The sequence below is a fragment of the Escherichia sp. E.sYA108 genome (assembly GCF_011754335.1).
Taxonomy (GTDB): domain Bacteria; phylum Pseudomonadota; class Gammaproteobacteria; order Enterobacterales; family Enterobacteriaceae; genus Escherichia; species Escherichia coli.
Map to the genome: position 1 here is coordinate 3270935 of NZ_JAAQVZ010000001.1, position 115343 is coordinate 3386277.

The following is a 115343-nucleotide window of genomic DNA, read 5'->3' on the forward strand; positions in this document are numbered from 1 at the left end:
GCATGATGGACGTTACAAGCAGCGCGAGTGTCCACTGCAGGCTGTTTCTACGCCGAACGTACCCTTTGGTACTACAACGCGGGCACACGGGTTCATCAGCAGGAAGGATTGCCGTACAACAGGAGCACGAACGCAGCCCCTGACGTATCCCCGTGACACCTGGTTTTAGCGGCTGGCGCAGTTCTGGCATCGGGGCGATGTCGTCCCATAACCAGCGACGATCAACACACTGAAAAGCGCGCAGTTGCAGGACACAAAATAAACACCAGGGGAGAAAGCTGCTGCCTACCCCAATGCTGCCGTAAGCCATCAGTTTCACGAAACTGACCAGCACACCCGCGAGGAAAATCTCCGCCATTCCCCAGGTTTTGAGTTGAAAAAGCACCCGTGCCAGTTGCTCTTTTAAACGGACCGGTAATTCCGCGCGATTCACCAGTAACAGAATGGTTATCAGACAAAACGCGGGAACCAGTTGCACAAACAACAGGAAAAAGGTGCCGAGGCTGGCGTAGTCCTCAGAAAAAAGCACGCCGGGAATTTCCAGTAATGTAATTTCACTGGTAACTCCTGCAACGTTCATATTCACAAAAGGAAACAAGTTGGACAGCAACAGCATGAACAGTGCAGCCAACGCATAGGCGGTGGGACGCTGCCGAGGGGCATCCCACGCCACGGTTAACGTTGTGCCACACCGGGGACATGCCGCTTTCTGACCATGCTCAAGGCGCGGTAACGCCACCAGCATGTCACACTGCGAGCACAGGATGTGCTTCGCGGCATGATGATGTTCGCACATTGGTACTCCTTAATGATGCGCTATTTTACAGATGACGAACAAAGTGTTGGTTTTCATGCCTGATAAACCCAGTTCATCAGGCAATTTTACCGTTGTCAGCTGTCTCTGTTTAAATCGACTATTTTGCGATCAGCCACCATTTTTTAACGCTTCAAGATACTCCCAGCGTTCAAAGGCTTGCTCCAGCTCCTGCTCTGCAGCAGCCATATCGGCGAGCACTTTTTGTGTCTGCTCATGGGGCTGACTGAAGAAGGAAGCATCCGCCACTTGCGTCTGTAGGGCTTCCAGCTTCGCCTCCAGATCTTCGAGCAATTGCGGTAGCTGCTCCAGTTCGCGCTGCAATTTATAGCTTAGTTTGCTACTGCTGCGTTTTACAGTTTCTGCTTTTGGCGCGGCGGCTTCTTCGCTTTTTTTCACCGCAGGCTGTTTGAGCGCCACATACTGTTCTTGCTGACCACGGGCATCATGATAACCGCCGACATAACGACCAATTTTACCGCCGCCTTCGAAGATCCAGCATTCTGTAACGGTGTTATCGACAAACTGACGATCGTGGCTAACCAGCAATACCGTGCCCTGATAGCTGTCGATCAGTTCTTCCAGCAGTTCCAGCGTTTCGACATCAAGATCGTTGGTCGGTTCGTCAAGAATCAATAAGTTGCTTGGTTTGAGGAACAAACGCGCCAACAACAAGCGGTTACGCTCACCGCCAGAAAGCGCACGTACCGGCGTCATCGCCCGTTTTGGATGGAACAGGAAGTCCTGCAAATAGCCCAAAACATGACGTGGCTTGCCGTTAACCATCACCTCTTGCTTACCTTCAGCAAGGTTATCCATCACCGTTTTATCGGGATCCAGTTCCGCACGGTGCTGATCGAAATAAGCCACTTCCAGTTTGGTGCCAACGTGAATACGCCCGCTGTCCGCCTGAAGCTGACCGAGCATTAGTTTCAGCAGCGTGGTTTTGCCGCACCCATTCGGACCAATCAGGGCAATTTTGTCGCCGCGTAGAACCTGGGCAGAAAAATCTTTCACCAGTTGCTTACCGTCAACCTGGTAGCAAACGTCCTCCATTTCGAAAACGATCTTACCGGAGCGGCTGGCTTCTTCCACCTGCATCTTTGCGGTACCCATTACTTCGCGACGTTCACCACGCTCGCGACGCATTGCTTTCAGGGCGCGTACGCGGCCTTCATTACGGGTACGACGTGCTTTGATCCCCTGGCGGATCCACACCTCTTCCTGCGCCAGTTTGCGATCGAACTCGGCATTTTGTAATTCTTCCACGCGCAGGGCTTCTTCTTTTTCCAGCAGGTACTGGTCGTAATTCCCTGGATAGGTCACCAGCTTGCCGCGATCGAGATCAACAATGCGCGTCGCCATATTGCGGATAAACGAACGGTCGTGGGAAATGAAAATAATTGTCCCATTGAAGGTTTTGAGGAACCCTTCCAGCCAGTCGATGGTTTCAATATCCAGGTGGTTAGTCGGTTCGTCGAGCAGCAATACGCGCGGATTGCTCACCAGCGCGCGTCCTAATGCCGCTTTACGCAACCAGCCGCCGGAAAGCGACGACAGCGCAACATTAGGATCTAATCCCAGTTGCGCCAGCACTTCGTTGATGCGGTTTTCCAGCTGCCACAGGTTGTGGTGATCCAGCTGTTCCTGAACCTTCGCCAGTTCGTTGAGATTTTTCTCGCTCGGGTCGTTCATCACCAGGCGCGAAATATCGTGATAGCGTTTCAGGTATTCCGCTTGTTCTTCAATGCCTTCGGCAACGAAATCATAAACGCTACCCTCAACGTTACGCGGCGGATCCTGTTGCAGACGAGCTACAATCAAATCTTGCTCATAAATAATGCGACCGTCATCCAGCCCCTGTTCACGGTTGAGGATCTTCATTAACGTTGATTTGCCTGCACCGTTACGCCCCACCAGACAAACACGTTCGTTATCTTCGATATGCAGTTCTGCGTTATCGAGAAGCGGCGCGTCGCTGAACGACAGCCATGCGCCATGCATACTGATTAATGACATTACTATTCCTTTCAGGCTGCGGTAATCAGCCAGCAGTTGTGGATCTGGCGGTTACGGGCGAAATCCTGGGAGAGCGTTTTTTGCGTAATTTCTTGTGCTTTCAGTCCCAGTTTCGCCAGGCCGTCGAGATCCATACGGAAGCCGCGTTTGTTGTTCGAGAACATGATCGTCCCACCTGCACGCAGCAGACGTTTCAAATCTTTCATCAGCGCCAGATGATCGCGCTGAACATCAAACGCATCTTCCATTCGTTTTGAGTTAGAGAAGGTTGGCGGATCGATAAAGATCAGATCAAACTGTTCATTTGCCTCACGCAGCCACGCCAGGCAATCGGCCTGAATCAGGCGATGCGCACGCCCGGTTAGGCCATTCAGACGCAGGTTGCGTTCTGCCCACTCCAGATAAGTACGCGACATATCCACGGTGGTGGTGCTGCGTGCACCGCCTAATCCCGCATGCACGGTGGCGCTGCCGGTATAAGAGAACAGGTTGAGGAAATCTTTGCCTTTGCTCATCTGACCGAGCATACGACGGGCGATACGGTGATCGAGGAACAGACCGGTATCGAGGTAATCCGTCAGGTTCACCCACAAGTGAGCGTTATATTCGGTAACTTCCAGAAACTCGCCCTTCTCGCCCAGTTTCTGGTATTGATTTTTGCCCTTCTGGCGTTCACGGGTTTTCAGCACCAGTTTGTTTGGCGCAATCCCCAGTACCGAAATGGTTGCAGCGATAATATCGAACAGACGCTGACGCGCTTTGTGCGCATCAATAGTTTTTGGCGGCGCATACTCCTGCACCACCACCCAGTCGGCATAACGGTCAACGGCAACGTTATATTCCGGCAGATCGGCGTCATACAGGCGGTAACATTCAATTCCTTCCTGGCGAGCCCACTTCTCGAATTTTTTGAGGTTCTTACGCAGACGGTTGGCGTAGTCTTCCGCTGCCATTACCGGTTTGCTGTCTGGTGTGCTTTCGGCAACATGGTAGTTTTTCTGTACGCAGTCCAGCGGGCCGTTTTTCGCCTTGTACTGTTTGTCTGCACGCAGCTGCAGGCAGCTTAGCAGATCCGGCGAGGCACTAAACAAAGAGAGATTCCAGCCACCGAACTGGTTTTTCATGATTCGGCCCAGCAGACTATGCAGCGCAATCAGCGCCGGTTCGCTGTCCAGACGTTCACCGTATGGCGGGTTGCTCAACACTGTACCGTACGGCCCTTTCGGCAGCGGATTGGCCAGTTGCGCGACATCGTTCACCTCAAAGGTGATCAGTTCACCAATCCCCGCAAGACGGGCGTTAGTGCGCGCACGTTGAATCACCCGTGCGTCACTGTCCGAACCGTAGAAATGGGAGCTATACTCCGCCAGGCCTTTACGGGCACGAGTTTGCGCTTCCGCTTTCACTTCCTGCCAGATAGCTTCATCATGCTGCGTCCAGCCGCTAAAGCCCCAACGCCCACGGTGCAAGCCCGGTGCGCGGTCGGTCGCCAACATAGCCGCTTCAATCAGCAACGTACCTGAACCACACATTGGATCGAGCAGCGGTGTTCCTGGCTGCCAGCCGGATCGCATCACAATAGCGGCTGCCAGGGTTTCTTTGATCGGCGCAATGCCAGCACGATCGCGATAGCCACGCAGATGTAAACCATCACCACTGAGATCAAGGGCGATACTGGCGGTTTCTTTATGCAGCCAGACGTTAACGCGGATATCCGGCGCATCGCGATCAACATTTGGACGCGGCAGATTTTTCCGCGTGAAAGCATCGACGATCGCGTCTTTCACTTTCATCGCACCGTACTGACTGTTGCGTATGGTGTCATTCAAACCACTGAAGTGGACAGCGAAGGTCGCGCCAGGATTAAACATCTCTGTCCAGTTGATCGCCTGAACACCGAGATAGAGGTCTAAATCGCTGTAAACCTTACACTCGCCCAGCGGCAACATAATACGCGAGGCCAGGCGGCTCCACATCAGGCTCTGGTAAACAAGCCGTGTGTCGCCCTTGAAATGGACCCCACCCTGAACCACCTGGCATTCAACGGCCCCCAGGTTTTCCAGTTCAGTTTTTAACAGCTCTTCCAGCCCACGGGCCGTACTGGCAAACAGAGAATTCATATTGTCACTTTTACTCTAAGAAAATTGTTGCGCATTATAGCTAATAAGCGCGTCATGTCATAAAGTTGAGGGCTTATTTTCATTTGAGGACCGCACCGTGGCGACATTAACCCGGCTTTTTATTCATCCTGTTAAATCGATGCGCGGCATTGGTCTTACACATACCCTGGCAGATGTCAGTGGTCTGGCCTTCGATCGCATCTTTATGATCACGGAACCTGACGGTACGTTTATTACCGCTCGCCAGTTTCCGCTAATGGTACGGTTTACTCCTTCACCCGTGCATGATGGCTTGCATCTCACCGCACCAGATGGCAGTAGTGCATATGTTCGTTTTGCTGATTTCGCCACACAAGACGCACCAACCGAAGTTTGGGGCACACATTTTACCGCGCGAATTGCGCCAGACGCGATCAACAAATGGCTAAGTGGATTTTTCTCCCGCGAAGTGCAATTACGCTGGGTGGGGCCACAAATGACCCGGCGCGTGAAACGCCACAACACTGTACCCCTGTCATTTGCTGATGGCTATCCTTACCTTCTTGCTAACGAGGCCTCGTTACGTGATCTCCAACAACGTTGTCCGGCCAGTGTAAAAATGGAGCAATTCCGCCCCAATCTGGTGGTTTCCGGTGCATCGGCCTGGGAAGAAGATAGCTGGAAAGTGATTCGCATTGGTGATGTCGTGTTTGATGTGGTTAAGCCTTGTAGCCGCTGTATTTTCACCACCGTCAGCCCAGAAAAAGGGCAAAAACATCCGGCAGGCGAACCATTAAAAACGCTGCAATCTTTCCGTACTGCCCAGGATAACGGCGATGTCGATTTTGGTCAGAATTTAATTGCCCGTAATAGCGGCGTGATTCGCGTTGGCGACGAGGTGGAAATTCTGGCAACGGCTCCGGCTAAAATTTACGGCGCAGGTGCCGCTGATGATACTGCCAACACCACGCAACAACCGGACGCAAACGTAGATATTGACTGGCAGGGACAGGCATTTCGTGGAAATAACCAACAGGTGCTGCTGGAGCAATTAGAAAATCAGGGAATTCGTATCCCTTATTCTTGCCGCGCGGGCATTTGTGGAAGTTGCCGTGTTCAGCTTTTAGAAGGCGAAGTCACGCCGCTAAAAAAATCAGCAATAGGCGATGATGGCACTATTCTTTGCTGTAGTTGTGTACCGAAGACTGCGCTTAAGCTGGCGCGTTAGACTGCCTGTTCGAGGCTGAAGCTGTCAACATTAACCTGCGGTTTCAGCCTGTCGTTCATGATTTTAATGGCGTCGCCCAACTGCATCGCGCGACCCGCAATAACAACGCAGGGTTGTGCCAGTAGACATAGCGCGGCATTCTCGCCAGATTCAACGACCAGTAAATTCACTTGCTCATGAGTGTCGCTCAACCAAACGTAGGCCGCATCGCCCGGCATGGGCATCCACATTTCACCATGAGATACAAAATGCCAGCTTTTCGGCATTTGCGGTTTGAGATAACGAATTGCTACCAGTGCATTCAGCACCAGTTCGGCTTTTTGTTCTTTAGATAAATTAAAATCGCGGCACTTTTCTTCAAAAGAGAAATAGAGCGCGGCGTCATCAACGCAAAAACCTGCGGGAGAAAAGGCATCTGGAGTCAACATTTTGCGCGCAAAACGTGAGCGAAATAGCATACCATTGGCTAAATCGAGCATCATTCGATCGTGCTCTTCATCGTAATACCAACGCCAGTTATCGTCTGGTTTAATTCGCATCTGCCACTCCCCAACCTTATAAAACCGCAGCGACACAATCCATTGTCGCTTCGCTTAATAACCTCAACAATAAAAGTACAAAATGTCTAAATAAGCAACAGCGATGAATATAAAACAACCAGGGCTGAAAATAAAGCCCTGATTATCTTATAAAGAGGAATTTGAAGAAATAATTAGATATGGGTAACGATTTCTTTAATCAGCGGCGGACCTTTAAAAATAAAACCAGAATAAATTTGCACCAGTGAGGCACCCGCAGCAATCTTTTCACGCGCAGCGATAACCGAGTCAATGCCGCCAACACCAATAATCGGCAAGCGTCCGTTTAATTCCTGTGACAAGCGGCGAATAATTTCGGTGCTTTTTAACTGAAGCGGACGACCACTTAAGCCACCGGTTTGATCACAATTTTTCATTCCCTGAACCAGAGAACGATCGAGTGTGGTATTGGTTGCAATAACGCCATCAATATTATGGCGAACTAAACTATCGGCAACCTGGATCAATTCTTCTTCAGAAAGATCCGGCGCGATCTTCACTGCGATCGGCACATATTTATGGTGCATCACTTGCAAATCATTTTGTTTATTTTTAATCGCAGTTAAGAGATCATCCAGCGCTTCACCATATTGCAGTGTGCGTAATCCTGGGGTATTTGGCGATGAAATATTGATGGCGATATATCCCGCATAGGCATAGATTTTTTCCATACAAATCAGATAGTCATCTTTACCCTGCTCCACCGGCGTATCTTTATTTTTGCCGATGTTAATACCCAGAACGCCGTCATAATGGGCTTTTTTTACGTTCTCTACGAGGTTATCAACGCCAAGATTATTAAAGCCCATACGGTTGATCAAACCTTCGGCATCTACCAGACGAAAGAGACGCGGCTTGTCATTACCTGGCTGGGGACGTGGCGTGACGGTACCGATCTCGATGGATCCAAATCCCATCGCGCCTAACGCGTCAATGCACTCCCCGTCTTTATCAAGACCGGCTGCCAGACCAAGCGGATTTTTAAACGTCAGGCCCATGCAGTTAACAGGTTTCGCAGGCACTTTCTGCCGCACCAGTGCTTCAAACGGCGTTCCTGTAATACGGCGTAATTGCTGAAAAGTAAACTCATGAGCGCGCTCTGGATCGAGCTGGAAAAGGGCTTTACGAACGAAGGGGTAGTACATGAACTCTCCTGGATTCCCGGTGTGCAAACCGGGGGCGTATTATGTGCGAGTTCGGACCAAAAGGGAATTGACCTGCGGCAATAAATAGCAAACGTTTTCTTATTGCGCTTTTTTTATGCTTTTTTTGGCTTTTCTTCCTCAGATAAATCATTTCGACTCGCGGACGCCCTCTGTCAGACTGACCGAATTGTTATCAATGTTAACAAAACAAGAACAATTGGTTATAAGGAGAGAGTATGCGTGTCATCACCCTGGCGGGTAGTCCTCGCTTTCCTTCTCGCTCCAGCTCCTTGCTGGAATATGCGCGGGAAAAACTAAATGGCCTGGATGTAGAGGTTTATCACTGGAATTTGCAAAACTTCGTCCCGGAAGATCTGCTTTATGCTCGTTTCGATAGTCCGGCACTCAAGACCTTCACCGAACAGCTGCAACAGGCCGATGGGCTGATTGTCGCCACGCCTGTGTATAAAGCCGCCTATTCCGGTGCACTGAAAACCCTGCTCGACCTGCTGCCAGAACGTGCGTTGCAAGGCAAAGTGGTGCTGCCGCTGGCGACAGGCGGCACCGTGGCCCATCTGCTGGCGGTCGATTATGCCCTTAAGCCAGTTTTAAGTACGCTGAAAGCCCAGGAGATCCTGCACGGCGTGTTTGCCGATGACTCGCAATTAATTGATTACCAACACAAACCCCAGTTCACGCCAAATCTGCAAACTCGTCTTGATACCGCGCTAGAAACTTTCTGGCAGGCGTTGCACCGCCGCGATGTTCAGGTTCCTGACCTTCTGTCTCTGCGAGGTAATGCCCATGCGTAAGATCATTAAACTGGCGCTGGCGGGTTTACTTAGCGTCTCTACACTTGCTGTTGCCGCGGAGTCTTCGCCAGAGGCGTTACGTATAGGCTATCAAAAAGGCAGTATTGGTATGGTGCTGGCAAAAAGCCACCAGTTACTGGAAAAACGCTATCCGCAAACAAAAATCTCCTGGGTGGAGTTCCCCGCTGGCCCACAGATGCTGGAGGCGTTAAACGTTGGCAGTATCGATCTCGGCAGTACCGGGGATATTCCGCCAATCTTTGCCCAGGCTGCCGGGGCTGATTTGGTATACGTGGGCGTCGAGCCACCGAAACCCAAAGCCGAAGTGATTCTGGTGGCAGAAAACAGCCCGATCAAAACCGTAGCCGATCTTAAAGGTCACAAAGTTGCCTTTCAGAAAGGTTCCAGTTCGCACAATCTTTTACTGCGAGCCCTTCGCCAGGCCGGGCTTAAATTCACGGATATTCAGCCCACTTACCTGACGCCTGCCGATGCCCGCGCCGCGTTCCAGCAAGGTAACGTTGACGCCTGGGCTATCTGGGATCCCTACTACTCCGCTGCATTATTACAGGGCGGCGTGCGGGTGCTGAAAGACGGCACCGATCTCAATCAAACTGGATCGTTTTATCTGGCAGCTCGTCCGTATGCAGAAAAAAACGGCGCTTTTATTCAGGGTGTGCTGACAACCTTTAGTGAGGCCGATGCGTTAACCCGCAGCCAGCGCGAACAAAGCATCGCTTTACTGGCAAAAACGATGGGCTTACCGGCACCGGTTATTGCTTCGTATCTGGATCATCGTCCTCCCACCACCATCAAACCGTTGAGCGCTGAAGTTGCCGCCTTACAGCAGCAAACGGCAGATCTGTTTTATGAAAACCGTCTGGTGCCGAAAAAAGTCGATATTCGCCAGCGCATCTGGCAGCCCACTCAACTGGAAGGAAAACAATTATGAGTCTGAATATGTTCTGGTTTTTACCGACCCACGGTGACGGGCATTATCTGGGAACGGAAGAAGGTTCACGTCCGGTTGATCACGGTTATCTGCAACAAATTGCGCAAGCGGCGGATCGTCTGGGCTATACCGGTGTGCTGATCCCGACGGGGCGATCGTGTGAAGATGCGTGGCTGGTGGCGGCGTCGATGATCCCGGTGACACAACGGCTGAAGTTTCTTGTCGCCCTGCGCCCCAGCGTAACCTCACCTACCGTTGCCGCCCGTCAGGCCGCCACGCTTGACCGTCTCTCTAACGGACGTGCGTTGTTTAACCTGGTCACAGGCAGCGATCCACAAGAACTGGCAGGCGACGGCGTGTTCCTTGATCATAGCGAGCGTTACGAAGCCTCGGCAGAATTTACCCAGGTCTGGCGGCGGTTGTTGCTTGGCGAGACTGTGGATTTCAACGGCAAACATATTCATGTACGCGGAGCCAAACTGCTCTTCCCGCCGATTCAACAGCCGTATCCTCCGCTTTACTTTGGCGGATCGTCAGATGTCGCCCAGGAGCTGGCGGCAGAACAAGTTGATCTCTACCTTACCTGGGGCGAACCACCGGAACTGGTAAAAGAGAAAATCGAACACGTGCGGGCGAAAGCTGCCGCGCATGGACGCAAAATTCGTTTCGGTGTTCGTCTGCATGTGATTGTTCGTGAAACCAACGACGAAGCGTGGCAGGCCGCCGAGCGGTTAATCTCGCGTCTTGATGATGAAACTATCGCCAAAGCACAGGCCGCATTCGCCCGAACGGATTCCGTAGGACAACAGCGAATGGCGGCGCTACATAACGGCAAGCGCGACAATCTGGAGATCAGCCCCAATTTATGGGCGGGTGTTGGCTTAGTGCGCGGCGGTGCCGGGACGGCGCTGGTGGGCGATGGTCCTACGGTCGCCGCGCGAATCAACGAATACGCTGCACTTGGCATCGACAGTTTTGTGCTTTCGGGCTACCCGCATCTGGAAGAAGCGTATCGGGTCGGCGAGTTACTGTTCCCACATCTGGATGTCGCCATCCCGGAAATTCCCCAGCCACAACCGCTGAATCCACAAGGCGAAGCGGTGGCGAATGATTTTATCCCCCGTAACGTCGCGCAAAGCTAAGGAACACGATGATGGCAACGCCAGTGAAGAAGTGGTTATTGCGCGTTGCCCCCTGGTTTTTACCGGTGGGCATCGTGGCGGTGTGGCAACTGGCCTCCTCGGTTGGCTGGTTATCGACGCGTATTTTGCCCTCACCGGAAGGAGTGGTGATGGCGTTCTGGACGCTCTCTGCCAGCGGCGAATTGTGGCAGCATCTGGCGATCAGCTCCTGGCGTGCGCTGATTGGTTTTTCAATTGGCGGATCGCTGGGATTAATTCTGGGGCTGATTAGCGGGCTGTCACGCTGGGGTGAGCGACTGCTGGATACCTCCATTCAGATGTTGCGCAACGTGCCGCATCTGGCGCTGATCCCGCTGGTGATTTTGTGGTTTGGCATTGATGAATCCGCAAAAATCTTTCTGGTGGCGCTCGGTACGCTATTCCCCATTTATATCAACACCTGGCATGGCATCCGTAATATCGACCGTGGGCTGGTGGAGATGGCACGTAGCTATGGATTATCCGGCATACCGCTGTTTATCCATGTGATCCTGCCTGGTGCCCTGCCCTCAATTATGGTCGGTGTGCGTTTTGCGTTGGGCCTGATGTGGCTGACGCTGATCGTTGCCGAAACTATTTCTGCCAATTCCGGCATTGGTTATCTGGCGATGAATGCGCGGGAGTTTCTGCAAACGGACGTGGTGGTAGTCGCTATTATTCTTTACGCCCTGCTCGGCAAACTTGCTGACGTCAGCGCGCAGCTGTTAGAACGTCTCTGGTTGCGCTGGAACCCGGCTTATCATTTGAAGGAGGCCACGGTATGAATACGGCTCGTCTGAACCAGGGCACACCATTGTTGCTCAATGCAGTAAGCAAACATTACGCGGAAAATATCGTCCTGAACCAACTGGATTTACATATTCCGGCAGGTCAGTTTGTGGCGGTGGTGGGCCGCAGCGGCGGTGGCAAAAGTACTCTGCTGCGCCTGCTGGCAGGTCTGGAAACGCCAACCGCAGGCGACGTGTTAGCGGGCACCACACCGCTGGCTGAGATTCAGGATGATACGCGAATGATGTTTCAGGACGCGCGTCTGCTGCCGTGGAAATCGGTGATTGATAACGTTGGGTTAGGCCTTAAAGGCCAGTGGCGCGATGCGGCGCGTCAGGCTCTGGCTGCGGTAGGACTGGAGAATCGCGCGGGGGAATGGCCTGCCGCACTTTCTGGCGGGCAGAAACAACGTGTGGCGCTGGCAAGGGCGCTGATTCATCGACCAGGTTTATTGTTGCTTGATGAACCACTCGGTGCGCTGGACGCTTTAACGCGACTCGAGATGCAGGATTTGATTGTGTCGCTTTGGCTGAAGCACGGTTTTACCGTTTTGCTGGTGACGCATGATGTGAGCGAAGCGGTGGCGATGGCTGACCGGGTGTTGTTAATTGAAGAGGGAAAAATTGGTCTGGATTTGACGGTGGATATCCCCCGTCCGCGCCGGTTAGGGTCGGTACGATTAGCAGAGCTGGAAGCGGAAGTGTTGCAGCGGGTGATGCAACGTGGGCACTCTGAACAACCGATTCGACGTCATGGTTAATATGCCGGATGTGGCGCACAAAACCAGCATTTTCAACGGGATTGTAGGCCTGATAAGACGCGTCAAGCGTCGCATCAGGCAGTTGGGCACGACTGCCTGATGCGGCGTGAACGCCTTATCCAGCCTACAAAACCAGCAATTTCAACGGACTTGTAGGCCTGATAAGACGCGTCAAGCATTTTGGCTCAAAAGTATCAAGCCAGTGCTTTGGTGATCTTCTCGTACAGATCGCCAGAGAGATTTTCCAGCCCTTTCAACTGTTCCAGCGCCGCGCGCATTTTCTCCTGACGTTTGGCATCGTAACGTTTCAGGCGAATCAGCGGCTCAATCAGGCGTGAAGCCACCTGCGGGTTACGGCTGTTGAGGTCGGTAAGCATTTCCACCAGGAACTGGTAACCGCTGCCATCTTCGGCATGGAACGCTGCCGGGTTGCTGCCCGCAAACGCACCAATCAACGAACGAATGCGGTTCGGGTTGCTCATGGTAAATGCGCGATGCTGCAACAGACCACGTACCGTCTCCAGCACATTCGCCGCCGGGCTGGTGGCTTGCAGGATAAACCATTTATCCATCACCAGACCGTCCTGATGCCACTTGTCGTCGTACTCCTGCATCAGCGCGTCACGGCATGGCAGTTGTGCAGCAACCGCCGCAGAAAGCGCCGCCAGCGCATCAGTCATATTGTTTGCTTCGTGGAACTGCTTGCTCACCAGCACGTCAGCCAGATGCGTTTCACCAAAAGCGAGGAAGCGCAGGCAGGCATTACGCAGAGTGCGTTTTGCAATATCTTCATGCTCAACACGGTACTCGCTCTGGTAATTCGCGTTGTAAATAGCCAGCAGCTCATCTGCCAGTTCAGTCGCCAGAGTACGAGTGAGTGCTTCGCGTACTTCGGCAATAGCAATCGGGTCGATGATATCGAACAGTTCTGCCATTTCATTGACGGAAGGCAGCGTCAGGATTTCTGCCGCCAGCGCCGGATCAATCTTCTCATCGAGCAGCACCGCGCGGAAAGCGTCAGCCACATGCACCGGCAGAGACAACGGCTGCCCTTGCTGATGACGGGCGACGTTCAGCTTGATGTAGGTTGCCAGCAAACTTTGCGCCGCGTCCCAGCGAAAGAAATCATTACGCGCATGACGCATCAGGAAGGTCAGTTGCTGATCGCTCCACTTATATTCCAGTTTCACTGGCGCAGAGAATTCGCACAGCAGCGCAGGCACCGGCTGGAAGTAGACATTATCAAAAACAAAGGTCTGTTCCGCCTGGGTGACGTTCAGCACGGAATTCACCGGATGACCGCCTTTCTGCAACGGGATCACTTTGCCTTCGTTGTCATACAGTTCGATGGCAAACGGAATATGCAGTGGTTGTTTTTCTGCCTGATCCGGTGTAGCTGGCGTGCGCTGGCTGATGGTCAGGGTGTACTGCTCAGTTTCCGGATTGTAGTCGTCTTTGACGGTCACAACCGGCGTGCCGGACTGGCTGTACCAACGGCGGAAATGGGAAAGATCGACATTCGACGCATCTTCCATCGCCTGCACAAAATCGTCACAGGTCGCTGCGCTACCATCATGACGCTCGAAATAGAGCTGCATCCCTTTCTGGAAATTTTCTTCGCCAAGCAGAGTGTGGATCATACGAATCACTTCCGCGCCCTTCTCGTAAACGGTCAGGGTGTAGAAGTTGTTCATTTCAATGACCATATCCGGGCGAATTGGGTGCGCCATCGGGCTGGCGTCTTCTGCAAACTGCAATCCGCGCATGGTGCGCACATTATTGATACGGTTTACCGCGCGGGAACCAAGGTCAGAGCTGAATTCCTGATCGCGGAAGACGGTTAAACCTTCTTTCAGACTGAGCTGGAACCAGTCGCGGCAGGTGACACGGTTGCCGGTCCAGTTATGGAAATATTCATGGCCGATAACGCGTTCAATATCGAGGTAATCTTTGTCGGTGGCGGTGTCGGTGCGGGCCAGCACATATTTGGAGTTAAAGATATTCAGCCCCTTATTCTCCATTGCGCCCATATTGAAGAAATCCACCGCGACGATCATATAGATGTCGAGGTCATACTCCAGGCCGAAGCGTTCTTCATCCCATTTCATGGAGTTTTTCAGCGAGGTCATTGCCCACGGCGCACGATCAAGGTTGCCACGATCGACATACAACTCCAGCGCCACTTCACGGCCAGAGCGGGTAGTGAAGGTATCGCGCAGTACATCAAAATCACCAGCCACCAACGCAAACAGGTAACACGGTTTCGGGAACGGGTCCTGCCACTGTACCCAATGACGTCCATTTTCCAGTTCACCTTGCGCAACGCGGTTACCATTGGAAAGCAGGAAGGGATATTTGGTTTTATCGGCAATAATTTTGGTGGTAAAACGCGCCAGCACATCCGGGCGGTCGAGATAATACGTAATATGGCGGAAACCTTCGGCTTCACACTGGGTGCAAAGCGCATCGCCTGACTGATAAAGCCCTTCCAGCGCAGTATTCGCCGCCGGGCTAATTTCATTAACGATCTTAAGCGTAAAACGCTCCGGCAAATTACTGATGACCAGTGCGCCCTCTTCTTCTTTCCAGGCGGTCCACGGCTCATCATTAATATGAACAGAAACCAGTTTGAGGTCTTCGCCGTTGAGACGAAGCGGAACATCTGATGCACCATGACGGACAGCCTGGCTGACCGCGGTAACGACCGTCTTTTGCGCGTCCAGGTCAAAGGTCAAGTCAATATCAGTAATCTGGTAATCCGGCGCACGATAATCGTGACGGTATTTGGCTTGTGGCTGTTGAGTCATAAATAACCTTTAGCATCTTTTATAGAGTCTGGTGTTCAGTCTATTCCTGTTGCGTAAATCGCGCTATGCAGAATCTTCATCTTTTCAGGTACAAACGCCTTTATTGCTACATTTTTATAACATACACCGCGTTATGCCATCGACCAGAAAGGTGGCATATGGTGTGATCGGGGTTCAATAAATTGCGAAACAAGGTATACTCCAGCAGTTCCTGAAGATGTTTATTGTACTAAACGCTCCTGTACGAGGACGCTACTGCGCACCTATGACACAATTCGCTTCTCCTGTTCTGCACTCGTTGCTGGATACAGATGCTTATAAGTTGCATATGCAGCAAGCCGTGTTTCATCACTATTACGATGTGCATGTCGCGGCGGAGTTTCGTTGCCGAGGTGACGATCTGCTGGGTATTTATGCCGATGCTATTCGTGAACAGGTTCAGGCGATGCAGCACCTGCGCCTGCAGGATGATGAATATCAGTGGCTCTCTGCCCTGCCTTTCTTTAAGGCCGACTATCTTAACTGGCTACGCGAGTTCCGCTTTAACCCGGAACAAGTCACCGTGTCCAACGATAATGGCAAGCTGGATATTCGTTTAAGCGGCCCGTGGCGTGAAGTCATCCTCTGGGAAGTTCCTTTGCTGGCGGTTATCAGTGAAATGGTACATCGCTATCGCTCACCGCAGGCCGACGTTGCGCAAGCCCTCGACACGCTGGAAAACAAATTAGTCGACTTCTCGGCATTAACCGCCGGTCTTGATATGTCGCGCTTCCATCTGATGGATTTTGGCACCCGCCGCCGTTTTTCTCGCGAAGTACAAGAAACCATCGTGAAACGTCTGCACCAGGAATCCTGGTTCGTGGGCACCAGCAACTACGATCTGGCGCGTCGGCTTTCCCTCACGCCGATGGGAACACAGGCACACGAATGGTTCCAGGCGCATCAGCAAATCAGCCCGGATCTAGCCAACAGCCAGCGAGCTGCACTTGCTGCCTGGCTGGAAGAGTATCCCGACCAACTTGGCATTGCATTAACCGACTGCATCACTATGGATGCTTTCCTGCGTGATTTCGGTGTCGAGTTCGCCAGTCGCTATCAGGGCCTGCGCCATGACTCTGGCGACCCGGTTGAATGGGGTGAAAAAGCCATTGCACATTATGAAAAGCTGGGAATTGATCCACAGAGTAAAACGCTGGTTTTCTCTGACAATCTGGATTTACGCAAAGCGGTTGAGCTATACCGCCACTTCTCTTCCCGCGTGCAATTAAGTTTTGGTATTGGGACTCGCCTGACCTGCGATATCCCCCAGGTAAAACCCCTGAATATTGTCATTAAGTTGGTAGAGTGTAACGGTAAACCGGTGGCGAAACTTTCTGACAGCCCTGGCAAAACTATCTGCCACGATAAAGCGTTTGTTCGGGCGCTGCGCAAAGCGTTCGACCTTCCGCATATTAAAAAAGCCAGTTAATATCATCAGGGAGCTAATCGGCTCCCTTTTTTTACCTTTAATTCCGAAATCTTTCGCTGCATTTGCGAATTCTGCTTGTCTGATTGCAGATGCCAGGTAACATAGGTATCCCCCCATTTACGGGTGGACAAGTGTTTATTTTTTCCGACTATTAACAGAGAGAATATTATGAGCGTTGTGCCTGTAGCCGACGTACTCCAGGGCCGCGTAGCCGTTGACAGCGAAGTCACCGTGCGCGGATGGGTACGTACCCGCCGAGATTCAAAAGCTGGCATCTCCTTCCTCGCCGTTTATGACGGTTCCTGCTTTGATCCTGTACAGGCTGTCATCAATAATTCTCTGCCCAATTACAATGAAGACGTCCTGCGTCTGACCACCGGCTGCTCGGTCATTGTGACGGGTAAAGTCGTGGCGTCGCCGGGCCAGGGGCAACAATTTGAAATTCAGGCCAGCAAGGTTGAAGTTGCTGGTTGGGTTGAAGATCCAGACACTTACCCGATGGCGGCAAAACGCCACAGCATTGAGTATCTGCGTGAAGTCGCTCACCTGCGTCCGCGCACAAACCTGATTGGTGCCGTCGCGCGCGTTCGCCATACGCTGGCGCAGGCGCTGCATCGCTTCTTTAACGAGCAGGGATTCTTCTGGGTTTCAACGCCACTGATTACCGCATCTGATACCGAAGGTGCAGGCGAAATGTTCCGTGTTTCTACGCTGGATCTGGAAAACCTGCCGCGTAACGATCAGGGCAAAGTGGATTTCGACAAAGACTTCTTTGGTAAAGAGTCTTTCCTGACCGTATCTGGCCAGTTGAACGGCGAAACCTACGCTTGCGCATTGTCCAAAATTTATACCTTCGGCCCGACTTTCCGTGCTGAAAACTCCAACACCAGCCGTCACCTGGCGGAATTCTGGATGCTGGAGCCGGAAGTGGCGTTTGCTAACCTGAACGATATCGCAGGTCTGGCTGAAGCCATGCTGAAATATGTCTTCAAAGCGGTTCTCGAAGAACGCGCTGACGACATGAAATTCTTCGCTGAACGCGTAGATAAAGATGCCGTTTCACGTCTGGAACGCTTCATTGAGGCCGATTTCGCGCAGGTGGATTACACCGACGCAGTGACCATTCTCGAAAACTGCGGCAGGAAGTTTGAAAACCCGGTTTACTGGGGCGTCGATCTCTCTTCTGAGCATGAGCGTTATCTGGCGGAAGAACACTTTAAAGCACCAGTAGTGGTTAAAAACTATCCGAAAGATATTAAAGCGTTCTATATGCGCCTTAACGAAGACGGTAAAACCGTTGCGGCTATGGACGTTCTGGCTCCGGGCATCGGTGAGATCATTGGTGGCTCCCAGCGTGAAGAACGTCTGGACGTGCTGGACGAGCGTATGCTTGAAATGGGCCTGAACAAAGAAGATTACTGGTGGTATCGCGATCTGCGTCGCTACGGTACTGTTCCGCATTCAGGTTTCGGTCTTGGTTTTGAACGCCTGATTGCTTACGTAACTGGCGTGCAAAACGTACGTGATGTTATTCCGTTCCCACGTACTCCGCGTAACGCCAGCTTCTAATTTAGCGTCTTCAAGAGCCAGCGCCCGCTGGCTCTTTTTTTATCCTTTCTGTCAAGTTATCTGTTTGTTAAGTCAAGCAATCTATTTGCAACCCCGCCATAACGATCATCCTGTTACGGAATATTACGCTGCAACATTTACGCACAAAAAATAATCTGCATTCTTATTGCGGATTAGTTTTTTCTTAGCTGATAGCACAATTTTCATACAAATTTTTGGCATTCTGGATGTCTGAAAGAAGATTTTGTGCCTGGTCGATAAAGTTTCCATCAGAAACAAAATTTCCGTTTAGTTAATTTAAATATAAGAAAATCATATAAATAGATAAAAATTGCTGTAAATATCATCACGCTTCTATGGAAATATGACGGTGTTCACAAAGTTCCTTAATTTTTACTTTTTGTCACATACTTTTTCTTTTTGAAACTAAATCTTTATCTTTGTAGCACTTTCACGGTAGCGAAACGTTAGTTTGAATGGAAAGATGCCTGCAGACACATAAAGACACCAAACTCTCATCAATAGTTCCGTAAATTTTTATTGACAGAACTTATTGACGGCAGTGGCAGGTGTCATAAAAAAAACCATGAGGGTAATAAATAATGATGAAGCGCAATATTCTGGCAGTGATCGTCCCTGCTCTGTTAGTAGCAGGTACTGCAAACGCTGCAGAAATCTATAACAAAGATGGCAACAAAGTAGATCTGTACGGTAAAGCTGTCGGTCTGCATTATTTCTCCAAGGGTAACGGTGAAAACAGTTACGGTGGCAATGGCGACATGACCTATGCCCGTCTTGGTTTTAAAGGGGAAACTCAAATCAATTCCGATCTGACCGGTTATGGTCAGTGGGAATATAACTTCCAGGGTAACAACTCTGAGGGCGCTGACGCTCAAACTGGTAACAAAACGCGTCTGGCATTCGCGGGTCTTAAATACGCTGACGTTGGTTCTTTCGATTACGGCCGTAACTACGGTGTGGTTTATGATGCACTGGGTTACACCGATATGCTGCCAGAATTTGGTGGTGATACTGCATACAGCGATGATTTCTTCGTTGGTCGTGTTGGCGGCGTTGCTACCTATCGTAACTCCAACTTCTTTGGTCTGGTTGATGGTCTGAACTTCGCTGTTCAGTACCTGGGTAAAAACGAGCGTGACACTGCACGCCGCTCTAACGGCGACGGTGTTGGCGGTTCTATCAGCTACGAATACGAAGGCTTTGGTATCGTTGGTGCTTATGGTGCCGCTGACCGTACCAACCTGCAGGAAGAGTCTTCCCTTGGCAAAGGCAAAAAAGCTGAACAGTGGGCTACTGGTCTGAAGTATGACGCGAACAACATCTACCTGGCAGCGAACTACGGTGAAACCCGTAACGCTACGCCGATCACTAATAAATTTACAAACACCAGCGGCTTCGCCAACAAAACGCAAGACGTTCTGTTAGTTGCGCAATACCAGTTTGATTTCGGTCTGCGTCCGTCCATCGCTTACACCAAATCTAAAGCGAAAGACGTAGAAGGTATCGGTGATGTTGATCTGGTGAACTACTTTGAAGTGGGCGCAACCTACTATTTCAACAAAAACATGTCCACCTATGTTGACTACATCATCAACCAGATCGATTCTGACAACAAACTGGGCGTAGGTTCTGACGACACCGTTGCTGTGGGTATCGTTTACCAGTTCTAATAGCACACCTCTTTGTTAAATGCCGAAAAAACAGGACTTTGGTCCTGTTTTTTTTATGCCTTCCAGAGCAATCTCACGTCTTGCAAAAACAGCCTGCGTTTTCATCAGTAATAGTTGGAATTTTGTAAATCTCCCGTTACCCTGATAGCGGACTTCCCTTCTGTAACCATAATGGAACCTCGTCATGTTTGAGAACATTACCGCCGCTCCTGCCGACCCGATTCTGGGCCTGGCCGATCTGTTTCGTGCCGATGAACGTCCCGGCAAAATTAACCTCGGGATTGGTGTCTATAAAGATGAGACGGGTAAAACCCCGGTACTGACCAGCGTGAAAAAGGCTGAACAGTATCTGCTCGAAAATGAAACCACCAAAAATTACCTCGGCATTGACGGCCTCCCTGAATTTGGTCGCTGCACTCAGGAACTGCTGTTTGGTAAAGGTAGCGCCCTGATCAATGACAAACGTGCTCGCACGGCACAGACTCCGGGTGGCACTGGCGCACTACGCGTGGCTGCCGATTTCCTGGCAAAAAATACCAGCGTTAAGCGTGTGTGGGTGAGCAACCCAAGCTGGCCGAACCATAAGAGCGTCTTTAACTCTGCAGGTCTGGAAGTTCGTGAATACGCTTATTATGATGCGGAAAATCACACTCTTGACTTCGATGCACTGATTAACAGCCTGAACGAAGCTCAGGCTGGCGACGTAGTGCTGTTCCATGGCTGCTGCCATAACCCAACCGGCATCGACCCTACGCTGGAACAATGGCAGACACTGGCACAACTCTCCGTTGAGAAAGGCTGGTTACCGCTGTTTGACTTCGCTTACCAGGGTTTTGCCCGTGGTCTGGAAGAAGATGCTGAAGGACTGCGCGCTTTCGCGGCTCTGCATAAGGAGCTGATTGTTGCCAGTTCCTACTCTAAAAACTTTGGCCTGTACAACGAGCGTGTTGGCGCTTGTACTCTGGTTGCTGCTGACAGTGAAACTGTTGAACGCGCATTCAGCCAAATGAAAGCGGCGATTCGTGCTAACTACTCTAACCCACCAGCACACGGCGCTTCTGTTGTTGCCACCATCCTGAGCAACGATGCGTTACGTGCGATTTGGGAACAAGAACTGACTGATATGCGCCAGCGTATTCAGCGTATGCGTCAGTTGTTCGTCAATACGCTGCAGGAAAAAGGCGCAAATCGCGACTTCAGCTTTATCATCAAACAGAACGGCATGTTCTCCTTCAGTGGCCTGACAAAAGAACAAGTGCTGCGTCTGCGCGAAGAGTTTGGCGTATATGCTGTTGCTTCTGGTCGCGTAAACGTAGCTGGGATGACACCAGATAACATGGCGCCGCTGTGCGAAGCGATTGTGGCAGTGCTGTAAGCGTTAAAACCGATGAAGCCCGCTTGAAAGCGGGCTTTTTTATGCACCTTTACCAGACGGGCATTTCGTCTTGCAGGAAGGGATTATGCAGGCGCTCATAACCAAGTGTGGATAATGGTCCGTGACCCGGAATAAATGTCACGTCATCCCCCAGTGGCAGCAATTTATCTTTGATTGAAGAAATCAGTTGATTATGATCGCCACGCGGGAAGTCACTGCGCCCTACTCCACCTTTGAAAATAACGTCGCCAGAAATCAGCAGCTTTGCCCGATCATCAAAAAACACGACATGACCCGGCGTATGCCCAGGGCAATGTAACACCTGTAAAGTCACATTCCCTATGCTGATGGTATCGCCTTCGTTCAGCCAACGATCTGGCGTCAGCGGCTGGCACTCTTCCAGACCAAACATACGACTTTGCGCAGGCAAGCCTTGCAGCCAGAACTCATCTTCTTTTTCCGGGCCAAAAACCGGCACGCCGTAATGTTGCGCCAGTTCCGCCGCTGCGCCAACGTGGTCCAGATGACCATGAGTCAGCAGGATCTGCATCAGTGTCAGGCCGCTGGCATCAACTTCCTGTTTGATTTTTTCCGCATCGCCGCCAGGATCGACCAGTGCGGCCAGACGGGTTTGTTCACACCAGATCAATGAACAGTTCTGGGAGAATGCGGTGACCGGAATAATACGATAGTTCATACTGCCCCTGTTTCGTTAAGCGATTACTACCAGTGCCGTGCTGGCCCGGTATCAATATGCACAAAGTTACTACGTGGGTAATATCCTACACCACCTGCGCGCATAGATAACGCGGCTTTGCGAATATTGCTTAACGCGATACCTTCAATGTGGAAATCCATCGCCTGGCCTTTAGTGTGATAGCTTTTCTTCGCTACTCCACGGCTGCGGGCGCGTAGTTCATTGTTGGTATCAATGGAACGATAACCGGAAATGAGTTGCACCGGTTTGCGGGTGCCTAACAACCCTTGCAGGCGATACAACTGGTCGAATAATCCTGGGTCGATGGACTTTATTTTGTTCGCGCGGTAATCGCGGAAAAAATGGTTAAGTTTTGCCAATTCTTCCTGAATATAGCCTCTGCCATCGAAAAACTCCGCTTTGATTGACTCTCCGGTATGAAGATTATTGAGTGTCAAAATGCGCGGGCGTGGGGTAGAGAGTGTTGCAAACGCCGGGGTCGGCAGGATGGCGGCACCGAGTGCAACGCCACCAAGCGCCAGCAGTTTGCGGCGATTAGCGTCGAATTTGTCCATGATAATCAAGTCTACAGGTCAATGTTATCGTTTATATGCACTTCTGGCGCACAAGAGGCACCTTAACCGCCCGTAAAGCAGACGTCAAGATGACTCAACCCCAGCAGTGACGGGGGCTGCAGAGAATCGCCCCCGATCATGCTAATTATTACGACAACTGATTTCCCCGAACTGCTTCATTTACCTGATTAATTGTTCCGCTTTCGATACGATTTGCGAGCTGGATCGCGCAGGCAGATCATAATTGTAAATATCTGTACGATACTGGGTACGACCATCTGCACCAACAAAGGCCGTCAGATAGTAGAGATTCACCGGAATCGACTGCCGAATATTGACGTAACGCGTATCGCCCTGCTTCAGCGCATCAGAAATACGTTTGTCATTCCAGCCTGCATCCTGCAACAGCATATTCGCCAGATCGGAAGCTTTATTCACTCGTACACAGCCTGAGCTCAATGCGCGTGTATCACGCTTGAACAGATTGTGGTTCGGCGTGTCATGCAAATAAATGGCCTCTGAACTCGGCATATTGAATTTATAGCGCCCCAGCGAGTTCCGTGGGCCTGGAGCCTGCTGGAAGCGGAACGGTAAATTCGAGGCCGTGATTGTAGACCAGTCAACCTGCCATGGGTCAATCGCTTCTCTGTTGTTCCAGCCGCGCATCACCGTATAGCCATGGCTTTCGAGATATCCCGGATCGTTGCGCACTTTCGGCAGAATATCTTTGCGTGCCAGAGTTGGTGGGACGTTCCACGGCGGGTTTACCACTACGTTGTTAAGGGCACTGCTCATCATTGGCGTTTTGCGATCGGGGCGACCGACAATGACTCGCGAATCCAGCACCTGATTGCCGTTCTGATAGTAGACCAGCGAATAGGCCGGAATGTTAACCATGATCCCGGTAGAAAGCTCTGTTGGCAGCAAGCGCAATCGCTGGATGTTGAGTGCCAACACGCCAGCACGCTGGGCGGGCGTTACGTTTAACCAGTCACGCGTTGCCGGGCCAATAGCACCATCTGCCCCCAATCCTTGCCATGCCTGAAAACGTTTAACGGCTTCCACCAGTTCATTATCGTAGGCGGCACGAACGACAGGCGCAGGTTTACTACGAGACGTAGTTTGCTTGTCCATCGGCTTAGTTTCTGCTGTTTCAATAGTAACAGCGGATGGGCTGACTACCGCGTCAGTTGGCGTGTCATCGCCAGGTAGCGTAATTTTCGGTCCCCCGTCCAACATGCCTGTACGTTGCAATATTTCGCGCAACGCCGGTACGTCGTTACTCCACTGTCCTGGGCGCAACGTTGCTTTGCCGGTCAGTTGGGGCCACGGTTTGGTGTCACTGAGTAAGGCCAGTAACGATTCATGCATCGCCGCATATTGCGGATGCTGCGGTGCCAATCCTACAACAAACGTCGGCAATTGACCTTTATCCAGCGCCAGCTGCCATTGGTTAATCACCGAAAGCGGCGGCGTTGAAAGCGCATAAGGTTTACTGCTATATAGCCAGCGAGTGCCTTTGACCGGAATATTTGCAATGAAATGGAGATAGCCCATCATCGCATCAGAGAGCACCACGTCGCGTGTCATCCCGTTAACACCAGGATCGGTCAGTAACTCTACCCATTTATTAAACTGCGGCTGGAAACCGGCAATCGCCACCTCTGCCAGCTGTTGCTGGAAGGCTTTAACAGCATCACGGTTTTCCCACATGGGTTGCATATCGCGTGCGGCATACAACAGTTGAAGCTGGTTAAGATAAACCGGCTTGTAACCTGCGGGTAATTGAGATTCGATTTGCGTGCGGGCTTTTTCTGCCGCACCTTCAGGCAATGGCTGGATCCCCGCCATTATTGCCGTGGCTTGCGCCTGCGGCAGTGCCTCGCCCTGTTCACTGACAGCCACCGGGCTGTCGCCAGGGATTACTTCAGGCTCATCGGCCTGCGCATTGAACAGTGGAGCGAATGTTACGGCCAGGCACAAACTGATTGCCGACAGCCGACGACCACACATCATATTAAGCAACATCCCTTGCCCCCTGTTTTTATCATACTCTGAATAGCCAGGCTGTTATTTTACGACTTGCCTGTACAACGCCAATACTCACGAAAGTATGACGAGCAAGCCTGTTACTCATCAGGCTTATCTTCAGTATATAAACGCCGATACGTTTTTACATAACCTAATGTAAAGAAGTTTAAAGAAAAGCGCGCCGTAATGTGCCACTTTTTTAGTGCAGAAACGGAGTTTTCGGAAAAAGAAAAGGCGGCATTGCTGCCGCCTTCATTTTAACTCGCCTGGGAAGGCGCTTCGTCACTTCCTGGAAGCGTTTCAGGGAGTTGCGGCGCAAATCCTCGCAGGCCGACGACGTGAACGTGTTCGGTATTCTGGAAGACTTTACGCACCAGTTTATAGGTGGTGCCTTTTTCCGGACTGATATTTTCCGGCGCTGCGATGATGAGCTGCATTTGCAAACGTTCACACAATTCAAACAGCGTGGCGATAGAACGAGCATCCAGTCGCGCTGCTTCATCGAGGAACAGCAGGCGGCAAGGAGAGATATCTTTACCGCGCAGGCGGCGAGATTCATCTTCCCAGCTTTGTACCACCATCACCAGAATCGACATACCGGTACCAATCGCCTCACCGGTCGACAATGCACCAGACTCTGCACGCAACCAGCCATCGGAACCACGGTTAACCTCAACTTCCATTTCCAGATAGTTGCGGTAATCCAGCAGTTCTTCACCGATGGTCTGCGGCGTGCGCTGCCCCATATCAATCTGCGGGTTAAGACGTTGATACAGTTTCGCCAGCGCTTCTGAGAAGGTCAGGCGGTTGCTGTTAAACAGATCCTGATGCTGCTCGTGCTGTTCAGAGAGCACATCCAGCAGCATGGCGTGCGTTTCACGTACGTTCACGTTCAGACGTACGCTGTTCACCTGGCCAAACGATACGTTCTGCAACCCCTGGTTGAGCATACGGATACGGTTCTGCTCGCGCTGAATGGTTTTGCGAATGATGTTCGCCACGCTGCGGGAACTGATCGCCAGTTTCTGTTCACGGGAGGTTAATTCTTCGGTCAGACGGCTAAGCTCGATCTCCATCTGTTCGATAGCTTCCACCGGATCATCGGTACGAATAATATCCTGACGAATACGTTCACGCAGATGCTGATAAACCGCCACGAAGAACTGAATTTTACGTTCCGGACGTTTTGGATCTTCCGACATCCGCAGCACGTCGCGCAGATGTTCGTTATCTGCCACCGCCAGACGCAGCGCACCTAACGCCTTATCCGACATGGAACGCAAATCATCAGCGGAGAGATAAGCCAGCTCACGACGGTGTAAGCGACGCTCAACGCCATTATCTTTCACCATGCGCATCACCGCACACCAGCCCGCTTTGGCGGTCACTACCTGCTCGCGCATCTCAAAGTAATCCCGCTCCAGCTTGCGCAGTTTACGGGTCAGGTTGTCCATCTCCGCTTCGCAGAATGTAAGCGCTTTTTCCAGTTGATTGCGTCGTGAACGGTTATTGCTCAGTTGCGCGTGCAACTCGTCACGGCGAATACGTGCCCGCTCTTCTGCCCCGCTAGCAGCACGCACGCCGATATCCTGCAATTCACGTTGCAGATCGTTAAGTAGCTCTTTTTTGGTGTCATACGAACTTTTCAGCGAAGCCAGCACCTGGTTGTACTGATTCAACTGCGCTGCGTGTCCGCGCAACGCTTCACGAGCGCGGGTACGCTCCGCTTCCGCCTGTTCCAGACGTTCACGCAGTTTTTCGTTGAGATCGCTGTTACCGCTAAGCATTTCTGCCGAGTCAGAGTAGCTAAAGTGCGCACGACGCTGCACCACTTCCGTCAGGGCAAACGCCTGCTGACGGGCATCGCGCTGCATCTGCTGAGAGTACGCGTAATCTTCTTTTAACTGTTCGAACTGTTCCGGGTCGCTCTGCAATACCGAAACGATCGGTTCCAGTTTCGCCAGTTGATTGCCAAACTGCTGAACAAAACGCGCGGCTTCCTGGGCTTCATCCAGACGTTCGCGGATTTCATCGACGCGATCCGCCAGGCTGTCATCAGCCAACAGGTTGAGACGCGGCAGAATGCGGTTCAGCGCCGTAACGCCCTCTTTCGCCTGCTCAAACTGAATACGCTGCTGCTGGTTATCATTTTCATGATTACTCAACGCCCGTTCCAGTTCGACGCGACGGCTGTTCAGTTGACGGATTTCTGCTTCCGGGTCAGACTCAAACGCCACCGCCAGATGACTGCCGATAAAGCGGCTGAACGCCTGATGCAGACGCTGGGTTTTCTGTACATCAAAGGAGAGCGTGGCGAAGCGTTCGGAAAGCACTTCCCGCTCGGCATGGAGGCTTTCAATACGGCTTTCACGCGCAGCACGACCAAACAGCGGCACTTCCGGGAAACGTGAATAACGCCACTGACGATCGGCGATTTTCACCACCACCGCTTTTTCCAGCTCATCAACGCTGAACACGCTGTCATCGAATGACTGCGGATCCCCTTCGATCAAATAGAGATCTTCCGGGCAATCGGTCAAGCCTTCCAGGTGTTCGGTTACCTGTGACAGATCTGGCACCACGATGGCGTGGCGTGACGGGCCATACAGTGCTGAGAAGTACGGCGCATCTTCCAGGCTAACGTCGTCATAAATTTCTGACAGCAGCACACCACCAAAACGCTCCGCCAGCGCGTTCAGACGCTGATCTTCAGAACCACCTGGCTGGCTTAAACGTTCGATCTCTTCATCGACGGCGTTTTTGCGCGCGCCTACTTCATCGCGTTCAACAATTGCCTCGCGCTCGCGCTCCAGCAACTGTTGCAGAAATTCGGTGACATCCTGGCTGGAGGTGAACTCTTCGCCGCACTGTTCGCTCAACTGGTTGAGACTGTTTTGCGCTGCCAGCCAAACCGGCGCACGCTGCATCAAACTCTGAATGCGAGACTGCAGCTGTTCCTGCTCCTGGCGCAGTGCCATCCGCTCTTCTCGGGCGTTAGAGACGCTATCGGAAAGAGAGGCAATGCGTGCTTCCAGCTCCTGATGCAGAGCTTCCAGTTCATCAATATCAAAATTCTTGCCCTGACGTTTGCAGAAATCTGCCAGCAGACGCTCAGCTTCTTGCTGCTCACGCAGACGCTGTTCCAGTTCGCTTAAGCGCATCCGCAACGGCTGAACCTGCTCTGCCAGGTGACGCTGATCGACCCCTTCGCGCAATAGTTCGCGAGCGACATCCCACGCCTCGTTACGCGCCAGCGGGCCGTTGATTGCCACCACCAGCTGATAAGCCTGCTCAAACTGGCTGTGCGCGGTTTGCGCCATGCTCATTTTCTGCTCAAGAGAGAGCATTTTTTCGGTCGCTTCCAGCTCTTTCGCCTGGAAGGTTTCCAGCCATTCGGCAGCGCTGTCGGCGGTTAAGTCCGGCAGATGGCACAGTTCTTTGGCACGATTAAGCGCAGCAATCGCCTGGTTATACTGGATCGCGCGCGTTTGCTGGACGTCCAGCGCCTGCTGGTAGTCAGCAAGCTGGCTTTTCAGCTCGTCCACTTCCAGTTCGGCAGCTTCCGCACGAGCCTCGTTCTCTTCCTGGCGTTCGATGGCTTCTGCCACCACTTCGTTTTGCTCTTCCAGACGGATCTGCAGCTCATCGAGATCCGCTTCGTAGCGTTCGATCTTCTCCTGCTGACGCAGTGCGGTTTGCACCAGGTTCAGGTGATCGCTGGCCGCCTGATAATCCGCTTCCAGATCGCCTTCGGCACCGTTGTGCTCAGCCAGCTCTCGCGCCATGTCGACGTGTTTGTACTGCTCAGCCGCCAGTTGCTGACGCGAAGTATGTAGCTCGCGACGAAACTCCAGGGCCTTATCGAGATGAACACGGCGCTCGTTGGCGTGACGCATGTAGTCCGCCGCCACGTAGTTGGTGGCTTCGCTGATCAGATGCTTAAACAGGTCACGGTCCGACTGGGTGACACGAATCGCTTCCAGCGTCATGCGGTTTTCACGCAGCGCCGCTTCCATGTCCTGGAACGCTTTCCGCACCCCACTGTTTTCCGGCAACAGGTAGTCGCGCAGAGAACGAGTAATGGCGCTGGAGATCCCGCCATACAGCGAGGCTTCGATCAGACGATAGAATTTACTACGGTCAGACGCTGAGCGCAGACGACGCGCGATGATGCCCAGCTCGAACATCAGCGAGTGGTAATCGGTAATGGAGTTGAACTGTTTAAACTGCACGCCTTCCATCGCCTCGAGCTTGTCTTTCAGCTCGTTAAGCGGCAGCACGCGCGCCTGGCGTTCGTTCAGAGTTTCGGTCACCAGTTGTGTCGGCTGCACCGACATCGGCAGGCCCTGAATGGCAAATGGTTTGATATCCACTTTACGATCGCGTCCGGCAACCTGTTGCAGACGCACACCGACCACTACACGCTGGTGGCGCGAGTTAATGGTGTCGAGCATCGAATAACAGACACCCGCTTTCAGCTTACCGTGCAGACCTTTATCGCGCGAACCGCTGGTGGCCCCGGCTTCCGTAGTGTTACGGAAATGCAGCAGGGTCAGGTCGGGGATAAGCGCCGTAACGAACGCCGCCATGGTGGTGGATTTACCCGCCCCGTTACCGCCAGAAAGCGTCGTGACCAGCTCGTCAAGGTCAAAAGTTCGGGCAAAAAAGCCGTTCCAGTTAATCAGCGTCAGTGAGCGAAATTTACCGCGTTCAATCATTATTCTTCCTCTCCGCTATCTGGCTGACTCTCTTCGGTTTCATCGTTGAGTTGCAGATGATTTTCAATCGGCATTGCTTCACCATCACGAATCAGGCGACGCTGTGCTTCACGGGGATCGTCGCCAGCACGCACATCGGCTCCGAAGCGGAACACCGATTCGGTAATGCGGAACTTGCTGCTGTCGTGGCCCATAAACCACACCATGCCTAAACGACGCAGACGGTTGAGCGAAGAACGTACTTTTTCCTGCAACTTCTGACGGTCAACGTCTGAACCGGTTGAACGGTTGTTCACCAGTTTCAGCAGTTTCGCTTCATCGGCCAGGGTGAGCAGTTCGTCGTACAGTTCCTGTTGAGTAAAAATCCCCTCATTCGCCAGCCGTTCCGGGCTGAGATAGAGATAACAGAGGATTTTCCCGACCATCATATCCAGTTCCGACAAGACGGAACGAGGGATCAGCGTGGTGGAACGTGGGCGTAGATAGAAGAACCCTTCCGGTGCACGAATAAGCTCAACGTTATAACGCGCGTAAAACTCTTCCAGATATTCCTGAAAATCCATCAGGAATGCATGATTATCCAGTTCGTCGAGGCCAATATGACGGCCTGAACGTAAGGCGCTATCCAGCGCCGGAAATAACGGATTCGCCAGCGCCTGCGCCAGCTTAACCGGCATCACTTGTTCAATATTTGTCGATGACATGCGCCTGTACCTTGGCTCCGTAATCATTAATCGGCTGCCATTTCGCTGGCAGTCCGGTGAAATCTGCTTGCGCTACGCCAAGACGTACCGCCTGATCAATAACAATGCGCGCAACGTCAAAGTGACGTGCACGCGGATACTGTGACAGATATTCGCGTACCACCAGACCAAGATCCAACGGCACTTGTCTGGTTTTGTACACGGCAAGTTGTTCTTCGATGATCGCCGCCAGCTGTTCGCGGATCTCGTTAAACTCTTCGTACTCCAGATCCTCAGGAAGTTCCCCAGTCACTTCTTCATCGCGCAGTACCATCTCTTCGTCACGCATATCCAGCAGACGATCGGCATTGGCATAAGTTAGCGCCCACGGCTCATCAAAATAGGTTTGTACCGACTGACGTAACCGCTGAGCAAAGACGCGGTTTTTATCCATATCGATCGCAGTACGAATAAATTTGTGTACGTGGCGGTCGTAGCCAATCCACAAGTCGATGGATTGCTGGCCCCAACTGATAATACGGTCGAGTTTGCTCTGAAGATCGAACACCAGACGATCGACAAAATGCAGGTCGTCATGGGTCATCGTCGCATCCTGAATGCGTAACAGGTTGGCCTGCAATTTATCGCCTGCCGCTTCCAGCGTATCCTGCAATTCACGCAGCGTTCCGGAAGTTTCTGAAAGCAACAATTCACAGCTGGAAATCGCCGCCCGCCAGTCTTTGTTCAACAACTGGGCGATATCATCCTTCACCTGCTGCTGCTGTTCATCCATCAGACGTTGCGTCAGGTCGATACTGTCGAAAATTTCTGCTACCGAATATTTCAGTGGCGCATAAACATTACGGTGCCAGTGAAATTCATCACCGCCCTCTTCGGCGGCATCTGCTGCGCGCTTGAGCTCACCCGCCACAATCGACAATTGCATAGAAAGGCGCAGCGTAGAAAACTCGCGCTGACGAATGTAATAGTCAGTGATGCCGATGCCGAGCGGCGTCAGACGGTAAATTGCGTTCCCTTCCGCCTGCTCGCTGGTAAAGCGGTTCAGCAGACGTTGACGCACCATGTCGTTGATCGCGTTGTTGGCGCGCACGCCGATGGTTTCGCTGGTTTGCTCAAACGCATCACTCACATGGCGGAATGCATCCACCAGCTCGCCTTCACTCATCTCACCATCCAGACGCTCGCCGTTCAGCGTGGCAACCGCCAGCAGAAAAGAGAGTCGGTCTACCGGCAGCGAGATGGAGAAGTCATTTTTTCTGGCCCAGGCAACCAGTTCGGGGACTGTCTGGGAAAATTCACTCATACTTTATCCTTGCTCTGCGGTTTGCGCGCGGTGACATGAATATAACGCCCCAAGGTAATATACGGTTCCTGACGGCAATAACGCGTTTCTAATTCAAGTAATGCTTCATAGCAGTCGCGCTGCTGGTGCTTCTCGCGCAGATAATCATGAAACACGCGAACGCCTGTCTTACCCAGAATTTGCCAACCAGCTTCTTCCAGCCACAGATAAACCTGCGCCGGGTCGCGTGGATAATCTGGCGAAAGCGTCCGTTTTTTCTTTTTCGGCATTCCCGCCTGCACGTAATCAAAATTCCCGGCGACCATGTTATGCATCAACAAACCATGCGCATTGTAGAACATTAACGACAATACGCCGCCTGGACGCAACACTGACCACAGGGTCTGTAATACGCTGCGGGGATCGGCCACCCACTCGAGCACCGCATGGAACAATATCAGATCAACGGGCGTTTCCAAATGCGAAGCAACATCCTGAGCGGCGCAATGTATAAATTGCATGTTGTCGCTCACACCTTTTGCTTCTGCCGCCTGTTTTGCGCGGTCGATCATCTGCGCAGAAAGATCGCATAAAATGACCTGATGCCCGCGCTCGGCCATTTTGATTGCGGTCTGCCCTTCTCCGCCGCCAGCATCCAGCACACGCAGTTTTTGCGGGCCCATTTCCGCCAGCACGCGATCGAGATCCTGCCACAGAATAGCCTGTCGAAGCTGCCCTTTGGTGGTGCCGTAAATGTTACGGGAAAACTTTTCCGCAATATCATCAAAATTGCGATCCTGCATTGCTTTCTCCACCGGTTGGCTAAGACGTTTTCTGATAAAGACGCTATTTTGTCACAGCCACGGCGAGAATGAACCCGTCTGGTGTAATATCGCTGGCGATCCCTTGCTATATGGTCAAAAAAGGAACCAGAAAGGATGCTTTTTACACTGAAAAAAGTGATTGGCAATATGTTGCTGCCACTTCCGCTGATGTTGTTGATTATTGGCGCTGGCCTGGCGCTGCTGTGGTTTAGCCGTTTTCAAAAAACCGGGAAGATTTTTATTAGCATTGGGTGGCTGGCGCTCTTGTTATTGAGTTTGCAACCGATAGCCGACCGCCTGTTGCGTCCCATCGAAAGCACTTATCCGACATGGAATAATTCGCAAAAAGTGGACTATATCGTGGTGCTCGGAGGTGGTTATACCTGGAACCCGCAGTGGGCGCCGAGCTCTAATTTAATCAATAACAGTCTGCCACGCCTGAATGAAGGTATTCGCTTATGGCGCGAAAATCCGGGATCAAAACTGATCTTTACGGGAGGCGTAGCTAAAACCAATACGGTGAGCACAGCGGAAGTAGGTGCCAGAGTTGCGCAATCGCTGGGCGTGCCGCGCGAGCAAATTATCACCCTGGATTTGCCAAAAGATACCGAAGAAGAAGCTGCAGCAGTGAAACAGGCGATTGGTGACGCACCTTTCCTGCTGGTGACCTCCGCATCACATCTGCCGCGGGCGATGATCTTTTTTCAGCAGGAAGGGTTAAATCCGCTACCAGCCCCGGCGAATCAGTTGGCCATCGACTCGCCGCTTAATCCGTGGGAACGGGCAATCCCTTCTCCGGTCTGGTTGATGCATAGCGATCGTGTTGGCTATGAAACGCTTGGCCGCATCTGGCAGTGGCTAAAAGGTTCGTCAGGCGAGCCACGGCAAGAGTGATTTTGATGCCAGATCGAAGTTGCGCCGACTAAATCGTCCGGTATTAACCAGTTGCGCAACTTCATCCCATAACACATACAACCAACGCCGCCAGATGAACGACTCCGCCACTGGCGCGCGTTGCAGATAACTCCAGAGCAAATCTTCCGCCAGAGAATTATCCATTAGTCGGAACAGTTCGTATTCTCGCGGTGCCCAAAGCATTAGTCCCGGTCCGACCATCGCCAGTAACTGATCGCTGCGCGAATCTTTCAGCATGCTACGTAAACAGAAGTTACCGTGAATCAGTACACAATTGTCGTTAAAGCCTTCAAATAATGCCGGGAGACATTCGCGAGTGCGAAACAGGATCCGCTTATCCTGCATCGTTAGACCGGTGTTATTGAACTGATTGAGCGTGGTCCATAGCACTTCAACATGTTGCCGGTACCATGAGGGCCAGAAATTTTCCTGAGTATTGTCGACCGCGCCGACGCAACCACGACTGTCCTGACGGTGCCAGGCCAGTAAGGCTTCAACGATTTGATCTTTGAGTTGTTCCCAGCGTTCTGGTGTTCGGGCTGGTGCCTCCACCGAAACACCACGCATTCGCTCCAGTAGCAGGACATCGGGGCCGGGGTGTTCTTCGTGCGTCATCACACCATAAATAGTCGGCATACGGACAGTCCCACTTCTTGCCAGCATGGTGGTTTTCCATGCCAGTTGTCGGGCTTTTCCGGGCGCACTAAAGCTTCTTGCCATTAACGGCATTGGGTTTCCCTGGCTGTCATACAAAGCCCACAACGCCGTATCCGCTTTTTCATTGACGCACTCAATACGACTGAGTTTTTCGCCCAGTAAATGGCTTAATTCGGCACGCAGCTGTTCCATTCAGATTACCCTCATAAAAGCTACTGCTTTCATAATGAGCGCCAATATAAAAGATGTCACCTGAATGAGATCAATTGTTGAAAAGAAAAATTGAGGAAAATCGTAACGGTACGACACTCCTCCCAAAATTGGCTGGAGTGTCGTGAAGTGAAATTAGCGCATTTCGGCGCGAACGCGCTTGAGATCTTCAGGGGTATCCACACCTGTGCCAGGAACTTCCTGGGCGACAGCAACGTGGATTTTTTCGCCGTACCACAGAACACGAAGCTGCTCTAACATTTCGATATGTTCTAACGGACTTGGCTGCCAGGTAACATAACGACGGATAAAGCCTGCTCGGTAGCCATAAATACCAAGATGACGCAGGAAGTTATCGCCTACGGTTTCAAGGTCTTTTGCAAAACGATCACGATCCCACGGAATGGTGGCGCGAGAGAAGTACAGTGCGTACCCTTCGGCGTCGAGAACCACTTTCACCGCATTCGGGTTAAACGCTTCTTCCGCATTGTGGATTGGCACCGCCAGAGTCGCCATACCCACCTGACGCTGAGCGAGGTTATCAGCAACCTGACGAATGATTGTCGCAGGGATCATCGGTTCATCACCCTGCACATTAACGATCACCGTGTCGTCGCTGAATGCGCATTTTTCGACAACTTCCGCCAGACGTTCTGTACCTGACTGATGATCGGCGCGCGTCATACATACTTCGCCGCCAGCGACTTCAACAGCGCGGGCAACATCCTCATGATCGGTTGCCACGATGATGCGCTCGGCACCTGATTCGCGCGCGCGTTCAAGAACATGAACAATCATGGGTTTGCCGTTAATATCAACCAATGGTTTACCGGGCAGACGCGTGGACGCGTAACGCGCGGGAATAATGACCACAAAACTCATGATTTACTCTCATCAGCAGTCAACACGCGGGCTTCCGTTTCCAGCAACACTGGAATGCCATCGCGCAGCGGGAAAGCCAGGTTGTCCAGTTTGCAAATAAGCTCTTGTTTTTCCTGGTTATACCAAAGTTTTCCGTTGCAAACCGGGCAGGCAATGATTTCAAGCAGACGATGATCCATAGTTCCTCCAGATGGATCGGGTTATGAATGCATAAATCTTATCATAATCATTTATGCGACGGGGTCTATTTCCCAGCCGGCGCGACAATCAGTAAAGAGGCCTTGCGAGCAGCGTCCTAATGTCACCCGCGTTGCCTGCTGCCAGTTAGCGAAATCAGTAATCGCCTGACGTAACCCTTTTTGCAGCGTTGTCGTCGGTTTAATGCCTTCCTGTAACCACAGAGAGATAACTTCAAGGATGCCTGTCTGGCGATGCATTTTGGCATCCATTCGCCCAACTAATTGCCCACGATGTAATAACGGCAGAACAAAATAGCCATACTGGCGTTTCGGCGCTGGGATATAGCACTCCAGCCGGTAGCTAAAATCAAAAAGCTGCTCCGCGCGTTTGCGATCCCAGACAACAGGATCAAAAGGCGAAAGTACCGCGCTGTGCGTTGCAGTGAGCTTTCCGGCGAGCGCACGCTCGAGTAGCGGCAGCAAATCAGCATGCAGCCAAAGATTACCCAATTTTTCAACATGCACAGCAATGATTTGCTGCTGTTCAGCCCTCGCTTCACGCCACGCCGCCAGTGCCGGACGTTTTAGCCGGTAGTAATCTGCCAGCCACTGTTCGCGAAATATTCCCAGGCTACGCGCACTGTTATCCAGCATGATGATTTCTGCTTCTGCTTGCGAAACGAGATCGCGCTCATCATTCCACTCAGGCATGACACGGTGAGTTAAATCATAAACGCGCTGGAAGTTGCGCCGTTCAATCACCATCACCTTTCCGGCAGTAAATAAACCTTCCAGATGTCGTTTATGCGGCTTCCACTCCCACCAGCCGCTCGCCCCTTTACGAGGATGCTCAAAATCGGCTGAACGTACCGGCCCCTTATCATGAATATGCTGAATTAACAGTGCAATTTCCGCCGCATGTTCCTGCATCCAGGCGTCTTTATATTTCCAGCCCATTTTTTCAGGTGCCAGCATGCGGTGGCGAATAAGACGAAAATCGCTACGCGGCATAAAGCAGGCTTCATGCGCCCAGTATTCCATTAATTCTCCACGCGCCAGAGACTCATCCAGCCACTGCGCAGGATAATCTCCCAGACGGCTGAAAAGCACCAGATATGGGCTACGGACAACAATATTGATGGTATCGATTTGCAGCAAGGACATGCGGGAGATCGTTGCCGGAATATCCTCCAACGACGCTCGACGGCGGGGTTTGTTTAACAGGCCTTGCGCGGCAAGGTGAAGATTACGCGCATCAGCAAGGGAGAGGTGCGGCAGCGACATTCATGACTCCATCAATCGAACGCTGCCGCGGCGTAACTAGTGGCCAGAAGCCAGCGAGGTTAGTTGCGCAAGCAGTTTCGCTGGTTCATCACCTGAAAGCTGTGCGTCTACAGGCAAATACCACCAATTTTCTTCTGCAAAGGCCCGGCATTTCACCGCATCTTTTTCAGTCATTACCAGCGTTTGTCCGGCGCTTACCAACGCGCTGACATCCGCATGATTCAAAGACTGATGATCGGCCAGCGGTACACATTTTTCCGGTTGTACGCCGCACATCTTCAGCGTGGCAAAAAAGCGCGGCGGATGCCCAATCCCCGCAATCGCCACCACATGTTCAAGCTGAGCAACGTCACAACGCGTACCGGTACGTAAATTCACCGCCTGACCCGGCAGCAGATGCATGGGGATTTCACCGCTGCGGGGGACACCGCCGTTGACGATTACCGCATCAACCGACTTTAAGCGCCCCGCTCGCTCACGCATTGGCCCCGCCGGCAACCACCAGCCATTGCCAAAGCGACGCACACCATCAATAACGACAATTTCCACATCACGCGCCAGACGATAATGCTGTAAACCATCGTCGGTTACGATGATCTGCACATCAGGGTGTTGCGCCAGAATGGCTTTTACCGCGTCAGAACGCACGGGAGAAACCGCAACAGGCGCGCCAGTGCGTTGATAAATCAACACAGGTTCATCACCCGCCTGTGCTGTGGTGGTATCTGCCGACAATAACAGCGGATAAGATTCAGCCTTACCACCATATCCCCGCGATACGACCCCCACGCGAATACCGCGCTGTTGCAGCTGTTCCACCAGCCAGACAACGACCGGGGTTTTTCCGTTGCCGCCTGCGGTGAGATTACCAACCACGACAACCGGTACGGGGGCACGCCAGGCGCGCTTCAGTTTTAGTTTATAGCAAAGACGGATCGCGCCACTCACCAGGCCATACAACCAGGAGAGTGGCAGCAATAGCCACCATAAAGGGGATTCACCAGACCAGATTTTTTCGATCATTGGCCAAACTGCATTTTGTGAAGTTGCGCGTAAACGCCACGGTGCTCAAGCAAATCGTTATGCGTACCGCGTTCCACAATGACACCATCCTCGACAACCACGATTTCGTCTGCCTTTTCAATGGTAGACAAGCGGTGGGCAATCACCAGAGAGGTACGGTTTTTCTGCAACTCATCCAGTGCCGCCTGAATCGCACGTTCGGATTCGGTATCCAACGCCGAGGTAGCTTCGTCCAGAATCAGTATCGGGCTATCACGCAACAAGGCTCGAGCGATAGCAATACGCTGACGCTGACCGCCAGAGAGCAGCACGCCGTTTTCACCAATGACTGTATCGAGACCGTTATCCATCTTATTGATGAAGTCCATGGCGTAGGCCATACGCGCAGCTTCTTCAATTTGCTCACGGCTGTACTGTTCAGTCCTTGCGTAAGCAATGTTGTTGGCAACCGTATCGTTAAACAGATGGACATTCTGCGACACCAGAGCAACCTGGTTACGTAACGACGCCAGGGTATACTCGCGCAGATCGTGACCATCCATCAGGATTTCGCCTTCATCAATATCGTAAAAACGTGTGATTAGGCTGGCGATGGTTGATTTACCTGAACCAGATCGTCCAACCAGAGCAACCGTCTTCCCTGCCGGAATTTTCAGGTTGATGTTACGCAATGCGGGCACGTCACGTCCTGGATAAGTAAAGGTGACATTGCGAAATTCCACGTCGCCAGTCGCACGCTCGATCACGCGCTTACCTTCGTCTTTCTCCTGCTCACTGTCCAGAATGGTAAACAGCGTCTGACAAGCCGCCATACCACGCTGGAACTGGGCGTTAACGTTGGTCAGCGATTTCAGCGGACGCATAAGTGCAATCATTGAAGAGAAAACAACGGTAATCGTACCGGCAGTCAGGCTATCCATGACACTTGGGAAGCTTGCCGCATACAGAACAAACGCCAGCGCCAAAGAGGCGATCAGCTGAATGATCGGATCAGAGATAGAAGAGGCTGAAACCATTTTCATCCCCTGAAGACGCATTCGGTTGCTGACTTTATCGAAGCGTTTCGTTTCCACTTCCTGACCACCGAAAATCAATACTTCTTTATGGCCTTTCAGCATTTGTTCGGCGCTGGTGGTCACCTGCCCCATGGTGTTCTGCATGTTTTTACTGATGTTGCGAAAACGCTTCGATACAACGCGAATCGCAATCGAAACAATCGGTGCCAGCACAATCAAAATGATCGACAGTTGCCAACTGTAATAGAACATCATGATGAACAGGCCGATGATCGACGCACCTTCACGCACAACAGTAATCAGTGCGCCGGAAGAAGAAGAAGCGACCTGTTCGGAATCGTAGGTGATACGTGACAACAGCGTACCCGTTGACTGTTTGTCAAAGAATGAAACCGGCATTCCCATCATGTGACCAAACAGGCGGCGACGCATAGTCATTACCACCTTTCCTGATACCCAGGAGATACAGTAGCTGGAGATATAGCTGGTGATACCACGTAAAATCATCAGCCCGATCACCACCAGCGGCATCCACATCAGCACGGAGCGATCTGTTTTACCAAAGCCATCATCAAGAAGTGGCTTAAGGAGCGATAACATGAAGGTATCGCTGGCTGCGTTGAGGATTAACGCTACGCCCGCCACGATCAGACCCGCTTTAAAAGGCGCAATGGTTGGCCACAGTCGGCGGAACGTCTGCCACGTAGAGAGATCTTTGTCGTTATGCATTCAAAAAACCAGCATTTGTTGAAATAGCCGCATATTCTACCCGTTATCCACTGGCACGCCAAACCACTGATGATACCAACGAGGTAAAATTTGCTCTCTGAGGCTGCTAATCCGCCAGCCTTGCGCTGAAAAATTGACCGTTATTTGACCCTGATGTGGAGTATCAAGCCACTTATAACCCTGTTGTTGATAGCGATGTTTAACTTTGCTTGAGGGCAGTCGCCATGCGTTATAGCGCGATGCCGATGCGAGTGCCACTTTTCCATTCACTCGCTGAATTAATGGCAACGATGATGAGGTATTACTGCCATGGTGAGGTACCTGAAGTAATGTTGCCTGCATTTGCTGCCAGTAACGGCTTAGCATCTTTTGTTCAGCGGGGGCTTCAATATCACCGGTTAGAAGAATGCTATTCGTCCCGTCATCAATCTTAACCACACAGGAATGGTTATTTCCTTTATCGTTGCTACCTTGTAAAGGCCAGTGCGCGCTGAAACGCAATCCTTGCCATTGCCACGCTTCGCCACGCACACAGGGCTGATGATGTTCCCAGTTTAACGGACTTCGGATCCATAACATCGGCCATGTGTGCAATATTGAGTCCAGCCCTCCCCGGTGATCCAGATGTTCATGACTCAAAATAACGCCTTCCGGTTCAAGATTATGCCAGTGGAGCCAGGGGATAATCAGTTGTTGCCCACTATCCCCTTCGGGCCAGGCCAGTCCCGTGTCATAGAGAATCGCTTTGCCGTTTCGCGCAATGACCATTGCCAGCCCTTGCCCGACATCAAGCATGTACACTTGCCACTCGTCAGGTCGAGGTTTTTGCCACAGCGGCAAGCACATCAGCAAGCCTACAGCCACACACATTGCTGGCAACGTTCGCCAGGCGTTTAATCGCCATACCACCAGTAAGAACCATGGGGAAAATGTTAGCCATTGCCAACGTTCAGCAATGTTGATCCACCCTTCCGGCAAACTCTTTAACCCCCAGAAAAGTAAAGCCAAAGACCGGTCGGCAAGAAACCATAACCCTTGTTCCAGAATAAACGGCCCGCTTAAATGCACAACCATCGCGGCGAGAATCAACGGAACCGTGATAAATGTCACCAGGGGAATTGCAAAAAGATTTGCAATAAACGAGGTCAGACTAATGCCATGAAATATGACAATTTGCACGGGCATAAGCAGGAGGGTGATTCCCAGTTGCAGATGGATGAGGGAAACAACCGCGCGCAATACCGGCGGCAGCTGCCACTCCGGACAGGGAAACCACTGATACCAAAAAATCAGTGCCGCGACCGCAGCGGCAGATAGCCATAAACTTTGCGAGAGAATGGCAACAGGATCCATCAGCAAAATTGCCGCCAGACAACATATCCATACATCCCAGCCACTCCATTGTCGTCCACTTAACTTAAGCATTCCCCAAATGGCAAGCGCCACCACGGTACGCAATGCAGGAGGTTGCATTCCCGTAAGCCAGGCATAAAAAGCAGCACAGCAGATTCCACCAATTAATGGCATTTGCCAGTGGATCCAGCACCCAGGCAGAAAAACTTGCCCACCGCGAATGAGTCCTGCAGCCAGCAACGCCGCAAAAGCGATGTGCAATCCTGATATCGCCATTAAATGCGCCGTTCCAGTATCACGCATGATATTTTTGATTTCTTTGGAGACGGATAACCGTTCCCCCATACCTAATCCAAGAATAACCGCGTTCCACATATAGGGTTGCAGCGTTGTTTGTAGTGACGCCAGATACTGTGCACGCAGGCTACAATTCGGTTCAATGACACTTGCCTGCAGAAAACGGCCGGTGAGCGGTTGATGCTGGGCAATGGCATAACGCTGGCTATCAAAGCCGCCATCATTAAGTTGACCATGAACTGCACGAACTTTGAGTTTCATTGACCATACTTGTCCGGCACAAACCGCTTGCGGAAGATATTCGCCATACAGTACGAGGCCTGGCGCAGGGAATATACGTCGACCTTGTAGATGAGTAATTTGACCGTAATGAGTGGTCATGCCGTCAGTAGCAATGATCTCAACAATTGCATCCTGCGTCGCGCCAGTTAAGGTTTCTCCTGCCCACAAAATTTGCTTTGCTGCTAATATGCCCCAAACGAAAAACAGCAACGTCAGCACGATATAACGGACGGTTTTAACAGGGATAAATGCCAGTACACAGGCGAAGAGAGTCAGAAACGCAAGGGTTACTGTCCCAGGCAATTGGGGCAAAATCAGCAACGGAAAAATTCCGCAAATTATGCATACGCCGACTGTCGTTATTTTCATGCACCCTCCCTGTTTATAGAAAGTGTGCAACTTTGTTGAACGGTTGTCTGGTGGGAGTTTTGCGTTCCCCGAGGCACGTTCAGAAGAATTTAACGATAGGGTGAAAACTGCTCAAAACTCTGCGAGGCAGCTTCCAGTTCCAGATTAGAGAAATGAAAAAAGCACCCGACAGGTGCTTTTCTCGCGTTCAAGTTTGAGTAAAAACTTAACCGTAAATATTGGCGCGATCGCGCAGTTCTTTACCTGGTTTAAAGTGAGGAACGTATTTTCCTTCCAGTTCTACTTTATCGCCAGTCTTCGGATTACGTCCGGTACGTGGTGCGCGGTAGTGCAAAGAGAAACTGCCGAAACCGCGGATTTCAATACGCTCGCCCTGCGCAAGAGTCGAGGCCATATGCTCCAGCATCTCTTTTACTGCATCTTCAACCGTCTTGGCGGGAATGTGCGATTGCTGGGTGGCAAGTCTTTCTATCAATTCTGACTTGGTCATGATTCCTCCGGTTCCTTAAAGGCAAATTAAGCGGCTGCTGTTGCTGCATTGATTAAGGGCGGCCGTAGCCGCCCTTAGTGCTTGATTACAGGACGAAACCTGCAATCTGTCAAGTAAACTCAACAAACTTCGGAATAAAAATCCCGAAGAGTCAGAGAATTACTCGCCTTTAGCTGCTTTGAAAGCTTCAGCCATTGCGTTGTTGGAGAAGTTTGCATCTTCCTGTTTGTTAACAGTTGCGATTGCATCTTTCTCGTCAGCTTCGTCTTTCGCACGAACAGACAGGCTGATTGCGCGGTTTTTACGATCAACGCCGGTGAATTTAGCTTCAACTTCGTCGCCAACGCTCAGAACCAGGGTAGCGTCTTCAACGCGGTCACGGGATGCTTCAGAAGCACGCAGGTAACCTTCAACGCCGTCAGCCAGTTCTACGGTTGCGCCTTTAGCGTCAACTGCAGTTACTTTACCGGTTACGATAGCGCCTTTCTTGTTCAGAGCAACCCAGTTGTTGAACGGATCTTCTGCGAGCTGTTTAACGCCCAGGGAGATACGTTCACGTTCTGCGTCAACCTGCAGAACAACTGCAGCGATTTCGTCGCCTTTTTTGTATTCACGAACTGCTTCTTCGCCTGCAACGTTCCAGGAGATGTCAGACAGGTGAACCAGGCCGTCGATGCCGCCGTCCAGGCCGATGAAGATACCGAAGTCAGTGATAGACTTGATTTTACCTTCAACACGGTCGCCCTTGTTGTGGGTTTCCGCGAACTGCTGCCACGGGTTAGCTTTGCACTGTTTCAGACCCAGGGAGATACGACGACGTTCTTCGTCGATATCCAGAACCATAACTTCCACTACATCGCCAACGTTAACAACTTTGGACGGGTGGATGTTTTTGTTGGTCCAATCCATTTCGGAAACGTGTACCAGGCCTTCAACGCCTTCTTCGATTTCAACGAAGCAACCGTAGTCGGTCAGGTTGGTCACGCGACCAGTCAGTTTGGTACCTTCCGGATAACGTTTAGCGATAGCTACCCACGGATCTTCGCCCAGCTGTTTCAGGCCCAGGGATACACGGGTACGTTCGCGGTCGAACTTCAGCACTTTAACAGTGATTTCGTCGCCCACGTTGACGATTTCGCTCGGATGCTTAACGCGTTTCCAGGCCATGTCAGTGATGTGCAGCAGGCCGTCAACGCCGCCCAGATCAACGAATGCACCGTAGTCAGTGAGGTTCTTAACGATACCTTTAACTTCCATGCCTTCCTGCAGGTTTTCCAGCAGCTGATCGCGCTCTGCGCTGTTTTCGGATTCGATAACGGCACGACGAGAAACAACAACGTTGTTGCGCTTCTGATCCAGCTTGATTACTTTGAATTCAAGCTCTTTGCCTTCCAGGTGCAGAGTGTCACGCACCGGACGAACGTCTACCAGAGAACCTGGCAGGAACGCACGAATACCGTTCAGCTCAACAGTGAAGCCGCCCTTAACTTTGCCGTTGATAACACCGGTAACAGTTTCAGCATCTTCGTAAGCTTTTTCCAGCGTGATCCAGGCTTCGTGACGTTTAGCTTTCTCACGGGACAGCAGAGTTTCACCGAAGCCGTCTTCTACTGCGTCCAGAGCAACGTCAACTTCGTCACCTACCTGGATTTCCAGCTCGCCCTGGGCGTTTTTGAACTGCTCAGCCGGGATGGCGGACTCAGATTTCAGACCAGCGTCAACCAGTACTACGTCTTTGTCGATAGCAACAACAACGCCACGAACGATAGAACCCGGGCGGGTTTCGATTTCTTTTAAGGACTCTTCAAAGAGTTGAGCAAAAGATTCAGTCATGTTTAATCTTCAGGTTTATATTTAACGTCCACCTGGCTCCATGCCGGATGGGGTTGTTTAACATACCCGCTGTCATTCCATTGCAACGGGGGTACTGCAAATTCGGTCGCTTATGCGAGAGCCAATTTCTGGCGCGCGTATTGTAGCGCTTTTTCAATCACTTGCTCAATGCTTAAGGTGGTGGAATCCAACACTAAAGCATCGGCTGCCGGAACCAGTGGCGCTACCGCTCGGTTACGATCGCGGTCGTCGCGTTCTTTGATCTCGGCCAAAAGGCGCTCAAAGTTAACACTAAAGCCCTTCTCCTGCAACTGTAGCATGCGGCGATGCGCACGTTCTTCCGAGGAGGCGTCAAGGAAAATTTTCACTGGCGCATCAGGGAATACCACCGTTCCCATGTCGCGGCCATCGGCAATCAGGCCTGGTAATTCGCGAAACGCGCGTTGGCGACGCAATAATGCTTCACGAACGCGTGGGAATGCCGCGACTTGTGAAGCAGCATTCGCCACTTCCTGAGTACGAATTTCGCCGCTGACATCTTCCCCTTCGAGGATCACTTCCAGATTACCGTTGGTTGACACAAAACGTACATCCAGATGGGATGCCAGCGGCACCAGCGCATCTTCCGATGCAACATCAACATGGTGATGTAATGCCGCTAGTGCCAGTACGCGATAAATTGCACCCGAATCCAGCAGATGCCATTGCAACGCTTCCGCCATAGCCTTACACAAGGTGCCTTTCCCTGCACCGCTTGGGCCATCAATGGTAATAACCGGGGCAATTGCCGTCATCTTTATCTCCTTAAAACAGGCGTACCGTTAACATAACCGCGCGCATTATACGCGCCGACGCCACAAATCGTTAACGTTGTGTGCAAAAACCAGTTTTGTCTGTATTCAGATGGGGATTTATTGCGCAATTATAGCGGGCTGGCAGAAGACCAGCCCGAAAGATGACAATGATTTACTTACCAGAGGCGATACGATCACGGATGTGTTGCGCACGCTCTGTTGATGGTGGGTGAGAATCAAACATGGACTGGGTGCGACCGCCATCCAGGCTGGCCAGTTTTTCAAAGCTACCAACCAGCCCCTGGGTACTGATGCCACGTTTCTTCAACAGATCAAAAGAGAAATCATCTGCTTCGGATTCTTTATCACGGGAGTATTTAGCATTGATAGCGCCTTCTGCGATATCACCTAATTGTGAACGGGAAAGCTGGGAAGCCACACCGCTGGTAGCTGAAATGGCATCGCGTGCGGCCACGATCGCATAAGAAGCTTTCATTTCAGCCAGCGAGTGACCCAACGCGACGTGGCCCAGTTCATGGCCCAGAACGCCTTCAATTTCGTTGTCGTTCATCATGTCCATCAGGCCACTGTAGACACGAACACAACCGTTCGCCATCGCCCATGCGTTGACGTCGCTGGTCATATAAACCTTATAGTTGACTGGCGTGCCATTAATATTGTTACCCAATGCTTTGGCGATTTTTGCCAGACGTTTCCCGTACTTGCTGGATTTGCTTGCCACTTTATTGCCGCTGTCCATTTCGACACAGCCCTGATTGGCGATTGCTTTAGCATCAGCATCGCTTAATGTTGCGGCTTTATAAGCATTCAGACCTGAGCTGATAGCCAAATCGGTATTAATACCGTGCGTATTCTGACATCCTGTCAGTAAGGCTGCAGAGGTCGCAATCGCCAGCAATAATTTAGTATTCTTCATGTGAATCATCCGTTGATTAATTATATATAAACATTATGTATCAACAAGTTACATTGATAATTAACGCTACCATTAATAAAAATACCCCACAAGGTCCGAAAAAAAACGCCGGCAATGTGCCGACGTCTTTGAAAAGAAAGGATTGTCTATGTTATCGCCCGTTATTCATTCAGCCGGGTTGACTTATCCGCGCCAATTGCTCGAAATAGTCTGGAAAAGTTTTAGCGGTACATTTTGGATCAAGAATCGTCACAGGCGTATCTGATAATGCGACCAGCGAGAAACACATCGCCATCCGGTGATCATTATAAGTGGCGATCTCAGCAAATTTCAGTTTTTCCGGTGGCGTAATGCGAATGAAATCATGCCCCTCTTCGACTTCCGCACCGACTTTACGCAGTTCTGTTGCCATCGCAAACAGGCGATCGGACTCTTTAACACGCCAGTTATAGATATTGCGCAGCGTGGTGGTGCCTTTTGCAAATAACGCCGCGGTGGCAATGGTCATCGCCGCATCGGGAATATGGTTCATATCCATATCAATGGCGTTCAGTTCACCACGCGTGCAGGAAATATAATCATCGCCCCAGCAAATGGTCGCGCCCATTTTTTCCAGAACATCAGCAAAGCGAATATCACCCTGCATACTGTTGCGTCCAATGCCGGTCACTTTTACAGTGCCGCCTCTGATTGCTGCTGCTGCCAGGAAATAAGAAGCCGAAGATGCATCGCCTTCAACCAAATAAGTGCCCGGAGACTGGTAAGACTGCCCCCCTTTTACGACAAATTGTTGATAGTGCTGATTTTCAATTTCAACACCAAACGTCTTCATCAGATTGAGGGTGATATCGATATAAGGTTTAGAAACCAGATCGCCTTTAATACGAATCACCGTATCTTCCGGCGCAAGAGGCGCAGTCATTAACAGTGCGGTGAGGAACTGGCTGGAAACGGAGCCATCAACATCAACGTTGCCGCCAGTAAAGCCGCCCTGTAAACGCAATGGCGGATAATTTTCTTGTTCCAGGTAAGTGATCTTCGCCCCGCCCTGGCGCAGCGCATCCACCAGATGACCAATCGGGCGTTCTTTCATTCGCGGTTCACCGGTCAGTACAATATCATTGCTACCCAGGCAAAGTGCTGCCGCCAGCGGACGCATTGCCGTTCCGGCGTTACCGAGGAACAACTCCCGGGCACTTTCTGCGTGTAATGGACCACCGTTACCGATAATTTCGCAACGCGTACGATCGGCTGAAAGCGTATAGCTTACCCCTAACGCTGTTAATGCATTCAGCATATGGCGCACGTCATCGCTATCCAGCAGATTGGTTAATACTGTTTTGCCGTGTGCTAATGCCGCCAGCAATAAAGCGCGGTTAGAAACGCTCTTGGAACCGGGCAGATTAATAGTGCCATCGACACGAGCGATGGGTTGTAACGTTAGGGATTCCATGAACTCAACTCTCTACAACAGAAATAAAAACCCCACAGGCTGGCTGTGGGGATTATGCAAAATTTCGACATTAGCCGTGACGACGTTCGAACTCAACCATGAAGTCTGTCAGTGCTTTAACACCTTCCAGCGGCATGGCGTTATAAATAGACGCACGCATTCCGCCGACCACTCGGTGACCTTTCAGCGCATGTAAGCCCGCAGCGAAAGACTCTTCGAGGAACAATTTATCAAGCGCGCTATCCGCCAACTGGAACGGCACGTTCATCCGCGAACGGTTAGCTTTCGCCACATCATTGCGGTAGAAATCGCTGTTATCAATCACCCCATACAGCAGTTCTGCTTTTTGCTGATTGATCTTATCCATTGCAGCCACACCGCCGTTCGCTTTCAGCCATTTGAAGACCAGGCCAGATAAGTACCAGGCAAATGTCGGCGGCGTGTTGAACATGGAATCGTTATCGTTGAGGATGGAGTAATCCAGAATCGATGGGCAGGCGATATTCGCTTTGCCCAGCAAATCTTCACGAACGATGACGATTGTCAGGCCAGCCGGGCCGATATTTTTCTGCGCGCCAGCGTAAATTACACCATAACGGCTGACATCAATCGGACGGGAAAGAATGGTTGAAGAGAAGTCAGCGGCGACCACCACGTCTTTACCGAAGTCTGGTGTTTCATCGATAGCGATACCGTCAATGGTTTCGTTCGGGCAGTAATGCATATAAGCAGCATTATCAGAGAGTTGCCATTCACTCATTGGCTTAACTGCGCGAAGACCATCAACGGTCACTTTCGCATCAAACACATTTGGTGTGCAGTATTTTTTCGCTTCTTTGATAGCACTTGCTGCCCAGTAACCCGCATCAACATAATCTGCAGTGGTTTTATCACCAAGAATATTCAGCGGTACAGCAGCAAATTGACCGCGACCACCGCCATGGCAGAACAATACCTTGTAGTTGGAGGGGACGTTAAGAAGATCGCGAAAATCCTTCTCGGCTTCCTCTGCAACCTGAATGAACTCTTTGCCACGGTGACTCACTTCCATCACCGACGTACCAAGACCGTTCCAGTCGCGCAGTTCCTGTTGAGCCTGTTTAAGCACCTCTGCCGGTAGCATTGCCGGACCAGAACTAAAATTGAAGATTTGAGCCATTTCCCCTCACCACGTTGCGTTGCCATTAACCCGCGGTCAATCAATTGCGACCACAGGCAATACATTATTCCTGTGGCTATCGGTTTTATCATTCAGTGACACGCATCGCAATGAGTAAAACCGTTGAGGGCAAAAATGAGGCACGCGTCACACAAAAGAATCTCTCGGATTATTTTCAAAAAACCGATGTTTTGGCTGTCAGGTCACCCGTTTAGCCCGACTTGCCTTCGTCCATTCTGGATTTGCACAGCGCGGACATAATTGTTTTTCCCCCGCGTTCATATGAATGATTTCACTGCAACGGATGCAGGCATAGTCCGCCGACTCCGGCACCACTTTGTAACGCTGAGTACAGTCACTGGGTAAAATAAGTAACCCCGGTTTCACCTTGTCATCTTCAAAGAAATAAACACTGATTTGCCCGTTGGTTTCGAGAATCGCCAGACGTACCTGCCCCAACTGCTCTACACCGCGCAATCGTAGCTCCATAAAGAACTCAAATTCCGTCATGTTGGAGTTATTGAGTTTCGACCAGGCCAGCTCGCCATCTTCAATAATGACAACCGGCTTGCCTTCCAGAAGATCTTCCAGTTTTTCACTGTGCGCCATCAACCACATTACCAGGCGGTATAACAACGCCAGAGTAATAAAGACGATAAGTACCGGGACCATCGGCACATCATCATAAAACGCCACATCTCCCGCCGCTGAACCCAGTGTCAGAATGATTAACACTTCAAACAGCGACATCTGCCGCACACCGCGTCTTCCGGTCATTTTGAGGAACAAAAAAACCAGTACAAAGGTATAAAGACTACGTAGTGCAACTTCGCCAAGGAAATCAAAAGGCACTTTATCAAATGCCATACGGTGGAGATCGAACGCCTTCATTTTTATGCTCTTATCGTGGTTTATCCGCTAAAAGCATAGCCAACAGTTCATCGGCATGGCGGCGGTAATAGCGCCTTTGAGATAAAACCCGTATTATTGTGCGCTTTCCGTACGACTAAAGTGATTTTCATGACGCAAACATTTATCCCCGGCAAAGATGCCGCTCTGGAAGATTCCATCGCACGCTTCCAGCAAAAACTTTCAGACCTCGGTTTTCAGATTGAAGAGGCCTCCTGGCTGAATCCGGTGCCTAACGTCTGGTCTGTACATATTCGCGACAAAGAGTGCGCACTGTGTTTTACCAACGGTAAAGGCGCAACCAAAAAAGCGGCGCTGGCTTCTGCCCTCGGTGAATATTTCGAGCGTCTCTCAACCAACTACTTTTTTGCGGACTTCTGGCTGGGCGAAACCATCGCCAACGGCCCATTCGTGCATTATCCCAACGAAAAATGGTTCCCACTGACCGAAAATGACGATGTACCAGAAGGGCTGCTCGATGACCGTCTGCGCGCATTTTACGATCCGGAGAATGAACTGACCGGTAGTATGCTGATTGACCTGCAATCCGGTAACGAAGATCGTGGTATTTGCGGTCTACCGTTTACGCGCCAGTCCGACAATCAGACCATTTATATTCCGATGAATATCATTGGTAACTTGTACGTTTCTAACGGTATGTCTGCTGGCAATACCCGTAACGAAGCACGCGTTCAGGGGTTGTCCGAAGTTTTCGAACGTTACGTGAAAAACCGCATTATTGCTGAAAGCATCAGCTTGCCGGAAATCCCGGCAGACGTGCTGGCACGTTATCCAGCAGTAGTTGAAGCGATCGAAACGCTGGAAGCGGAAGGTTTCCCGATCTTCGCTTATGACGGTTCGCTTGGCGGCCAGTATCCGGTGATTTGCGTGGTACTGTTCAATCCTGCTAACGGTACCTGCTTTGCCTCATTCGGTGCGCATCCTGATTTTGGCGTTGCACTGGAACGTACCGTGACCGAGCTGCTGCAAGGTCGTGGCCTGAAAGATCTGGATGTGTTTACTCCACCAACCTTCGATGATGAAGAAGTCGCTGAACATACCAACCTCGAAACGCACTTTATCGATTCCAGCGGTTTAATCTCCTGGGACCTGTTCAAGCAGGATGCCGATTATCCGTTTGTTGACTGGAGCTTCTCCGGCACCACGGAAGAAGAGTTCGCCACGCTGATGGCTATCTTCAAAAAGGAAGATAAAGAAGTTTATATTGCCGATTACGAGCATCTGGGTGTCTACGCTTGCCGTATTATCGTGCCTGGCATGTCCGATATTTATCCGGCTGAAGATCTGTGGCTGGCGAATAACAGTATGGGCAGCCATTTACGTGAAACGATTCTTTCGCTACCAGGTAGCGAGTGGGAAAAGGAAGATTACCTGAACCTCATCGAGCAACTGGATGAAGAAGGTTTTGATGACTTTACCCGCGTGCGTGAACTGTTGGGTCTGGCGACCGGGTCGGATAACGGCTGGTACACTCTGCGTATCGGTGAATTAAAAGCCATGCTGGCGCTGGCTGGTGGCGATCTGGAACAGGCTCTGGTCTGGACCGAATGGACGATGGAGTTTAACTCATCAGTATTCAGCCCGGAACGCGCCAATTATTATCGCTGCCTGCAAACGTTGTTATTACTGGCGCAGGAAGAAGATCGCCAGCCGCTGCAATATCTGAATGCGTTTGTTCGCATGTACGGCGCAGATGCCGTGGAAGCCGCCAGTGCGGCAATGAGCGGCGAAGCGGCGTTTTATGGCTTGCAACCAGTAGATAGCGATCTGCACGCGTTTGCTGCACATCAGTCGTTGTTGAAGGCCTACGAAAAGCTGCAACGCGCCAAAGCAGCATTCTGGGCAAAATAAAATCAAATAGCCTACGCAATGTAGGCTTAATGATTCGTCTGAGTTATATTACGGGGCGTTTTTTTAATGCCCCGCTTCACATATATTTGCATTAATAAAATAATTGTAATTATAAGGTTAAATATCGGTAATTTGTATTTAATAAATACGATCGATATTGTTACTTTATTCGCCAGGTGCTCCCTTTTAATTAACTGTTTTAGCGGAGGATGCGGAAAAAATTCAACTCATTTGTTAATTTTTAAAATTTATTTTTATTTGGATAATCAAATATTTACTCCGTATTTGCATAAAAACCATGCGAGTTACGGGCCTATAAGCCAGGCGAGATATGATCTATATCAATTTCTCATCTATAATGCTTTGTTAGTATCTCGTCGCCGACTTAATAAAGAGAGAGTTAGTGTGAAAGCTGACAACCCTTTTGATCTTTTACTTCCTGCTGCAATGGCCAAAGTGGCCGAAGAGGCAGGTGTCTATAAAGCAACGAAACATCCGCTTAAGACTTTCTATCTGGCGATTACCGCCGGTGTTTTCATCTCAATCGCATTCGTCTTCTATATCACAGCAACCACTGGCACAGGTACAATGCCCTTCGGCATGGCAAAACTGGTTGGCGGCATTTGCTTCTCTCTGGGGTTGATTCTTTGTGTTGTCTGCGGAGCCGATCTCTTTACTTCCACAGTGTTGATTGTTGTTGCCAAGGCGAGTGGGCGCATCACCTGGGGTCAGTTGGCGAAAAACTGGCTAAATGTTTATTTTGGCAACCTGGTCGGCGCACTGCTGTTTGTACTTTTAATGTGGCTTTCCGGCGAGTATATGACCGCAAATGGTCAATGGGGACTAAACGTCCTACAAACCGCCGACCACAAAGTGCACCATACTTTTATTGAGGCCGTCTGTCTTGGTATCCTGGCAAACCTGATGGTATGTCTGGCAGTATGGATGAGTTATTCTGGCCGCAGCCTGATGGACAAAGCGTTCATTATGGTGCTGCCGGTCGCGATGTTTGTTGCCAGCGGTTTTGAGCACAGTATCGCAAACATGTTTATGATCCCGATGGGTATTGTAATCCGCGACTTCGCATCTCCGGAATTCTGGACCGCTGTCGGTTCTGCACCGGAAAATTTTTCTCACCTGACCGTGATGAATTTCATCACTGATAACCTGATTCCGGTTACGATCGGTAATATTATCGGCGGTGGTTTGTTGGTTGGGTTGACATACTGGGTCATTTACCTGCGTGAAAACGATCACCATTAATGGTTGTCGAAGTACGCAGTAAATAAAAAATCCACTTAAGAAGGTAGGTGTTACATGTCCGAGCTTAATGAAAAGTTAGCCACAGCCTGGGAAGGTTTTACCAAAGGTGACTGGCAGAATGAAGTAAACGTCCGTGACTTCATTCAGAAAAACTACACTCCGTACGAGGGTGACGAGTCCTTCCTGGCTGGCGCTACTGAAGCGACCACCACCCTGTGGGACAAAGTAATGGAAGGCGTTAAACTGGAAAACCGCACTCACGCGCCAGTTGACTTTGACACCGCTGTTGCTTCCACCATCACCTCTCACGACGCTGGTTACATCAACAAGCAGCTTGAGAAAATCGTTGGTCTGCAGACTGAAGCTCCGCTGAAACGTGCTCTTATCCCGTTCGGTGGTATCAAAATGATCGAAGGTTCCTGCAAAGCGTACAACCGCGAACTGGACCCGATGATCAAAAAAATCTTCACTGAATACCGTAAAACTCACAACCAGGGCGTGTTCGACGTTTACACTCCGGACATCCTGCGTTGCCGTAAATCCGGTGTTCTGACCGGTCTGCCAGATGCTTATGGCCGTGGTCGTATCATCGGTGACTACCGTCGCGTTGCGCTGTACGGTATCGACTACCTGATGAAAGACAAACTTGCACAGTTCACCTCTCTGCAGGCTGATCTGGAAAACGGCGTAAACCTGGAACAGACTATCCGTCTGCGCGAAGAAATCGCTGAACAGCACCGCGCTCTGGGTCAGATGAAAGAAATGGCTGCGAAATACGGCTACGACATCTCTGGTCCGGCTACCAACGCTCAGGAAGCTATCCAGTGGACTTACTTCGGCTACCTGGCTGCTGTTAAGTCTCAGAACGGTGCTGCAATGTCCTTCGGTCGTACCTCCACCTTCCTGGATGTGTACATCGAACGTGACCTGAAAGCTGGCAAGATCACCGAACAAGAAGCGCAGGAAATGGTTGACCACCTGGTCATGAAACTGCGTATGGTTCGCTTCCTGCGTACTCCGGAATACGATGAACTGTTCTCTGGCGACCCGATCTGGGCAACCGAATCTATCGGTGGTATGGGCCTCGACGGTCGTACCCTGGTTACCAAAAACAGCTTCCGTTTCCTGAACACCCTGTACACCATGGGTCCGTCTCCGGAACCGAACATGACCATTCTGTGGTCTGAAAAACTGCCGCTGAACTTCAAGAAATTCGCCGCTAAAGTGTCCATCGACACCTCTTCTCTGCAGTATGAGAACGATGACCTGATGCGTCCGGACTTCAACAACGATGACTACGCTATTGCTTGCTGCGTAAGCCCGATGATCGTTGGTAAACAAATGCAGTTCTTCGGTGCGCGTGCAAACCTGGCGAAAACCATGCTGTACGCAATCAACGGCGGCGTTGACGAAAAACTGAAAATGCAGGTTGGTCCGAAGTCTGAACCGATCAAAGGCGATGTCCTGAACTATGATGAAGTGATGGAGCGCATGGATCACTTCATGGACTGGCTGGCTAAACAGTACATCACTGCACTGAACATCATCCACTACATGCACGACAAGTACAGCTACGAAGCCTCTCTGATGGCGCTGCACGACCGTGACGTTATCCGCACCATGGCGTGTGGTATCGCTGGTCTGTCCGTTGCTGCTGACTCCCTGTCTGCAATCAAATATGCGAAAGTTAAACCGATTCGTGACGAAGACGGTCTGGCTATCGACTTCGAAATCGAAGGCGAATACCCGCAGTTTGGTAACAACGATCCGCGTGTAGATGACCTGGCTGTTGACCTGGTAGAACGTTTCATGAAGAAAATTCAGAAACTGCACACCTACCGTGACGCTATCCCGACTCAGTCTGTTCTGACCATCACTTCTAACGTTGTGTATGGTAAGAAAACTGGTAACACCCCAGACGGTCGTCGTGCTGGCGCGCCGTTCGGACCGGGTGCTAACCCGATGCACGGTCGTGACCAGAAAGGTGCTGTAGCGTCTCTGACTTCCGTTGCTAAACTGCCGTTTGCTTACGCTAAAGATGGTATCTCCTACACCTTCTCTATCGTTCCGAACGCACTGGGTAAAGACGACGAAGTTCGTAAGACCAACCTGGCTGGTCTGATGGATGGTTACTTCCACCACGAAGCATCCATCGAAGGTGGTCAGCACCTGAACGTTAACGTGATGAACCGTGAAATGCTGCTCGACGCGATGGAAAACCCGGAAAAATATCCGCAGCTGACCATCCGTGTATCTGGCTACGCAGTACGTTTCAACTCGCTGACTAAAGAACAGCAGCAGGACGTTATTACTCGTACCTTCACTCAATCTATGTAATTAGATTTGACTGAAATCGTACAGTAAAAAGCGTACAATAAAGGCTCCACGAAAGTGGGGCCTTTTTTAGCACGAGAGCCTTTTTTGTCAGCTATCTATACTTTAAGGTGACTGCCAAAACAGACTCGACGTAGCCTTCGAGCTGCGCACCAACACGGCCTCAGATGGGCCACATCTGGAGAAACACCGCAATGTCAGTTATTGGTCGCATTCACTCCTTTGAATCCTGTGGAACCGTAGACGGCCCGGGTATTCGCTTTATCACCTTTTTCCAGGGCTGCCTGATGCGCTGCCTGTATTGTCATAACCGCGACACCTGGGATACGCATGGCGGTAAAGAAGTTACCGTTGAAGATTTGATGAAGGAAGTGGTGACCTATCGCCACTTTATGAACGCTTCCGGCGGCGGCGTTACCGCATCCGGCGGTGAGGCAATCCTACAAGCTGAGTTTGTTCGTGACTGGTTCCGCGCCTGCAAAAAAGAAGGCATTCATACCTGTCTGGACACCAACGGTTTTGTTCGTCGTTACGATCCGGTGATTGATGAACTGCTGGAAGTAACCGACCTGGTAATGCTCGATCTCAAACAGATGAACGACGAGATCCACCAAAATCTGGTTGGAGTTTCCAACCACCGCACGCTGGAGTTCGCTAAATATCTGGCGAACAAAAATGTGAAGGTGTGGATCCGCTATGTTGTTGTCCCAGGCTGGTCTGACGATGACGATTCAGCGCATCGCCTTGGTGAATTTACCCGTGATATGGGCAACGTTGAGAAAATCGAGCTCCTCCCCTACCACGAACTGGGCAAACACAAATGGGTGGCAATGGGTGAAGAATACAAACTCGATGGTGTTAAACCACCGAAGAAAGAGACCATGGAACGCGTGAAAGGCATTCTTGAGCAGTACGGTCATAAGGTCATGTTCTAATTTCCCCGTAAAGCGGCAACTTTATTAAGTTGCCGCTTTTTTGTGCACAGAAAAGCAGAGTGTGAAACAGTAAGTTCACACTCTGCTTGAATTCATTTACACGTGAGCCACGGGTTTCGGCGTATGACCGGCGTTACGAAGCAGCATCAGCAAATAGATAAACGATACGCTGGCGATCATGATAAATAATAAATTATCGGAGAAATTCTGCATTAGCATAGCGGTAAATGACGGGCCAAGCAGGCTTCCCACGGTATAGCTCAACAGTAAGGCCTGGTTCATCGCTACCAGTTGATGATGTTCAACTTTCTCACAAGCCCAGGCCATCGCCACCGGATATAGCGTAAAGCCAGCGGCACCGAGGATGAATAACGCTGGGGCCATCGCCGCCTGGCTAAGCATCGCAATACTGCCGAGAATGACGACAAAGACCTGAACACGCAACACCAGCAGTCGACCAAACTTATCCGCCAGACGTCCAATCGGCCATTGCCCGAGGATACCCGCACTGACCAGTACCGCCATCCAGAAACCAATGCTGGCATTGCTCACCCCTTTGTGATTGAGGTACAGCGGCATCAGGCCATATAGAGATCCCAGCACGATTCCTGAGATAATGCAGCCATTCACGCCAAGCCGCGCCTGACGGAGTTTTAGCATTGACGTAATTGACGTCGAATCATGGTTTTCAGCCTGCTGATTCAGGACATGCGTAAACAACAGCGGTAAGATTCCTGCCAACGTCAAACCTGTAACCCACGGCAATACACTCATCAACTCGGTTGAGACTTTGCTGACCAGTAACTGGCCTAAAAACGTTCCGACGTAATAAACCATCATATACGCAGCAAGCAACCGCCCGCGGTTACGCGACGTCCCACTGCACATCAGCGCACTCTCAACAACCACCCAAATCATGGCACAGCCGATGCCCGCGACAAAACGCCACGCCAACCAACTCCAGAATCCAATCATCAGGCCAAGGCCGGCACAGCCAGCGGCAAAAATGAAGGAGGCCAGATAATAGCTACGGTTAAAGCCAATGCGTTTAATGACATACCCTGTCAGCAATGTACCGACAAGGTTGCCGGTAAAATAGGATGAGCTGACAACGCCTACCTGCCATGTAGACATGTGTTCCTGGGCGAGCCAAAGCGGCACGAGTGTATTTAACACCGCAATCGCCAGAGTCAACAAAAGCAGGCCAGACAGCAAAAGCATGACAGGCCGGGTATACGTGGACATGAATTAAAACCGTGAGGAAGTTCAAATTTCATGCGCATCATGCCACCGCCAAAAACATTGTCAATGGGTGAAAATACGCGCATATCGCAGCGGCGGTATTATCGATTTATATTACTCATTCATAACGCTAATGCTGAAGAGACGATTAATCTCATCTGATTGTTTTTATTGATCTAACACAAATTTCATACGCTTCGTTCAGTCGAAAAATTTCATGGTCACAGCAAACTCATATTTCCCGTCTATGCTTTCAGAGCAATGCATCACGTCTGACCGATTTAGACGTACCACTGACTCTCGAAAGGAGAAGAGGATGACCAAACCGTATGTTCGTCTTGATAAAAATGATGCTGCCGTTTTGCTTGTTGATCACCAGGCTGGTTTACTTTCCCTTGTACGGGATATCGAACCCGATAAGTTTAAAAATAACGTGCTGGCGCTGGGTGACCTGGCTAAGTATTTCAACTTACCAACTATTCTTACCACCAGTTTTGAAACCGGTCCTAACGGCCCATTAGTTCCAGAACTGAAAGCACAATTCCCCGATGCACCTTACATTGCTCGCCCGGGAAATATTAACGCCTGGGATAACGAAGATTTTGTAAAAGCTGTCAAAGCGACAGGTAAAAAACAGTTAATTATTGCCGGTGTGGTAACCGAAGTTTGCGTGGCATTCCCGGCGCTTTCAGCCATTGAAGAAGGGTTTGACGTCTTTGTCGTGACTGATGCGTCAGGGACCTTTAATGAAATTACCCGGCATTCGGCATGGGATCGCATGTCGCAAGCTGGTGCGCAATTGATGACATGGTTCGGCGTGGCGTGCGAGCTGCATCGCGACTGGCGTAATGATATTGAAGGACTGGCGACGTTGTTCTCTAACCACATTCCTGATTATCGTAACTTGATGACCAGTTATGACACGTTAACGAAGCAGAAATAAAAGCGAACCGGGGCCGAAACCCCGGTTGTTACTGATTAACTTGCGACAGCCATCCCCACGGTCATATGCAAACCATAGAATACGCCACGACCGATTAATTCCCCTGCCAGAAGCAGAATGAATGATACAGAAAGTAGCGGAACCGCAGGCTGATAACCTTTTAGCTGTGGTGCAATCCACAAGCACAGGGCAACGGCCAAAAGCACAATCCGCCAGGACATCAGCGCACCATAGTCCGGCACCAGCGCTGCGGCCTGCTGCACAGAGCTATGAATAGTCGCCAGCTCTGCGCCCTGCATCACTGACATCACGCCACTCACTACCAGTGCCAGAACAGAAATGGCTGGCAGCAGACGCATCGCCCAGCCATCGACACCAGCCAGACTCAGCAACAGGTAACCCAGTAACGGGCCGCCCATAAACATCGTCAGGAAGAAGCCCATCAGTGTCCAGATGCTGTACCAGGTGGGTACTGTATCGATGCTGTTATACACACGCACCATCATCCAGACAAAGACTACGCCAAGAACCATCGTCACCACCAGCCAAAGCGTACGCAATGCCGGTGAAAGCTTTTTCAGCATTGCCAGCAACCAGCCGATGCCGCCTACAGCAAAAAAGATCGAACCGCTGGCGATTTCGTTACTGAGTGCTGAAGCCCCTACCCGATTGAGCGAGTTAAAAGCGCGCATCGGTGAACCAAGATGAAGCATAGAGGCGATAAAGCCAATGCCCATCAGCACCCATAAACCCAACATGCAGGCGATAACACGCTGCTGGGCTTCTGCTCGCAGGTCGCCTTTGAGCAGCGCCAAAGCCAGAACGATAAAACCACCCGCTACACATTGCCCGAAAACCGTGAAGATCATCAGCGGCCATTCATGCCATCCACTTCCCATCTCACACCTCCTTCGGGTTTGCCAGATAGCCAGTGGTATCCCCGGTTGGGCGGCTATTGGCGTTAGGTTTGATCACAATATTCGGTTTGGTGAAGTGCGCACGCGGCAACGGCGCAACAGCCGCCAGATCGCCGTGTTTTTTACGCAGCTCGTCGATAGGTCCGAAATCCAGCGCCCGTAGCGGGCAAGATTCGACGCAGATCGGTTTTTTACCTTCTGCGACGCGGTCATAGCAACCATCACATTTGGTCATATGACCTTTGGTTGCGTTGTACTGCGGTGCGCCATACGGGCAGGCCATATGGCAGTAACGACAGCCAATACACACATCTTCATCGACAACGACAAAACCATCTTCACGTTTATGCATCGCACCGCTTGGGCAGACTTTGGTACAAGCCGGATCTTCGCAGTGGTTACATGAAATCGACAGATAGTAGGCAAACACGTTCTGGTGCCAGACACCGTTATCTTCCTGCCAGTCGCCACCAGCATATTCATAAATGCGGCGGAAGCTGACTTCTGGCGTCAAATCTTTGTAGTCTTTACAAGCCAGCTCGCAGGTTTTGCAACCGGTGCAACGGCTGGAATCAATAAAAAATCCATACTGGGTTGTCATCGGTTACTCCTTACACCTTTTCAACCTGAACAAGGTTCGTATGTGATGGATTCCCCTTGGCAAGAGGAGACGGACGTTGAGTGGTCAGTACGTTAATACAACCGCCCTTATCGACACGTTTTGTATCCGGGTCATACCAGGCACCTTCACCCAGTGCGACCACACCCGGCATCATTCGTGGCGTCACTTTCGCCTCAATATGAACCTCACCACGATCATTAAAGATCCTGACTTTATCGCCGTTGCTGATACCGCGTTTTTGCGCATCAAGCGGGTTGATCCACATTTCCTGACGGCAAGCTGCTTTCAGCACATCAACGTTGCCGTAAGTTGAGTGAACGCGAGATTTATAGTGGAAACCCGTAAGCTGCAGCGGATACTGTTTGTTCAGCGGATCCTGATAACTTTCAAAGCCCGGCGTATAGATCGGCAGTGGATCGATCACATCACCTTCTGGCAATTCCCAGGTAGCGGCAATGTCAGCCAGCGCCTGTGAATAGATCTCAATTTTGCCCGATGGCGTGGTCAATGGATTAGCCTGCGGATCTTCACGGAAGGCTTTGTAAGCAACGTGATGCCCTTGCGGATCGCGCTTTTTAAAGATCCCCTGCTTACGGAACTCTTCAAACGTTGGCAGTTCAGGAATCGCTTCCCGCGACTGGGCATACAGATGCCGCATCCACTCTTCCTGAGTACGACCTTCAGTAAACTGTTGTTCGACGCCAAGACGTTTTGCCAGTTCGCTGGTCATCTCATAGATAGTCTTACATTCAAAGCGCGGTTTAATGACCTGATCATTGAAAATAACGTAAGACATATTCCCGCAGGATGCATCCAGTGCAAAGTCCATCTGTTCGGAAGCGGTGCAGTCAGGCAGCAAGATGTCAGCATATTTCGCCGATGAGGTCATGTGGCAGTCGATAACCACAATCAGCTCGCACTTCTTATCATCCTGAAGGATTTCATGGGTACGGTTGATTTCAGAATGCTGATTAATCAGGCAGTTACCGGCATAGTTCCAGATCATTTTGATCGGCACATCCAGCTTATCTTTCCCGCGCACACCATCACGCAGCGCCGTCATTTCCGGGCCACGTTCAATGGCATCGGTCCACATAAACATAGAAATGCTGGTCTGGATCGGGTTTTCGAGAGTCGGCATACGGACAAACGGTAAGCTGTATGAACCTTCGCGCGCGCCGCTGTTCCCCCCGTTAATACCAACGTTACCGGTCAGAATCGCCAGCATCGAGATAGCACGGGTTGCGATTTCACCGTTAGCATGACGCTGCGGGCCCCATCCCTGGCTGATAAACGCCGGTTTGGTACTGCCGATTTCACGAGCCAGTTTGATGATTTTGTCTGCCGGAACACCGGTGATTTGCGAGGCCCATTCCGGTGTTTTAGCCACGCCATCGGGTCCTTCACCCAGAATATAAGCTTTATAGTGACCATTTTTCGGCGCACTGGCTGGCAGGGTTTTCTCGTCGTAGCCAACGCAATATTTATCGAGGAATTCCTGATCTACCAGGTTTTCGGTGATCATGACATACGCCAGACCGTTAACCAGTGCGGCATCTGTTCCCGGACGAATAGGGATCCACTCATCTTCACGCCCGGCACCGGTGTCGGTATAGCGCGGATCGATGATGATCATGCGAGCATTAGATTTCTGGCGCGCCTGTTCAAGATAGTAAGTCACCCCACCGCCACTCATTCGCGTTTCGCCAGGGTTATTACCAAACAGCACTACCAGTTTACTGTTTTCGATATCCGACGGGCTGTTACCATCTGCCCAGCCGCCGTAGGTATAGTTCAGACCTTCCGCAATTTGCGCGGAGGAGTAGTCGCCATAATGGTTCAGATAACCGCCGCAGCAGTTCATTAGCCGCGCGACCAGGGTATTTCCCGGCGGCCACGAGCGGGTCATGGTGCCGCCCAGCGTACCGGTGCCATAGTTCAGATAGATAGACTCGTTGCCGTACTCTTTGATCAGGCGCTGCATTTTGGTCGCGATGATGTCGTAGGCTTCTTCCCAGCTAATGCGCTCGAATTTGCCTTCACCGCGCGCCCCGACTCGTTTCATCGGATATTTCAGGCGGTCCGGATTGTAGACACGGCGACGCATGGAACGCCCACGCAGACAGGCGCGAACCTGGTGCAGGCCGTCGTAATTGTCATCGCCGGTATTGTCCGTTTCGACATATTTGATTTCACCGTCCACTACGTGCATACGTAGCGGGCAGCGACTACCACAGTTAACTGTACAGGCGCTCCAGATAACCTTTTCGTCTGATTTTGTTGGAATAGCGCTATCGACAGCGTGCGCAATCCGACTAAAAGGTAATGTTAATGCGCTGCTGGCCATTGCCAGGCCGCCGATCGCTGTCGTTTTTACCAAACCACGGCGACTCACCTCAGCAGCCAATACCGCATCAGGGATTTTCGTTTTCATAATGGCTCACTCAAGCTTGCTCACGATTGATTCCAGTAACAAACCGTATTGTGTAATTATTTCTATAGCAGATCGCTATATAGGCTTGTATACATCGAATAATTTGAAAATCAAAGAGATAGGTAGATTTTCACTCGAAAGTAGTATTACTTGTAAGTGAGGAGTAATTATTGTTCGGTATCAAAGGGAGACAAAAAAAGCGCCCGCAGGCGCTTTTTAGATTCAGAAAAATTGGGTATTAGCCAATATATTCCAGTCCGTTCATATACGGACGCAGAACTTCTGGTACTTCAATACGACCATCAGCCTGCTGATAGTTTTCCATTACTGCAACCAGCGTACGACCAACAGCAAGACCAGAACCGTTCAGGGTATGAACCAGACGGGTTTTCTTGTCCGACTTGCTACGGCAACGTGCCTGCATACGACGTGCCTGGAAATCCCAAACGTTGGAGCAGGAAGAGATCTCGCGGTAGGTGTTCTGTGCCGGGATCCATACTTCCAGGTCGTAAGTTTTGCAAGCGCCAAAGCCCATGTCGCCGGTACAAAGGATGATTTTACGGTACGGCAGGCCCAGCAGCTGCAGGACTTTTTCCGCATGACCGGTCATCTCTTCCAGCGCCGCCATTGAGTCTTCCGGGCGCACGATCTGCACCATTTCAACTTTGTCGAACTGGTGCATACGGATCAGACCACGAGTGTCACGACCATATGAACCAGCTTCAGAACGGAAACATGGGGTGTGGGCGGTCATCTTAATTGGCAGATCATCTTCATCGATGATTTCACCGCGTACCAGGTTGGTCAGCGGAACTTCTGCCGTTGGGATCAGCGCATAGTTACTGGTGTCTGCTTCTTCTTCCAGCGGACGAGTATGGAACAGATCGCCAGCAAATTTCGGCAGCTGACCCGTACCGTACAGCGTGTCCTGGTTAACCAGGTACGGAACATAGTTCTCACTGTAGCCATGCTGTTCGGTATGCAGATCCAGCATAAACTGCGACAGTGCGCGGTGCATGCGAGCAATCTGCCCTTTCATTACCACAAAGCGGGAACCAGTCAACTTAACTGCGGCTGCAAAGTCGAGGCCAGAGTGCATTTCACCCAGCGTCACATGGTCACGAACTTCAAAGTCAAACTCACGCGGGGTGCCCCAGCGACTGACTTCAACGTTGTCATTTTCGTCTTTACCTACCGGCACTTCATCTGCAGGCAGGTTAGGGATGGTTAGCGCGATATCGCGAATTTCAGCCTGTAAAGCATCCAGCTCGGCTTTTGCTGCATCCAGCTCTTCGCCCAGTTTGTTCACTTCCAGACGTAAAGGCTCGATATCTTCCCCGCGCGCTTTCGCCTGGCCAATGGATTTCGATCGGGAGTTACGCTCCGCTTGCAGGTTTTCCGTTTTGACCTGCAATACTTTACGACGCTCCTCAAGAGCGCCCAGCTTATCTACATCCAGCTTAAAGCCCCGGCGTGCCAGTTTTTCAGCGACTGCGTCTGGCTCATTACGCAGCAGATTGGGATCGAGCATGCTTATCCTGTGCTTATCGAATTAAATGGGAGATGTGGCCACAGCCTGCGACCACAGGGATACATTAACAACATTACCGCAACGATAACATTAACGGTAGCGTTTTATGGGGCTATTTTGATCCTGTTCAGCCAGCCAGGCGAGCTTTTCGCCAATCTTGCCTTCAAGGCCCCTGTTTGTCGGGAAATAATAGCGTGTTTGTGCTATTTCCGGCGGGAAGTAAACCTCACCGGCAGCATAAGCGTTTGCTTCATCATGAGCGTAACGATATTCCTGCCCGTAGCCCATTTCCTTCATTAATTTCGTCGGCGCATTACGCAAATGAACCGGCACGTCATAATCCGGACGTTCGCGAGCATCGGCCAGCGCGGCTTTAAACGCAGTGTAGACAGCGTTGCTTTTTGGCGCACAGGCCAGGTAAACAATCGCCTGAGCAATGGCGCGTTCACCTTCCGCCGGGCCAACGCGAGTAAAGCAATCCCAGGCCGCAATTGCCACCTGCATCGCCCGTGGGTCGGCATTGCCGACATCTTCGGAAGCAATTGCCAGGCAACGACGCGCGACATATAACGGATCGCCACCGGCGGTAATAATTCGCGCATACCAGTAGAGCGCCGCATCGGGTGCGCTACCACGTACCGACTTATGCAGTGCGGAAATCAGATCGTAAAAGCGATCGCCTTTGTTATCAAAGCGGGCGCTACGTTCACCGGCGATTTCGGTCAGTAATTCAGGCTTCAGGACCCGCTTACCGCTATCATCGACTTCGGCCATATCCGCCATCATTTCCAGCGTATTTAACGCCCGGCGCGCGTCGCCATTCACCAGTTCAGCAATGGCGCGTCGTGTTTCATCTGGCAGAACAATATCCTGACCACCATAGCCACGGGTTTTGTCTTCCATCGCCTGAGTTAGTACTTGCTCAATATCCTCTGTACTCAGGGATTTCAACAGATAGACACGGGCACGGGAAAGCAGTGCCGAATTAAGCTCAAACGACGGGTTTTCAGTGGTTGCGCCAATAAAAGTGATGGTGCCGTCTTCAATATGTGGCAGAAATGCATCCTGCTGGCTTTTGTTGAAACGGTGAACTTCGTCAACAAAAAGAATAGTGCGGCGACCTGCATTGCGGTTTTGCCGAGCGCGCTCGATCGCCTCGCGAATCTCTTTCACACCAGAGGTGACGGCAGAAATACGTTCCACATCAGCGTTCGCATAGCGGGCAATCACTTCAGCGAGGGTTGTTTTGCCGGTACCCGGCGGCCCCCAGAGGATCATAGAATGCAGATGCCCGGCTTCGATAGCGCGCGGCAACGGCTTCCCCGCAGCCAGCAAATGTTGCTGGCCGATATACTGTGCTAAATTTTCTGGCCGCATACGCGCGGCCAGAGGTTGAAAAGTATTATCCGAAAAATCGAGCGACAGATTGCTCACTCAGGTGCCTCTACTTACGTTGATCATCTACCGTGACGCCTTGCGGCGGGGTGAAGGTAAATTTCGCTGCATCCACAGCCCCATTTTGCTGGGATTTCAGCTGATAACTGCTGCGCTGATCGTCCTGCTCCACCGCGCTAAACTGATGGATTGTGCCATCACGTCCCACGTTAATGGTGAACTGCTTCAGATTGCCATTGCTGGCTTTCGGCGTCAGAACAAAGTCATCGCCATTCTGTTTGATATTGTACTGCTGCCAGTCGCTGGACTGGTTGCGGGCAATCAGCATAAACGGCGTATTACCGGTGGCATCTTTCAGCCAGGTTGCCGTAGCTTGCTCAACGAACGGGTTATAGAACCACAGTGTTTTACCGTCAGAAACCAGAATGCTTTCATCAGGTTGAGTCATATGCCAGTTGAATAAGTTTGGACGTTTCACCCACAGATCGCCCTGACCTTCCTGCACCGCCGCGCCGCTACCGTCAGTCACTTTCTGTGTGAAGCTGGCGTGGAAGCTGCTGACTTTATCCAGGCGGCTTTTAAGATCGCTTGCGGCATCAGCCCAAACGCTGCTTGCTACTAAGCTTGAGAGTAATGCACAGGTGATGGCAATTTTTTTCATCATTATTCCTCAAATTACGTCACTCCCAATCGGGAGTTCCCTCTACTCTCTATTCCAGGCTAATAATCAGCTTGAGGAAAGAAGAAAATACTGAATTTTCAGTTGATAGAATACCGGATGCGACGCTATCGCGTCTTATCCGGTCTACGTTGCATTAATTAGTCAAATGGCGGTGGGGCCAGCACTTCACGATTACCGTTGTGCCCCTGTTCGCTGACAATCCCCTGCGCTTCCATCTGTTCGATAATACGCGCTGCACGGTTATAACCAATGCGGAACTGACGCTGTACGCCAGAAATTGACGCTTTGCGTTTTTCAGTGACAAACTGCACCGCCTGATCGAACAACGGATCCAGTTCTTCAGCGCCATCGAAACCGCCCACGCCACCTTCGCTTTCACTGTCGGAGGTGATGCCATCAACATACTGTGGGCGACCACGCGCTTTCCAGTCCTGCACCACGGCATGAACTTCCTGATCGCGAACAAAAGCACCATGGACACGTACCGGCAACGTGGAGTTCGGCCCAGAGTAGAGCATATCCCCCATACCCAGCAGTGATTCCGCACCAGCCTGATCAAGAATGGTACGTGAGTCAATCTTACTGGATACGGTAAAGGCGATACGGGTCGGAATATTCGCTTTAATCAGACCAGTAATAACATCAACCGATGGACGCTGCGTTGCCAGTACGAGGTGGATACCCGCGGCACGGGCTTTTTGCGCCAGACGTGCTATCAGCTCTTCCACTTTTTTACCTACCGTCATCATCAGGTCGGCAAATTCGTCCACCAACACCACAATGTATGGTTCTTTTTTCAGCACCGGATGCTGCGCATCCATACTATCACCCGGCTTCCAGTACGGGTCTGGAATCGGACGCATCATGCGATCGGCTTCAGCAATTTTTTCGTTATAACCCGCCAGATTACGCACACCCAGCGCAGACATCAGTTTATAACGACGCTCCATCTCGTTAACACACCAGCGCAGCGCGTTGGCGGCATCTTTCATATCAGTAACAACTTCCGTTAACAGGTGCGGAATGCCTTCATAAACCGAAAGCTCCAGCATTTTCGGGTCGATCATGATGAAACGTACATCTTCTGGCTGTGCTTTATAAAGCATGCTCAGGATCATCGCATTCACCCCGACAGACTTACCGGAACCGGTAGTCCCCGCAACCAACAAGTGCGGCATTTTCGCCAGATCGGCAACCACCGGCTCACCGGCGATATCTTTACCCAGCACCACGGTTAATGGCGACGGATTATCGCGGAATTTGGCGTTATCCAAAACTTCGCGCAGATAAACGGTTTGTCGTTTTTTATTCGGTAACTCCAGACCTACATAGGGTTTGCCAGGAATAACTTCAACGACACGCACCGCCACCGTCGAAAGTGAACGGGCAAGGTCACGTGACAAGTTAGAAATGCGCGCTGCTTTTACGCCCGGTGCCAGGTTCAATTCAAAGCGAGTGATAACTGGCCCCGGAGAGTAATTGACAACATCGGCTTTAATACGGAAATCAGCCAGACGCGCTTCTACCAGGCGCGCCATTTGTTCAAGCGCAAAGGTATCTACCGGCTCCACTTCGCTCGGCGGCGGTGTCAGCAAATCCAGAGAAGGCAGTGGCGTCGTCGGTTTATGCAACGGACGGCTGTCGCCATTACGCATCAACAGCGGATGAAGCAGGGTATCCTGCGGCTGTGGTACAACCGGCTGTTGCGGCTGCTGATACTGCGGCTGCTGTGTAACCGGCTGTTGTGGCTGCTGATATTGCTGCTGCGGTGCAACCGGTTGTTGCGGCTGTTGATATTGCGGCTGCTGATACTGCGGCTGCGGTGCAACCGGTTGTTGCGGCTGCTGATACTGCGGCTGCGGTGCTACCGGTTGTTGCGGCTGCTGATATTGCTGCTGCGGTGCTACCGGTTGTTGCGGCTGCTGTACAGGTTCAACAATTGGCGTAAACAGCGGTTCGTGTGGACCATCATCCAGCAACGCTTTCATTGGCGAAAATTCAAAATCATCCAGCGAGAACGGATTCGCCCCAGCCGGTTGTTCGCCGGAATAACGTTGTTGTTGAGTTTGAGCAAACTGACGAGCCAGTTCTGCCTCTGCCGCAGCATCTGCATCTTCTGTGTTCACGGGCACATCATGTTGATACTGTTCGCCATAGCGTTGCTGCTGCGTCTGGGCGAACTGACGTGCCAGTTCATCCTGCTGCATCGCATCGATTTCATCATCGTTGTACTGATCGCCAGAATCGTACTGATTACGCTGGGCTTCGCGGGCTTTTTCTTCTGCCGCACGCTGTGAGGGCAGCTTAATACCGTAAGACGCCAGTTCACGACGAGTTGGCACGCGGATGCGTTTCGGTCGTGGCAACTGCGGGCCAATCCCCTCTTTGACCTGCGGACGCGGTCCACCGCTATTTGCCAGACTGAAGACTGGCGCGGCAACGGTTGCGGCAGCCCCCGTCGCCAGTGTCGCTTTTTTCACACCAGATGCCAGCGGAGAAACAGCGGCAGCGGCTTCTACTGGAGGTACTGCTGCAACAGAAGGTGCTTTCAGCGAAGATTTGATCGGTTCCGGTTCTTTAACCGGTTCTGGAATCGGTTGATACCAGGCCGCAAGTTGTTCACGTTCACGGGCTCGCTTCTCTTCCACTTCTTCAAAATAGTAAAGCGGCGGACGCGTGGGTTTTGTCTCTTCTACAACGGGTTCAGGCTCCACAACAGGCTGCTGTTCAACGGGTTGCGGCTGTTGGTACAACGGCTCCTGAGCAGCTGGCTGCTGATAAGTTTGCTCCGTCTGGTATGTAGACTGTGGAGCAAAAGTGGATTGCTGCTCTTCGGCTTGCCAGGCGTTACCTGCCACCGGTTGTTCTGGCGCAGGGGCGTAATACGGTTGCTGAACAGGTTGTTCCGCCGCAGGAGCGTAGTAAGGTTGTTGCACAGGTTGTTCAGCCGCAGGCGCATAATACGGCTGCTGTGGCTGTACAGGTTGTTGCAGCGGCTCATTATATTGCACTGCAGGCTGCGCATATTGTGACTGGTGTGGGTAACCTTCCGGTGCAGGTGCAATAACCGGTTCTCCCGTTTGCGGCCCCGGTACAGGCTGCCAGGCTACTGTAGGTTGCGTAGGTGGAACATCAACAGAGGCAACTGGCGGCGTCTGAGTCACAGGTTCAACCGGTGCAGCCCAGCTTTGTGTCGCCGTGGTAGCAGCAGCTGCTACAGCAACAGGTTCGGTAATTGGCGCACCGTTTAATAATGGATCGTATTCGTCATATTCTGGCTGCGTTGCACGATTGCCCGAAAACAGGACGTCGTCAGGGTCAGCAGCCACACCGCGTGCAGTGTAGGTAATCTCTTCTTCATCATCCATCCGCTTACCGGAGAACAGCGCAGCATCTGTTTGCCGCCCCATCGGATTAATGAATTTTTCCGCCAACCGTTTACGACGCGCTAGCGCGCCGCGAAGAATACGGGCACGGCGTGATTCATGCTGTTTGCCGTGATTTTCATCTTCATACTCTTCGTCGTCTTCATACTCATCTTCATCGACCCAGGTATCATCGCGACGGGTACGATTACTGGCGAAGGTAAGAATATTTAAAATCCAGCCGCCGAGTTTTTCAGCAATGGTCACCCATGACCAACCGGTGAACAGCGTCAGGCCCGCTGCCCAAACGCAGAGCAGCGCAATAGTTCCCCCGCTACTGTGTAGCAGTGGTTGTAGCGTAGTGCTTAGTAAGCTGCCAATGACGCCACCGGAGGCAAAATACCAGATATCGTCAGCGTTGATTGCCGCCAGACCACAGGAGGTAAGGATGAGCGCCAAAACGCCAATGATGCGTAGCGAAACGGCAAAATAATCAATGTATTCGTCGCTGGACTGATGACGCCAGGCAAACCAACAACCGCCGACAATAATGACGGGAATGGTGTAAGCCATCACGCCAAAAATAAAGAACAGCGTATCTGCCAACCACGCACCGGGCATCCCACCTAAATTATGGATAGGTTCATGCCAGGCCGTTTGCGACCAGCTGGGGTCCGAAGGGTTAAAGCTTAGTAAGGCAGCCATCAACCAGACGGCAAACAGGACAATAAGGATCAGCAACGCCTCCAGAAGACGGCGGCCGCTACTTAACTTTGTCAATGTGACTTCTTTGTCTTCAGTGTATTCCTGGCTCAAGAAAGGCTCTCCAGGTTACAGGCTTTTCCTGCCCGATGCTAAAACGGACAACAGTACCAGGTTACCCCAGTACTGTTGCTGTATGGATTAACAGGAGTGTAATCAAAATACGCCGATTTTGCACCTGTTCCGTGTTAGCGCGTCTTAATAACCAGACGATTACTCTGCTTGACTTCTTCCATAACAACGTATGTCCGTGTGTCATTGACGCCAGGCAGACGCAGCAGGGTTTCCCCCAGTAACTTACGGTAAGCAGACATATCCGGCACGCGTGTTTTCAACAGGTAGTCGAAATCACCGGATACTAAATGACACTCCTGAATTTCTTCAAGTTTTTGTACAGCGGTATTGAATTGTTCAAACACATCCGGTGCGCCACGATTCAGAGTAATCTCAACGAATACCAGAAGTGATGCATCCAGATAATGGGGGTTCAGCAGCGCCGTATAGCCCTGAATAAACCCTTGTCTTTCCAGCCGACGCACACGCTCAAGGCACGGCGTTGGGGAAAGTCCCACACGTTTAGAAAGCTCGACGTTAGAAATACGCCCATCCTTTTGCAACTCATTAAGAATGTTACGATCGATACGGTCGAGATCTTTGCCAGGGCGCTTCTTGCTATCTACCATTATTATTGTCTCTCTGTATTCCTTCCCTACTCCTGTCTGACCCTGAAACATCACTGTTCAGAGTCGCTACCCGTCACGATAGACCGAAATCATGAAGATTCACGGCGCGCAATGCCTGGGTCTACGGTGAGAAGACCGTTGCCTTGTGGCAGCTATCGACATCACGAATGGCGTCTGTCCACGCCATACGTAGATTTCACTAGCACGGTAAACATGGTATTTACATGCATGGTTATGCGCATATAAGAATACTGTTTTTTTTCTTCCTCGAATGTTTTCGCAAAACACCAGGGGATTGTCAAAGCAAAACATCGATTTTTAGTACAACATGCCAGATATTCATTAACAGGGGCGTTTATTCATCATTTAATCGGCTTATAAAGCGGGAAATTTAAGTAGCAGAGGTGATAATGACGGGAGAATTTGACCTGCTTATCGATGCTGCCGATTGCACAAATTGTTAACAAAATCGTCATACTCTTTTTTTACGTCTGTAAATTCCCTACAATCCTGCCATTGTCTGCCAACAACTATGGGGATCTCATGGGCACGACCAAACACAGTAAACTGCTTATCCTGGGTTCAGGCCCAGCGGGATACACCGCTGCTGTCTACGCGGCGCGCGCCAACCTGCAACCTGTGCTGATTACCGGCATGGAAAAAGGCGGCCAACTGACCACCACCACGGAAGTGGAAAACTGGCCTGGCGATCCAAACGATCTGACCGGTCCGTTATTAATGGAGCGCATGCACGAACATGCCACCAAATTTGAAACTGAAATCATCTTTGATCACATCAACAAAGTTGATTTGCAGAATCGTCCGTTCCGTCTGACTGGCGATAGCGGCGAATACACTTGCGACGCGCTGATTATTGCCACCGGAGCTTCTGCACGCTATCTCGGCCTGCCCTCTGAAGAAGCCTTTAAAGGCCGTGGAGTTTCTGCTTGTGCAACCTGCGACGGTTTCTTCTATCGCAACCAGAAAGTTGCGGTCATCGGCGGCGGCAATACCGCGGTTGAAGAGGCGCTGTATCTGTCTAACATCGCTTCGGAAGTTCATCTGATTCACCGCCGAGATGGTTTCCGTGCGGAAAAAATCCTCATTAAGCGTCTGATGGATAAAGTGGAGAACGGCAACATTATTCTGCACACCAACCGTACGCTGGAAGAAGTGACCGGCGATCAGATGGGTGTCACTGGCGTTCGTCTGCGCGATACGCAAAACAGCGATAACATCGAGTCACTCGACGTTGCCGGTCTGTTTGTTGCTATCGGTCACAGCCCGAATACTGCCATTTTCGAAGGGCAGCTGGAACTGGAAAACGGCTACATCAAAGTACAGTCGGGTATTCATGGTAATGCCACCCAGACCAGCATCCCTGGCGTCTTTGCCGCAGGCGACGTGATGGATCACATTTATCGCCAGGCCATTACATCTGCTGGTACAGGCTGCATGGCAGCTCTTGATGCGGAACGCTACCTCGACGGTTTAGCTGACGCAAAATAATTTTACAAATCAGTAACAAAAGTAAAGAAGGCGACACCATGCGACTATGGGTCGCCTTTATTTTTTCCCCGTTGTAACATTGCTCTGCAAATAATTCTGATAACTCACCTGCTAAGCGTGCAATGAATAAATCCCGTCAAAAAGAATTAACCCGCTGGTTAAAACAGCAAAGCGTCATCTCCCAACGTTGGCTGAATATTTCTCGTCTGCTGGGCTTTGTGAGCGGCATATTGATCATTGCCCAGGCCTGGTTCATGGCGCGAATTCTGCAACATATGATTATGGAGAATATTCCCCGTGAAGCCCTGCTGCTTCCCTTTACGTTACTGTTTCTGACCTTTGTACTGCGCGCATGGGTGGTCTGGTTACGCGAACGGGTGGGTTATCACGCCGGGCAGCATATCCGCTTTGCCATCCGCCGTCAGGTTCTCGACCGTCTGCAACAAGCAGGGCCAGCGTGGATTCAGGGTAAACCAGCGGGGAGCTGGGCGACGCTGGTACTCGAGCAAATTGACGATATGCATGATTACTATGCACGCTACCTGCCGCAAATGGCGCTGGCAGTGTCGGTGCCGCTGCTGATTGTGGTGGCTATCTTCCCCTCTAACTGGGCCGCGGCGCTCATTCTGCTGGGCACTGCACCGCTAATTCCGTTATTTATGGCGCTGGTTGGAATGGGGGCTGCCGATGCTAACCGACGTAACTTTCTCGCTCTTGCTCGCTTAAGTGGGCATTTCCTCGATCGCCTGCGCGGCATGGAAACATTGCGTATTTTTGGTCGTGGTGAAGCTGAAATTGAAAGTATTCGTTCTGCTTCGGAAGATTTCCGCCAACGGACAATGGAAGTGCTACGGCTGGCGTTTTTATCCTCCGGCATTCTCGAATTTTTTACCTCGCTGTCGATTGCTCTGGTGGCGGTCTACTTTGGTTTTTCCTACCTCGGCGAGCTGGATTTTGGTCACTACGATACTGGCGTGACGCTGGCTGCGGGTTTTCTGGCCCTGATCCTTGCGCCAGAGTTTTTCCAGCCATTACGCGATCTCGGTACGTTTTATCATGCTAAAGCCCAGGCTGTTGGTGCAGCTGACAGTTTGAAAACGTTTATGGAAACCCCGCTCGCCCATCCGCAGCGCGGTGAGGCGGAATTAGCATCGACCGATCCGGTGACCATTGAAGCCGAGGATCTGTTTATCACGTCGCCGGAAGGTAAAACGCTGGCCGGACCGCTGAATTTTACTTTGCCAGCAGGCCAACGAGCAGTGTTGGTTGGTCGCAGCGGTTCAGGTAAAAGTTCACTGCTGAACGCGCTTTCTGGTTTTCTCTCATATCAGGGATCGCTACGAATCAACGGGATAGAATTACGCGATTTATCACCGGAATCATGGCGTAAACATCTCTCCTGGGTTGGGCAAAACCCACAATTACCGGCAGCAACATTACGGGATAACGTACTACTGGCGCGACCTGATGCCAGCGAACAAGAGTTACAAACAGCGCTGGATAACGCCTGGGTCAGTGAGTTTCTACCGCTCCTGCCGCAAGGGGTTGATACGCCTGTTGGCGACCAGGCTGCCCGCCTTTCCGTGGGGCAGGCGCAGCGCGTGGCGGTGGCCCGTGCGTTACTAAATCCCTGTTCGCTATTACTGTTGGATGAACCCGCTGCCAGCCTTGATGCTCACAGTGAACAGCGCGTAATGGAGGCGCTGAATGCCGCCTCTCTGCGCCAGACAACGTTAATGGTCACCCACCAGTTAGAAGATCTTGCTGACTGGGATGTCATTTGGGTAATGCAGGATGGTCAGATTATTGAGCAAGGACGTTACGCGGAATTAAGTGTGGCTGGCGGCCCATTCGCCACATTACTGGCCCATCGTCAGGAGGAGATTTAAATGCGCGCTTTGCTACCCTATCTGGCACTGTATAAACGTCATAAATGGATGTTAAGTCTTGGTATCGTGCTGGCAATTGTCACGCTGCTCGCCAGTATCGGTCTGTTGACACTTTCGGGCTGGTTCCTCTCCGCCTCAGCGGTTGCGGGGGTTGCCGGACTGTACAGCTTCAACTATATGCTACCCGCTGCGGGCGTGCGTGGCGCAGCAATCACCCGTACTGCCGGGCGTTATTTTGAACGTCTGATAAGTCACGACGCGACTTTCCGCGTGTTGCAGCATCTGCGCATATACACCTTCAGCAAATTGCTGCCCCTCTCCCCTGCCGGACTGGCGCGCTATCGTCAGGGCGAATTACTCAACCGCGTGGTGGCGGATGTTGATACGCTCGATCATCTTTACCTGCGCGTTATCTCGCCGCTGGTGGGCGCTTTTGTGGTGATTATGGTGGTGACAATCGGGTTAAGTTTCCTTGATTTCACCCTCGCCTTTACGCTGGGCGGCATTATGTTACTGACGCTTTTCCTGATGCCACCGCTGTTTTATCGTGCGGGAAAAAGCACCGGGCAAAATCTGACTCATCTTCGCGGGCAGTATCGCCAACAACTGACGGCCTGGCTGCAAGGGCAAGCTGAGCTGACCATTTTTGGTGCCAGCGATCGTTATCGCACGCAATTAGAGAATACCGAAATTCAGTGGCTGGAAGCGCAACGCCGTCAATCTGAACTGACCGCATTGTCGCAAGCGATAATGCTGCTCATTGGCGCGTTAGCGGTGATCCTGATGCTGTGGATGGCGTCCGGCGGCGTTGGCGGCAATGCTCAACCCGGCGCGTTAATTGCCCTGTTTGTCTTCTGCGCGTTAGCCGCGTTTGAAGCGCTGGCACCAGTAACGGGTGCATTTCAGCATCTGGGGCAAGTCATTGCCTCTGCCGTACGGATCACTGATTTAACGGATCAAAAACCGGAAGTCACCTTCCCTGATACCCAAACTCGTGTTGCCGATCGCGTTTCGCTGACATTACGGGATGTTCAGTTCACTTATCCGGAGCAATCCCAACAGGCACTTAAAGGGATTTATCTTCAGGTAAACGCCGGGGAACATATTGCGATTCTCGGGCGAACCGGATGCGGCAAATCAACACTGTTACAACTGCTGACCCGCGCATGGGACCCGCAACAGGGCGAGATTTTGCTTAACGATAGTCCCATAGCCAGCCTGAATGAAGCGGCTCTACGACAGACCATCAGCGTTGTTCCCCAGCGAGTGCATCTGTTTAGCGCCACGCTGCGTGATAATCTGTTACTCGCCTCGCCTGGTAGTAGTGATGAGGCTCTGGCGGAGATCTTGCGTCGCGTTGGTCTGGAGAAGCTGCTCGAGGATGCAGGTCTCAACAGTTGGTTAGGTGAAGGCGGACGCCAGCTCTCCGGTGGTGAACTGCGCCGTCTGGCTATCGCCCGTGCGCTGTTACATGATGCGCCGCTGGTATTGCTGGATGAACCTACAGAAGGCTTAGATGCCACAACCGAAAGTCAGATCCTTGAATTGCTTGCAGAAATGATGTGCGAGAAAACGGTGTTAATGGTCACCCATCGACTTCGCGGACTCTCTCGTTTCCAACAAATAATAGTGATGGACAACGGGCAAATTATTGAGCAAGGTACTCACGCAGAACTGCTTGCCAGACAGGGGCGTTATTACCAGTTTAAGCAGGGTTTGTAAGCTATTATTGAACGATCCGACTTGCGTGGAGTTTTGCGGTCATGCGCCTGGTTCAGCTTTCTCGCCATTCAATAGCCTTCCCTTCCCCGGAAGGCGCATTACGTGAGCCTAACGGCCTGCTGGCACTGGGGGGCGATCTTAGCCCTGCGCGCCTATTAATGGCTTATCAGCGTGGTATTTTCCCGTGGTTTTCTCCAGGCGACCCCATCCTCTGGTGGTCGCCCGATCCCCGCGCGGTGCTATGGCCAGAATCACTGCATATCAGCCGTAGTATGAAACGATTTCATAAACGCTCGCCCTATCGTGTCACGATGAATTACGCCTTTGGTCAGGTCATTGAAGGCTGTGCCAGCGATCGCGAAGAAGGAACCTGGATCACGCGTGGCGTGGTCGAAGCCTACCATCGTCTTCACGAACTCGGTCATGCCCACTCCATCGAAGTCTGGTGTGAAGATGAGCTTGTTGGCGGTATGTACGGTGTGGCCCAGGGAACGCTATTTTGTGGCGAGTCCATGTTCAGCCGGATGGAAAACGCGTCCAAAACGGCGCTACTGGTCTTCTGTGAGGAATTTATTGGTCATGGCGGTAAACTTATCGACTGCCAGGTCCTTAACGATCACACAGCTTCGCTTGGTGCCTGCGAAATTCCCCGCCGGGATTATCTAAATTATCTCAATCAAATGCGCCTCGGACGATTGCCGAATAATTTCTGGGTACCACGGTGCTTGTTTTCACCACAAGAATGAATGTTTTCGGCACATTTCTCCCCAGAGTGTTATAATTGCGGTCGCAGAGTTGGTTACGCTCATTACCCCGCTGCCGATAAGGAATTTTTCGCGTCAGGTAACGCCTATCGTTTATCTCACCGCTCCCTTATACGTTGCGCTTTTGGTGCGGCTTAGCCGTGTGTTTTCGGAGTAATGTGCCGAACCTGTTTGTTGCGATTTAGCGCGCAAATCTTTACTTATTTACAGAACTTCGGCATTATCTTGCCGGTTCAAATTACGGTAGTGATACCCCAGAGGATTAGATGGCCAAAGAAGACAATATTGAAATGCAAGGTACCGTTCTTGAAACGTTGCCTAATACCATGTTCCGCGTAGAGTTAGAAAACGGTCACGTGGTTACTGCACACATCTCCGGTAAAATGCGCAAAAACTACATCCGCATCCTGACGGGCGACAAAGTGACTGTTGAACTGACCCCGTACGACCTGAGCAAAGGCCGCATTGTCTTCCGTAGTCGCTGATTGTTTTACCGCCTGATGGGCGAAGAGAAAGAACGAGTAAAAGGTCGGTTTAACCGGCCTTTTTATTTTGTGATATGTATGAAGTACTTTGGAAGTATAAGTCCATAACTTGTCTCGATGTAGATATACTGCACAACTTGTTTACAGTATGAGCAAACAATAATTATCATTAAAATTCTTCTTGACCGTTTTACTCCAACTCCCTATAGTAGCGCCCCGTTGCCACCCATGAGGTTTGGTAGCAAAACAATTTGGTGAGGTGTCCGAGTGGCTGAAGGAGCACGCCTGGAAAGTGTGTATACGGCAACGTATCGGGGGTTCGAATCCCCCCCTCACCGCCATATTCAAAGAAGAGCTCGTACGAAAGTACGAGTTTTTTTCGCATTTTATCTGCCTGTACGGCAGTGAACGCCAACTTTCACAGCCTTTGCAAGATTGTTCCTTTCTAAGCTGCCTGTACGGCAGTGAACTCAAATACTACACGTTTAGTCCGTTGTTAATAAAGCAAAACCATCTCATTTTCCTGCTGTCACCCTTTTTTATCCTTACCTTTTCCAGCAGCACTAATTATCAACAACTTACCTTCACCTCCAAAAATAGGGTTTTCACCGTTCCACCCCATAAATAAAAAGTCCGCAACCTCTTTCGAGATTACGGACTTGACCAACCTACCTGACAATCAGATTAATGCGCTGCTTCCGCCTTGTGCTTTTGTGCACTCTGGAATCCGTAAGTCAGCTCATTTTTCTCTTTATCCAGCGCGACGGTGACCTGACCGCCGTCCACCAGCGAACCAAACAGCAGTTCGTTGGCGAGCGGTTTTTTCAGGTTGTCCTGGATGACACGCGCCATCGGACGAGCGCCCATTGCCCGGTCGTAACCTTTCTCGGCCAGCCAGTTACGCGCTTCCTGGCTCACTTCCAGAGAAACACCTTTCTGATCCAACTGAACCTGCAACTCGACGATGAATTTATCCACCACCTGATGGATCACGTCGGTTGACAGATGATCGAACCAGATAATGTTGTCGAGACGGTTACGGAATTCCGGTGTAAAGATCTTCTTGATCTCTTCCATCGCATCGGTGCTGTTATCCTGGTGGATAAGACCAATGGATTTGCGCTCGGTTTCACGTACCCCCGCGTTAGTGGTCATCACCAGCACCACGTTACGGAAGTCCGCTTTGCGTCCGTTGTTATCGGTCAGCGTACCGTTATCCATCACCTGCAAGAGGATGTTGAACACGTCCGGGTGCGCTTTCTCGATTTCGTCCAGCAGCAGCACCGCATGTGGATGCTTGATGACCGCATCAGTCAGCAAACCGCCCTGATCAAAACCAACGTATCCCGGAGGCGCACCAATCAGACGGCTGACGGTATGGCGTTCCATATACTCAGACATATCAAAGCGCAGAAGCTCAATGCCCAACGCTTTCGAAAGCTGTACCGTCACCTCTGTTTTCCCGACCCCAGTAGGGCCGGCAAACAGGAACGAACCGACCGGTTTATGTTCGTGACCTAAACCTGCACGCGCCATCTTAATGGCTTCAGTCAGCGCCTCAATGGCTTTATCCTGACCGAAGACCAGCATTTTCAGGCGATCGCCGAGGTTTTTCAGGGTATCGCGGTCACTCTGAGAAACACTCTTCTCTGGAATGCGTGCAATACGGGCCACCACGGATTCAATATCCGCCACATTAACGGTTTTCTTGCGTTTGCTTACCGGCATCAGACGTGCGCGAGCGCCCGCTTCGTCGATAACATCAATCGCTTTATCCGGCAGATGACGATCGTTAATGTATTTCACCGCCAGCTCTACCGCAGCACGCACCGCTTTTGCGGTATAACGCACGTCGTGGTGCGCTTCATACTTCGGTTTCAGGCCATTGATGATTTGAACAGTTTCTTCGATTGACGGTTCAGTAATATCAATTTTCTGGAAGCGACGCGCCAGAGCACGGTCTTTCTCGAAAATGTTGCTGAACTCCTGATAGGTTGTCGAACCAATTACGCGGATTTTACCGCTGGAGAGCAACGGTTTAATCAGGTTAGCCGCATCGACCTGGCCACCAGACGCTGCACCCGCACCGATAATGGTGTGGATCTCATCAATAAACAGGATGCTGTTAGTGTCTTGCTCCAGCTGCTTGAGCAACGCTTTAAAACGTTTTTCAAAGTCGCCGCGATATTTTGTGCCCGCTAACAGAGAACCGATATCGAGAGAGTAAATCGTACAGTCAGCCATCACTTCCGGCACATCGCCCTGAACAATTCGCCATGCAAGCCCCTCCGCAATCGCGGTTTTACCGACACCAGACTCCCCCACCAGCAGCGGGTTGTTTTTACGGCGACGGCAGAGAACCTGAATAGCACGCTCCAGCTCCTTCTCACGACCAATCAGTGGGTCGATTCCGCCCACTCGCGCAAGCTGATTCAGGTTCGTCGTGAAATTCTCCATACGTTCCTCCCCACCAGCTTGTTCTTCGCTGTTTGGCTGGCTGCCAGGATCAGAAGACTGTGTCGGCTCGTCTTTACGCGTGCCATGAGAGATAAAGTTCACCACATCGAGACGGCTGACTTCATGTTTGCGCAACAGATATGCCGCCTGCGACTCCTGTTCGCTAAAGATAGCGACCAGAACGTTTGCACCGGTAACCTCATTGCGACCGGAGGACTGGACATGGAAGACCGCACGTTGCAGTACACGCTGAAAACTCAGCGTCGGCTGTGTGTCGCGCTCCTCTTCACTGGCAGGCAGAACGGGTGTGGTTTGTTCAATAAAGGCTTCCAGTTCCTGACGGAGCGCAACCAAATCCACAGAACACGCTTCCAGCGCCTCCCGGGCAGATGGGTTACTGAGCAGCGCCAGTAACAAGTGCTCGACGGTCATAAACTCATGACGGTGCTCGCGCGCTCTGGCGAAAGCCATATTTAAACTGAGTTCCAGTTCTTGATTGAGCATAGGCACCTCCCCCAATTTTTATGCCTGCATTCAGGCTTTTTCTAGCGTACACAGCAATGGATGCTCATTCTCCCTCGCGTACTTGTTCACCATCGCCACTTTGGTTTCTGCAACCTCAGCGGTAAAGACTCCGCAAATGGCCTTCCCCTGGTAGTGAACAGCGAGCATCAATTGCGTTGCACGTTCTACATCATAAGAAAAGAATTTTTGTAACACGTCAATAACAAACTCCATCGGAGTATAATCATCATTGACTAATATCACTTTATACATAGATGGCGGTTTTAGCGCGTCGCGAACTTTTTCTTCCGCCAGTTGATCAAAGTCCAGCCAGTCGTTCGTTTTACCCATTGTCAGTTATCATCTTCGGTTACGGTTATCGGCAGAACGCCCTGCCGCTGACAAGAGCTTATTTGCCTGACCAATTTACTCCACATGATAGATAACTATCATCTATCGTTAGCATCAGCGACATCTGTCACATTCCTGTCAATAGCGTTAACTGCTTCAAATTTTTGATTCATACCTGCCCCCTGGCCCCTGTCAAATGCTTGACGGCTCGCCCTAATTCTCTAAATTGTATTTCTAGAGTTGGCGAGGTTTTGAACAGCCCCCTCTCTGACCCCGGTTTATTCCATCTTACTTGTATAAGATTTGCGAAGGATGTCGAAGCATGGAAAAGGGTACTGTTAAGTGGTTCAACAATGCCAAAGGGTTTGGTTTCATCTGCCCTGAAGGCGGCGGCGAAGATATTTTCGCTCATTATTCTACCATTCAGATGGATGGTTACAGAACGCTAAAAGCTGGACAATCCGTTCAGTTTGATGTCCACCAGGGGCCAAAAGGCAATCACGCCAGTGTTATTGTGCCCGTCGAAGTAGAAGCGGCAGTCGCATAGCTCTTCTGTCTCATTGTGTACATCCTAAAGGCAAAATGCCAGCCCGATCGGCTGGCATTTTTATCTCAAAAATTACTCTCGTGCCAGAGCATCTACTGGATCCAGTCGTGCCGCATTTCGTGCGGGTAACCAGCCAAATAAAATCCCGGTGACCGTCGAGCAGAGAAACGCCAGCAGCAGCGCCAACGGTGAAAAACCAATCTCCCAGCCGGGTAAGAAAAGCTGTAAGGTGAAAGCAATTAACAGTGACAGTGTTATTCCCAACGCGCCACCGACCAGGCAAACCAGTACGGCTTCGATCAGGAACTGTTGCAAAACATCGCTTGCTCGCGCACCTACAGCCATGCGAATGCCAATTTCCCGCGTCCGCTCGGTCACTGACACCAGCATAATATTCATTACACCAATACCGCCCACTACCAGCGAAATCACCGCCACCAGCGTCAGAAACAGTTGTAAAGTACGTGTGGTCTTTTCAACGGTTTTCAAGACGCCGTCCATGTTCCAGGTAAAGAAATCCTTCTTACCGTGGCGCAGTGAAAGTAAACGCGTGAGTTGCTGTTCCGCCTCGGCGCTGTCAAATCCTTCTTTCACCCTGACAGTAATGGAGTTAAGCCACGACTGGCCCATAACTCGCCCGGACATCGTGCTGTAAGGTAGCCAGACACGCAGCACTTTACTGCTACCAAACATCGACTGTTTTTCTTCCGCCACACCAATGACTCTGGCGGGCATATTGCCGACCAGAATCACCTCGCCAACCACATCTGCTTTATGGGGGAAAAGCTGGCGGCGAGTATTACTGTCGAGAACCACGACCTGGGCACGACCGTTCAGCTGCTCCTGATTAAAGGTGTTTCCTTCACTGAAGGTCATGCCATAGACATTAAAATAATCGCCGCTCACGCCATTGGCACTGGCAGCAACATCAACATTGTTATAACGCAGGCGCAGGTTTTGCGAGACGGCAGGTGTGGCTGAAGCGACCCACGGTTGTTTTTGGATGGCGATTAAGTCATCGTACTTCAGCGCCTGCTGATATTGCGGATCGTCATCGCCAAAATCTTTCCCGGGATAGACATCAATAGTATTCGTACCAATAGAACGAATATCCGCCAGTACCATTTGTTTGGCGGCGTCGCCCACCACGACAATGGAAACCACCGACGCAATACCGATTATAATCCCCAGCATGGTCAGTAAAGTACGCATTTTATTCGCTGCCAGCGCCCGCCATGCCATCGTCAGCGCCTCGTTAAAACCGCTGACAAACTGCCGCCAGCCAGACGCCGTGTTGACAACAGGTTCCGTCCCGCCAGTAGCATTCACTTTTTCAACGGCGGGAGGATTGTGCACAATTTCGCCGTCGCGAATTTCGATCACCCGCTCGGCCTGAGCAGCAACCTGCGGATCGTGGGTGACGATAATCACCGTATGCCCGCGATCGCGCAGCTGATGCAAGATCGCCATCACCTCTTCGCCAGAATGGCTGTCCAGTGCGCCGGTCGGTTCATCGGCAAGAATTACCTGACCGCCGTTCATCAATGCCCGCGCGATGCTGACGCGCTGTTGCTGGCCACCCGAAAGCTGTGCCGGGTAATACTCTGTACGGTCTTCCAGCCCCAGTCGTTGCAGTAACTCCTGGGCGCGAAGCAGCCGCTGTTTCCGCTCAAGACCGGCATAGACGGCGGGTACTTCAACGTTTTGCTCGGCGGTTAAATGCGAAAGCAAATGGTAACGCTGGAAAATAAAGCCGAAATGCTCGCGGCGCAGTTGCGCCAGCGCATCGGCGTCCAGCGTGGCAACATCCTGACCGGCGACGCGATAGGTGCCGCTGGTGGCCTTATCCAGGCAGCCGAGAATATTCATCAGGGTCGATTTACCGGAACCCGAAGCGCCGACAATCGCCACCATCTCACCGGCATAAATATCGAGGCTGATGCCCTTCAGCACCTCAACCTGCTCATCACCGGCAGGATAGCTGCGACGAATATCCTTTAATTCGAGCAAGGGCGTCATTGCGCAGCTCCTGGTTTGGCCTCACCAATCACCACTTCATCGCCCGCTTCCAGCCCTTTGACAATCTCAACATCGGTATCGTTACGTGCGCCAATCGTCACTTCACGCTCGCGTGTTTCACCATTACGCAACAATTTGACTTTATAACGATTATCGCCAACCGGATCGCCTAACGCCGACAGAGGGATCGTCAGCACATTTTTCACATCGGTGAGCTGAATATGCACTTGCGCGGTCATATCCAGCCGCAGTAAACCATTGGGGTTGGGTACTTCAAAACGGGCGTAATAGAAAATAGCGTCGTTAATCTTTTCCGGCGTCGGTAGCACATCCTTGATTTGCCCCTCGTAGCGCGTCAGTGGATCGCCAAGCACCGTAAACCAGGCTTTTTGCCCCGGCTTCAGGTGGATTACATCCGCTTCAGAAACCTGCGCTTTTACCAGCATGGTGCTCATATCTGCCAGCGTCAGAATGTTCGGTGCTTGTTGTGCGGCAATCACCGTCTGGCCTTGCAGAGTGGTGATTTGCGTGACTTCCCCGGCCATCGGGGCAACGATGCGGGTGTAATCGAGATTGGTTTTAGCCGTATCGAGAGAGGCCTGATTGCGCTTGATTTGCGCGTCAATGGTGCCAATTTGCGCCTGTTTCACAGCCATCTCCGTCGCGGCGTTATCGAGATCCTGCTGTGAAACCGCTTGCGTTTGTGCAAGACGTTGCTGACGGGAATACGTCACCCGCGCCAGTTTCAGCTCCGCTTCCGCCTGCTGCCGCTGCGCGCGTAGCTCCATCAGCGTTGCTTCCACCTCCTTGATCTGGTTTTCAGCCTGTTCAGGATCAATAACCCCTAAAAGCTGGTCTTTTTTTACTTTATCGCCAATCGCCACCGACAGCGTTTTCAACTGACCGCTGACCTGCGCGCCCACGTCAACCTTACGCAGCGCGTCCAGCTTTCCGGTCGCCAGCACGCTTTGCTGTAAATCACCGGGGCGCACAATCAGCGTCTGATAAGTCGGCACGGGTGCGTTAAGAATTCTCCATAACGTAATCAACCCGGCGATGACTATCACCATCGCAATAACGTAACGCTTCTTCACGGTTTTCCGCTTTTTCATAAATATTCTGAATACTCCATATGCCAATCCGGGTCATTAACTTCAACGAAATATCAACAAAACACTAAAATTTACGTTAATAATCACACTATTGATGTTTGGTTAAGATACGCAATGGTTAAATCGACGTCATGTATAACCATTGATTTCATGAATATGTCGCAGCTAACTGAACGGACCTTTACGCCATCTGAATCTCTCAGCAGCCTGTCACTTTTTCTTAGTCTGGCACGAGGACAGTGTCGGCCGGGTAAATTCTGGCATCGCCGTAGTTTTCGCCAGAAATTTTTGCTGCGCTCGTTGATTATGCCGCGTTTAAGCGTTGAGTGGATGAACGAACTTTCCCACTGGCCTAATCTCAATGTGTTGTTAACGCGCCAGCCGCGACTGCCTGTACGTCTGCATCGCCCTTACCTTGCGGCGAATCTTAGCCGTAAGCAATTGCTGGAGGCGTTACGTTACCATTATGCGTTACTCCGCGGGTGTATGTCGGCGGAAGAATTCAGCTTATATTTGAATACCCCCGGGCTGCAACTGGCGAAGCTGGAAGGCAAAAACGGCGAGCAGTTCACGCTTGAGCTGACCATGATGATCTCAATGGATAAAGAAGGTGACAGCACCATCCTGTTCCGCAACAGCGAAGGTATTCCTCTGGCAGAGCTCACTTTTACCCTGTGTGAATATCAGGGGAAAAGGACGATGTTTATTGGCGGACTGCAAGGCGCAAAATGGGAAATTCCACACCAGGAAATCCAGAATGCGACGAAAGCCTGCCACGGGCTATTTCCCAAACGCCTCGTGATGGAAGCGGCCTGTCTGTTTGCCCAACGTTTGCAGGTAGAGCAGATTATTGCCGTCAGCAATGAAACGCATATTTACCGCAGCCTGCGTTATCGCGATAAAGAAGGCAAGATCCATGCCGATTACAACGCTTTCTGGGAATCGGTTGGCGGCGTATGTGATGCTGAACGCCATTACCGCCTTCCAGCACAGATAGCACGAAAAGAGATTGCCGAAATCGCCAGTAAAAAACGGGCTGAATACCGTCGGCGCTATGAGATGCTCGACGCTATTCAGCCACAAATGGCCACGATGTTTTGTAGTTAGTCGGCCCGACCGCGCGCCAGCCACAGCACGCGTGAGAACATTTTTTTCAGCAGCGTCGGTACGGAGTCCACACCACGACGTCCGGCCTCCATTGCCACTTCAATGGCAAGATCGGGTTTGGAAGAGCGATGGATCGCTTTCGAGATAACTTTGCGCAGATTCATCGGTACATTTTCCGGGATTTGCGCCACGCGGTGGAACACATCGGAAAATCCCTGGCGATACATAAAATGTTCCATATCCAGCGCCGGTAACGCCGTTAAATGTTCTCGTTCGGCTTCCCGATCGTTATTCAACAGGCTGCGTACCGTAGCGGCATATTTCTTCCCTGCTTCATCGCCATCGACCAGTACATGCCATTCAATCCCCATTCGCCGGGCAAATTTAACCAGTGGCTTTAGTCCGGACTGGGCAAACTCAATGACCTTGATCCCTTCGGCATCAAAATGATGTCCGCACTGACGCGCCAGTTCATTGATAACCCAGGTTTCCGTTTCCCCTTCCACCAGCAGCCAACAGCGGGCAAACAGCGATGACGGACGGTTAAAACGAATGTGAAAGGAGATGCGTCGGCTATCTTCGGTACTCAAGCCACTCGGTCCCAGACGCCAGGCGGCAACGCGAGAGGACTCTCGTACCAGTCGGCAAACATGCTCTACCGGCGTTAACGAAAGCAACTCTCCCGAGTTGGTAGTAGCGATGCGCTGCAATGGCAGAAGGTTCAACAGATGCCAGGCAACTGAAAGCATAATGGGGTGCAAACGGGTTTCTGGATCTTCGATCAGCAACAATGGACGGGCGTCTTTATCCAGTCGCAATGTGCCTTTTGCCTGCAATAAAGTAGCAAACAGGCCGAGCAAAATAACCCGATACGAGCGCCCTCCAGGTCGGTCAATCATCCGGTTGATGATATCCAGATAGCGCCAGCTTCGTTGCTCATTGCTGGCTCGCCGCCGCATTAAACGATATCGCGCCTGTCCGGCCCCCTGCTCAGAAAAATAATGCTCAAGAAGTTGCACCATTGCGGAAAGTCCCTGACGAATCTGCCCATCAGAGAGATTTTGCGGATGTGAGGATAATTCACGGGCGAGGAAATCGAGCTGGCGCGCGGTGACTTCCACATTGGGGACATTTGGCACCGTGCCGTTACGAATACGGCGCATAAAACGGGCATCACGCAAGCGCAGCACCGGCATTAAACGCACCAGATGACGAGCCTGATCGTTAATATCCTCAACATCAATCGGATGTCCGTCTTTATCGAGAAAACTGCGCAGTGTCATCACGCTGCCGTCTTCCGCACTCTCCCCTTCCAGACGATAAAAAATACGGTGATAACCATCGGTGCATGGCGTCCAGCACGCTTCCAGCGGCCGATAGCGGCGAACCCGATGTCGGCCTGGCAGCGACTCGCGGAAGGTCAAAATAATATGCAGATGATGTTCTCTCCCGTTGATATCTCCCGGCGGGAACCAGAAATCGTCGCGCTCAAAATGGTAGAGTTCTGATTCTGGCGATAGCAGCAGGGTTAAGGCGTCCAGCAAGCTGGATTTACCCCACGCGTTCTCCCCAATCAGGACGTTGTTTTGTTCCAGCATCAACGACAAACGGTTGATACCGCGAAAACCCACAATTTCAACGCGCTCAAGAATCATATCCCCTCCAGAAATATGTGACTTATCCTTTACGCTGGCAGTATAACGGGAAAGGCCATGCTAATACGTGATGACATCACATTTAAGCATGGCAAATGTCTGAAAAATGAGCGAATAATCGCGTTATACTCCCTCTTGCTGACAAGTCTGCAAAAACAACAAAATCAAATAATTAGCATGATAAATTATTTTTTATTACGCCTAAAGGATTAAATCTTTCGCTTGCACTACACTGTCAATCAGACAAATGACTATATGGGGCAACCCGCTGTTGCCTTAAATCAAATTTACTGGATTTATTTATCTGGTGAATGACTTGCCTTCGTTTTTAAAATAGCCGCGCATCATTTCCGTCGTCACTTTTTTACGACGACCCTATAAAACGACCATATTTTTCACAGGGTCAATTTTTAATTGAGGTGGATATGTTCAGAAAATTAGCAGCTGAATGTTTTGGTACTTTCTGGCTTGTTTTTGGCGGCTGTGGTAGTGCCGTACTGGCCGCAGGCTTCCCGGAATTAGGCATTGGTTTTGCCGGCGTGGCGTTGGCGTTCGGTCTGACCGTTCTGACAATGGCCTTTGCTGTTGGTCATATTTCTGGTGGTCATTTTAACCCGGCGGTCACTATTGGTTTATGGGCTGGCGGACGTTTCCCGGCAAAAGAAGTCGTTGGCTACGTAATTGCCCAGGTTGTCGGCGGTATTGTTGCGGCGGCGCTGCTGTATTTAATTGCCAGTGGTAAAACGGGTTTTGACGCGGCAGCCAGCGGTTTTGCTTCTAACGGTTATGGCGAGCATTCACCAGGCGGTTATTCCATGCTTTCCGCGCTGGTAGTTGAACTGGTATTGAGTGCAGGTTTCCTGCTGGTGATCCACGGCGCAACTGACAAATTCGCTCCTGCTGGTTTTGCGCCAATTGCCATTGGTCTGGCCTTAACCCTGATTCACTTAATCAGTATTCCGGTGACTAACACTTCCGTTAACCCGGCGCGCAGTACTGCGGTTGCTATCTTCCAGGGCGGCTGGGCATTAGAACAACTGTGGTTCTTCTGGGTGGTGCCAATTGTCGGCGGTATTATCGGTGGTCTGATTTACCGGACTCTACTGGAAAAACGCGATTAATTAACGCAGAAGGCCTGGCGCAATGTCAGGCCTTTTTTTAAGATGTTGTTATATGTTGATTCATCATCTTGTTGCGCTCCTTTCATGAGCTAAGCCACATATTGCCACTGGCGCAAGGAGCGTGCAGGGGGCGGCCAATCGCCGCCGCCCCCTGCACCCCCGGGCTCTGGCGAACAAAATCGCCGCTGCGCGGTGCCCTCGACTTATCCCTTACGGCTACCGGGTCGGGCGCGAGGTAACATCCCTGTAAAACGCGCCCTCAGCCCACATCCATGTGGGCTGCCCCGGCCTTCAGGGAACGCCTCGGCGATTTTGACGCCACCAACACCGGTGCGGTTTGTAATTAAAGCGCAAGAATATCTTTAAATGAAAATGAATACCCTACCGATCCTTATGCATAACATTTCCTTTTAATTGCAACTTTACTCGTCCTTCCGCTTTCAGTAGTGTGTCATCGCGCATTTCGAATCTTCTTTGCAAGGACTGGTTTTTCATGTTTTCTGGGCTGTTAATCATTCTGGTTCCCCTGATTGTGGGTTACCTCATTCCGCTTCGCCAAAAAGCTGCATTAAGAGTTATTAATCAGCTATTAAGTTGGATGGTTTACCTTATTCTCTTTTTTATGGGTATCAGTCTGGCGTTTCTCGATAACCTCGCCAGTAACTTGTTGGCAATTCTGCATTATTCTGCCGTCAGTATTACCGTTATTTTACTGTGTAATATTGCCGCCCTGATGTGGCTGGAGCGCGGCCTGCCATGGCGCAACCACCATCATCAAGAAAAACTCCCGTCGCGTATTGCGATGGCGCTGGAGTCGCTAAAACTGTGCGGCGTAGTAGTGATTGGTTTTGCCATTGGTCTGAGTGGACTGGCTTTCTTACAACACGCGACCGAAGCCAGTGAATACACCTTAATTCTGCTACTTTTCCTCGTCGGTATTCAGTTGCGCAATAATGGCATGACCTTAAAGCAGATTGTCCTTAATCGCCGGGGAATGATTGTCGCCGTGGTGGTGGTTGCCAGTTCATTAATTGGTGGTTTAATTAACGCCTTTATTCTTGATCTTCCCATCAATACCGCGCTGGCAATGGCCTCCGGTTTCGGCTGGTATTCTCTTTCCGGTATTTTATTGACCGAATCCTTTGGTCCGGTAATCGGGAGCGCGGCGTTTTTTAATGATCTGGCCCGTGAGCTGATTGCTATTATGTTAATCCCTGGGCTGATTCGCCGTAGCCGCTCTACTGCACTGGGCTTATGCGGTGCGACGTCGATGGATTTCACCCTGCCCGTTCTTCAACGTACAGGCGGGCTGGATATGGTCCCGGCGGCGATTGTTCACGGTTTTATTCTTAGTCTGTTAGTGCCGATTCTCATCGCCTTTTTCTCTGCATAATACCTCTCTGGCGGTAGATCTCTGCCGCCAAAATTGCGCTAAATCAATCTCCCTTAAAGTTGCATTAAAAATCTCTTTTATCCCCGCGTTAAGCGTCTTAACCTTAAACATGTATATTAAATATAACTTTAAAAGGTGTGATCATGTTTTGTGTGCAATGTGAACAAACTATCCGTACTCCGGCAGGAAACGGCTGCTCATACGCGCAGGGGATGTGTGGCAAAACGGCGGAAACCTCTGACCTTCAGGATTTACTCATCGCGACGCTGCAAGGGCTTTCGGCCTGGGCAGTGAAAGCACGTGAATACGGCATCATCAACCACGATGTAGACAGCTTTGCGCCACGTGCCTTTTTCTCAACCCTGACCAACGTTAACTTCGATTCTCCGCGTATTGTCGGCTACGCTCGTGAAGCGATTGCCCTGCGCGAGGCGCTGAAAGCACAATGCCTGGCTGTAGATGCCAACGCCCGCGTCGATAACCCGATGGCTGACCTGCAACTGGTGAGCGACGATCTCGGCGAGCTGCAACGTCAGGCAGCAGAATTTACCCCTAACAAAGATAAAGCGGCGATTGGCGAAAACATTCTCGGCCTGCGTCTGCTGTGCCTGTATGGCTTGAAAGGTGCGGCGGCCTATATGGAACACGCGCATGTTCTCGGTCAATACGACAACGATATTTATGCCCAGTACCATAAAATCATGGCGTGGCTGGGGACCTGGCCTGCCGATATGAACGCGCTTCTTGAGTGTTCAATGGAAATCGGCCAGATGAATTTCAAAGTGATGAGCATTCTGGATGCAGGCGAAACCGGTAAATACGGTCACCCGACGCCAACCCAGGTCAACGTCAAAGCGACGGCGGGTAAATGCATTCTGATTTCCGGTCACGATCTCAAAGATCTCTACAACCTGCTGGAACAGACCGAAGGCACGGGCGTTAATGTCTACACCCACGGCGAAATGCTGCCTGCGCATGGTTACCCGGAGCTGCGTAAATTCAAGCATCTGGTCGGTAACTACGGCAGCGGCTGGCAGAATCAGCAAGTGGAGTTCGCTCGTTTCCCAGGCCCCATCGTGATGACCTCGAACTGCATCATCGACCCAACCGTAGGCGCTTATGACGATCGTATCTGGACCCGCAGCATCGTTGGCTGGCCGGGTGTGCGTCATCTGGATGGCGAAGATTTCTCTGCGGTCATTGCCCAGGCGCAACAGATGGCGGGCTTCCCGTACAGCGAAATTCCGCACCTGATCACCGTGGGCTTTGGTCGCCAGACACTGCTTGGCGCAGCCGATACGCTGATTGATCTGGTGAGCCGTGAAAAACTGCGTCATATCTTCCTGCTTGGCGGCTGTGACGGCGCACGCGGCGAGCGTCACTACTTCACCGATTTCGCCACCAGCGTGCCGGATGACTGCCTGATCCTGACCCTCGCTTGCGGTAAATATCGCTTTAATAAACTTGAGTTTGGCGATATCGAAGGTCTGCCGCGTCTGGTAGATGCTGGTCAGTGTAACGATGCTTACTCAGCAATTATTCTGGCGGTAACGCTGGCAGAGAAACTGGGCTGTGGGGTGAACGATCTGCCGCTGTCGCTGGTGCTCTCCTGGTTTGAACAGAAAGCGATTGTCATTCTGCTGACGCTGCTTTCTCTGGGTGTGAAAAATATCGTCACCGGCCCAACTGCACCTGGTTTCCTGACACCAGACCTGCTGGCGGTGCTGAACGAGAAATTCGGCCTGCGTTCTATCACCACTGTTGAAGAAGACATGAAGCAACTGTTGAGCGCGTAAGGAGTTTGTCGATGACGATGCCAACGAATCAATGCCCGTGGCGGATGCAGGTTCATCACATTACGCAAGAAACGCCGGATGTGTGGACGATTTCCCTGATTTGCCACGATTACTACCCGTATCGCGCCGGGCAATATGCGCTGGTCAGCGTGCGTAACTCAGCGGAAACGCTGCGTGCTTACACCATTTCCTCCACGCCAGGCGTGAGTGAATACATCACCCTGACCGTGCGGCGGATTGATGACGGTGTCGGCTCTCGGTGGCTGACGCGCGATGTAAAACGCGGTGATTATCTCTGGCTTTCGGACGCGATGGGGGAATTTACCTGCGACGATAAAGCAGAAGATAAATTCCTGTTGCTGGCGGCAGGCTGCGGCGTTACGCCGATTATGTCGATGCGTCGCTGGCTGGCGAAGAACCGTCCACAGGCCGATGTGCAGGTGATCTACAACGTGCGTACGCCGCAGGATGTGATTTTCGCCGATGAGTGGCGTAACTATCCGGTAACGCTGGTGGCGGAAAATAACGTTACCGAAGGCTTTATCGCTGGTCGTCTCACTCGCGAACTGCTGGCAGGTGTCCCTGATTTAGCCTCACGTACCGTGATGACCTGTGGCCCTGCGCCATATATGGATTGGGTAGAGCAGGAAGTGAAAGCGCTCGGCGTGACGCGTTTCTTTAAAGAGAAATTCTTCACCCCAGTAGCGGAAGCGGCGACCAGCGGTCTGAAATTCACCAAACTGCAACCGGCACGAGAATTTTACGCTCCGGTTGGCACCACGCTACTGGAGGCGCTGGAAAGCAATAACGTTCCGGTTGTCGCCGCCTGTCGTGCGGGTGTTTGCGGCTGCTGTAAGACGAAAGTGATTTCCGGTGAATATACGGTGAGCAGCACAATGACGCTGACCGACGCCGAAATCGCTGAAGGTTACGTACTGGCCTGCTCCTGCCATCCGCAGGGGGATTTGGTTCTCGCATAATCGCCTGATGCCCGATGATATTCCTTTCATCGGGCTATTTAACCGTTAGTGCCTCCTTTTTCTCCCATCCCTTCCCCCTCCGTCAGATGAACTAAACTTGTTACCGTCATCACATTCAGGAGATGGAGAACCATGAAACAAACGGTTGCAGCTTATATCGCCAAAACACTCGAATCGGCAGGCGTGAAACGCATCTGGGGAGTCACGGGCGACTCTCTGAACGGTCTTAGTGACAGTCTTAATCGCATGGGCACCATCGAGTGGATGTCCACCCGGCATGAAGAAGTGGCGGCGTTTGCCGCTGGCGCTGAAGCACAACTTAGCGGAGAACTGGCGGTCTGTGCCGGATCGTGCGGTCCCGGCAACCTGCACTTAATCAACGGCCTGTTCGATTGCCACCGCAATCACGTTCCGGTACTGGCGATTGCCGCTCATATTCCCTCCAGCGAAATTGGCAGCGGCTATTTCCAGGAAACCCACCCACAAGAGCTATTCCGCGAATGTAGTCACTATTGCGAGCTTGTTTCCAGCCCAGAGCAGATCCCACAAGTGCTGGCAATTGCTATGCGCAAAGCGGTGCTTAACCGTGGCGTTTCCGTTGTTGTGTTACCGGGCGACGTGGCGTTAAAACCTGCGCCAGAAGGGGCAACTACCCACTGGTATCATGCGCCACAGCCGGTAGTAACACCGGAAGAAGAAGAGTTACGCAAACTGGCGCAACTGCTGCGTTATTCCAGCAATATCGCCCTGATGTGTGGCAGCGGCTGTGCGGGGGCGCATAAAGAGTTAGTTGAGTTTGCCGGGAAAATTAAAGCGCCTATAGTTCATGCCCTGCGCGGTAAAGAGCATGTCGAATACGATAATCCGTATGATGTCGGAATGACGGGATTAATCGGCTTCTCGTCAGGTTTCCATACCATGATGAATGCCGATACGTTAGTGCTGCTCGGCACGCAATTTCCCTACCGCGCGTTCTACCCGACCGATGCCAAAATTATTCAGATTGATATCAACCCAGCCAGCATCGGCGCGCATAGCAAGGTAGATATGGCGCTGGTCGGCGATATCAAATCAACCCTGCGGGCATTGCTGCCACTGGTGGAAGAAAAAACCGATCGCAAGTTTCTGGATAAAGCGCTGGAAGATTACCGCGACGCCCGCAAAGGGCTGGATGATTTAGCTAAACCGAGCGAGAAAGCCATTCACCCGCAATATCTGGCGCAGCAAATTAGTCATTTTGCCGCCGATGACGCCATCTTTACCTGTGACGTTGGTACGCCAACGGTGTGGGCGGCACGTTATCTGAAAATGAACGGCAAGCGTCGTCTGTTAGGTTCGTTTAACCACGGTTCGATGGCTAACGCCATGCCGCAGGCGCTGGGTGCGCAGGCAACCGAGCCGGAACGTCAGGTGGTCGCCATGTGCGGCGATGGCGGTTTCAGTATGTTGATGGGCGATTTCCTCTCAGTAATGCAGATGAAATTGCCAGTGAAAATTATCGTCTTTAATAACAGCGTGCTGGGCTTTGTGGCGATGGAGATGAAAGCCGGAGGCTACCTGACAGACGGTACTGAGCTGCACGACACCAACTTTGCCCGAATTGCCGAAGCCTGCGGCATTACGGGTATTCGTGTAGAAAAAGCGTCTGAAATCGATGAAGCTCTGCAACGCGCCTTCTCCATCGACGGTCCGGTGTTGGTGGATGTGGTGGTCGCCAAAGAAGAATTAGCCATTCCACCGCAGATCAAACTTGAACAGGCCAAAGGTTTCAGCCTGTATATGCTGCGCGCAATCATCAGCGGGCGCGGTGATGAAGTGATCGAACTGGCGAAAACGAACTGGCTAAGGTAAAAAGGGTGGCATTTCCCGTCATAATAAGGACATGCCATGATTGATTTACGCAGTGATACCGTTACCCGACCGAGCCGCGCCATGCTCGAAGCGATGATGGCCGCCCCGGTTGGGGACGACGTTTACGGAGACGACCCTACCGTTAATGCTCTGCAGGACTATGCAGCCGAGCTTTCCGGTAAAGAAGCCGCCATTTTTCTGCCTACCGGCACTCAGGCCAACCTGGTCGCTCTGCTCAGTCACTGCGAACGCGGCGAAGAGTATATCGTCGGTCAGGCCGCGCATAACTATCTGTTTGAAGCCGGTGGCGCAGCAGTGCTGGGCAGTATTCAGCCGCAACCCATCGACGCAGCTGCCGACGGCACGCTACCGCTGGATAAAGTGGCGATGAAAATCAAACCCGACGATATCCATTTCGCCCGCACCAAATTACTCAGTCTGGAAAACACCCACAACGGCAAAGTGCTGCCGCGTGAATACTTAAAAGAGGTATGGGAATTTACCCGCAAGCGCAATCTGGCGCTGCATGTTGACGGTGCGCGCATCTTTAATGCCGTGGTGGCTTACGGCTGCGAACTGAAAGAGATCACACAATATTGTGACTCGTTCACCATTTGCCTGTCGAAAGGTCTTGGGACGCCAGTCGGTTCATTACTCGTCGGTAATCGTGATTACATTAAACGTGCCATTCGCTGGCGGAAAATGACAGGTGGCGGGATGCGCCAGTCCGGCATTCTGGCTGCCGCCGGGCTGTATGCGCTGAAAAATAACGTCGCACGTTTGCAGGAAGACCACGACAACGCCGCCTGGATGGCGAAGCAACTGCGTGAAGCAGGCGCGGATGTGATGCGTCAGGACACCAATATGCTGTTTGTTCGCGTCGGGGAAGAAAATGCTGCCGCGTTAGGCGAATACATGAAAGCGAGAAACGTACTGATTAACGCCTCGCCGATTGTCCGCCTGGTGACGCATCTTGACGTCTCGCGCGCTCAGCTGGCGGAAGTCGCCGCCCACTGGCGCGCATTCCTGGCGCGTTAAGGAGGGAGACGTGCCGCAACGCATTTTAGTTCTCGGTGCCAGTGGCTACATTGGTCAGCATCTGGTGCGAACACTCAGCCAGCAGGGGCATCAGATCCTGGCGGCGGCACGTCATGTCGACAGGCTTGCAAAGCTGCAACTGGCAAATGTCAGTTGCCATAAAGTCGATCTCAGCTGGCCGGATAACCTTCCGGCCCTGTTGCAGGATATCGATACGGTCTATTTTCTGGTGCACAGCATGGGAGAAGGCGGTGATTTTATCGCTCAGGAGCGCCAGGTGGCTCTCAACGTCCGCGATGCGCTGCGCGAAGTACCGGTAAAGCAATTAATCTTTCTCAGTTCGTTGCAGGCCCCGCCACATGAGCAGTCGGACCATCTGCGCGCCCGTCAGGCTACGGCGGATATTCTTCGTGAAGCGGGTGTCCCGGTGACCGAATTGCGTGCCGGAATAATCGTTGGTGCAGGTTCAGCGGCGTTCGAAGTCATGCGCGATATGGTCTACAACCTGCCAGTGTTAACGCCGCCACGCTGGGTCCGTTCACGCACAACGCCCATCGCGCTGGAAAACTTGCTGCACTATCTGGTGGCGCTGTTAGATCATCCGGCCTGCGAACACCGCATCTTCGAAGCCGCCGGACCAGAAGTGCTCAGTTATCAGCAACAGTTTGAACATTTTATGGCGGTGAGCGGTAAGCGCCGCTGGTTGCTCCCCATCCCCCTCCCCACCCGCTGGATTTCGGTGTGGTTTCTTAATGTGATTACTTCAGTACCGCCCACCACCGCCAGGGCGTTGATTCAGGGGCTGAAACACGATCTGCTGGCGGATGACACCGCGCTACGTGCGCTCATCCCACAACGGCTGATCGCTTTCGATGACGCGGTACGTAGCACGTTGAAAGAGGAAGAAAAGCTGGTCAACTCCAGCGACTGGGGCTACGACGCTCAGGCCTTTGCCCGCTGGCGACCGGAGTACGGTTATTTCGCCAAACAGGCGGGGTTTACCGTTAAAACGTCCGCCAGCCTTGCGGCTTTATGGCAGGTGGTGAATCAAATCGGCGGTAAAGAGCGTTATTTCTTTGGCAATATTTTGTGGCAAACCCGGGCGTTGATGGACCGCGCGATCGGTCATAAGCTGGCGAAAGGCCGCCCGGAGCGTGAATATTTGCAGACCGGAGATGCGGTGGATAGCTGGAAAGTGATTGTCGTTGAACCGCAAAAACAACTTACGCTGTTATTTGGCATGAAAGCGCCGGGGCTGGGACGACTGTGTTTTACCCTGGAAGATAAAGGTGACTATCGTACTATCGATGTTCGCGCATTCTGGCATCCGCACGGTATGCCAGGGTTGTTTTACTGGTTATTGATGATCCCCGCGCATCTGTTTATTTTTCGCGGAATGGCAAAACGAATCGCCAGACTGGCAGAACAAAGCACAGATTAATCGACAAAACCTGCGTTATTCTTTCATGTTTCCCATTGCATCATGGAGGAAATCACGGAAGAATGCGCACGTTATTTTCTCAACAACAGTGGATTGATATGAAGGTACTGGTTACCGGCGCCACCAGCGGCTTAGGTCGAAACGCGGTAGAGTTTTTATGCCAGAAAGGCATCAGCGTGCGAGCGACCGGTCGCAACGAGGCAATGGGTAAATTGCTGGAAAAAATGGGCGCAGAGTTTGTTCCGGCGGATCTGACCGAGCTGGTCTCATCACAAGCTAAAGTGATGCTCGCAGGCATTGATACGCTGTGGCACTGCTCCAGCTTTACCTCGCCCTGGGGGACACAACAGGCTTTCGATCTGGCTAACGTTCGTGCCACTCGCCGCCTGGGTGAATGGGCTGTCGCCTGGGGTGTGCGTAACTTTATTCATATCTCTTCTCCCTCCCTGTACTTCGATTATCACCACCATCGCGATATTAAAGAAGATTTTCGCCCTCACCGCTTCGCCAACGAGTTTGCCCGCAGCAAAGCAGCTAGTGAAGAAGTGATCAATATGCTTTCGCAGGCGAATCCACAAACGCGCTTTACTATTCTGCGCCCACAAAGTCTGTTCGGACCGCACGATAAAGTCTTTATCCCTCGTCTGGCGCATATGATGCATCACTACGGCAGTATTCTGTTACCGCATGGCGGCAGTGCGCTGGTCGATATGACCTACTATGAAAATGCCGTGCACGCCATGTGGCTGGCAAGCCAGGAAGCCTGCGATAAGCTACCTTCCGGGCGTGTGTACAACATCACCAACGGCGAGCATCGCACACTGCGCAGCATCGTGCAGAAGCTGATAGACGAATTGAATATTGACTGTCGTATTCGTTCCGTCCCTTACCCGATGCTGGATATGATCGCCCGCAGCATGGAGCGTTTAGGCCGCAAGTCAGCAAAAGAGCCGCCGCTGACCCACTACGGCGTCTCCAAGTTGAATTTTGACTTTACGCTGGATATTACGCGTGCGCAGGAAGAGTTAGGTTATCAACCAGTCCTCACCCTGGATGAAGGTATCGAGAAAACTGCCGCCTGGCTACGCGACCACGGAAAACTGCCGCGCTAATCCTGCCCGTATTTCTCCAGCAACGCTTCGGCAATCGCCTGAGTTTCTGCATCCGCTTCGCCGTTATATAACGTCGGGCGGAAATGCATCTGGAACGCCATAATCACGCGCCGCTGCTCGCGCGGAGTCATATCAGGCTTTACGTCATAACCATAACGCGCCAAAAGCTCCAGCAATGACGCGGTCTCTACCGGTGTGTGCGGCGCGCGCCCGGCAAGGTAAAAGTTCACCCGCTGCGCATCCGGCCATGCACCAATCCCCTGCTGTGCCAGTTGCTGCCAGGGGAATAATGGCCCCGGATCGTCTTTGCGCTGCGGCGCAATATCCGCATGTGCTACTACGTTTTCCGGCTTGATGTGATAACGGGCAATAATATCTTTCGCCAGCGGAATAAGCGCCTGAATCTGTGCCGGTTCAAACGGGGCAAAATATTTCACTCCCGCCGATTTTTGCCAGCCACGGTTTTCCAGCTCAATGCCAATAGAGGTGTCGTTAAGGCGCGTTGCCCCGCGCCAGGCGCTAATCCCCGCATGCCAGGCCAGTTCTTGTTCCGGCACCAGTTGCCAGATGCGCGGTTTACCGTTGTATCGCGGTGGCACCGCAGGGACCAGATAATGCGAGCTGACCTGCTTATCGGTCAGTGTCGCCAGCGAGCTATCAAAATCATCTGCGGTGTAGTGGATCACCAGCACTTTAATGCGCGGATACGCCGCCTGCGCCTGGCGTCGGGTATCAAGCTGATATCCCTCTTTCTCGACAATGCCTTTTTCGCCTGTGCACCCTGCCAGTAACAGAGCGGCAGCGACCAGCCAGAAGACTCTTCTCATCGACGCGTTTTCACCGCCGTACCGCTGACGCTAACCATCAGCATACTGCCGTTTTGCCCGACCGTTTCGTAGTCGATATCAATACCGACGACGGCATCAGCCCCCAGCGCTCGCGCCTGGGAGCCGAGCTCCTCAAAGGCAATCTCCCGCGCTTTACGCAGTTCTTTTTCGTAGGCACCGGAGCGTCCGCCAACGATATCGCGGATACCGGCAAAGAAATCACGGAAAATATTCGCGCCTAAAATCGCTTCGCCAGTCACCACACCGCAATATTCAACGATGGTCTGGCCTTCCAGAGTTGGGGTTGTAGAAAATTGCATGATCGATCTCCTTGTTTGCTAAGCCTTCGATCTTCAAAGCATTATCGGACTGATACGCTATTATTGAAAGGATATCATTATTATCGTAGAACGCTTTCAAGGTGTTCGCTTATAAGGAAATCATCATGCGCTATAGCAAATTGACCATGCTTATCCCTTGCGCACTGCTACTCAGTGCCTGTACCACCGTCACGCCAGCTTATAAAGATAACGGCCCCCGCACCGGTTCCTGTGTCCAGGGGGGGCCTGATAGCGTGGCTCAACAGTTCTATGACTACCGCATTCAACATCGCGGCAATGACATTACCGCTCTGCGCCCCTATTTGAGTGACAAACTGGCAACCCTACTTAGCGATGCCAGCCGCGATAATAGTCATCGTGAATTGTTAAGCAGCGATCCGTTCTCCAGTCGAACCACCTTGCCAGACAGCGCCCACGTTGCCAGTGCATCTACTATCCCTAATCGTGATGCCCGTAACATTCCATTGCGCGTGGATCTCAAGCAGGGTGACCAGGGCTGGCAGGATGAAGTGTTAATGATTCAGGAAGGCCAGTGTTGGGTCATCGACGATGTGCGCTACTTAGGCGGTAGCGTTCATGCCACGGCGGGTACGCTCCGTCAGTCCATCGAGAATCGCTAACGTCTTGATCAACCAATAAACCCCGTAAATTGTCCGGCATTTCGTGAGGAATGCCGACATTTATGCTCGCCGACCACCGCCCCCGTTATTTTGTGCTATGTTTATTGAATAATGCGCTTTGCTTTTAACTTTTAAAGCAGAAATATTGCATAATTATTCTGTCAAAGGTACTATCTTCGACCTCAATAGCTATCAGACTGCCAGTATACGAGTGTCAATGAGTATTCAATTAAACGGCATTAATTGCTTCTACGGCGCGCATCAGGCGCTGTTCGATATCACGCTGGATTGCCCACAGGGCGAAACGCTGGTGTTACTTGGCCCCAGCGGCGCGGGTAAAAGCTCGCTGCTGCGTGTACTCAATCTGCTTGAGATGCCGCGCTCCGGTACGCTCAACATTGCAGGCAACCATTTCGATTTCACCAAAACCCCCTCTGACAAAGCGATTCGCGATTTGCGTCGTAACGTTGGCATGGTGTTTCAGCAATACAACCTGTGGCCGCATCTGACCGTGCAGCAAAACCTGATTGAAGCGCCCTGTCGTGTACTGGGGTTGAGTAAAGATCAGGCGCTGGCCCGTGCAGAAAAACTGCTGGAACGTCTGCGTCTCAAACCTTATAGCGATCGTTACCCGCTGCATCTTTCTGGTGGTCAGCAGCAGCGTGTTGCTATTGCCCGTGCGTTGATGATGGAACCGCAGGTACTGCTGTTCGATGAACCGACCGCCGCACTGGACCCCGAAATTACGGCACAAATCGTCAGCATCATTCGTGAGCTGGCAGAAACGAATATTACCCAGGTGATCGTCACCCACGAAGTTGAAGTGGCGCGTAAAACCGCCAGCCGAGTGGTGTATATGGAAAACGGTCATATCGTAGAACAAGGCGACGCGAGCTGCTTTACCGAGCCGCAAACCGAAGCATTTAAAAACTATCTCTCTCACTAAGATTCGGGATAACAACAATGAAAAAAGTTCTGATTGCCGCGTTAATTGCAGGTTTTAGTCTTTCCGCCACAGCAGCCGAAACCATTCGTTTTGCCACCGAAGCCTCCTATCCTCCGTTTGAATCGATTGATGCAAACAACCAGATCGTTGGTTTTGATGTCGACCTGGCGCAGGCATTGTGTAAAGAGATTGATGCAACCTGCACTTTCTCTAACCAGGCGTTTGACAGCCTGATCCCAAGCCTGAAATTCCGTCGCGTAGAAGCAGTGATGGCGGGCATGGATATCACTCCGGAGCGTGAAAAGCAGGTGCTGTTTACCACCCCGTACTATGACAACTCTGCCCTGTTTGTGGGTCAGCAAGGCAAATACACCAGTGTTGATCAGCTGAAAGGCAAAAAAGTCGGCGTTCAGAACGGGACGACACACCAGAAGTTCATTATGGATAAGCATCCGGAAATCACTACCGTGCCATATGACAGTTACCAGAACGCAAAACTGGATCTGCAAAACGGTCGTATCGACAGCGTATTTGGTGACACCGCAGTGGTAACCGAATGGCTGAAAGATAACCCGAAACTGGCGGCAGTGGGCGATAAAGTGACCGATAAAGATTACTTCGGTACTGGCCTCGGCATCGCAGTACGCCAGGGCAACACTGAACTGCAGCAGAAACTCAACACTGCGCTGGAAAAAGTGAAGAAAGATGGCACTTACGAAACCATCTACAACAAATGGTTCCAGAAGTAATTCCTGATGAATGAATTTTTTCCTTTAGCAAGCGCCGCCGGGATGACCGTCGGCCTTGCCGTTTGTGCATTGATTGTCGGGCTGGCGCTGGCGATGTTCTTTGCGGTATGGGAGTCTGCGAAATGGCGTCCTGTCGCGTGGGCAGGTTCAGCGCTGGTAACCATTCTGCGTGGCCTGCCAGAAATTCTGGTGGTGCTGTTTATCTATTTTGGCTCCTCGCAGCTGCTGCTGACGCTTTCGGATGGCTTCACTATCAATCTTGGGTTCGTGCAGATCCCGGTGCAGATGGACATTGAGAACTTCGACGTTAGCCCGTTCCTTTGTGGTGTCATCGCACTGTCACTGCTGTATGCCGCCTATGCCTCGCAAACGCTGCGTGGTGCATTAAAAGCGGTGCCGGTGGGTCAGTGGGAATCCGGTCAGGCGCTGGGGCTGTCGAAATCGGCTATCTTTTTCCGTCTGGTGATGCCGCAGATGTGGCGTCATGCGCTGCCGGGTCTCGGTAACCAGTGGCTGGTGCTGCTGAAAGATACCGCGCTGGTCAGTTTGATTAGTGTGAATGATTTAATGCTACAAACCAAAAGCATCGCTACCCGTACCCAAGAACCGTTTACCTGGTACATTGTGGCGGCGGCGATTTACCTGGTGATCACCCTGCTCAGTCAGTACATTCTCAAACGCATTGACCTGCGCGCGACACGTTTTGAGCGGAGGCCCAGCTAATGTTTGAGTATTTACCCGAACTGATGAAAGGGTTGCACACCAGCCTGACGCTAACCGTTGCCTCGCTGATTGTGGCACTGATTCTGGCATTGATTTTTACCATCATCCTGACGCTGAAAACGCCGGTGCTGGTGTGGCTGGTGCGGGGCTATATCACGCTGTTTACCGGTACGCCGCTGCTGGTGCAGATCTTCCTGATTTATTACGGACCGGGCCAGTTCCCAACGTTGCAGGAGTATCCGGCACTGTGGCATTTGTTGTCAGAACCGTGGTTATGTGCGCTGATTGCGTTGTCGCTGAACAGTGCGGCGTACACCACGCAGCTGTTTTACGGTGCGATTCGCGCGATCCCGGAAGGTCAATGGCAGTCCTGTAGCGCCCTGGGAATGAGCAAAAAAGATACGCTGGCGATCCTGCTGCCGTACGCGTTTAAACGCTCGCTCTCTTCTTATTCCAACGAAGTGGTGCTGGTGTTCAAAAGTACCTCTCTGGCTTACACCATTACGCTCATGGAAGTGATGGGATACAGCCAGTTATTGTACGGACGCACCTACGATGTAATGGTATTTGGCGCGGCGGGGATTATTTACCTGGTCGTCAACGGCCTGCTGACGCTGATGATGCGTCTGATCGAGCGTAAAGCACTGGCATTCGAACGGCGGAATTAATGTAGCTGCATGCTGATGCCGGATGCGGCGTGGACGCCTTACCCGACCTGCACAGTGCATAAATTCTTATAATGAAGACGGCCAACCCACTAAGTTGTCCGTCTTTTTTTATTTCATACAAATTATTTACTCATATTTATTGCATATAAATTCACTTGATGGCATTGTTATCCCATGCCGCAGACACGGCCAAAAATCATAAGATTGACAGACGGGAGTTCCATCATGAAAAAGTTAGTTCTTGCCGCTTTACTTGCTTCCTTTACTTTCGGTGCTTCTGCCGCAGAGAAAATCAATTTTGGCGTTTCAGCCACCTATCCACCCTTTGAATCTATAGGTGCTAATAATGAGATTGTCGGCTTTGATATCGATCTGGCAAAAGCCTTGTGCAAACAAATGCAGGCAGAATGTACTTTTACTAATCACGCGTTCGACAGCCTGATCCCGTCACTGAAATTCAGAAAATATGACGCCGTAATCTCCGGAATGGATATCACGCCGGAGCGTAGCAAACAGGTATCGTTTACCACGCCCTACTACGAAAACTCAGCCGTCGTGATTGCCAAAAAAGATACCTACAAAACGTTTGCCGATCTGAAAGGCAAACGTATTGGGATGGAAAACGGCACCACGCACCAGAAATATATTCAGGATCAGCACCCGGAAGTAAAAACTGTCTCCTATGACAGTTATCAGAATGCCTTTATAGATCTGAAAAATGGCCGTATTGATGGCGTATTTGGTGACACCGCAGTGGTAAACGAATGGCTGAAAACCAATCCGCAACTGGGCGTTGCTACTGAAAAAGTGACCGATCCGCAATACTTCGGCACCGGCCTGGGTATCGCTGTACGTCCGGATAACAAAGCTCTGCTGGAAAAACTGAATAACGCGCTGGCAGCAATTAAAGCTGACGGTACATATCAGAAAATCAATGACCAGTGGTTCCCACAGTAAGATTCAGAAAGCCGCACCTGCGGCTTTTTTATTGCTGCACCAGCAGCGTCAGCACTTCATAGTGCGCGGTGTGCGGGAACATATCAAAAAGCTGTACCCGTTCGATGCGATAACCAGGCAGTTCGCGGATATCTTTCGCCATAGTTTGGGCGTTACAGCTGGAGTAGATAATAAAACGCGGTGCCATCGTTGAGAGATAATCACACAGCGGTTTACCGATGCCGCGGCGCGGCGGGTTAACCAGCACCAGCTCCGGCACTTCCCCCTGAGCGGTGGCAAACTGCGTAGAGTCCAGCGCCTGAAATTGCAAACGCGTTAAGCCCAGTTCAGCGGCTGACTGCTTCGCACAGGCAATGGCCTCTGGTGCAATTTCGATCCCGGTTAACTGCATGTCAGGCGTCGCGCAGTGTAAACCAAAGCCACCCACACCGCAGAACAGATCCCACATATGTTTAACCGGCAGCTGTCGTACCCAGTCGCGCGCGGTGGCGTACAGCTGGCTGGCGACCGCCGGATTAGTCTGGAAGAAACTTTGCGGACGGATCCACAGCGGTACGTCATTAAAACGCTCTGCCAGTGCCTGTTGTTCGGTCAGGTAGATCTCCGTCTCCCCTTCCATAATCGCCATATGTACCGGCTGAATATTGACGGTAATAACTTTCAGCTGCGGTAATTGTTCCTGTAACCACGGCAGCGCCTTACGCAGTTGCGCCAGTTTGGTATCAGAACGCAGTACAAAACGCAGCATCATGCCGCCATCGCTCTGGCTTTCAGTCAGCAGAATGTATTTCAGTTCACCACGTTTACGCGCCACGTTGTAGGGCGTTAACCCCGCACGGGCGATAAACGGTTTTAGCGCCGCAAAAACGGGCGCAAATGAGGCTGGATAAAGCGGGCAGTCACAAAGGTCTTCCGGTGTACCATCTCGATGCAGCATACCGAGCAGTGGTTTTTCAACGCTACCACTCACCACCATTTTGGCTTTATTACGAAACCCTTGTTCCGGGCCTGACACCGGCGCACACCATTCCTCAACCGGAAAATCAGCGAGCAGATTTTTAAGATCGGCGGTTTTAGCGGAGAGTTGCTCTGGAATCGGCTGCGTTATCCACTGACAGGAACGACAGCGACCCGCGTCGTAAAGTGCGCACTGCATACATTGACCTTCACATCATCAGGGGCGACGATTATACACATTATTGCAACTGGAAGAACCGCCGACTTGTCGAGGGAACGAACAGCAGCATCAGGATGAGCATATCCGGCAGCTTCTGCAGCATCAGGCTATGGAAGATTTCACGTTTTGATTCACCGGGAATGCTGAACAGTTCCGGATAACCATACCCCAGCGAAGCCGCCCACAAGTAACTTGCGGCTGTGATTTGTGTCAACAGATACAGCCAGCGCGCCCAGCGACGCCCTTTCACCAGTGAAAACGCACACCAGATCTCAATGAAAACCAGCACCAGACTGCTCAAAAAGACCAGCGTTAAACTCCAGGTTTGTACGCTGCGATGAATGAACTCGCCAATACCGCGCACGCCCAGCGTATTGAAAATCATCAGCACGTCGAGGCCACGGATCATAATAATGGCGAGCGCCGCCACCTGCACCAGCGCAGGCACATTCAGGCGAGCATGAGATGAAGATGTTTTCTTAAAAAATCCCAACGTTTCGTCTTCCATGAAAACAATGCCGCGACATGCGCGGCATTATGTAGCCAGGTTGGCAAATTTTAGTGTCTTCAGCCACGTCTTGCACGCTGGATGTCGCGTATCCGCTGTTTTTCTGCGCGCGCCATCAGATACCAGGCGATAAATCCGACAATTCCGACCGCGCCGAGGATCAATGTTGCCAGGGCGTTGATTTCCGGATTCACCCCCATCCGCACGCTGGAAAAGACCAGCATCGGTAAAGTGGTGGCTCCCGGCCCGGAAACAAAGCTGGCGATCACCAGATCATCAAGCGACAAAGTAAAAGCCAGTAACCAGCCAGAAATGATCGCGGGCATGATCATCGGTAGCGTAATGACAAAAAACACTTTCAGCGGCGTCGCACCGAGATCCATCGCGGCTTCTTCTATCGAGCGATCCAGTTCCCGCAGACGCGACGAAATAACGACTGCCACATAAGCCGTACAGAAAGTGACATGCGCCAGCCAGATGGTGAGCATACCGCGGTCCGCAGGCCAGCCAATAGCATGAGCAAGCGCGACGAATAACAACAACAGCGACAAACCCGTGATGACATCTGGCATTACCAGCGGTGCGGTGATCATGAAGGCAAAACCATTTGATCCGCGAAACCTGCCAAAGCGCACCAGCACGACCGCCGCAATAGTCCCGAGGATCGCCGCCGCCGTCGCCGCACAGGCCGCAATTGTCAGACTTAAACCAACCGCACTCATCATCGCGTCATCGCGCAATAATTCGCCATACCAGCGCGTTGACCAGCCGGCCCACACCGTCACTAGCTTCGAGCTGTTAAACGAATAGATAACAAGCATCAGCATTGGCGCGTAGAGAAAGGTGAAGCCCAACAGCAAAATCACAATCCGCCAGGGCGAACGAACCACCGGTAAATTATTCATCCGTGTTCTCCCACGCTTTTTTGCTGATGTTTGTGGAACCACATTATCGGCATAATTAGCAGCAGCAACATGATGATCGCTACCGCTGAGGCCACCGGCCAGTCGCGGTTGTTAAAGAACTCCTGCCACAGCACGCGCCCGATCATGATGCTGTCCGGGCCACCGAGCAGTTCCGGGATCACAAACTCGCCCACAGCCGGGATAAACACCAGCATCGATCCGGCAATAATCCCACCTTTAGTCAGCGGCACGATCACAGTAAAGAACGTTTTCAGCGGTCGTGCACCGAGATCCAGTGCCGCTTCCACCAGCGAATAATCAATACGAATCAACGCGGTGTAAATCGGCAGCACCATAAACGGCACGTAGGCGTAAACAATGCCAATATAAACCGCAAAGTTGGTATGCAGAATGGTCAGCGGTTGATCGATAACCCCCAGCCACAGCAGAAAATTATTCAGCACACCGTTGTTTTTTAATATTCCCATCCAGGCGTAGACACGAATCAGAAACGAGGTCCACGACGGCAGGATCACCAGTAGTAATAAGATATTACGGGTCGAAGGCTTACTGTGCGCCACCGCCCACGCCAGCGGATAGCCGATCAGTAAACAGCAAATAGTCGAAATCGCCGCCACCTGTAACGACTGGAGATAAGCATCAAAATAGAGCGGATCGTCGGTCAGTTGCAGAAAATTACCGAGATTAAGAGTGATAGAAAGTTGCCCGTCAGCCCACTCCATCAATTCGGTATAAGGTGGAATAGCGCGCGCCATCTCCGCCAGGCTTATTTTAAAGACGATCAGAAATGGCAGCAGAAACAGCAAGATCAACCAGATATATGGCAACGCAATAACCAGTTTGCGCCCATGTTTCATTTGCAGCTGCGACAACCACAGCTTAAAGGGTTTTGGCTGGGCAGCAGGTTCAAGTGTACTCATATTTGCTCCTTAAACCGTCAGCACCACACAGCTGTCCACTTCCCAGCACAAACGCACTTCGTCGCCCCAGGTCGGTAACCCTTTACGATGACGATGGGCGTTTTGTAGCTGGGCGCTAATCATCTGCCCACTTTTCAGACGAACGTGATACACCGAAAGATCGCCGAGATAGGCAATGTGTATCACCTCCCCCACCGCGAAGTTACAACCATTGGCGGGCGGTTCCTCGCAAAGCATGATTTTTTCCGGGCGAAGCGCCACATGCACCGGCACGTTATCGACAACCGAAGCATCCACATCGACTTTCAGTGGATGCACCAGTCCCGGCGAATAAAGTACCAGACCATCTTCCTGACGCTCTTTGAGTACACCTTCAAAGACATTAACCGAACCGATAAATTCAGCGCTGTAGCGAGTGGTCGGATGCTCGTAGATCTCTTCCGGCTCGCCAATCTGGACAAATTTCCCACGATTCATAATGGCGATACGCCCCGCCATGGTCATCGCCTCTTCCTGATCGTGAGTAACCATTACGCAGGTCACACCGACGCGCTCCAGAATATCCACCACTTCAAGCTGCATCCGGTCACGCAGCTTTTTATCCAGCGCGCCCATCGGCTCATCGAGCAGTAATAGTTTCGGGCGCTTAGCAAGGCTTCTGGCCAGGGCCACACGCTGACGCTGACCACCGGAAAGCTGATGCGGTTTGCGTTTGGCGAACTCCTGCATATGCACCAGCCCAAGCATCTCATTGACCCGGCTGGCAATTTCCGCTTTCGGTAGTTTGTCCTGTTTCAGGCCAAAAGCGATGTTCTGTTCCACGGTCATATGCGGAAACAGCGCGTAAGACTGAAACATCATATTGATGGGCCGCAGGTAAGGCGGCACCTGTGACAAATCGACGCCATCGAGCATAATCTGCCCGGCCGAAGGTTGTTCAAAACCTGCCAGCACACGCAGCAGCGTGGACTTGCCACAGCCGGATGCGCCCAGCAGCGCGAAGATTTCACCTTTGTAGATGGTCAGGCTGACATCATCCACCGCATGTTGACCATCGTAGGATTTGGTCAGGTTACGGATTTCTAATAGCGGCGTCAGCGCCTTACGGGTTTTCGCCTGCGGGCGAGGGATAGCGTCATTCACGGCTGCTCTCCGGCATTGAATGTGTGCAAGCGCACCATGATGGTGCGAATTGCCGGCGGGTGTGGTGCGCCCGTCCGGCATCTACGGCTGCGGATTATTTTCCGCTCTTCACTTTGGTCCACGCGCGGGTGCGCACACGGTCGATTTTCGGGTCCTGCACTTTCAGAGTGAACAGCTTCGCACGAACATCCGCAGGCGGATAAATACCCGGGTTATCACGGACTTCCGCACTCACCAGCGGCGTGGCTGCTTTATTGGCGTTAGCATAGAACACATGGTCAGAGATATGTGCCACCACATCAGGACGCAGCAGGTAATTCAGGAACTGATAGGCTTCGTCTTTGTTTTTGGCATCCGCAGGCATGGCGAATACATCAAAGAACGCCATCGCCCCTTCTTTTGGAATCGAGAACGAGACATTCACGCCATTCTTCGCTTCCTTCGCGCGGTTTGACGCCTGCCAGACATCGCCCGCCCAGCCAATAGCGACACAGATGTCACCATTCGCCAGATCATTGATGTATTGGGATGAATGGAAATAACGAATGTTCGGGCGCAGCTTTAACAGCAGATCGGTAGCCGGTCCGGTGTAATCATCCGCTTTAGTGCTGTTAGGATCTTTGCCGAGATAATTCAGCACGGTAGCAAACACTTCTTCTGGCGCATCGAGGAAAGAGACACCGCAGCTTTTCAGTTTTTCCAGATTTTCAGGTTTGAGGATCAAGTCCCAGCTATCGACGGGCGCGTTTTCGCCCAGCACCGCTTTAACTTTATCGACGTTATAGCCAATCCCGGTCGTCGCCCACATATAGGGCATAGCAAATTTATTGTCGGGATCGTGTTTGGCGACCAACTTCAGCAGCTCCGGATCGAGATTCTTCCACTCCGGCAATTTGCTTTTATCCAGCGGCTGGAAAACTCCCGCTGTCAGCTGGCGCTCAAGAAAGCTTGCTGACGGCACCACCAGATCAAAGCCGGTGCTCCCCGCCATTAATTTGCCTTCCAGTACTTCGTTAGAATCGAAAACATCGTAGACGACTTTAATACCGGTTTCTTTTTCAAAGTTGGCCACGGTGTCCGGGGCGATATAATCAGACCAGCTATAAATGTGGAGTGTTTTTTGTTCAGCCGCGAGCGTGCTGACAGAGACAGCCATCAGAGCCCCCGCAACCAGACCCGATAGCCATTTTTTATTTAAGGCGGTCATATCTCTTTCCTTCTGAAAATTCGTTAACAAACGAACAAAAGTTGTCACACTGAAAGATATGCAATAAACGTGCATATTTTTATCGGCGCGGTGTAAGAAAAGAGAACTCTCTCCCGGCCTGCACTGCTCACTATATAAAAGCATCGCAAGAATAACTTTAGCCAGGGTTTGAGACTATAGCTCGGATTAAAAAACGGTATTTAACAAATTTTATGCGTATTTGCTCTATGTGATAAAGCCAAATCGGCACAAGAGAAGTGAATTAATCTTTAATAAAAGGTTAAAAACAGCGGATAATTTTGCGGCACGCAGTCACTGCGGCAGCGACTGCGTGCTCGAAAGGAGTTATCAGTGGAGGAAATAGTTTTCGGTAACGTTATTTTGCCCTTCATCGTCAGTCGGTAACAGCAGTTGATGGGCATTAGCTTCAAGAATGACCATCGAAATCTGCTCTTCGCTCTGACGCACGAACCATGCAAACTGCTCATAGGTTACGCCCTGCATAACGGATAAAGACTGGCAAACCACCAGCTTTGGCAGATTATCATCCTGCATATCAAGAAATGCTTTCACGGTCAGCGAACTGGCATTGATGGCTGATAAATCCGCCGCCAGCGGCAATACGGCTGAAGGTCGGACTTCCGCCATGGCAGAAAACAGGATCGTGTTATCGATCAGATCGATTTTAGCATCAAAGACACCGTCGAAATTCTGCATATGGGGCAGATGCAGAGCCTGACAGTTATCACATTCAAAAAAACTCATCCCCAGGTCATCGAGCCATTGACGCAACGTATCCAGACCAGGAACGACCAGCGATGTCATAATTTTGTACAACCTCTTCCGATAAAAAGACCGGCACAGCTTACGCAAAAAGCGCAGGCAAAACCATGATCAGTAATGTGATTGCGACTAACCACCCGTTTTCAGGCAATATTCTGTCGTAGCGTGGCGTTCGATCCAGCGGATCATTTTACTCGCGATGTCGATACCGGTGGTTTTTTCTATTCCTTCCAGCCCTGGCGACGCATTCACTTCCATCACCAACGGCCCGCGATTAGCACGCAGAATATCCACACCAGCAACGTCCAGCGCCATCGTTCGCGCGGCTTTTATCGCGATTTCACGCTCCTGTGGTGTGATACTGGCGACGCTTGCCGCGCCGCCACGATGCAAATTGGAACGAAAATCGCCCTCTTTCGCCCGCCGTTCAATCGCAGCGACTACTTCATCGCCAACAACCAGACAGCGGATATCGCACCCTTGCGCCTCTTTGATATATTCCTGCACCAGAATATGCGCGTTCAGACCGCGGAAAGCGTCAATCACGCTTTCCGCCGCCTGACGCGTCTCCGCCAGCACGACGCCAATTCCCTGCGTGCCTTCAACCAGCTTGACCACCAGCGGCGCACCACCGACCATGTCGATTAAATCGCTGGTATCATCCGGCGAATGCGCAATGCCCGTGACAGGCAGGTCGATGCCCTGACGCGCCAGCAGTTGCATGGAACGCAATTTGTCACGCGCCCGGGCAATGGCGACCGACTCATTGAGCGGATAGCTCCCCAGCATCTCGAACTGGCGCAGTGCCGCCGTCCCATAAAAGGTAATGGCGGTGCCAATACGCGGGATCACTGCGTCAAAATGGGGTAACTTGCGGCCTTTGTAGTGAATAGAAGACGCCGCAGGATTTATGTTCATGTAGCAAGAAAGCGGATCAAGAATTTCAACCAGGTGACCGCGCTGTATAGCGGCTTCACGCAGCCGCTTACACGAATAGAGCGTTCCATCCCGGGACAATATGGCAATTTTCACCCTGCACCTCTCTGTCAGACCTGGTCAAAAGCCCGCGTATCATACATCGACGTGGCAGTTTTAGCGCGTCGCCCAACCCTGTTTGTGCAAATAATCCAGAATAAATGGGCGGCTTTCTTTAATGATTGTTCGGCGGATATGATCGCTCCAGGTATCCCGGCGATTATTGCTGCCACGGGTGAGGTAATATTCCGCCAGTTGCTCGTCATACTGCGCCAGTACGTCTTTATCCAGCGGTTGATAGCTGTTTTCATGCACCAAAATGGAGGCCGGTAAACGCGGCTTAAGATCCGGATTATCCGCAGGCCAGCCAAGGCACAGCCCAAACAGCGGCAGAACATGCTGCGGTAATTTCAGCAGTTCCGTCACCGCTTCAATATTATTGCGCAGGCCGCCGATATATACCCCGCCCAATCCCAGCGATTCCGCTGCGGTTAATGCATTCTGCGCCATCATTGCCGTATCAACGACACCGAGCAACAGTTGTTCCGCCAGGCCGAGCTGAGCATCCGGACAGATCTGTAAATGGCGGTTAAAGTCGGCACAGAACACCCAAAACTCCGCCGCTTGCGCTACGTGTTTTTGCCCGCCGGTCAGCGTTACCAGTTCTTCACGTAACGCTTTGTCGGTAATGCGAATAATGCTACTGCACTGCAAAAAACTGGAACTGGACGTCGCACGGGCGCTGTTAATAATCGCCTCACGCTGCGCTTCGGAAATGGGTTCATCAGTGAAATGGCGAATGGAGCGATGGCCACAAATAAGTTCAATGGTTGGCGTCATTATCTTTTTCTCTTTCTGAACGTGAATATTGCGGTGGATGGTTCATCAGCTGTGGGGCAAGACGTTTTGCCACCTGAAGAATAACCACCACCGCAGCGGGAATCATGAGCAAAACACCGAGAAAAATCATCAGAATCTGCACTTCTGGCCGAGAAAATGGCTCAGGTAGCGACAGGGAGTCGCTTACCGACAGCAGCGCCACCGCCAGCAACATCATTCCGATAAATTCCAGTATCAACACGCTTTTAGGCAATTTACCGATCGCGCGCATACGCTTCCCTCTGCAAAGTGAGCCTTCAGTCTAAAACTTTTCACTGCATTGTGTTTAACAGTTATAGCTTTTAGCAATTAATGCAACAGGTTAAACCTACTTTCAGCGAATACATTTTAGCGTGATCATTACAGGCATAAATCTATGAGGAGAGAAATAATGCAAACCGTTATTTTTGGTCGTCCGGGTTGCCCTTACTGTGTGCGTGCCAAAGATCTGGCCGAGAAATTGAGCAATGAGCGCGATGATTTCCAGTATCAGTATGTAGATATTCGTGCGGAAGGGATCACTAAAGAAGATCTACAACAAAAGGCAGGTAAACCCGTAGAAACCGTGCCGCAGATTTTTGTCGATCAGCAACATATCGGCGGCTATACCGATTTTGCTGCATGGGTGAAAGAGAATCTGGACGCCTGATCGTCTGACAAGCCCTCGCGTTGAGGGCTTTATTGATTTTTTCTGTGCTGTGGTTTAAACAAACTACTGATAAATAAGAAACACAATGCCCCCAGCGCACACCAGAACACCGCACTTAATAACCATGCCAGCTCTTGCCAGAATGAGCGCGTCGGTGAAAAAAACAGCCGCATAATGAGCATCGAACAGGGTGCCGCCAGCATTGCGCCAAACAGAGGTTTCAGGACTTCTCTACGATGTGAAAAGAAGCTGGCAACTGCACCAGGAAGAATGAAAAATAGCAAACCGATTTCAGGATGCCCGGCAGCCCGAAAAGCGCCTTTCATGTGCGTCGCCAGAAAAAGACACACCACAATGAAGAGGACAAAACAGCAGATTGCCCCCGCCCAACGTTGTTTATGTTTCACTCGTTCCTCCTGACACTGCGTCTATCGAACACATTTTTCGCCAGTGTGGCGTTCAGTAAGATAAAGCCGCTTCGCATTCCATGCTAATATAGGCCAACGCAATTCATATAGCCGTTGATACCTAATGTGATTACACTAGTAAAATATATTGTTACTTTACTATCGTTTAGGTGCGCTGAATGAATCTGCGCCCTGAATTCTGGTAAAAAACATTATCGTAAATTACCATTTCTTTCAACAGCTTACTAGTAAACAAGAAGTTAGCCTCCGTGAATATAAACGTCGCCGAATTGTTAAATGGGAATTACATTCTGTTATTATTTGTGGTCCTCGCGCTTGGGCTATGTCTCGGGAAATTACGACTTGGTTCGATCCAACTGGGTAATTCCATTGGCGTTTTAGTCGTATCGCTGTTATTAGGCCAACAACATTTCAGCATTAACACCGACGCGCTTAATCTTGGCTTTATGCTGTTTATTTTCTGCGTCGGGGTCGAAGCCGGACCGAACTTTTTTTCCATTTTTTTTCGCGATGGGAAAAATTACCTAATGTTAGCACTGGTGATGGTTGGCAGTGCGCTGGTGATCGCCTTAGGGTTAGGTAAGCTGTTTGGCTGGGATATTGGCCTGACGGCCGGTATGTTAGCTGGCTCTATGACGTCGACACCGGTTCTGGTCGGTGCTGGCGATACACTGCGTCATTCCGGCATGGAAAGCAGGCAGCTCTCACTGGCACTGGATAATCTGAGCCTCGGGTATGCCTTAACCTATTTAATCGGTCTGGTGAGTTTGATTGTTGGTGCGCGTTACTTGCCGAAATTGCAGCATCAGGACTTACAGACCAGCGCCCAGCAAATCGCCCGCGAACGTGGCCTGGACACTGATGCCAACCGTAAGGTTTATTTACCGGTGATCCGCGCCTACCGCGTCGGCCCGGAGCTGGTGGCCTGGACCGACGGCAAAAATCTGCGTGAACTGGGTATTTATCGACAAACTGGCTGCTACATTGAACGTATTCGACGTAACGGGATTCTGGCGAATCCAGACGGTGATGCTGTGCTACAAATGGGAGATGAAATAGCGTTGGTAGGCTATCCCGACGCCCACGCACGACTCGATCCCAGCTTCCGTAACGGCAAAGAAGTTTTCGATCGTGACCTTCTCGACATGCGTATCGTCACTGAAGAAGTGGTCGTTAAAAACCATAACGCCGTGGGCAAACGTCTCGCACAACTGAAGTTGACCGATCACGGTTGCTTCCTTAACCGCGTCATTCGTAGCCAGATTGAGATGCCGATAGATGACAACGTCGTGCTTAACAAAGGTGACGTTTTACAAGTCAGCGGCGATGCCCGTCGCGTAAAAACCATCGCCGATCGCATCGGCTTTATCTCGATTCACAGCCAGGTCACTGACTTGCTGGCATTCTGCGCCTTCTTTGTTATTGGGCTGATGATCGGGATGATCACCTTCCAGTTCAGCACATTCAGTTTCGGCATGGGGAACGCTGCCGGGTTGTTATTCGCCGGAATTATGCTGGGATTTATGCGCGCTAACCACCCGACCTTCGGTTACATTCCGCAGGGTGCATTAAGCATGGTGAAAGAGTTCGGCTTAATGGTGTTTATGGCAGGCGTTGGTCTGAGCGCCGGTAGCGGTATTAATAACGGCCTGGGCGCGATTGGCGGTCAGATGTTGATTGCCGGATTGATTGTCAGTCTTGTGCCAGTGGTTATCTGTTTCTTGTTCGGTGCTTATGTATTGCGAATGAACCGCGCACTGTTGTTCGGCGCAATGATGGGCGCACGCACCTGCGCGCCGGCAATGGAGATCATCAGTGATACAGCTCGCAGTAACATCCCGGCGCTGGGCTATGCGGGCACCTATGCAATCGCCAACGTCCTGCTGACGCTGGCAGGGACAATCATCGTCATGGTATGGCCAGGATTAGGATAAAACTGAAGTTGCCCTGAAAATGAAATTTTTTTGCACAACCGCAGAACTTTTCCGCAGGGCATCAGTCTTAATTAGTGCCACTGCTTTTCTTTGATGTCCCCATTTTGTGGAGCCCATCAACCCCGCCATTTCGGTTCAAGGTTGATGGGTTTTTTGTTGCCTGAAATTTATCTACTACCCAGCAATCCTCTCAACCATCCTCAAAATCTCCTCGCGTGATAGCGGCTTACGGTCGGTGACAAAATGCAGCGTCATCCCCTCAATAAACGCATCAAGCGCGCGGGCGGTTCCGGGTTCAAACCATTGTTCGAGCGTTTGTTGACTGCGCTGCATCCAGTTTTGCATTACCGTTTTTAAGAGCGGTTTTCGGCTAGCCAGCGCGTAGAGCTGGTACATCAGCTCCATATTATCCGGCGTTGCGACCTGTGAGCTGTAGATCATATCGGTGATAGCCTGGCATGCGCCTGGAGCATCACTAACATCGCTAAAAAATGCCTGATATTGCCGGGACATGATCTCAGTAAAACGGCTGAACGCCTCCAGCAACAACTCATCAATTCCTGAAAAATAGTAGGTCATCGATCCCAACGGCACCCCGGCAAGGGCAGCAATTTTGCGGTGTGTAACAGCATGTATTCCGTAAAGTTTCACCGCCTCCAGCGTGGCCTGGATAATTTTTTCTCGCCGTTGCGGATCGTTAGCGCGACGCATGTCATTTCCTCTCTCTGCAATTGTGTACAAATGTACACAGTCTTGCTAATGTTGTCTTCCCTCTTCTTATTTTGACGTGGTCTATGACCGTAAATTCTTCACGTAATGCATTGAAACGCCGAACCTGGGCGCTGTTTATGTTCTTCTTTTTGCCAGGCCTGTTAATGGCGTCCTGGGCAACCCGTACGCCTGCTATCCGCGATATTCTCTCTGTCTCGATCGCTGAAATGGGCGGTGTTCTCTTTGGTCTGTCGATCGGTTCGATGAGCGGTATTCTCTGCTCAGCGTGGTTAGTGAAACGCTTTGGGACGCGTAATGTCATCCTTGTCACGATGTCCTGCGCATTGATTGGGATGATGATACTAAGTCTGGCACTCTGGCTGACATCGCCCTTGCTCTTTGCCGTTGGTCTCGGCGTCTTTGGGGCTAGTTTTGGTTCTGCGGAAGTGGCGATAAACGTTGAAGGTGCCGCCGTTGAGAGAGAAATGAATAAGACGGTTTTACCGATGATGCACGGTTTTTATAGCCTGGGCACGCTGGCAGGCGCTGGTGTCGGGATGGCACTGACGGC

The 115343-nt window shown here is 51.4% G+C and carries 96 protein-coding genes, 1 tRNA gene and 2 pseudogenes (2 of these 99 running past the window's edge); 43 read left to right on the forward strand and 56 right to left on the reverse strand.

All coding sequences use genetic code 11. From position 1 onward, the window contains the following. The 3 genes from pqiA to rlmKL all read right to left on the reverse strand — a co-directional run. A protein-coding gene (gene pqiA, locus HBM92_RS15825; protein ID WP_000333176.1) for a membrane integrity-associated transporter subunit PqiA crosses the window boundary here: on the reverse strand, positions 1-796 show its 5' portion. It extends 458 nt beyond the left edge of the window; only the first 796 of its 1254 coding nucleotides appear in the window; its start codon is at positions 794-796; its stop codon lies off the left edge, out of view. Positions 797-925: 129 nt separating this feature from the next. Continuing rightward, positions 926-2833 carry an ABC transporter ATP-binding protein gene (locus tag HBM92_RS15830; protein WP_000053086.1) on the reverse strand — a complete coding sequence of 636 codons (1908 nt, stop codon included), beginning with the start codon at positions 2831-2833 and terminating at the stop codon, positions 926-928. Positions 2834-2844: 11 nt separating this feature from the next. Beyond that, the gene (gene rlmKL / locus HBM92_RS15835; RefSeq protein WP_001086546.1) at positions 2845-4953 is read right to left on the reverse strand and encodes a bifunctional 23S rRNA (guanine(2069)-N(7))-methyltransferase RlmK/23S rRNA (guanine(2445)-N(2))-methyltransferase RlmL; all 2109 of its coding nucleotides are present in this window, start codon (positions 4951-4953) and stop codon (positions 2845-2847) included. A 97-nt stretch (positions 4954-5050) separates the two neighbouring features. Between rlmKL and ycbX the strand changes: the two genes are divergently transcribed. Then, complete coding sequence (gene ycbX / locus HBM92_RS15840) at positions 5051-6160, forward strand: 6-N-hydroxylaminopurine resistance protein YcbX (RefSeq protein ID WP_000224304.1); 1110 nt, start codon at positions 5051-5053, stop codon at positions 6158-6160. On the opposite strand, the gene zapC is transcribed toward ycbX, so the two are convergent. Both zapC and pyrD read right to left on the reverse strand, forming a co-directional pair. Next, positions 6157-6699, reverse strand: a complete 543-nt coding sequence (gene zapC, locus HBM92_RS15845) for a cell division protein ZapC (protein WP_001295935.1) — start codon at positions 6697-6699, stop codon at positions 6157-6159. The two genes, ycbX and zapC, sit on opposite strands and share 4 nt — an antisense overlap. A gap of 173 nt (positions 6700-6872) precedes the next feature. Next, on the reverse strand, positions 6873-7883 hold the full coding sequence (gene pyrD / locus HBM92_RS15850) for a quinone-dependent dihydroorotate dehydrogenase (RefSeq protein ID WP_001295934.1): 1011 nt from the start codon (positions 7881-7883) through the stop codon (positions 6873-6875). Positions 7884-8119: 236 nt separating this feature from the next. Between pyrD and ssuE the strand changes: the two genes are divergently transcribed. Genes ssuE through ssuB form a run of 5 tightly spaced genes read left to right on the forward strand, consistent with a single transcriptional unit; the run spans position 8120 to position 12356 of the window. Continuing rightward, positions 8120-8695, forward strand: coding sequence for an NADPH-dependent FMN reductase (gene ssuE, locus HBM92_RS15855; RefSeq protein WP_001263943.1), 576 nt, complete (start codon positions 8120-8122; stop codon positions 8693-8695). Next, positions 8688-9647 carry an aliphatic sulfonate ABC transporter substrate-binding protein SsuA gene (gene ssuA / locus HBM92_RS15860; RefSeq protein WP_001226260.1) on the forward strand — a complete coding sequence of 320 codons (960 nt, stop codon included), beginning with the start codon at positions 8688-8690 and terminating at the stop codon, positions 9645-9647. The genes ssuE and ssuA overlap by 8 nt, the downstream gene beginning before the upstream one ends. After that, positions 9644-10789 (forward strand): FMNH2-dependent alkanesulfonate monooxygenase, encoded by a 1146-nt coding sequence (gene ssuD, locus HBM92_RS15865; RefSeq protein WP_000055976.1) that lies wholly within the window; start codon positions 9644-9646, stop codon positions 10787-10789. The genes ssuA and ssuD overlap by 4 nt, the downstream gene beginning before the upstream one ends. An 11-nt stretch (positions 10790-10800) precedes the next feature. Next, complete coding sequence (gene ssuC / locus HBM92_RS15870) at positions 10801-11592, forward strand: aliphatic sulfonate ABC transporter permease SsuC (RefSeq protein ID WP_000235189.1); 792 nt, start codon at positions 10801-10803, stop codon at positions 11590-11592. Next, complete coding sequence (gene ssuB / locus HBM92_RS15875; protein ID WP_001090484.1) at positions 11589-12356, forward strand: aliphatic sulfonates ABC transporter ATP-binding protein; 768 nt, start codon at positions 11589-11591, stop codon at positions 12354-12356. The genes ssuC and ssuB overlap by 4 nt, the downstream gene beginning before the upstream one ends. A gap of 194 nt (positions 12357-12550) precedes the next feature. On the opposite strand, the gene pepN is transcribed toward ssuB, so the two are convergent. Further along, a complete protein-coding gene (pepN, locus tag HBM92_RS15880; RefSeq protein ID WP_000193866.1) occupies positions 12551-15163 on the reverse strand; it encodes an aminopeptidase N in 2613 nt (870 codons plus the stop codon). A 265-nt stretch (positions 15164-15428) separates the two neighbouring features. Between pepN and pncB the strand changes: the two genes are divergently transcribed. The 4 genes from pncB (at position 15429) to aspC (ending at position 21266) form a co-directional block, all read left to right on the forward strand. Beyond that, positions 15429-16631 carry a nicotinate phosphoribosyltransferase gene (gene pncB / locus HBM92_RS15885; protein ID WP_001304764.1) on the forward strand — a complete coding sequence of 401 codons (1203 nt, stop codon included), beginning with the start codon at positions 15429-15431 and terminating at the stop codon, positions 16629-16631. Between the two features lie 168 nt (positions 16632-16799). Then, complete coding sequence (asnS, locus tag HBM92_RS15890) at positions 16800-18200, forward strand: asparagine--tRNA ligase (protein ID WP_000117881.1); 1401 nt, start codon at positions 16800-16802, stop codon at positions 18198-18200. Between the two features lie 602 nt (positions 18201-18802). Further along, a complete protein-coding gene (gene ompF / locus HBM92_RS15895) occupies positions 18803-19891 on the forward strand; it encodes a porin OmpF (RefSeq protein ID WP_000977927.1) in 1089 nt (362 codons plus the stop codon). Positions 19892-20075: 184 nt separating this feature from the next. After that, positions 20076-21266, forward strand: a complete 1191-nt coding sequence (aspC, locus tag HBM92_RS15900) for an aspartate transaminase (protein WP_000462701.1) — start codon at positions 20076-20078, stop codon at positions 21264-21266. A 49-nt stretch (positions 21267-21315) separates the two neighbouring features. Here aspC and gloC read toward each other — a convergent pair whose 3' ends face one another. The 7 genes from gloC to cmoM all read right to left on the reverse strand — a co-directional run bounded on the left by gloC (position 21316) and on the right by cmoM (position 32076). Next, positions 21316-21963: a hydroxyacylglutathione hydrolase GloC gene (gene gloC, locus HBM92_RS15905; RefSeq protein WP_001109453.1), complete on the reverse strand. Its 648-nt coding sequence runs from the start codon at positions 21961-21963 to the stop codon at positions 21316-21318. A gap of 26 nt (positions 21964-21989) precedes the next feature. After that, the gene (locus tag HBM92_RS15910) at positions 21990-22538 is read right to left on the reverse strand and encodes a YcbK family protein (protein ID WP_001295932.1); all 549 of its coding nucleotides are present in this window, start codon (positions 22536-22538) and stop codon (positions 21990-21992) included. A gap of 180 nt (positions 22539-22718) precedes the next feature. Continuing rightward, entirely contained in the window at positions 22719-24566 is a 1848-nt protein-coding gene (gene ldtD / locus HBM92_RS15915; protein ID WP_000926019.1) for a L,D-transpeptidase, read from the reverse strand. A gap of 260 nt (positions 24567-24826) precedes the next feature. Beyond that, complete coding sequence (gene mukB, locus HBM92_RS15920) at positions 24827-29287, reverse strand: chromosome partition protein MukB (RefSeq protein ID WP_000572716.1); 4461 nt, start codon at positions 29285-29287, stop codon at positions 24827-24829. Continuing rightward, positions 29287-29991: a chromosome partition protein MukE gene (gene mukE / locus HBM92_RS15925; RefSeq protein ID WP_001295931.1), complete on the reverse strand. Its 705-nt coding sequence runs from the start codon at positions 29989-29991 to the stop codon at positions 29287-29289. The genes mukB and mukE overlap by 1 nt, the downstream gene beginning before the upstream one ends. Continuing rightward, positions 29972-31294, reverse strand: a complete 1323-nt coding sequence (gene mukF, locus HBM92_RS15930) for a chromosome partition protein MukF (RefSeq protein WP_001288856.1) — start codon at positions 31292-31294, stop codon at positions 29972-29974. The genes mukE and mukF overlap by 20 nt, the downstream gene beginning before the upstream one ends. Further along, positions 31291-32076: a tRNA uridine 5-oxyacetic acid(34) methyltransferase CmoM gene (cmoM, locus tag HBM92_RS15935; protein WP_001304765.1), complete on the reverse strand. Its 786-nt coding sequence runs from the start codon at positions 32074-32076 to the stop codon at positions 31291-31293. The genes mukF and cmoM overlap by 4 nt, the downstream gene beginning before the upstream one ends. Before the next feature lie 135 nt (positions 32077-32211). Here cmoM and elyC point away from each other — a divergent pair, with 135 nt between their 5' ends. After that, positions 32212-32991, forward strand: coding sequence for an envelope biogenesis factor ElyC (elyC, locus tag HBM92_RS15940; RefSeq protein WP_000899583.1), 780 nt, complete (start codon positions 32212-32214; stop codon positions 32989-32991). On the opposite strand, the gene HBM92_RS15945 is transcribed toward elyC, so the two are convergent. The 14 genes from HBM92_RS15945 to HBM92_RS16010 form a co-directional block, all read right to left on the reverse strand. Then, positions 32968-33861: a YcbJ family phosphotransferase gene (locus HBM92_RS15945; RefSeq protein ID WP_000436900.1), complete on the reverse strand. Its 894-nt coding sequence runs from the start codon at positions 33859-33861 to the stop codon at positions 32968-32970. The genes elyC and HBM92_RS15945 overlap by 24 nt on opposite strands. Positions 33862-34014: 153 nt before the next feature. After that, entirely contained in the window at positions 34015-34761 is a 747-nt protein-coding gene (kdsB, locus tag HBM92_RS15950) for a 3-deoxy-manno-octulosonate cytidylyltransferase (protein WP_000011621.1), read from the reverse strand. Next, positions 34758-34940 carry a protein YcaR gene (gene ycaR / locus HBM92_RS15955; protein ID WP_000350058.1) on the reverse strand — a complete coding sequence of 61 codons (183 nt, stop codon included), beginning with the start codon at positions 34938-34940 and terminating at the stop codon, positions 34758-34760. Before ycaR ends, kdsB begins: the two co-directional genes overlap by 4 nt. Before the next feature lie 51 nt (positions 34941-34991). Beyond that, positions 34992-36224, reverse strand: a complete 1233-nt coding sequence (gene ycaQ, locus HBM92_RS15960; protein ID WP_000056556.1) for a crosslink repair DNA glycosylase YcaQ — start codon at positions 36222-36224, stop codon at positions 34992-34994. A 36-nt stretch (positions 36225-36260) separates the two neighbouring features. Continuing rightward, a complete protein-coding gene (gene lpxK / locus HBM92_RS15965; RefSeq protein ID WP_000570571.1) occupies positions 36261-37247 on the reverse strand; it encodes a tetraacyldisaccharide 4'-kinase in 987 nt (328 codons plus the stop codon). Then, on the reverse strand, positions 37244-38992 hold the full coding sequence (msbA, locus tag HBM92_RS15970) for a lipid A ABC transporter ATP-binding protein/permease MsbA (RefSeq protein ID WP_000551259.1): 1749 nt from the start codon (positions 38990-38992) through the stop codon (positions 37244-37246). The genes lpxK and msbA overlap by 4 nt, the downstream gene beginning before the upstream one ends. Before the next feature lie 36 nt (positions 38993-39028). Continuing rightward, complete coding sequence (locus HBM92_RS15975; RefSeq protein ID WP_000705738.1) at positions 39029-41293, reverse strand: ComEC family protein; 2265 nt, start codon at positions 41291-41293, stop codon at positions 39029-39031. A gap of 205 nt (positions 41294-41498) precedes the next feature. Beyond that, positions 41499-41783, reverse strand: coding sequence for an integration host factor subunit beta (gene ihfB, locus HBM92_RS15980; RefSeq protein WP_000167336.1), 285 nt, complete (start codon positions 41781-41783; stop codon positions 41499-41501). A 159-nt stretch (positions 41784-41942) separates the two neighbouring features. Beyond that, positions 41943-43616, reverse strand: coding sequence for a 30S ribosomal protein S1 (rpsA, locus tag HBM92_RS15985; RefSeq protein ID WP_000140327.1), 1674 nt, complete (start codon positions 43614-43616; stop codon positions 41943-41945). A gap of 110 nt (positions 43617-43726) precedes the next feature. Beyond that, the gene (gene cmk, locus HBM92_RS15990; protein WP_000125016.1) at positions 43727-44410 is read right to left on the reverse strand and encodes a (d)CMP kinase; all 684 of its coding nucleotides are present in this window, start codon (positions 44408-44410) and stop codon (positions 43727-43729) included. Positions 44411-44582: 172 nt separating this feature from the next. Further along, positions 44583-45347 carry a metallopeptidase YcaL gene (gene ycaL / locus HBM92_RS15995; RefSeq protein ID WP_001313710.1) on the reverse strand — a complete coding sequence of 255 codons (765 nt, stop codon included), beginning with the start codon at positions 45345-45347 and terminating at the stop codon, positions 44583-44585. Between the two features lie 169 nt (positions 45348-45516). After that, positions 45517-46800: a 3-phosphoshikimate 1-carboxyvinyltransferase gene (gene aroA, locus HBM92_RS16000; RefSeq protein ID WP_000445243.1), complete on the reverse strand. Its 1284-nt coding sequence runs from the start codon at positions 46798-46800 to the stop codon at positions 45517-45519. 70 nt (positions 46801-46870) lie between these two features. Continuing rightward, positions 46871-47959 (reverse strand): 3-phosphoserine/phosphohydroxythreonine transaminase, encoded by a 1089-nt coding sequence (serC, locus tag HBM92_RS16005; RefSeq protein ID WP_000057158.1) that lies wholly within the window; start codon positions 47957-47959, stop codon positions 46871-46873. 198 nt (positions 47960-48157) lie between these two features. Further along, complete coding sequence (locus tag HBM92_RS16010; RefSeq protein WP_000642852.1) at positions 48158-48850, reverse strand: DUF421 domain-containing protein; 693 nt, start codon at positions 48848-48850, stop codon at positions 48158-48160. Positions 48851-48979: 129 nt separating this feature from the next. On the opposite strand from HBM92_RS16010, the gene ycaO reads away from it, so the two are divergent. The 4 genes from ycaO (at position 48980) to pflA (ending at position 55272) form a co-directional block, all read left to right on the forward strand. Next, positions 48980-50740: a 30S ribosomal protein S12 methylthiotransferase accessory factor YcaO gene (ycaO, locus tag HBM92_RS16015; protein ID WP_000194829.1), complete on the forward strand. Its 1761-nt coding sequence runs from the start codon at positions 48980-48982 to the stop codon at positions 50738-50740. Between the two features lie 405 nt (positions 50741-51145). Continuing rightward, positions 51146-52003: a formate transporter FocA gene (gene focA / locus HBM92_RS16020; RefSeq protein WP_000642546.1), complete on the forward strand. Its 858-nt coding sequence runs from the start codon at positions 51146-51148 to the stop codon at positions 52001-52003. Positions 52004-52057: 54 nt separating this feature from the next. Continuing rightward, positions 52058-54340 carry a formate C-acetyltransferase gene (gene pflB, locus HBM92_RS16025; RefSeq protein WP_001292822.1) on the forward strand — a complete coding sequence of 761 codons (2283 nt, stop codon included), beginning with the start codon at positions 52058-52060 and terminating at the stop codon, positions 54338-54340. A gap of 191 nt (positions 54341-54531) precedes the next feature. Continuing rightward, positions 54532-55272, forward strand: a complete 741-nt coding sequence (gene pflA, locus HBM92_RS16030; RefSeq protein WP_000111043.1) for a pyruvate formate lyase 1-activating protein — start codon at positions 54532-54534, stop codon at positions 55270-55272. A gap of 96 nt (positions 55273-55368) precedes the next feature. Here the strand turns inward: pflA and HBM92_RS16035 are convergent, their stop codons facing one another. After that, the gene (locus HBM92_RS16035) at positions 55369-56517 is read right to left on the reverse strand and encodes an MFS transporter (RefSeq protein ID WP_000109282.1); all 1149 of its coding nucleotides are present in this window, start codon (positions 56515-56517) and stop codon (positions 55369-55371) included. 313 nt (positions 56518-56830) lie between these two features. Here HBM92_RS16035 and ycaC point away from each other — a divergent pair, with 313 nt between their 5' ends. Further along, positions 56831-57457, forward strand: coding sequence for an isochorismate family cysteine hydrolase YcaC (gene ycaC, locus HBM92_RS16040; protein WP_000165876.1), 627 nt, complete (start codon positions 56831-56833; stop codon positions 57455-57457). Between the two features lie 35 nt (positions 57458-57492). Here ycaC and dmsC read toward each other — a convergent pair whose 3' ends face one another. From dmsC to lrp, 8 genes are all read right to left on the reverse strand, one after another. Further along, positions 57493-58356, reverse strand: coding sequence for a dimethyl sulfoxide reductase anchor subunit DmsC (gene dmsC, locus HBM92_RS16045; protein WP_000534660.1), 864 nt, complete (start codon positions 58354-58356; stop codon positions 57493-57495). Between the two features lies 1 nt (position 58357). Further along, complete coding sequence (gene dmsB / locus HBM92_RS16050) at positions 58358-58975, reverse strand: dimethylsulfoxide reductase iron-sulfur subunit DmsB (RefSeq protein ID WP_000213094.1); 618 nt, start codon at positions 58973-58975, stop codon at positions 58358-58360. Positions 58976-58985: 10 nt separating this feature from the next. After that, the gene (dmsA, locus tag HBM92_RS16055) at positions 58986-61430 is read right to left on the reverse strand and encodes a dimethylsulfoxide reductase subunit A (protein ID WP_000850287.1); all 2445 of its coding nucleotides are present in this window, start codon (positions 61428-61430) and stop codon (positions 58986-58988) included. Positions 61431-61668: 238 nt separating this feature from the next. Continuing rightward, a complete protein-coding gene (serS, locus tag HBM92_RS16060; protein WP_000886683.1) occupies positions 61669-62961 on the reverse strand; it encodes a serine--tRNA ligase in 1293 nt (430 codons plus the stop codon). 90 nt (positions 62962-63051) lie between these two features. Beyond that, the gene (rarA, locus tag HBM92_RS16065; RefSeq protein WP_000067755.1) at positions 63052-64395 is read right to left on the reverse strand and encodes a replication-associated recombination protein RarA; all 1344 of its coding nucleotides are present in this window, start codon (positions 64393-64395) and stop codon (positions 63052-63054) included. 10 nt (positions 64396-64405) lie between these two features. Then, positions 64406-65017 carry an outer membrane lipoprotein chaperone LolA gene (gene lolA / locus HBM92_RS16070; protein WP_001295343.1) on the reverse strand — a complete coding sequence of 204 codons (612 nt, stop codon included), beginning with the start codon at positions 65015-65017 and terminating at the stop codon, positions 64406-64408. A 158-nt stretch (positions 65018-65175) separates the two neighbouring features. Beyond that, positions 65176-69219: a DNA translocase FtsK gene (gene ftsK, locus HBM92_RS16075; protein ID WP_000077100.1), complete on the reverse strand. Its 4044-nt coding sequence runs from the start codon at positions 69217-69219 to the stop codon at positions 65176-65178. 134 nt (positions 69220-69353) lie between these two features. Next, complete coding sequence (gene lrp, locus HBM92_RS16080; RefSeq protein ID WP_000228473.1) at positions 69354-69848, reverse strand: leucine-responsive transcriptional regulator Lrp; 495 nt, start codon at positions 69846-69848, stop codon at positions 69354-69356. Positions 69849-70391: 543 nt separating this feature from the next. On the opposite strand from lrp, the gene trxB reads away from it, so the two are divergent. The 8 genes and pseudogenes from trxB to HBM92_RS16110 all read left to right on the forward strand — a co-directional run bounded on the left by trxB (position 70392) and on the right by HBM92_RS16110 (position 76558). Beyond that, positions 70392-71357 carry a thioredoxin-disulfide reductase gene (gene trxB / locus HBM92_RS16085; protein ID WP_000537432.1) on the forward strand — a complete coding sequence of 322 codons (966 nt, stop codon included), beginning with the start codon at positions 70392-70394 and terminating at the stop codon, positions 71355-71357. A gap of 122 nt (positions 71358-71479) precedes the next feature. After that, complete coding sequence (cydD, locus tag HBM92_RS16090; protein ID WP_001043561.1) at positions 71480-73246, forward strand: heme ABC transporter permease/ATP-binding protein CydD; 1767 nt, start codon at positions 71480-71482, stop codon at positions 73244-73246. Beyond that, entirely contained in the window at positions 73247-74968 is a 1722-nt protein-coding gene (cydC, locus tag HBM92_RS16095) for a heme ABC transporter ATP-binding protein/permease CydC (RefSeq protein WP_001202164.1), read from the forward strand. A gap of 41 nt (positions 74969-75009) precedes the next feature. After that, positions 75010-75714, forward strand: a complete 705-nt coding sequence (gene aat, locus HBM92_RS16100) for a leucyl/phenylalanyl-tRNA--protein transferase (RefSeq protein WP_001241667.1) — start codon at positions 75010-75012, stop codon at positions 75712-75714. After that, positions 75715-75859 (forward strand): annotated as a pseudogene (locus HBM92_RS25895) (hypothetical protein); the annotation flags it as partial. 59 nt (positions 75860-75918) lie between these two features. Then, positions 75919-76071, forward strand: a pseudogene (locus tag HBM92_RS25900) (hypothetical protein); the annotation flags it as partial. Continuing rightward, positions 75999-76217 (forward strand): translation initiation factor IF-1, encoded by a 219-nt coding sequence (gene infA, locus HBM92_RS16105; RefSeq protein ID WP_001040187.1) that lies wholly within the window; start codon positions 75999-76001, stop codon positions 76215-76217. The pseudogene HBM92_RS25900 and the gene infA, both read left to right, overlap by 73 nt. Positions 76218-76470: 253 nt before the next feature. Continuing rightward, positions 76471-76558, forward strand: a tRNA-Ser gene (locus HBM92_RS16110). Between the two features lie 343 nt (positions 76559-76901). Here HBM92_RS16110 and clpA read toward each other — a convergent pair. The 3 genes from clpA to yljB all read right to left on the reverse strand — a co-directional run bounded on the left by clpA (position 76902) and on the right by yljB (position 79702). Then, positions 76902-79178, reverse strand: coding sequence for an ATP-dependent Clp protease ATP-binding subunit ClpA (gene clpA / locus HBM92_RS16115; RefSeq protein WP_000934041.1), 2277 nt, complete (start codon positions 79176-79178; stop codon positions 76902-76904). A gap of 30 nt (positions 79179-79208) precedes the next feature. Then, a complete protein-coding gene (clpS, locus tag HBM92_RS16120) occupies positions 79209-79529 on the reverse strand; it encodes an ATP-dependent Clp protease adapter ClpS (RefSeq protein WP_000520781.1) in 321 nt (106 codons plus the stop codon). 98 nt (positions 79530-79627) lie between these two features. Beyond that, a complete protein-coding gene (gene yljB, locus HBM92_RS25450) occupies positions 79628-79702 on the reverse strand; it encodes a protein YljB (protein ID WP_001406719.1) in 75 nt (24 codons plus the stop codon). A 149-nt stretch (positions 79703-79851) separates the two neighbouring features. Here yljB and cspD point away from each other — a divergent pair, with 149 nt between their 5' ends. Further along, positions 79852-80076 (forward strand): cold shock-like protein CspD, encoded by a 225-nt coding sequence (gene cspD, locus HBM92_RS16125; protein ID WP_000410785.1) that lies wholly within the window; start codon positions 79852-79854, stop codon positions 80074-80076. Positions 80077-80148: 72 nt separating this feature from the next. On the opposite strand, the gene macB is transcribed toward cspD, so the two are convergent. Together macB and macA are read right to left on the reverse strand one after the other, a co-directional pair. Continuing rightward, the gene (gene macB / locus HBM92_RS16130) at positions 80149-82095 is read right to left on the reverse strand and encodes a macrolide ABC transporter ATP-binding protein/permease MacB (RefSeq protein WP_000188129.1); all 1947 of its coding nucleotides are present in this window, start codon (positions 82093-82095) and stop codon (positions 80149-80151) included. After that, entirely contained in the window at positions 82092-83207 is a 1116-nt protein-coding gene (gene macA, locus HBM92_RS16135) for a macrolide transporter subunit MacA (protein ID WP_000746478.1), read from the reverse strand. Before macA ends, macB begins: the two co-directional genes overlap by 4 nt. A 150-nt stretch (positions 83208-83357) precedes the next feature. On the opposite strand from macA, the gene HBM92_RS16140 reads away from it, so the two are divergent. Continuing rightward, positions 83358-84314, forward strand: coding sequence for a VirK/YbjX family protein (locus tag HBM92_RS16140; RefSeq protein WP_001351020.1), 957 nt, complete (start codon positions 83358-83360; stop codon positions 84312-84314). On the opposite strand, the gene HBM92_RS16145 is transcribed toward HBM92_RS16140, so the two are convergent. Continuing rightward, a complete protein-coding gene (locus HBM92_RS16145) occupies positions 84311-85969 on the reverse strand; it encodes an ATP-dependent endonuclease (protein ID WP_000599826.1) in 1659 nt (552 codons plus the stop codon). The genes HBM92_RS16140 and HBM92_RS16145 overlap by 4 nt on opposite strands. Before the next feature lie 425 nt (positions 85970-86394). On the opposite strand from HBM92_RS16145, the gene aqpZ reads away from it, so the two are divergent. The 8 genes from aqpZ (at position 86395) to HBM92_RS16185 (ending at position 96701) form a co-directional block, all read left to right on the forward strand. Next, a complete protein-coding gene (gene aqpZ / locus HBM92_RS16150; RefSeq protein ID WP_001298299.1) occupies positions 86395-87090 on the forward strand; it encodes an aquaporin Z in 696 nt (231 codons plus the stop codon). A gap of 493 nt (positions 87091-87583) precedes the next feature. Further along, positions 87584-88483 (forward strand): L-lysine exporter LysO, encoded by a 900-nt coding sequence (gene lysO / locus HBM92_RS16155; protein WP_000491135.1) that lies wholly within the window; start codon positions 87584-87586, stop codon positions 88481-88483. 143 nt (positions 88484-88626) lie between these two features. Beyond that, on the forward strand, positions 88627-90279 hold the full coding sequence (gene hcp / locus HBM92_RS16160) for a hydroxylamine reductase (protein ID WP_000458843.1): 1653 nt from the start codon (positions 88627-88629) through the stop codon (positions 90277-90279). 11 nt (positions 90280-90290) lie between these two features. Continuing rightward, positions 90291-91259: an NADH oxidoreductase gene (hcr, locus tag HBM92_RS16165; RefSeq protein WP_000178690.1), complete on the forward strand. Its 969-nt coding sequence runs from the start codon at positions 90291-90293 to the stop codon at positions 91257-91259. Between the two features lie 132 nt (positions 91260-91391). After that, on the forward strand, positions 91392-93110 hold the full coding sequence (poxB, locus tag HBM92_RS16170; RefSeq protein WP_000815365.1) for a ubiquinone-dependent pyruvate dehydrogenase: 1719 nt from the start codon (positions 91392-91394) through the stop codon (positions 93108-93110). 36 nt (positions 93111-93146) lie between these two features. Further along, the gene (gene ltaE, locus HBM92_RS16175; RefSeq protein WP_000566393.1) at positions 93147-94148 is read left to right on the forward strand and encodes a low-specificity L-threonine aldolase; all 1002 of its coding nucleotides are present in this window, start codon (positions 93147-93149) and stop codon (positions 94146-94148) included. Between the two features lie 10 nt (positions 94149-94158). Further along, positions 94159-95589 carry an SDR family oxidoreductase gene (locus HBM92_RS16180; protein WP_001136536.1) on the forward strand — a complete coding sequence of 477 codons (1431 nt, stop codon included), beginning with the start codon at positions 94159-94161 and terminating at the stop codon, positions 95587-95589. Between the two features lie 98 nt (positions 95590-95687). Next, positions 95688-96701, forward strand: coding sequence for an NAD-dependent epimerase/dehydratase family protein (locus tag HBM92_RS16185; RefSeq protein ID WP_001305933.1), 1014 nt, complete (start codon positions 95688-95690; stop codon positions 96699-96701). Here the strand turns inward: HBM92_RS16185 and amiD are convergent. Together amiD and HBM92_RS16195 are read right to left on the reverse strand one after the other, a co-directional pair. Next, complete coding sequence (gene amiD, locus HBM92_RS16190) at positions 96698-97528, reverse strand: N-acetylmuramoyl-L-alanine amidase AmiD (RefSeq protein ID WP_001255186.1); 831 nt, start codon at positions 97526-97528, stop codon at positions 96698-96700. The two genes, HBM92_RS16185 and amiD, sit on opposite strands and share 4 nt — an antisense overlap. Continuing rightward, positions 97525-97848 carry a heavy metal-binding domain-containing protein gene (locus HBM92_RS16195; protein WP_001160737.1) on the reverse strand — a complete coding sequence of 108 codons (324 nt, stop codon included), beginning with the start codon at positions 97846-97848 and terminating at the stop codon, positions 97525-97527. Before HBM92_RS16195 ends, amiD begins: the two co-directional genes overlap by 4 nt. Positions 97849-97973: 125 nt before the next feature. Between HBM92_RS16195 and HBM92_RS16200 the strand changes: the two genes are divergently transcribed. The 6 genes from HBM92_RS16200 (at position 97974) to artJ (ending at position 102532) form a co-directional block, all read left to right on the forward strand. Beyond that, positions 97974-98489 (forward strand): lipoprotein, encoded by a 516-nt coding sequence (locus HBM92_RS16200; RefSeq protein WP_001298306.1) that lies wholly within the window; start codon positions 97974-97976, stop codon positions 98487-98489. A 217-nt stretch (positions 98490-98706) separates the two neighbouring features. Next, the gene (gene artP / locus HBM92_RS16205) at positions 98707-99435 is read left to right on the forward strand and encodes an arginine ABC transporter ATP-binding protein ArtP (RefSeq protein WP_000027205.1); all 729 of its coding nucleotides are present in this window, start codon (positions 98707-98709) and stop codon (positions 99433-99435) included. A gap of 17 nt (positions 99436-99452) precedes the next feature. Further along, positions 99453-100184, forward strand: a complete 732-nt coding sequence (gene artI, locus HBM92_RS16210; protein WP_000756575.1) for an arginine ABC transporter substrate-binding protein ArtI — start codon at positions 99453-99455, stop codon at positions 100182-100184. Positions 100185-100190: 6 nt separating this feature from the next. Next, on the forward strand, positions 100191-100907 hold the full coding sequence (gene artQ / locus HBM92_RS16215) for an arginine ABC transporter permease ArtQ (RefSeq protein ID WP_001001691.1): 717 nt from the start codon (positions 100191-100193) through the stop codon (positions 100905-100907). After that, positions 100907-101575 carry an arginine ABC transporter permease ArtM gene (gene artM, locus HBM92_RS16220; RefSeq protein ID WP_000464491.1) on the forward strand — a complete coding sequence of 223 codons (669 nt, stop codon included), beginning with the start codon at positions 100907-100909 and terminating at the stop codon, positions 101573-101575. The genes artQ and artM overlap by 1 nt, the downstream gene beginning before the upstream one ends. 225 nt (positions 101576-101800) lie before the next feature. Next, a complete protein-coding gene (gene artJ / locus HBM92_RS16225) occupies positions 101801-102532 on the forward strand; it encodes an arginine ABC transporter substrate-binding protein ArtJ (protein ID WP_001295905.1) in 732 nt (243 codons plus the stop codon). Between the two features lie 28 nt (positions 102533-102560). Here the strand turns inward: artJ and rlmC are convergent, their stop codons facing one another. The 10 genes from rlmC to HBM92_RS16275 all read right to left on the reverse strand — a co-directional run bounded on the left by rlmC (position 102561) and on the right by HBM92_RS16275 (position 111282). Continuing rightward, the gene (gene rlmC / locus HBM92_RS16230; RefSeq protein ID WP_001149714.1) at positions 102561-103688 is read right to left on the reverse strand and encodes a 23S rRNA (uracil(747)-C(5))-methyltransferase RlmC; all 1128 of its coding nucleotides are present in this window, start codon (positions 103686-103688) and stop codon (positions 102561-102563) included. A gap of 40 nt (positions 103689-103728) precedes the next feature. Next, positions 103729-104217, reverse strand: a complete 489-nt coding sequence (locus HBM92_RS16235; RefSeq protein WP_000389260.1) for a YbjO family protein — start codon at positions 104215-104217, stop codon at positions 103729-103731. Between the two features lie 59 nt (positions 104218-104276). Beyond that, the gene (potI, locus tag HBM92_RS16240; protein WP_001061658.1) at positions 104277-105122 is read right to left on the reverse strand and encodes a putrescine ABC transporter permease PotI; all 846 of its coding nucleotides are present in this window, start codon (positions 105120-105122) and stop codon (positions 104277-104279) included. Further along, entirely contained in the window at positions 105119-106063 is a 945-nt protein-coding gene (gene potH, locus HBM92_RS16245; protein ID WP_000105415.1) for a putrescine ABC transporter permease PotH, read from the reverse strand. Before potH ends, potI begins: the two co-directional genes overlap by 4 nt. 9 nt (positions 106064-106072) lie before the next feature. Continuing rightward, positions 106073-107206 carry a putrescine ABC transporter ATP-binding subunit PotG gene (gene potG, locus HBM92_RS16250; RefSeq protein WP_000996031.1) on the reverse strand — a complete coding sequence of 378 codons (1134 nt, stop codon included), beginning with the start codon at positions 107204-107206 and terminating at the stop codon, positions 106073-106075. Positions 107207-107300: 94 nt separating this feature from the next. Continuing rightward, a complete protein-coding gene (gene potF / locus HBM92_RS16255; protein WP_001443198.1) occupies positions 107301-108413 on the reverse strand; it encodes a spermidine/putrescine ABC transporter substrate-binding protein PotF in 1113 nt (370 codons plus the stop codon). Between the two features lie 348 nt (positions 108414-108761). After that, the gene (locus HBM92_RS16260; RefSeq protein WP_000203025.1) at positions 108762-109238 is read right to left on the reverse strand and encodes a YbjN domain-containing protein; all 477 of its coding nucleotides are present in this window, start codon (positions 109236-109238) and stop codon (positions 108762-108764) included. 87 nt (positions 109239-109325) lie between these two features. Continuing rightward, positions 109326-110228, reverse strand: a complete 903-nt coding sequence (rimK, locus tag HBM92_RS16265; RefSeq protein ID WP_000684325.1) for a 30S ribosomal protein S6--L-glutamate ligase — start codon at positions 110226-110228, stop codon at positions 109326-109328. Between the two features lie 60 nt (positions 110229-110288). Next, the gene (gene nfsA / locus HBM92_RS16270) at positions 110289-111011 is read right to left on the reverse strand and encodes a nitroreductase NfsA (RefSeq protein WP_000189167.1); all 723 of its coding nucleotides are present in this window, start codon (positions 111009-111011) and stop codon (positions 110289-110291) included. Further along, the gene (locus HBM92_RS16275; RefSeq protein ID WP_001201570.1) at positions 110995-111282 is read right to left on the reverse strand and encodes a DUF1418 family protein; all 288 of its coding nucleotides are present in this window, start codon (positions 111280-111282) and stop codon (positions 110995-110997) included. The genes nfsA and HBM92_RS16275 overlap by 17 nt, the downstream gene beginning before the upstream one ends. A 159-nt stretch (positions 111283-111441) precedes the next feature. On the opposite strand from HBM92_RS16275, the gene grxA reads away from it, so the two are divergent. Continuing rightward, positions 111442-111699 (forward strand): glutaredoxin 1, encoded by a 258-nt coding sequence (grxA, locus tag HBM92_RS16280; protein WP_001195231.1) that lies wholly within the window; start codon positions 111442-111444, stop codon positions 111697-111699. A gap of 29 nt (positions 111700-111728) precedes the next feature. Here grxA and HBM92_RS16285 read toward each other — a convergent pair whose 3' ends face one another. After that, positions 111729-112106, reverse strand: a complete 378-nt coding sequence (locus HBM92_RS16285) for an inner membrane protein YbjM (RefSeq protein ID WP_000681104.1) — start codon at positions 112104-112106, stop codon at positions 111729-111731. 269 nt (positions 112107-112375) lie between these two features. Between HBM92_RS16285 and HBM92_RS16290 the strand changes: the two genes are divergently transcribed. Then, positions 112376-114061: an aspartate:alanine antiporter gene (locus tag HBM92_RS16290; RefSeq protein ID WP_001024876.1), complete on the forward strand. Its 1686-nt coding sequence runs from the start codon at positions 112376-112378 to the stop codon at positions 114059-114061. A 174-nt stretch (positions 114062-114235) separates the two neighbouring features. Here the strand turns inward: HBM92_RS16290 and rcdA are convergent, their stop codons facing one another. Further along, positions 114236-114772 carry a DNA-binding transcriptional regulator RcdA gene (gene rcdA, locus HBM92_RS16295; protein ID WP_001304778.1) on the reverse strand — a complete coding sequence of 179 codons (537 nt, stop codon included), beginning with the start codon at positions 114770-114772 and terminating at the stop codon, positions 114236-114238. Positions 114773-114855: 83 nt separating this feature from the next. Between rcdA and HBM92_RS16300 the strand changes: the two genes are divergently transcribed. Next, a protein-coding gene (locus tag HBM92_RS16300) for an MFS transporter (RefSeq protein ID WP_001313692.1) crosses the window boundary here: on the forward strand, positions 114856-115343 show its 5' end (the start). The gene runs 721 nt beyond the window's last position; only the first 488 of its 1209 coding nucleotides appear in the window; it begins with the start codon at positions 114856-114858; its stop codon lies off the right edge, out of view.

Excerpts from the sequence above, each read along its gene's own strand:
- HBM92_RS15830 (WP_000053086.1), bottom strand. The coding sequence starts at position 2,833 with ATGTCATTAATCAGTATGCATGGCGCATGGCTGTCGTTCAGCGACGCG.
- rlmKL (WP_001086546.1), bottom strand. The coding sequence starts at position 4,953 with ATGAATTCTCTGTTTGCCAGTACGGCCCGTGGGCTGGAAGAGCTGTTA.
- zapC (WP_001295935.1), bottom strand. The coding sequence starts at position 6,699 with ATGCGAATTAAACCAGACGATAACTGGCGTTGGTATTACGATGAAGAG.
- pyrD (WP_001295934.1), bottom strand. The coding sequence starts at position 7,883 with ATGTACTACCCCTTCGTTCGTAAAGCCCTTTTCCAGCTCGATCCAGAG.
- ssuE (WP_001263943.1), top strand. The coding sequence starts at position 8,120 with ATGCGTGTCATCACCCTGGCGGGTAGTCCTCGCTTTCCTTCTCGCTCC.
- ssuA (WP_001226260.1), top strand. The coding sequence starts at position 8,688 with ATGCGTAAGATCATTAAACTGGCGCTGGCGGGTTTACTTAGCGTCTCT.
- ssuD (WP_000055976.1), top strand. The coding sequence starts at position 9,644 with ATGAGTCTGAATATGTTCTGGTTTTTACCGACCCACGGTGACGGGCAT.
- ssuC (WP_000235189.1), top strand. The coding sequence starts at position 10,801 with ATGGCAACGCCAGTGAAGAAGTGGTTATTGCGCGTTGCCCCCTGGTTT.
- ssuB (WP_001090484.1), top strand. The coding sequence starts at position 11,589 with ATGAATACGGCTCGTCTGAACCAGGGCACACCATTGTTGCTCAATGCA.
- pepN (WP_000193866.1), bottom strand. The coding sequence starts at position 15,163 with ATGACTCAACAGCCACAAGCCAAATACCGTCACGATTATCGTGCGCCG.
- pncB (WP_001304764.1), top strand. The coding sequence starts at position 15,429 with ATGACACAATTCGCTTCTCCTGTTCTGCACTCGTTGCTGGATACAGAT.
- asnS (WP_000117881.1), top strand. The coding sequence starts at position 16,800 with ATGAGCGTTGTGCCTGTAGCCGACGTACTCCAGGGCCGCGTAGCCGTT.
- ompF (WP_000977927.1), top strand. The coding sequence starts at position 18,803 with ATGATGAAGCGCAATATTCTGGCAGTGATCGTCCCTGCTCTGTTAGTA.
- aspC (WP_000462701.1), top strand. The coding sequence starts at position 20,076 with ATGTTTGAGAACATTACCGCCGCTCCTGCCGACCCGATTCTGGGCCTG.
- gloC (WP_001109453.1), bottom strand. The coding sequence starts at position 21,963 with ATGAACTATCGTATTATTCCGGTCACCGCATTCTCCCAGAACTGTTCA.
- HBM92_RS15910 (WP_001295932.1), bottom strand. The coding sequence starts at position 22,538 with ATGGACAAATTCGACGCTAATCGCCGCAAACTGCTGGCGCTTGGTGGC.
- ldtD (WP_000926019.1), bottom strand. The coding sequence starts at position 24,566 with ATGTTGCTTAATATGATGTGTGGTCGTCGGCTGTCGGCAATCAGTTTG.
- mukB (WP_000572716.1), bottom strand. The coding sequence starts at position 29,287 with ATGATTGAACGCGGTAAATTTCGCTCACTGACGCTGATTAACTGGAAC.
- mukE (WP_001295931.1), bottom strand. The coding sequence starts at position 29,991 with ATGTCATCGACAAATATTGAACAAGTGATGCCGGTTAAGCTGGCGCAG.
- mukF (WP_001288856.1), bottom strand. The coding sequence starts at position 31,294 with ATGAGTGAATTTTCCCAGACAGTCCCCGAACTGGTTGCCTGGGCCAGA.
- cmoM (WP_001304765.1), bottom strand. The coding sequence starts at position 32,076 with ATGCAGGATCGCAATTTTGATGATATTGCGGAAAAGTTTTCCCGTAAC.
- elyC (WP_000899583.1), top strand. The coding sequence starts at position 32,212 with ATGCTTTTTACACTGAAAAAAGTGATTGGCAATATGTTGCTGCCACTT.
- HBM92_RS15945 (WP_000436900.1), bottom strand. The coding sequence starts at position 33,861 with ATGGAACAGCTGCGTGCCGAATTAAGCCATTTACTGGGCGAAAAACTC.
- kdsB (WP_000011621.1), bottom strand. The coding sequence starts at position 34,761 with ATGAGTTTTGTGGTCATTATTCCCGCGCGTTACGCGTCCACGCGTCTG.
- ycaR (WP_000350058.1), bottom strand. The coding sequence starts at position 34,940 with ATGGATCATCGTCTGCTTGAAATCATTGCCTGCCCGGTTTGCAACGGA.
- ycaQ (WP_000056556.1), bottom strand. The coding sequence starts at position 36,224 with ATGTCGCTGCCGCACCTCTCCCTTGCTGATGCGCGTAATCTTCACCTT.
- lpxK (WP_000570571.1), bottom strand. The coding sequence starts at position 37,247 with ATGATCGAAAAAATCTGGTCTGGTGAATCCCCTTTATGGTGGCTATTG.
- msbA (WP_000551259.1), bottom strand. The coding sequence starts at position 38,992 with ATGCATAACGACAAAGATCTCTCTACGTGGCAGACGTTCCGCCGACTG.
- HBM92_RS15975 (WP_000705738.1), bottom strand. The coding sequence starts at position 41,293 with ATGAAAATAACGACAGTCGGCGTATGCATAATTTGCGGAATTTTTCCG.
- ihfB (WP_000167336.1), bottom strand. The coding sequence starts at position 41,783 with ATGACCAAGTCAGAATTGATAGAAAGACTTGCCACCCAGCAATCGCAC.
- rpsA (WP_000140327.1), bottom strand. The coding sequence starts at position 43,616 with ATGACTGAATCTTTTGCTCAACTCTTTGAAGAGTCCTTAAAAGAAATC.
- cmk (WP_000125016.1), bottom strand. The coding sequence starts at position 44,410 with ATGACGGCAATTGCCCCGGTTATTACCATTGATGGCCCAAGCGGTGCA.
- ycaL (WP_001313710.1), bottom strand. The coding sequence starts at position 45,347 with ATGAAGAATACTAAATTATTGCTGGCGATTGCGACCTCTGCAGCCTTA.
- aroA (WP_000445243.1), bottom strand. The coding sequence starts at position 46,800 with ATGGAATCCCTAACGTTACAACCCATCGCTCGTGTCGATGGCACTATT.
- serC (WP_000057158.1), bottom strand. The coding sequence starts at position 47,959 with ATGGCTCAAATCTTCAATTTTAGTTCTGGTCCGGCAATGCTACCGGCA.
- HBM92_RS16010 (WP_000642852.1), bottom strand. The coding sequence starts at position 48,850 with ATGAAGGCGTTCGATCTCCACCGTATGGCATTTGATAAAGTGCCTTTT.
- ycaO (WP_000194829.1), top strand. The coding sequence starts at position 48,980 with ATGACGCAAACATTTATCCCCGGCAAAGATGCCGCTCTGGAAGATTCC.
- pflB (WP_001292822.1), top strand. The coding sequence starts at position 52,058 with ATGTCCGAGCTTAATGAAAAGTTAGCCACAGCCTGGGAAGGTTTTACC.
- pflA (WP_000111043.1), top strand. The coding sequence starts at position 54,532 with ATGTCAGTTATTGGTCGCATTCACTCCTTTGAATCCTGTGGAACCGTA.
- HBM92_RS16035 (WP_000109282.1), bottom strand. The coding sequence starts at position 56,517 with ATGTCCACGTATACCCGGCCTGTCATGCTTTTGCTGTCTGGCCTGCTT.
- ycaC (WP_000165876.1), top strand. The coding sequence starts at position 56,831 with ATGACCAAACCGTATGTTCGTCTTGATAAAAATGATGCTGCCGTTTTG.
- dmsC (WP_000534660.1), bottom strand. The coding sequence starts at position 58,356 with ATGGGAAGTGGATGGCATGAATGGCCGCTGATGATCTTCACGGTTTTC.
- dmsB (WP_000213094.1), bottom strand. The coding sequence starts at position 58,975 with ATGACAACCCAGTATGGATTTTTTATTGATTCCAGCCGTTGCACCGGT.
- dmsA (WP_000850287.1), bottom strand. The coding sequence starts at position 61,430 with ATGAAAACGAAAATCCCTGATGCGGTATTGGCTGCTGAGGTGAGTCGC.
- serS (WP_000886683.1), bottom strand. The coding sequence starts at position 62,961 with ATGCTCGATCCCAATCTGCTGCGTAATGAGCCAGACGCAGTCGCTGAA.
- lolA (WP_001295343.1), bottom strand. The coding sequence starts at position 65,017 with ATGAAAAAAATTGCCATCACCTGTGCATTACTCTCAAGCTTAGTAGCA.
- lrp (WP_000228473.1), bottom strand. The coding sequence starts at position 69,848 with ATGGTAGATAGCAAGAAGCGCCCTGGCAAAGATCTCGACCGTATCGAT.
- trxB (WP_000537432.1), top strand. The coding sequence starts at position 70,392 with ATGGGCACGACCAAACACAGTAAACTGCTTATCCTGGGTTCAGGCCCA.
- cydD (WP_001043561.1), top strand. The coding sequence starts at position 71,480 with ATGAATAAATCCCGTCAAAAAGAATTAACCCGCTGGTTAAAACAGCAA.
- cydC (WP_001202164.1), top strand. The coding sequence starts at position 73,247 with ATGCGCGCTTTGCTACCCTATCTGGCACTGTATAAACGTCATAAATGG.
- aat (WP_001241667.1), top strand. The coding sequence starts at position 75,010 with ATGCGCCTGGTTCAGCTTTCTCGCCATTCAATAGCCTTCCCTTCCCCG.
- infA (WP_001040187.1), top strand. The coding sequence starts at position 75,999 with ATGGCCAAAGAAGACAATATTGAAATGCAAGGTACCGTTCTTGAAACG.
- clpA (WP_000934041.1), bottom strand. The coding sequence starts at position 79,178 with ATGCTCAATCAAGAACTGGAACTCAGTTTAAATATGGCTTTCGCCAGA.
- clpS (WP_000520781.1), bottom strand. The coding sequence starts at position 79,529 with ATGGGTAAAACGAACGACTGGCTGGACTTTGATCAACTGGCGGAAGAA.
- cspD (WP_000410785.1), top strand. The coding sequence starts at position 79,852 with ATGGAAAAGGGTACTGTTAAGTGGTTCAACAATGCCAAAGGGTTTGGT.
- macB (WP_000188129.1), bottom strand. The coding sequence starts at position 82,095 with ATGACGCCCTTGCTCGAATTAAAGGATATTCGTCGCAGCTATCCTGCC.
- macA (WP_000746478.1), bottom strand. The coding sequence starts at position 83,207 with ATGAAAAAGCGGAAAACCGTGAAGAAGCGTTACGTTATTGCGATGGTG.
- HBM92_RS16140 (WP_001351020.1), top strand. The coding sequence starts at position 83,358 with ATGAATATGTCGCAGCTAACTGAACGGACCTTTACGCCATCTGAATCT.
- HBM92_RS16145 (WP_000599826.1), bottom strand. The coding sequence starts at position 85,969 with ATGATTCTTGAGCGCGTTGAAATTGTGGGTTTTCGCGGTATCAACCGT.
- aqpZ (WP_001298299.1), top strand. The coding sequence starts at position 86,395 with ATGTTCAGAAAATTAGCAGCTGAATGTTTTGGTACTTTCTGGCTTGTT.
- lysO (WP_000491135.1), top strand. The coding sequence starts at position 87,584 with ATGTTTTCTGGGCTGTTAATCATTCTGGTTCCCCTGATTGTGGGTTAC.
- hcp (WP_000458843.1), top strand. The coding sequence starts at position 88,627 with ATGTTTTGTGTGCAATGTGAACAAACTATCCGTACTCCGGCAGGAAAC.
- hcr (WP_000178690.1), top strand. The coding sequence starts at position 90,291 with ATGACGATGCCAACGAATCAATGCCCGTGGCGGATGCAGGTTCATCAC.
- poxB (WP_000815365.1), top strand. The coding sequence starts at position 91,392 with ATGAAACAAACGGTTGCAGCTTATATCGCCAAAACACTCGAATCGGCA.
- ltaE (WP_000566393.1), top strand. The coding sequence starts at position 93,147 with ATGATTGATTTACGCAGTGATACCGTTACCCGACCGAGCCGCGCCATG.
- HBM92_RS16185 (WP_001305933.1), top strand. The coding sequence starts at position 95,688 with ATGAAGGTACTGGTTACCGGCGCCACCAGCGGCTTAGGTCGAAACGCG.
- amiD (WP_001255186.1), bottom strand. The coding sequence starts at position 97,528 with ATGAGAAGAGTCTTCTGGCTGGTCGCTGCCGCTCTGTTACTGGCAGGG.
- HBM92_RS16195 (WP_001160737.1), bottom strand. The coding sequence starts at position 97,848 with ATGCAATTTTCTACAACCCCAACTCTGGAAGGCCAGACCATCGTTGAA.
- HBM92_RS16200 (WP_001298306.1), top strand. The coding sequence starts at position 97,974 with ATGCGCTATAGCAAATTGACCATGCTTATCCCTTGCGCACTGCTACTC.
- artP (WP_000027205.1), top strand. The coding sequence starts at position 98,707 with ATGAGTATTCAATTAAACGGCATTAATTGCTTCTACGGCGCGCATCAG.
- artI (WP_000756575.1), top strand. The coding sequence starts at position 99,453 with ATGAAAAAAGTTCTGATTGCCGCGTTAATTGCAGGTTTTAGTCTTTCC.
- artQ (WP_001001691.1), top strand. The coding sequence starts at position 100,191 with ATGAATGAATTTTTTCCTTTAGCAAGCGCCGCCGGGATGACCGTCGGC.
- artM (WP_000464491.1), top strand. The coding sequence starts at position 100,907 with ATGTTTGAGTATTTACCCGAACTGATGAAAGGGTTGCACACCAGCCTG.
- artJ (WP_001295905.1), top strand. The coding sequence starts at position 101,801 with ATGAAAAAGTTAGTTCTTGCCGCTTTACTTGCTTCCTTTACTTTCGGT.
- rlmC (WP_001149714.1), bottom strand. The coding sequence starts at position 103,688 with ATGCAGTGCGCACTTTACGACGCGGGTCGCTGTCGTTCCTGTCAGTGG.
- HBM92_RS16235 (WP_000389260.1), bottom strand. The coding sequence starts at position 104,217 with ATGGAAGACGAAACGTTGGGATTTTTTAAGAAAACATCTTCATCTCAT.
- potI (WP_001061658.1), bottom strand. The coding sequence starts at position 105,122 with ATGAATAATTTACCGGTGGTTCGTTCGCCCTGGCGGATTGTGATTTTG.
- potH (WP_000105415.1), bottom strand. The coding sequence starts at position 106,063 with ATGAGTACACTTGAACCTGCTGCCCAGCCAAAACCCTTTAAGCTGTGG.
- potF (WP_001443198.1), bottom strand. The coding sequence starts at position 108,413 with ATGACCGCCTTAAATAAAAAATGGCTATCGGGTCTGGTTGCGGGGGCT.
- HBM92_RS16260 (WP_000203025.1), bottom strand. The coding sequence starts at position 109,238 with ATGACATCGCTGGTCGTTCCTGGTCTGGATACGTTGCGTCAATGGCTC.
- nfsA (WP_000189167.1), bottom strand. The coding sequence starts at position 111,011 with ATGACGCCAACCATTGAACTTATTTGTGGCCATCGCTCCATTCGCCAT.
- HBM92_RS16275 (WP_001201570.1), bottom strand. The coding sequence starts at position 111,282 with ATGCGCGCGATCGGTAAATTGCCTAAAAGCGTGTTGATACTGGAATTT.
- grxA (WP_001195231.1), top strand. The coding sequence starts at position 111,442 with ATGCAAACCGTTATTTTTGGTCGTCCGGGTTGCCCTTACTGTGTGCGT.
- rcdA (WP_001304778.1), bottom strand. The coding sequence starts at position 114,772 with ATGCGTCGCGCTAACGATCCGCAACGGCGAGAAAAAATTATCCAGGCC.